This window comes from Cupriavidus sp. WGlv3, assembly GCF_023952475.1.
GTDB lineage: Bacteria > Pseudomonadota > Gammaproteobacteria > Burkholderiales > Burkholderiaceae > Cupriavidus > Cupriavidus phytorum.
Genome location: NZ_JALHRX010000019.1, coordinates 1 through 97,588 on the forward strand (window position 1 = coordinate 1; position 97,588 = coordinate 97,588).

Here is a 97,588-nt window from a genome sequence, read left to right on the forward strand (position 1 = left end):
AGGCGCGGGTTTTTTGTTGGCGTCGGGGCCAGCTTACTTGGCGGCGTTGGCCATGTAGTCCGACGCGGCGATCACGTCGGCGTCCGGGCCGGCATAGCCACCCTTGGGCGGCATCACGCCCTTGCCCTTGAGCGCAAAGTTGTGGACCGCTTCCATGCCTTCCTTCAGGCGCGGGGCCCAGGCGGCCTTGTCGCCAAACTTGGGCGCACCAGCCACGCCGGCGGCGTGGCAGGCGGCGCAGACCTGCTCGTAGACCTTCTTGCCCACTTCGGCCGAGGCAGCTGCCGGCGCGGCAGCGGCGGCAGCCGGTGCGGGTGCGGCAGCGGCTGCCGGAGCGGCGGGAGCCGGCGCTGCAGCGGCAGCCGGGGCGGCGGCTTCAGGCGCTGCAGCCGTTGTCGGCGCCGCAGCGGCCGGGGCCGGGGCCGGCGGCTCGGGGAACTTGGCGCCGCCGGAGTCGGCCAGATAGACCACGGCGCGGGCCAGTTCGTAATCGGTGTAGTCGTCAGGCGTGCTGCCGGCGCGCGGCGGCATCGCGCCCTTGCCGTTGAGCACCGACTTCATCAGGCCGTCGAAGCCCTGGCCGATACGCGCGGTCCAGTCGCCGGCGGTACCGTGCTTGGGCGCACCCGCCGCGCCGGTGGCGTGGCAGGCGGCACAGATTTCCTTGTAGACCTGTTCGCCGGTCTTGAACACGCGCGGCGCGTTGGGATCCTTGATTTCGAGCGAGGCGACGGGCTTGATGCGATCGTTGACGGCTTCGGCGGCGGTACTCGCGCCGGCGCTTTCGGTCGAGCCGTGTCCGACGAAGTTGACCAGCAGGATGATCACGATGATCGGCACCAGGAACGCCGCGATCACGACTGCGATCAACTGCTTCGGGGTTTTGATGGGAGACTCGTGCTCGGGGTGTTCGTTGTGGACGTCGCTCATACAGAACTCTCAGTTTTGCAGGAAACCTTCTGGCCGCTTACGCTCGGCTTGCTTTTTCTGGCCCTGGTGTGGCCCTTCGCTGACCACCATCCGGCCCCATCCGGGCCGCCCGCGCTCCCCTGCGGCCCTTGCCTGACTTGGGTCTGTTGCCATTTGCGTAGCTCGGACTGTCTCCCGGACCGGGGCCCGATTGTCGCCGACAACCAGCCGCCCGGATTTGACCCCGGTCGACTCGTTGCGCCGACGGCGCGCCGGGCACGATTTGACGCAAATAGCTGGCGATTATAGCGCCAAAGCCCCCCTGCCAGTGCCAAAAAGCGGCGGTTGCGAGACGTTCCCCGGCGCCCGTATCGGCCCCGCATGGACGGCGCCGGGCAAAAGCGGTATCCTATGCGACTTTCCTGCGGCGGCATTCGCCCGCCGCAACCGCTGTACCCGCAAAACCGGTTGCAAAACCGTCCTGTGCGCCCGTAGCTCAATGGATAGAGTACTGCCCTCCGAAGGCAGGGGTTGCTGGTTCGATCCCAGCCGGGCGCGCCAATCCCCACAAGCATCGTCGACTATTCCCGCCACCACTGGGGACGGCGACTGCATCTGAATTTGCCCCCCGTCTTTGGCGCCTGCACTACCGTTGGCCGCCCCGTCATCGTGGTCACTGCGCCATGTGGCCGGAAAGGTGGGCGCAGCGCTGCACTCTCCAACGTTTCCGACCCCTGGTTTTTCACAAGAACGGCAATCACGCCGATTTCCACCGCCGCACAGACGCAGGAGGATGTTGGCGCTGCGCAAGGCTCGCCGGATGTCTGAGCTTGGGTGTGGCAACAAATAACGCTTGTACGTTCAAATTAATGTAGCCACAATAATTCCATGCTGATCGAATTCGACACAGCGAAAGACCGGGCAAACCAGGCCAAACATGGCATTTCTCTGGCGGCCGCTGAATTGTTCGAATGGGATTGCGCTGTGATCGACCCGGACATCCGCTTCGAATACGCCGAGGAGCGTTTTCAAGGCCTTGGCCTGATCGGCAACCGGGTCCACATGGTCGTCTTCACGGTGCGCGGTGACAGCATCCGCATCATCAGCCTGCGCAAAGCCAACAAGCGAGAGGAAAAACGCTATGCCGACCAAACGTAAAATTGTCCGTGTCACCGACGCGGAAGACGCCGCGATCCGCCGCGCGGCTGCCTCGGATCCGGATGCGCGCGAGCTGACCGACGCCGAATTGGCTCGTATGCGGCCTGCCCGCGAGGTTCTCCCCAAGATTCTGGGCAAGGAAAGGGCGGAGGCGTTGATGAAGCGGCGCGGCCGCCCAGCATTGCCCGAGGACGAGCGCAAAATCTCTGTCAATGTGCGCTACGACCGAGATGTGATCGACGCGTTCAAGGCCACCGGCGATGGATGGCAGACGCGCATCAACGAAGCGCTGCGCGCCTACGCCAAGTCCCACAACATGTTGCCACGCTGATTTCCTGTCGCGGGGCGCCGGTGCCTTGGGGCAAGCCTTAACTGGGCGCGACGAAAACTTTCAGCACGCGTTTGGCGGGTGGCGCGCGCCGGTGCTGATAGATTCACACACTCCATCCGAACCGCGCGCGCCGATGGCGCCGCGCCGCAGACAGCCATGGCGATTCCGACGGACCTCCTGCCCGGGCTGGCAGCACTGGTGCTCGCCGGCGCCAGCGCCGCAGCGATTGCCACGCCGCTGAGCCTGCCTGGCTCCCTGCCCAACATGGCTGGACTGGGCGTTGGCTCGACCACGGAGTTTGCCGGCGGCAAGGACCGCATGGTCGGCGTAGTCCCCGGCCTGCGCTATGTCACGCCAGGCGGTCGGCTGCTGGAATGGTACGGGCCCTATGCGCAGTTCAACTTCGGCGGGCTGACCGGGTTCCAGTGGGGTCCGGCAGTGAGCCTGCGGCTGGGACGCAACGACGTCGACGATCCGGTGGTGTCGCGACTGCACGAGATTGACACCACGGTCGAGGCCGGCGGCTTCATCGGCTACGAATACCTCAACGCGGGACCGGTCCCGTGGCGGCTGCGCGGGGGCATCAATGTGATGAGCAACGCCGGCATCGTCTATGGTGGCGCGCGCGTCAACGCGACCGCCTCGCTGTGGGTGCCGCTGCACCCGCGCCTGTACGCGGGAGCGGGGCTAGGCGCGACCTGGGTCAGCGGCAGCTTCAACCGCACCTATTTCGGCGTGACGCAGGCCGATGCGGACGCCAGCGGTCTGCCGGCCTACAGCCCGGGCGGCGGGCTCGAGCAGTTCACCGGCTGGCTCGCGCTGATCTGGCAGCTGGACAAGCACTGGTATGGCGGCGCGATGGTGTACGGCCAGCGCCTGGTCGGCGCGGCCGCCGACAGCCCGATCGTGACCCAGCGCGGCACGCGCAACCAGGTTACATATGGCGTCGGCATCGCCTATGCGTGGCGCTAGCCCTGAGCGCGCTTGCTATGATCGAGGCATGACCGACGACCTCGTCATCCCCCATCACGAATACCTGATCACCGCGATCCGGGCCCAGGGGGCGGGCGGCCAGAACATCAACAAGGTCTCGAATGCCGTGCACCTGCGCTACGACGTGCGCGCGTCCTCGCTCGCGCCCGACCACAAGGAGCGGCTGCTGGCGCTGCATGACCACCGCATCACGCGCGACGGCGTGGTGGTGATCAAGGCGCAGCAGTTCCGCAGCCTGGACCAGAACCGGGACGAGGCGGTGCGGCGCCTGCACGAGCTGGTGCGCAGCGTGGCCACGCCGCCGCGCGTGCGTCGGCCGACGCGGCCGACGCTGGCGTCGCGCCAGCGCCGGCTGGAGAGCAAGAGCCAGCGCAGCCAGGTCAAGTCGCTGCGCGGCCGGGTGTTCGACTGAGCCTTTGCCTTAGCGTGCCGACTGCAGCGCGGCGATGCGCTGCTCGATCGGCGGGTGGCTCGAGAACAGCGCCATCCACGCCTTGCCGCCGGCGATCCCCATCGCCTGCATGTTCTGCGGCAGCCCGTCCGGATCCAGCCCGCCCAGGCGGCGCAGCGCCGCGACCATCGGCGTGGGCGTGCCCATCATGCTGGCGGCGCCGGCATCGGCGCGGAATTCGCGGCGGCGCGAGAACCAGGCCACGATGATGCTGGCCAGGATGCCGAACACGATCTCGCACACGATCACCGTGACCATATAGCCGATGCCGGGGCCGCTGGATTCCTCGTCGTTCTTGCGCAGCATCGAGTCGACGAAGTAGCCGACTACGCGCGCCAGGAAGATGACGAAGGTGTTGACCACGCCCTGGATCAGCGTCAGCGTGACCATGTCGCCGTTGGCGACGTGCGCCACCTCGTGCGCGAGCACGGCCTCGACCTCTTCGTGCGACATCGATTGCAGCAGGCCGGTGGACACCGCCACCAGCGAGCTGTTCTTGGTGGCGCCGGTGGCGAAGGCATTGGGTTCGCCCTCGTAGATGGCCACTTCCGGCATCGGCAGGCCGGCGCGCTGCGCCAGCTTTTCGACGGTCTGCACCAGCCACAGCTCGGTGCTGGTGCTGGGGTGGGTGATGACCTGCGCGCCGGTCGACCACTTGGCGATGGTCTTGGACATCAGCAGCGAGATAAAGGCACCGCCGAAGCCCATCAGCGCGGCAAACGCCAGCAGCATGCCCAGGTTGAGCCCGTTGGCGGTCAGGAAGCGGTTCACCCCGAGCACGCTGGCGGTGATGCTGAGGACAAGCATGACGGCGAGGTTGGTCGCCAGGAAAAGCAGTACGCGTTTCATGTGTGTGTGGAGCAGTGGTAAGTCGCGCCGTGCGGCGCAAGGATGCGGTCGGACCGCAGGCGCGCGCCGCACGCGAGGTCGCGGCACGCGGGTTCAGGCGGACGCGGTCGGGCCGCGCCGGTAGGGATCAGCCGCGCGGCGGTCGCGGCAGCCGCGGCAAGTCGGGTTCGGGCAGCAGGGCGCCGGCATAGCGCGGCGGCCCGGCACGGCCGGCCCAGGGGGCCAGGCGCAATGGCGTGGCGGGCAGCAGTTGCTCGGCCAGGTCGGCGCCGGGCTGCCATTGCGGCTCGGCGGCTTCGGGAAGCGGCAGGGGATCGCTGGCCGGGTCGCCTGTGACGGCGGCTGCATCCGCGTCGGCGGCATCGGCCCCGGGCGCAGCGACAGGTACGGCCGCGGCTTCGGTGGTGGACACCACCGGGTGCGCGAATGCGGCCGCCCAGCCCGGCAGGGGCAGGAAGGCCAGCATCATGACCAGCAGGAGCAGCCGCAGGGCGCGCACGAACAGGGGACGGCTTATCGGTGGAAGTGGAAGGAATTCTACAGGATGCCGCAAGGCGCTGGCGTCGCGGTGGCGGCGGTAGCACACGGTCGTTTGCGGCCGCTTCGCCACCCTCTGCAGGATGCGGCAGGCTGGCCTACACTATCGTCAACCCTGTAGTCGATACAGGGTATGGCAAGGAACAGCACATGCGTATTGGCGAACTGTCACGGTCCAGCGGCTGCGATGTCGAGACCATCCGTTATTACGAGCGCGAAGGGCTGCTCGACGCCCCCCGGCGCGAGGCCAACGGCTACCGCCGCTATGACGAGGGCCATTTGGTGCAGCTGAATTTCGTGCGCCACTGCCGTTCGCTGGGGATGAGCCTGTCGGACGTCAGGCGGCTGCGCGAGTTCGAGCGCAACCCGTCGCAGGACTGCGACGACATCAACACACTGCTGGACCGCCAGATCGCCCAGATCCATGCCCAGCGCGTGGCGCTGGAGGCGCTCGAGGGCCAGCTGCGCGCATTGCGCGAGACCTGCCGCCATCACCAGCCCGCCAGTGCGTGCGGCATCCTGCAGAACCTGCAGCAGGCGGCGGCAGGGGCGGGCTGTGAGTGCCATGCCACCAACGGGTGACGACCCCGAACGCGGCGCTGTGCTACGATGGTTGCTCCGGCTTCGCACCAGCACGGTGCGCGAACCGAGGCAGCAAGGCAGGTGAGCCACCACTTCCGGGGTCGCCGTTGCAGCAAGCCATCCGCTGCCAGTTATCCTTTTCCGCAATGACCATGACCGATCGCCTGACGCCGATGCCCGATGCGCCTGTCCGCCCGCTGCGGACCGGCCGCGCGCACGCGTCCGCGCTCGCCCTGGCCCCCAGTCTGCCCCAGCGCGCCAAGCGCGCGATCTCTCCCCGCCGGATCAGCGCACCGCCTGATTCCGCCCGGTTCCCAGCCTGATTCGTCTCCCATAGCGGGGCCCGGGCCGAACCGGGCCCGAGCCAGCGTTTCCGTTGTTGCCGGCGATCGCCGCAACGCTTTTGCCGATCCGTTGATGCGCGCGCCGCTGCGCGGCACGCCAACCCGCAAGACCTGACCGCCGCCGCCCGCCATGCAGGCCGGCCGCGCCCACCCAAGACTGCCGGAGGACCCGCCATGACGGCCACCAACACCCAGACCGCCACCCTGTACCTGACCGAACTCGACGTCACCCGCCTGGAGCGCATCGCCAGCCGCGCCGGCTCGGCCCAGCTCGAGGACATGCTCGACAGCCTGCTGGCGCGCGCCACCATCGTCGCGCCCGAAGAGATCCCGACCGACGTGGTCACCATGAACACGCGCGTGGTGTGCACGCTGCCGGGCGAGCAGGCGCCGCGCAACTGGACCCTGGTGTATCCCGACGCCGCCGACTTCGACGCCGGCCGGCTCTCGGTGCTGTCGCCGGTGGGCCAGGCGCTGCTGGGCGCGCGCGCCGGCCAGACCGTCAGCTACCGCCTGCCGGATGGCCGCGAGCAGCAGGTAAGCGTCGCCGAGATCGCGTTCCAGCCCGAAGCCAGCGGCCAGTACACGCTCTGAGCACCCTGCGGGCACGCTCGGGCGCGCTTTCGCGGGTGCGGCCGCCGCCACGCGCACGCGCCGGTGGCGGCGTGTCGCCGGCGATCCGCGGACACCATTCATCGGCAAGCCAGTCGTTTCACGACTCGCAACGCACCATTCGTCGCAGCGGTATTTCTGCTGACGCGGGCTGTGACTAATCTTCAGTCCGTGCTCGCATCGCAACATAGATTGCAGAGCGGCCGGAGTCTTATCCCGGACCTACAAGAAAGAACGACGAAATCAGTTGAAGGAGTCCCAAATGATCGCCAGACGTATCCTTGGCGGCGCGCTCGTGTTCGCGGCAGTGGCCGCGTCCGCTACGGCGATGGCTGCCCCTGCTGCCAGCAAGGTTGGCAAGTTCGATGTGTATGCCGACGCGCTGCGGGTCGGCAAGTACGATGTGTATACGGACGGCGCCAAGCAAGGCAAGTTCGACACCTACACCGACGGCGCCCGCACCGGACGCTTCGACCCGTACTCGGAAGGCTCGCGCCGCGACGGCAAGTTCGACACCTTCAGCGAAGGGGCGCACAGCTTCAGCGGCGAGATCTCGAAGCGCGGCAAGTTCGATACCTTCAGCGAAGGCACGCACAGCTTCACCGGTGACGTGGCCGAACGCGCGCTCGACAACTCGCGCTCCGGCGACGGTTCGCTGTACGGCTATCGCGTCTGATCCCCCGGGTCTGCCCCAAGACCCCGCGCGGCCACTGCGGTGGCCGCATGTTTTCTCTCCCGCCTGCCCGGCCGACCTCCTCCTCCTTCTCTCTTCGCCTGGCAGGCGTTTTTCTATTCCGTAGCTGCCGCTGCCGCTTGTTCCGGCGCTTGCTGCGCGCGCGGCAAGCGGCGCGCGATCGCCGCGTACAGCAGTGGCACCGCCAGCGTGCCCAGCACGGTCGCGCCCAGCATGCCGCCCAGCACGCCGGTGCCGACCGCCTGCTGCGCGCCCGCGCCCGGGCCGGTGCTGATGGCCAGCGGCACCACCCCCAGCACGAACGCCAGCGAGGTCATCACCACCGGCCGCAGCCGCTGGCGCGCCGCGCGCGTGGCGGCTTCGACCACGTCCATCGCACCCGCGGCGCCGCGCCGCAGCTGCTCGGCGTACTCGACGATCAGGATGGCGTTCTTGGCCGCCAGGCCCATGATCACCACCACGCCCACCTTGAAATAGACGTCGTTGGGCATGCCGCGCAGCCAGATCGCGGCGGCCGCGCCCATCAGGCCGGTGGGCACGATCGCAATCACCGCCAGCGGCAGGGTCCAGCTTTCATACAGTGCCACCAGGCACAGGAAGATAAACAGCAGCGACAGCGCGAACAGCCATGGCGCCTGCGTACCGGTCTGCTCCTGCTCGAACGCGCGGCCGGTCCAGCGCACGTCGAATTCGGGACCCAGCCCGCGCACCAGTTCCGCCAGCCGCGCCATCGCCGCGCCGGTGGTGTAGCCCGGCGCCACTTCGGCATTGATGCGCACCGAGCTGAAGCCGTCGAAGCGCTCCAGCGTGACCTCGCCTTGCCCCCATTCCAGCGACGCGAACGCCGCCAGCGACACCATCGCGCCCTGGGCGTTGCGCACATGCACGCGCGCCAGCTGGTCCGGCTGCATGCGGAACGGCGCGTCGGCCTGCAGGATCACGCGCCGCACCCGGCCTTCGCGCGCGACTTCGTCGATATAGCGCGAGCCCAGCGTCGCCGACAGCGTGTGGTGCACGGCTTCGGCATCGACGCCGAAGGTCTCGGCCTTGCGGTAGTCGATCTTCAGGTCCAGCGCCGGCACGGGCTGGCCGGTGGTGGCGCGCACCTCGCCCAGCACCGGGTCCTGCCTGGCGCGCTCGATCAGCTGGTCGCGCGCGGCGAAGAGCGCCTCGCGGCCCACCGGCTGGCGCGCCACCAGGCGCATATCCAGGCCGCCGATGCTGCCCAGTTCCGGCAGCGCCGAGCTGTTGTAGGCGAACAGTTGCGCGGCGCCGCGGCCGGGCCAGCTTTCGAGGCCGGCCGAAAGCCGCTCCAGCACCGCCTGCGCGCTGTGCCCGCGTCCGCGCGCCTTCCAGTCGGTCAGGCCGATGAACAGGCTGGCGCGTTGCTCGCCGCTGCCGCCGCTGGACCAGCCCAGCACGGCAAAGCTGGAGCGCACCGGGTAGCGCTGGTCGCGCATCCACTGCTCGAGGCCGGCAACCAGCCGGCGCGTGTCGGCCTGCGTGCTGCCCGCGGGCAGCTCCACGTCGACCACGATCTCGCCGGTATCCTCTTCGGGCAGGAAGCCGCTCGGCATCTTCCACAGCGCATAGCCGCACGCCAGCGTCAGGGCCAGGTACACCGCCAGCCAGCGCAGCCGGCGGCGCTGCAGCGCCTGCACCCAGCCGGCATAGCGTGCGGTGAACGCGGCAAAGCGCGCATCGAACCACGCCAGCGGCCCGCGCGCCGGCGCGGCGCTGTGGCGCAGCAGGCTGGCGCACATTGCCGGCGCCAGCGTCAGCGCAAAGAACAGCGAGAACGCGATCGACACCGCCAGGGTCACGGCGAAATGCCGGTAGATCACGCCCACCGCGCTGCCGAAGAACGCCATCGGCACGAACACCGCGCACAGCACCAGCGTCACCGCGACCAGCGCGCCGGAGACTTCGCGCATCGAGCGCGCCGCGGCCTGCATTGCGCCCACGCCATCGCTGCGCATGATGCGCTCGACGTTTTCGACCACCACGATGGCGTCGTCGACCAGGATGCCGATCGCCAGCACCACGCCGAACAGCGTGATCACGTTCAGCGACAGGCCCAGCGCGTACAGGCACGCGACCGTGCCCAACAGCGATACCGGCACCACGATGCACGGGATCAGCGTGGCGCGCAGGTTGCCAAGGAACAGGTACAGGATCAGGAACACCAGCACCGTGGCCTCGATCAGCGTCAGCACCACGCGCGAGATCGACGCCTGCACGAAGGTGGCGCCGTCATACGAGATCTCGTAGCGCACGTCGCCCGGGAAGCCCTTGCTGGCGGCGTCGAGCGCGGCGCGCACGGTGCGCGAGGTCTGGAGCACGTTGGCGCCGTCGGCCAGCTTCAGGCCGATCGAGGCGGCGTTGCGCGTGTTCAGGGTGGAGCCATAGCGGTAGTCGCTGGCGGCCAGTTCCACCCGTGCCACGTCGCGCAGCAGCACCGCCGAGCCATCGGTGGCGGCGCGCACCACAATGCGCCCGAACGCCTGCGCGTCGCTCATCGGCGCGGGCGGCCGCACGATCGCCTGGAACGGCTGGCCCGGCACCGCCGGGGCGCCCCCCAGCTGGCCCGGCGTGACGTTGCCGTTGCGCGCGCGGATGGCGGCCTCGACCTCGGCCGTGGTCAGGTTGAAGGCGTTCAGCTTGTCCGGGTCGAACCAGATCCGCAGCGCGTACTCGGCGCCGTAGGGTTCGGCCTTGCCGATGCCGGGCAGGCGGCGCAGCAGCGGCAGCACCGAGCCGGCGGCAAAGTCGCCCAGCGCGGTTTCGTCGAGCTGGCCGCTGTCCGAGACCAGCGACACATACATGAAGGCGCTGCTGCTGGCCTGGTCGACATAGACCCCGCCGCGGCGCACCGCCTCGGGCAGCAGCGGCTCGGCCTGGGCCACGCGGTTGCGCACGTTGACCTGCGCCAGCTGCGGGTCGGTGCCCTGGCGGAAGCCCAGCGTCACCGTGGCGGTGCCGCCCTCGCTGCTGGAATCGAGGTAGAGCAGGCCGGGAATGCCGTGCATCTGCTGCTCCAGCACCGCGGTGACGCGGTCTTCCACCGTGCGCGCGGACGCGCCGGGGTAATCGGCATAGATGATCACCGTGGGCGGCGCCACCGCCGGATACTGGGCGATGGGAATGCGGTTCAGGACCAGCAGGCCCGCCACCACGGTCAGGATGGCCAGCACCCAGGCGAACGCCGGGCGCTTCAGGAAAAACGACGCCATGTCAGGTCAGGGCTGGCACGGGCGCACGGCAAGTGAAGATCGGCCGTGGCTCCGGTGCGGTTGGAACGGAACGGCTTGGGTGCGGAGACGCCGCAACGATTGCGGCAAGTGGCGCGTACCCGGGGGTACGGGGTCCGGCGGGGAAGGACCCGGCGCTGCGGCGGAAAGGATCCGTGAGGATCAACGCCGGCGACCGGCCGTCATACTGCGGCCTTGCCGGCGATTATAGACAGGGAAGCGCGGCCCGGACAACGCAAACGTCACATTGTCAGTCCCTACTGAGGTTGGGGGTGAGGCCGGGAACTACAGGTCGCGCGCGGCGAAGGCGTCGCACTTGCGGATGTCGCCGGACTCGATGCCACGGCGCAGCCAGCGCACGCGCTGCTCGCTGGAACCGTGAGTAAAAGCTTCAGGCACGACATAGCCCTGCGACTGGCGCTGCAGCCGGTCGTCGCCGATGGCGGCGGCGGCCTTCAGGCCTTCTTCGATATCGCCCGGTTCCAGTAGCTGCTGGTTGGCGCGCTGCGCGGTGGCGGCCCAGACCCCGGCGAGGCAGTCGGCCTGCAGCTCCATGCGCACCGACAGCTGGTTGGCCTGGGCCTCGCCCATGCGCCGGCGCGCGTTGTCGACCTTGTCCGAGACCCCGAGCAGGTTCTGCACATGGTGGCCGATCTCGTGCGCGATCACATAGGCCTGGGCAAAGTCGCCGCTGGCGCCGAAGCGCTGGCGCAACTCGTCATAGAAGGCTAGGTCGATATAGACCTTCTGGTCGCCGGGGCAGTAGAACGGGCCCATCGCCGACTGGCCGGTGCCGCATGCCGTCGGCGTGGCGCCGGAGAACAGCACCAGCGTCGGCGGCGCATAGCGGCGGTTGAGCTGGGTTTCGAAGATGTGTTGCCAGGTGCGCTCGGTATTGCCCAGCACCTTGCGCGTGAACACCGTCATCTGGTCCGTCGCCGGCGGCCGGTTGGCCTGCTGCTGTTGCTGCTGCGGGCCGGAGCCTTGCAGCACCGACGCGCCCTGCATGATCAGCATCGGATCGATGCCGAAGAAATACGACGCCGCCAGCGCGATGATGACCGTGCCGATGCCGATCGACTTGCCGCCAAGGCCGCCGAATCCGCCGCGGCGGTCTTCAACGTGCTGGCTTTCGGCTTCGTCATCTAGGCGCATGGGGGCTCCGGTGCTTGGGAAAGAGGGCGGGGAAAGTGGAATTCAGTATAGCAATCCGCGCTTCGGTGCTCGTCCCGGCGTCGCGCCGTGCCTGCGGATGCGCACCGCGGCACGCCAAAAAAAACACCGCCCACTCACCCTGGAGACGGGCAATGCGGGCGGTGTGCGGCAAAGCGAAGAAACCGGGTTTGCACCCGGTTCCGTCATGGCGTGGTCGTTCCGCAGCGGGAACGCGCGCAGTGTGCTCAGGCCAGTGCGGCCTCGCGTTTGGCCGGCGCGGCGGCCACCACGCTGGCGCTGACTTCGGCCACGCGCAGCAGGTTGGTGGTGCCGCCCTGGCCGAACGGCATGCCGGCGGCGATGGTGATCTGGTCACCCGGCGCGGCGTAGCCTTCGGCAACGGCGGCGCGCGTGGCGGCCTCGACCATCTCGTCGACGCTCTGCACGTCCGGGCTCACGGTGGAGTGGATGCCCCACGCGATCGCCAGCCGGCGTGCGATCTCCAGGTTCGGCGTGATGCTGACGATCGGCGCGCAGGGCCGCTCGCGCGCCGCGCGCAGCGCGGTGGCGCCCGACGACGTATAGGTCACCGTCGCCGCCGCGCCGATGATCTGCGTGACTTCGCGCAGCGCGGCGCAGATAGCATCCTGGCGCGTGTTCAGCGGGGTCTCGTGCTGCGCGTCGAGCAAGTTGCGGTACAGCGGGTCGCGCTCGACCTCGGTGACGATGCGGTTCATCATCGACACCGCCTGCACCGGGTAGCGGCCGTTGGCCGACTCGGCCGACAGCATCACTGCATCGGCGCCTTCATAGATCGCGCTGGCCACGTCCGAGGCTTCGGCACGCGTCGGCACCGGCGAGTCGATCATCGATTCCAGCATCTGCGTGGCGATCACCACCGGCTTGCCCAACTGGCGGCACACGCGCAGGATGCGCTTCTGCACGCCGGGCACGCGCTCGGGCGGCAGTTCCACGCCCAGGTCGCCGCGCGCCACCATCACCGAATCGGACACGCGCACGATCTCTTCGAGCTGCTGCAGCGCGGCCGGCTTCTCGATCTTGGACAGGATGCCGGCACGGGTGCCAACGATCTCGCGCGCCTCCACGATGTCGGACGGGCGCTGCACGAACGACAGGCCGATCCAGTCGGCGCCCAGCGACAGCGCGAAGTCCAGGTCCTTGCGGTCCTTCTCGGTTAGCGCCGGAATGGGGATCACCGCGTCGGGCACGTTCACGCCCTTGCGGTCCGACAGCGAGCCGTTGTTGGCGACGCGCGTGGTGATGGTGCCGGTGGTGACCGACTCGATCGCCAGGCGCACCTTGCCGTCGTCGATCAGCAGCGACTGGCCGGGCTGCGCGGCCTGAAACAGCTCAGGGTGCGGCAGGTAGACGCGGGTGCCGTCGCCAGGGGTCGGGTCGCTGTCGAGCACGAACACATCGCCGGTGCGCACCGCGACCTTGCCGGCGGCGAAGGTGCCGATGCGCAGCTTGGGGCCCTGCAGGTCGGCCAGCACGGCGATGGGGCGGCCGGTCTCGGCCTCGACCTGGCGCACCGCGTCGTAGCGCGCGCGGTGGTCGTCGTGCGTGCCGTGGCTGAAGTTCAGCCGGAACACGTCCGCGCCGGCCTCGAACAGCGCGCGGATCACCGCGATGTCGGTGCTGGCGGGGCCGAGCGTGGCCACGATCTTCGCTTTGCGCTGGCGTCTCATGATGTCTCCTCTTCCATTCTCGGTAGCGGCGCGTCGGCGCCGCGAGTCAGTCGGTACTACGTTGGCGGCGATCGTCAGACGATCAGGATCGCGCGGAAATCGTTTACGTTGGTGCGGGTCGGGCCGGTGACGATCAGGTCGTCCAGGCCCGCGAAGAAGCCGTAGCCGTCGTTGTTCTCCAGGTGCGCGCGCGCATGCAGGCCGCGCGCGCCGGCGCGAGTCAGCGTGTCGGGGGACAGCAGGGCACCGGCGTTGTCTTCCGAGCCGTCGATGCCATCGGTGTCGCCGGCGAGCGCGTGTACGCCGGGCAGCCCGTCGAGCGCCACCGCCAGCGCCAGCAGGAACTCGGCATTGCGGCCGCCGCGGCCCTTGCCGCGCACGGTCACGGTGGTCTCGCCGCCGGACAGGATCACGCAGGGCTTGCCGAACGGCTGGCCGCGCTGCGCCACCTGGCGCGCGATCGCGGCATGCACTTCGGCGACTTCGCGCGCTTCGCCCTCGATGCAGTCGGACAGGATATGGGCCTCGAAGCCCAGTTCGCGCGCACGCGCGGCCGCGGCCTCGAGCGATTGCTGCGCGGTTGCAAGCGTCACGCTGCGGTGGCCGCTGAAGCGCGCGTCGCCGGGCTTCGGCGTCTCGCCGGCGCCGCTTTCCAGGTGCGCGCGCACGTTGGCCGGCACCTCGATGCCGTACTTGGCGATCACCGCCAGCGCATCGGCGCAGGTGGTCGCATCCGGCAGCGTCGGGCCACTGGCGATCAGGGTCGGGTCATCGCCGGGAATGTCGGAAATCAGCATCGTCTCGACGCGGGCCGGCGCGCAGTGCAGCGCCAGGCGGCCGCCCTTGAGCGCCGACAGGTGCTTGCGCACGCAGTTCATCTCGCCGATGCTGGCGCCGCTCCTGAGCAGCGCCTTGTTCACGGCTTGCTTGTCGGCCAGCGTCAGGCCCGGCGCCGGCGCGGCCAGCAGCGCGGAGCCGCCGCCGGAGATCAGGCACAGCACCAGGTCGTCGGCGGTGAGGCCCTGCACCAGCTCCACCATGCGCTGCGCGGCGCGCGCGCCGGCTTCGTCGGGAACCGGGTGGGCGGCTTCGACCACTTCGATGCGCTGGCAGTCGGCGCCATGGCCGTAGCGCGTCACCACCAAGCCCGACAGCTCGCCTTGCCAGTTCGCTTCCACCGCCTGCGCCATCGCCGCGGCGGCCTTGCCGGCGCCGATCACCACGGTGCGGCCCTTGGGCGGCGCGGGCAGGTGCGGCGGCAGGCAGTGGCTGGCGCTGACGGAGGCGACCGCGGTATCGAACAGCTCGCGCAGCAGCGCGCGCGGTTCAGCGTTGGCTGCGGTGCGCTGGGGCGACAGCAGGGCGGCTTGGGGTTCGGTGACGAGCATGAAGAATCCTGGGTGCTGACGGGGAAAGCGAGTCGTCCCCGCTGGGCGGGGACGACGGGGTTGCTGCTTACTTGGCGTTGGCGATCTGGTGGTTCGACATGATCTCGATCGCGCGGCACAGGGCCGAGTGGTCCTGCTTGCCCAGGCCGTTGGCCGAGCAGGTGTTGAACAGTTCCTGCGCGGTGGCGGTGTTGGGCAGTGCCACGCCCAGCGCCTTGGCCCCCTGCAGCGCCAGGTTCAGGTCCTTCTGGTGCAGCTCGATGCGGAAGCCCGGATCGAAGGTGCGCTTGACCATGCGGTCGCCGTGCACTTCCAGGATGCGCGACGCGGCAAAGCCGCCCATCAGCGCCTCGCGCACCTTGGCCGGATCGGCGCCGGCCTTGGAGGCGAACAGCAGCGCTTCGGACACGGCCTGGATATTCAGCGCGACGATGATCTGGTTGGCCACCTTGGTGGTCTGGCCATCGCCGTTGCCGCCCACCAGCGTGATGTTCTTGCCCATCAGCTCGAACAGCGGCTTGACCTGGTCGAAGGCTTCCTGCGGGCCGCCGACCATGATCGTCAGCGACGCGGCCTTGGCGCCCACTTCACCGCCCGACACCGGCGCGTCCAGGTACGAAGCGCCCAGCTTGTTGATGCGCGCGGCGAAGTCCTTGGTGGCGATCGGCGAGATCGAGCTCATGTCGACCACGATCTTGCTGTAGCTGGCTTCCTTGCCGGCGGCCTTGAACGCGGCGGCCACGCCCTTCTCGCTGAACAGCACCGCTTCCACGTGCGGCGTGTCCGGCACCATGATGACGATGATGTCGGCACGCTTGGCGACTTCCTCGGCGCTGGTGCAGACGGTCACGCCTGCGTCGACCAGGAATTGCGGAGCCGGGTTGACGTCATGCACGAACAGCGTGTGGCCGGCGGCGCGCAGATGGCCCGCCATCGGTGCGCCCATGATGCCCAGGCCGATGAAGCCGACGTTGCGAGTGGTTGCCATGTGATGTCTCCTTGCTTGAGATTAAATGTGTCTTGGTTCGTGTAGGTAGTAGCGGGATACGACGGCAGCGCGCAGCGCTTATTGCACGCCGTGCGCGGCGCGCCAGCCCAGGCCGGCTTCGGTGGTGGTCTTCGGCTTGTACTCGCAGCCGATCCAGCCGGTGTAGCCGATCTCGTCCAGGAACTTGAACAGGTACTGGTAGTTCAGCTCGCCCGTGCCCGGCTCGTTGCGGCCCGGGTTGTCGGCCAGCTGGATGTGCTTGATCTTCGGCAGGTTGGCCTTGATGGTGTTGGCGATCTCGCCTTCCATCCGCTGCATGTGATAGATGTCGTACTGCACGTACAGGTTGGGCGCGTTGACCTGGGTGATCAGGTCCAGCGCCTGCTGCGTGCGCGACAGGAAGAAGCCCGGGATGTCGAAGGTGTTGATCGGCTCGATCAGCAGGTCGATATGCTCGGCGGCCAGCGCGCCGGCGGCGAAGCGCAGGTTTTCCACCAGCGTTTCCTGCGCCTGCTCGCGCCTGACGTTCTGCGGCAGGATGCCGACCAGGCAGTTGAGCTGGCGCACGCCCAAGACCTTGGCGTACTTGATGGCCTCGCCGACGCCGTCCTGGAACTCGCCGACGCGGTCCGGGTGGCAGGCAATGCCGCGCTCGCCCGCATCCCACTTGCCGGCGGGCAGGTTGTGCAGCACCAGGTCGAGCTGGAAGCGGTTCAGGCGGTCAGCGATCTGGTCCGCATGGAACGCGTAGGGAAACAGGAATTCGACGCCGCGGAAGCCCGCGCGGGCGGCGGCTTCGAAGCGGTCGAGAAAGCCCGCTTCGTTGAACAGCATGGTGAGGTTGGCCGCAAGTTTAGTCATGAGTCTCTCCGGTTTAATTGTGTTGTCGTTCTGCCGGTGCAGAACCGGTGATGCGGGAACGCTGGATCGGCGCGGGCCGTAGCCCGCGCCTTCCATGTCGGCGTGTCGTGGCTTACGCCGTTTCCACTTCTTCCTTCAGGATCGCTTCCTCGATGTCCTCAAGGTCTTCGATCGGCTCGAACTCGTTGATGTTGTCGATCTCGGTGCCCATCGCGATATTGGTCACGCGCTCCAGGATCACCTCGACCACCACCGGCACCGAGAACTCGGCCATCAGGTCGCGCGCTTCGGCGAAGGCCGGAGCGATGTCTTCCGGCTTGAACACGCGGATCGCCTTGCAGCCCAGGCCCTCGACCACCTTGACGTGGTCCACGCCATAGCCGTTCAGCTCGGGGGCGTTGACGTTGTCGAAAGCCAGCTGCACGCAATAGTCCATCTCGAAACCGCGCTGCGCCTGGCGGATCAGGCCGAGGTAGGAGTTGTTCACCACCACGTGGATGTACGGCACCTTGAACTGCGCGGCCACGGCCAGCTCTTCGATCATGAACTGGAAGTCGTAGTCGCCCGAGATCGCCACCACATCCGAGTCCGGCGAGGCGGTCTTCACGCCGATCGCGGCCGGGATGGTCCAGCCCAGCGGGCCGGCCTGGCCGCAGTTGATCCAGTGGCGCGGCTGGTTGACCGACAGGAACTGGGCCGCGGCGATCTGCGACAGGCCGATGGTGCTGACATAACGCACGTCGCGCGGGAAGTACTGGTTCATCTCGCGGTACACGCGCTGCGGCTTGACCGGCACGTTGTCGAAGTCGCTCTTGCGCTGCATGGTGCGGCGGCGCTTCTGCACGTCGGCGACCCAGCTCTTGCGGCACGGCAGGCGCCCGGCCATCTTCATTTCGCGGGCGACTTCGACGAACAGCTCCAGCGCGGCCTTGGCGTCGGAGACGATGCCCAGGTCCGGGCCGAACACGCGGCCGATCTGGGTGGGCTCGATATCGACGTGCACGAACTTGCGGCCCTTGGTGTAGACATCGACGCTGCCGGTGTGGCGGTTGGCCCAGCGGTTGCCGATGCCCATCACGAAGTCCGACGCCAGCAGCGTGGCGTTGCCGTAGCGGTGCGAGGTCTGCAGGCCGACCATGCCGGCTTGCAGCGGGTGGTCGTCGGCCAGCACGCCCCAGCCCATCAGGGTCGGCACCACCGGCACGTTGACCAGCTCGGCGAACTCGACTAGCAGTTCCGACGCATCGGCATTGATCACGCCGCCGCCGCACACGATCAGCGGGCGCTCGGCCGCGTTCAGCATGGCGATGGCCTTCTCGATCTGGGCGCGCGAGGCGGCCGGCTTGTACGGCTGCAGCGACTGGTAGGTGTCGGGATCGAATTCGATCTCGGCGACCTGCACGTCGAACGGCAGGTCGATCAGCACCGGGCCCGGGCGGCCCGAGCGCATGATGTGGAAGGCCTGCTGGAACACCTGCGGCACCAGTGCCGGCTCGCGCACGGTCACGGCCCACTTGGTCACGGGCTTGGCGATCGACTCGATGTCGACGGCCTGGAAGTCTTCCTTGTACAGGCGCGCGCGCGGGGCCTGGCCGGTGATGCAAAGGATGGGGATCGAGTCCGCCCAGGCCGAGTACAGGCCGGTGATCATGTCGGTGCCGGCGGGGCCCGAGGTGCCGACGCAGATGCCGATATTGCCCGGCTCGGCGCGGGTGTAGCCTTCGGCCATGTGCGAGGCGCCCTCGACGTGGCGGGCCAGCACGTGGTTGATGTTGCCCGACTTGCGCATCGCCGAGTAGAACGGGTTGATGGCCGCGCCCGGCACGCCGAACGCGGTGGTCACGCCTTCCTTCTCCAGCACGGCGATTGCCGCGTCGATTGCTCTCATCTTTGCCATGATCTTGTCTCCGGTAATGGTGGGAATTTCGTTGGAGTCGATCCTATTCCCGCAGGCCGGTTGGGATAAACAGAAGAGCGATCAGTTGATTCGATACCTGCAGTACGCAATAAGGGCTGGAAAGCCATGTCGGACGGTCGGCGCAGGTACGCCGATGCATGCCATTGGATATGTGGTGTGACGGTACGGACACGCAGCGCAGCACTGGGTACGACGGTGCGCCGGCGTGCCGCCGCGGCGCGCTGCGGCAAAATGGCGGCATTTCCTGCCATCCGGGCCAACCATGTATTCCAGGCTGCCGTCCACCTATGAACTGCTGGAAGCGCTCGCCGCCGCCGCGCCCGAGGCTGCGTCCGCGCCGGACAGCCGGCTCGGGCGCGCGCTGTGGCTCGGCTTTGTCGCGGCGCTGGCCGCGACAATCCTGTGTGGCGCCGGCCTGGCGGCCTTGCGCCTGGGGCTGAAGCAGGCCGTGCCGCCGTGGTCGCTGCGCGGCTTCGAGGCCCTGTTGGCGCTGGCGGCCGCATGCTATGTCGGCGCCGGGCTGGCGCGCGCCGGCACGGTGCTGGCGCGGCTGCGCCATCCGCTGCGCTGGCAGGCCACAGAGCTGGACCGCGACAGCGCCGCCGAAGACGCGCTGCTGCGCCGGCTGGCGCGGATCCCGCCGCAGCAGCTGCAGGCGCGCCAGCGGCGCGTGGCGCTGCAGCTGCGGCTGTGGGAGGGCGCCGCGCGCACGCTGGCGGTGTTGCTGGCGCTGGCGCCGGCCGCCGCGGTGCTGGCCGCGCTGCCGCGCCAGCAGGCCGTGGCCGGCACGCTGCTGTGGCTCTACGGCGTGATGGTGGTGACCGGCGCCGCCTGCTACCTGTACCTGCATCTGCAATGCAGCCGGCCGCTGCGGCGCCTGGCCCATGTGCTGGGCGAGGCGGCCGAGCTGAACGCGCAGCTCGGCAAGCGCACGGCTGGGGCGGGCTGCACGTAGCCGCGCACTAGGTGCCGCCGCGTGCCCGTGACAGGCTGCGGCGGCGGCCCTTATGCGGCGGCCTCGATCCGGTCCATCAGCCGCGCAGGGATGCCACAACCCTGGCGATGCCGCACAATGGCGCCCGGGAGACCAATATCCGATGGACAAACTCAAGCAAATCGAAGCCTTTATCGCCGTGGTGGAGCACGGCAGCATGGCCGCCGCGGCGCTGACGCAGAACGTCACGCCGGTGATGATCGGCCGCCGCATCAACGCGCTCGAAGCCCGCATCGGCGTCAAGCTGCTGCACCGGTCCACGCGCCGCATCGCCGTGACCGAGCAGGGCGCGGTGTTCATGGAGCAGTGCAAGAAGGCGCTGGCCGACCTGGACCGCGCCGAGATGCTGATCGCCGAGGGCAAGCACAAGGCCACCGGCCACCTGATCGTGTCGGCACCGGCGGCGTTCGGGCGCAAGCACGTGGCGCCGCACGCGCCGGTGTTCCTGGCCAGCAACCCCGAAGTGCAGATCTCGTTCAACCTGACCGACCGCGTGGTCGACCTGGTGCGCGAGGGCTATGACGTCGGCATCCGCATCGGCGGCGCGATCGATCCGAACTTTGTCGCGATCAAGCTGGCGTCGAACAAGCGCGTGGTGTGCGGCACGCCGGCGTACTTTGCCAAGTACGGCGTGCCGCAGACGCTGGACGACCTGGCCCAGCACAACTGCCTGGCGTTCAACCTGCAGGGCGGCCAGCAGCGCGGCTGGTATTTCAGCCAGAACGGCAAGACCGTGACCGTGCGCGTCAACGGCAACCTGGACTGCAATGACGGCGAGCTGCTGCACCGCTGGACCGGCGAGGGCCTGGGCCTGGGCTGGCGTTCCACCTGGGAGATCCTGCCGCAGCTGGAGAGCGGCGAGCTGATCACGGTGCTGGACGAATACGCGCTGCCGGCCTACGACATCCTCGCCGTGTACCCGCAGCAGCGGCCGGTGCCGGCCAAGATCCGCTTCTTCATCGAGCACCTGAAAGCGCAGTTCGCGCGCCCGGGCTACTGGATGGACACGGCGGGCGGCAACTGAGGCCGCCGCCGCCGCATACCGATGCCGATGCCGATCACCGCCTGGCTGGCCGACCTCGTCGTCATCGCGCACGCGCTGTTCATCGTGTTCGTGGTGGCGGGCGGCCTGCTGGTATTGCGCTGGCCGCGGGCCGCGTGGGTGCACCTGCCCGCCGCGGTCTGGGGCGTGCTGATCGAATGGGCGGGCTGGATCTGCCCGCTGACGCCGCTGGAAAACACGCTGCGCCGGGCTGCCGGGCAGGCCGGCTACAGCGGCGGCTTTGTCGAGCGCTACCTGTTGCCGATGATCTATCCGGCGGGGCTGACGCCATCAGTGCAGTTGTGGCTGGGCCTGGTGGTGCTGGTGGTGAACGTCGCGATCTATGCGCTGTGGTGGCGCCGGCGGCGCCACCACTGAGAGCTGTTTTCAGCCTGCCGGCTTGAAGCGCGGCGCGCGCTTCTCCAGGTTGGCCAGCACCGCCTCGCGCTGGTTGGGCGAGCCCACCAGCCGGTCCTGCTCGTCGGACTCGGCCTGCAGGATGGCGGCGTGGTCGCCGCGCTCCGCCACCGCCATCAGCCGCTTGGCGGCGCGGATCGCATCCGGATTCTTCTGCGCGACTTCGCGCGCGGCGGCCAGCGCCGCGGCGCGCGGGTCGTCGGCGAGGTAGGTGCCCAGTCCCAGCTCGCACGCCTCGGTGCCGCTCAGCACGCGCGCGCTGTAAATCAGCTCGCGCAGCACATCGGGGCGCACCAGCCCGCGCGTCAGCACCATGCCCGCCATGTCGGGCACCAGCCCCCACTTCAGCTCCATCACGGACAGCCTGGCATCCGGCGCCACGTAGCGGACATCGGCGCCCAGCGCCACCTGCAGACCGCCGCCAAAGGCCACGCCATGCACCGCGGCGAAGACCGGCACCGGCAGCTCGCGCCAGACCATGCAGGCGTACTGCGGGCGATTGGAGATGCCATGGGTGCGCTGGCCGAGCCGGCCGGCGCCGATGCTGTCGTGCTGCGACGCGCCCGCATCGTCCGACAGCATGCCGGCCATGCGGCCCATGTCGAGCCCGGCGCAGAAGGCGCGGCCTTCGCCGGACAGCACCACCGCGCGCAGGTCCGGCAGGCGCGCAAGCTGCGCGCCGGTCTCGATCAGCGCATCGAACATGGCCTGGTCGAGCGCGTTCATCTTGTCGGGGCGGTTCAGGCGGACGTCGGCGACGCCGTCTTCGATCGTCACGAGGATACGTTCATTGCTGGCACTCATGCGGGCTCCTTGGAAGTGGCGGTGGTGGCAGTCGCCGCGCTCAGCGGCCCTTGAACTGCGGCTTGCGCTTCTCGACGAAGGCGGCCACGCCTTCCTGGCAGTCCTCACTGCGGCTTGCGCGCGACTGCAGCGTGGCTTCCACTTCCAGCTGCGCGGCCAGGTCGTTGCCGAGGCTCTGGTTGAGCGCCTGCTTGATCATGGCGTAGGCCATGGTCGGCATGGTCGCCAGGTGGCGGGCCAGCTTGCCGGCCTCGTCCCGCAGCGCGGCGTCGTCATGGACCTTCCACACCAGGCCGATGCGGTGGGCTTCTTCGGCGTCGATCTTCTCGGCCAGGATAGCGAGCGCGCGGGCGCGCATCTCGCCTGCATAGCGCGGCAGGAAGTAGGTGCTGCCGGCATCCGGGATCAGGCCGATCTTGGAGAACGCCTGCAGGAAGCTGGCCGAGCGCGCCGCCAGCACCACGTCGCCGGCCAGCGCCAGGCTCATGCCGGCACCGGCCGCCACGCCGTTGACCGCGGTGATGACCGGCTTGGGCATCTCGCGCAGCGCCATGATGATCGGGTGATAGCGCTCGCGCAGCAGCGTGCCGGAATCGGACACGCCGCCGCCCTGGCGCGCGGCCAGGTCGGCGCCGGCGCAGAAGCCGCGGCCGGCGCCGGTCAGCAGCACGGCGCGCACCTCGGCATCGGCCGCGGCGCGGTCCACGGCCTCGCGCAGTTCGCGCAGGATGTCGGCGTTCAGTGCATTGAGCACCTCCGGGCGGTTCAGGGTCAGCGTGGCCACGCCTTCGCTGGCTTGGTAGAGGACGGTTGCCGTCATGGTGGTTCTCCTGGTTTCTGGGTCGTTGCGGGTGCGGATATCCGGTGCAGCCGGGCTATTGCGGCTTCTTCAGCGCGTCGGCCGAGGCGTCGCCCAGCTTGCTGCCGCCGTCGCAGTCGAGGATGGTGCCGGTGACGTAGTGCGCGTTGTCGCTGCTCAGGTACATCGCGGCGTCGGCGATGTCGTCCTTGGTGCCGTAGTCGCGCAGCGCCAGGCGCGCCTTGTAGCGGGCCTCCATCTCGGGCGTCGGCGCCAGTCGCGCCATGCCTTCGGTGTCGGCGATCGGGCCGGGCGAGATGCCGTTCACGCGCACGCCGGCCGGGCCCCATTCCATCGCCAGGCACTTGATCAGCATGTTGATGCCGGCCTTGGCGGCACAGGCATGGGCCTGGAACATCATCGCGTTGACCGCCTGCGGCGCGGTGATCGCGATCAGCGACGCGCCCGGCTTGTTGAGGTGATCGAAGCTGGCGCGGAACACGTTGAAGGTGCCGAGCAGGTCGATATCGACCACGGTCTTGAAGGCATTGGCCGACATGCCGACCACGGGCGCAAGGAAATTGCCGGCGGCACCCGAGATGACCACGTCGATCGGGCCCAGTTCGTCCTGCGCACGCGCAAAGGCGGCCTCGACCGCGGCGTAGTCGCGCACGTCGGCGGCCATGCCGATGGCGGTGCCGCCAGCTGCGGTGATGGTGTCGGCCGCGGCCTGGATGCGCTCGGCGGTGCGGCTGATCAGCGCCAGCCGGGCGCCGGCGCGCGCAAAGCCGTGCGCGATGCCGAGGTTGATGCCGGATGAGGCGCCGGCGACGAATACGGTCTTGCCGGCAAAGGCGTCGGGGCGGAAGGCGCTGGGCATGGGAAGTCCTTTTCGATCGGGAAGCAGGGCGGATTCAGGCGAGGGCTAGCGCCGGCGGTGCGACGGCACGGCAGGTATCGCGCGATGGCGCATGGCGGTCTCCCTGTGATTGTTATCGTGTGCGGCTGCCCCAACAGCGTGGCGGGGCGGCGCGGGCCTCTGGCGGGGCCTGCGGCATCCTAACCCGAAGGCGGGATTCGTTTTTCACGCAGGGCGGGCGCGGACGCGCGCGCCAGGCGCACACGGCACGACCACGCGGCAATCCCGAGCGTGGGCGCGGCGCACCGCAACCTGCTGTCGGAAAAGGGAAAAACCGGTGCGGGACGGCACGGGTTAGAGGCCGCCGGGCAGCGCGCCATTCGGCGTCGCGGAACCCCGTCCTCAGAAAAAAGAAAGCCCGCACACCGTTGCAGCGTGCGGGCAGCCTGTCGACGATGAGGTGCCGGCAGGCAAGTGCTCATGAAGTGCGCCCCCGCGTCTTCATGGCGAGATGAAGTTTGCGCGCGGGCGGCCCGGGGTGCTTTGACTCACGTCAAGCGGCCGGCACCAACGACGGAGAGGGGGAAGGGCGGAGCAGGCGCCTAGGCCAGCAGCGCGGCGACCAGGTCCTTGCCGCGCGCCACCGGCGCGGTTTCCTCGAAATGCAGCGCGCCTTCGACGTGGCCCAGGTGGTCCACCATCAGCGTGACGGCGCGCTCGACATCGCCGGCACGGGCGGCCTCGATAAACTCGCGGTGCTCGTCCGACGAGCAGGCCGCGTCGCGGCGCGACTGGTACAGCATGGTGATCACCGCGCTGCGTGCCGACAGCTCGCGCATCATCTCGGTCAGCACGCCGTTGCCGACCACCTCTGCCAGCACGATATGGAAGTCGCCCAGCAGCCGGGTGCGCACCTGGGCATCGTTGCCCGCCAGCGACTTGCGCTCGGCCGCCAGGTGGCGGTCGATGCGCTTGTAGTCGGCGGCGGTGGCCTTGGCGACGAATTCGCGCGCCAGCGCGGCTTCGAGGATGCGGCGCACGGCGAATACCTCGCGCGCTTCCTCGGCGCTGGGCTTGGCCACGAACGCCCCTTTGTCCGGCACGATCTGGATGACCTTGTCCTTGGACAGCATCAGCAGCGCCGCGCGCACCTTGGTGCGGCTGACGCGGTAGACGCTGGCCAGCGCCTCCTCGCGCAGCTTGGTGCCGGGCGGCAGGCGGTGCGAAACGATGGCCGCGACGATGTCGTCGGCGATCGCTTCGGCGGTCATGTCAGGATCGATATGCTCGGGCATGGCAGCGCACTTGCGCAGAGGCTGCGCGGTTGGGGAGATGCGTGATTCTAGCGCCCAGCGACCGGGCCCGGCACGATGGCCGGAGTGGCGGCGTCCTGCGCCATCGCGGCCAGGCCGGCATCCAGGTCGGTCGCCTCGATGGTGCCGTTCAGCACGCCATGGGCCCGGGCGCGGTCGATGTCCTTCTCCCACGCGGCCACCACCACGGTGGCGACGCAATTGCCGATCAGGTTGCCGAGCGCGCGCGCGATGCCGATAAACCAGTCCACCGACAGCACCAGCACCAGGCCGATCGCCGGGATCGCCGGGTGTGCCGACAGCGTCGCGGCCAGGATCACGATGGCCGAGCCGGGAATGCCGTGGGCGCCCTTGGAGGTGATCAGCGCCACCGCCAGGATGCCGAGCAGGTCGGCCATCGCCAGCGGCGTGTTGGTCGCCTGCGCGATAAAGACCGCGGCCAGCGTCAGGTAGATCGAGAACGCGTCCAGGTTGAAGGAGTAGCCGGTCGGAATCACCAGGCCCACCACCGACTTCTTCACGCCCATGAACTCGAGCTTCTTCATCACCTGCGGCAGCACGCTGTCGGACGAGGCGGTGCCCAGCACCACCAGCAGCTCGGCGCGCAGGTAGCGGATCAGCTTGATCACCGAGAAGCCGCACGCGCGCATGATGCCGCCCAGCACCCCCAGCACGAACACGATCACCGCGCCGTAGAACAGCAGCACCAGGAAGCCCAGCTGCTTGAGCGAGCCGATGCCGTACTTGCCGACCGTGAACGCCACCGCGCCCAGCACGCCCAGCGGCGCCAGCTTGATGATGAAGCCCATCATCTTGAACAGCGTGTGCGAGAAGGTATCGATCAGGCTGACCAGCGGCCGGCCCGGCTCGCCCACCAGCGACAGCGCGCAGCCGAACAGGATCGACACCACCAGTACCTGCAGCACGTCGCCGTTGGCGAAGGCGCCGAACACGGTGTTGGGGATCAGCTTGAGCAGGAAGTCGACCGTGCCCTGGTCCTTGACCTTGGTCGCGTTGTCGATAAAGCCGGCGATGGCCGAGGCGTCGAGCGACCGGGGATCGACGTTCATGCCCACGCCCGGCTGGAACACGTAGGCGAGCACGATGCCCAGCGCCAGCGCGATGGTGGTGACGATCTCGAAATACACCACCGCCTTGATGCCGACGCGGCCCACCTTCTTCAGCTCGCCGGCGCCACAGATGCCGGCCACCACCACGCAGAACACGATCGGGCCGATCAGCATCTTGATCAGCTTGATAAAGGCATCGCCGAGCGGCTTGAGCTTGGCGGCGAACTCGGGGAAGGCGAGGCCGAGCGCCGTGCCGATCACCAGGGCGATCAGCACCTGGCCGAACAGCGAGCGGGTAAAGCGGGTGTGCAGGCGGGGGCTGCCCGGGCGCTGCTGCGAGGGAACTGCGTGCTGCATGGTTGTCTCCGTGCGGGGCCGGTCCTGTGCGCTGGCCGGCCCATTTCGATCCAGGAATCACCGGCGGCCCGTGCTCTGACGGCTGGATTGGGCTGCCGGCCTTACGTTCCGGGCGGGACTCCGGGTCGGGAGTACGCCACCGCGTGGGCAGCCCCCCCTGTTGGGACGGATCCCACGCCATCCGCTGTCCGGACCGGATTGTCCGCGGCGGATTGTCTGAACGTGGAAGCGAATATAGTGCATATCATTTTTGTATGCAATTTTTGAATTCACTGTGCTACCATGAATCGCACAGAATAGAGCTTCGGCCATGGGCGCCCCAGCCCGCACTGGCACCCCGCCAGCCACGCCGCCGCGGCTTTCACGCACTTCCAGCAGGAGACACGCATGGCAGCAAATCCGTCGCCGTCCGCCGCAGAGACTGGCACGCGCATCATGGCCTGGGCCGACGCCCTGGCCGTCCACACCGAGCAGCCCGGCATGCTCACCCGCACCTACCTGACCCAGGCCCACCACGGCGCCGCCGCGCAGCTGACCGAGTGGATGCAGCAGGCCGGCATGACGGTGCGCCGCGATGCCGCCGGCAACGTGATCGGCCGCTACGAGGGCACCACGCCCGACGCGCCGGCCCTGCTGACCGGCTCGCATTTCGACACGGTGCGCGACGCCGGCCGCTATGACGGCAACCTGGGCGTGATCCTGCCGATCGCCTGCGTGGCGGAATGGAACCGGCAGGGCAAGCGCTTTCCGTTCGCGCTCGAGGTAGTAGGCTTCGCCGAGGAAGAGGGTGTGCGCTTCAAGGCCACGCTGCTGGGCAGCCGCGCCATCGCCGGCACCTTCGACAACAACGTGCTGGACAACCTCGACGACAGCGGCAAGACCATGCGCGAGGTGATGCGCGAAGCCGGGTTCGACGCCGCCGCGCTGCCCGCGGCAAAGCATGACCGTAGCAAGGTGGCGGCCTTTATCGAGGTGCATATCGAGCAAGGCCCGGTGCTGCTGAACGAAGGCCTGCCGGTGGGCGTGGTGACCGCGATTTCCGGCGCGACCCGCTTCCTGGTCGAACTCGAAGGCCTGGCCGGCCATGCCGGCACCGTGCCGATGGACATGCGCCGCGACGCCGCCATGGCCGGCGCCGAAATCGGCCTGTATATCGAGAAGCGCTGCGGCGGCAAGCCGGGCCTGGTCGGCACCGTGGGCCAGTTCAACGTGCCCAACGGCGCCACCAACGTGGTGCCGGGCCGCGCCGTGTTCTCCATCGACATCCGCGCCGGCGAGGACGCCGAGCGCGAGGCCGCCGTCAACGACGTGCTGGCCGAGATCGAGCGCGTCTGCGCGCGCCGCAACGTGCGCGCGCAGATCCGCAAGACCCACGAGGCCAGGAGCGTTCCCTGCGCCCCGTGGCTGCAAGAGCAATGGGCCGCCGCCATTGCCCGCCAGGGCGTGCCGGTGCGCCACCTGCCGTCGGGCGCCGGCCACGACGCCATGGCCATTGCCGCCATCGCCGATGTCGCCATGCTGTTCGTGCGCTGCGGCAACGGCGGCATCAGCCACCATCCCACCGAAACCATGACCGCCGAGGATGCCGCACTGTCCGCGCGCGTGTTCAGCGATTTCGTCGAGCACTTCCGGCTGCCGCAGTAAGCCAGCGCGCCCGGAAGCCCCGCCCGAACCTCCTTCTGTTGTTACGAGAACAAGTCATGACCGCACGAGACAATATGAACCCCATCGAAACCACGCTGACGCAGTTCATCGACCAGCACCGCCCGCAGCAGGAAGCCTTCCTGGCCGAACTGGTCAAGGTGCCGTCAGACAACCCGGCCGGCGATTGCGACGCGCACGGCAAGCGCGCCAAGGAACTGCTGGAGGGCCTGGGTTTCACGGTGGAGGCCCACAAGGTGCCCGACGAGCAGGTCAAGGCCGCCGGCATGATCAGCGCCACCAACCTGATCGTGCGCAAGCAGTTCGGCACGGGCGGCCCGGTCATCGCCATGAACGCCCACGGCGACGTGGTGCCCCCCGGCCTGGGCTGGACCAAGGACCCGTACGGCGGCGAGATCGCCAACAGCGAGCACGGCCCGGTCATGTACGGCCGTGGCGTGGCGGTGTCCAAGTCGGACTTCGCCACCTACACCTACGCCGTGCTGGCGCTGATGGAAGCCGAGAAGCAGGGCGCGAAGATCAACGGCGCGGTCGAGCTGCAGTTCACCTATGACGAGGAAACCGGCGGCGACATCGGCCCGAAGTTCCTGCTGGACAACAACCTGAGCAAGGCCGACTATGCGATCTCGGCCGGGTTCTCATACGGCATCACCTCGTCGCACAACGGCTGCCTGCACGTTGAAGTGACCGTGAAGGGCAAGCAGGGCCACGCCGCCATGCCGCACACCGGCGTCGACGCGATCGAGGCCGCCACCCACATCCTGCAGGCCATCTATGGCCTGCGCGCGGAACTGGCCACGCGCAAGTCGAAGGTGCCGGGCATCGACACCGCCACGCTGAACGTCGGCCTGATCAAGGGCGGCATCAACACCAACGTGGTGCCGGACCTGGTGACCTTCCGCGTCGACCGCCGCATGATCCCCGAGGAAATCGGCTTCGACGCCGAGGGCGAGATCCGCGCCGTGGTCGAGCAAGCCGCCAAGGACCGCCCGGGCATTGAAGTGAAGGTCGAGCGCATCATCCTGGCCGAGCCGCTGTCGGAACTGCCGGGCGTGGAAAAGCTGATCGGCGCGCTGAAGAGCCGCGCCGAGTCGGTCTTCGGCGTCGAGATCCCGGTGCAGGGCGTGCCGCTGTACACCGACGCGCGCCACTACACCAAGCGCGGCATCCCCACCGTGCTGTACGGTGCCGGCCCGCGCACGCTGATGGAAGCCCGCGGCCACAACTCGGACGAAAACCTGCGCCTGAACGACCTGAACCGTGCCACCAAGGTGGTGGCCCTGGCGCTGTCGGACCTGATGCAGTAAGGCTGCGCGCCGCAGGCGCCGGGCTTTGATGGAAAGACGCCACGGAGGTATCCGTGGCGTTCTTTTGGGACGATCCGGTCAGGTCCGATCTTCGACCGGCGGCCAACAGCGCGACGTATGCACCAACGCCAGCACCAGCACCGTATCGCCTTCGATCTCGTAAATCAGGCGATAGTGTTCGTGAACCACCAGTTCACGCGTGCCTTGCACGCTGCCGGCCGGCGCCAGCACGGGGAACGCGCACAAGCGCTCCGCTGCCTGGAAAAACCGTTCATCCAGGCGGGCAGCAGCTTCGACGTCATCCTGAGCGATGAACTCGAAGATCAGTGTGCGATCGCGCCTGGCCAGTGCGGTCCAGACCGCCCTCAAGCCCGCCGCCGGGCCGCAGCGCGCCAGGCCGCAAACTCCGCTTCGATCTGTTCCGCGGGGATGCCGCCCGCGTCACGCAGCGAGGCGCGGGAAGCTTCTACCTTGTTGCGCAGGAAAACCTCGTAGTCGCGCTTTCGGGCGCTGTGGTCGAGGAACTCGCGCACCAGGTCCTGAAGCGCTTGCGACGGCGTGAGTCCCTGTGCCGTGACTTCGGCAATGAACGCGTCATGCAGCCGGGCGTCCAGCGTGAATGTGAATTTGGTTTCTTCCGACACAAGCATTTCCGGTGTCCTCGTAATGACAAAGTATAGGCATTGTCGATATCAGGACACCTGCATGGCGATAAGACCCGTCTGAACTTGCTGCAGCCGATTCCGCCTACACCGGCAGCGTCGCCGCCCCCGCACCCAGCATCCGCTGCATCAGCACCGTATCGATCCACTGTCCGTGCTTGAACCCCACCGCTTCCAGCCGGCCGACGGTGCGGAAGCCCAGCCGTTCGTGCACGGCCAGCGAGCCCGCGCCTTCGCCGGCGGCGGTGCACGCGATCACGGCGACCATCTGGCGCCACGGGCCGGTTTCGCAGCGGGCGATCAGCGCGGCCAGCAGCGCCTGACCCAGGCCTTCGCCGACGCGGCGGTGGTCGATGTAGATCGAGTCCTCGATGGCGAAGCGGTAGGCGCTGCGCGCGCGGTAGGCCGAGGCATAGGCGTAGCCCAGCACCTCGCCGTCGCGCTCGGCAACCAGATAGGGCAGCCCCTTGCGGTGCACTTCGGGCAGGCGCAGCTGCATCTCGTCGACGCTCGGCGGCACTTCCTCGAACGAAGCGCGGCCCTGCTGCACGTGGTGGGCGTAGATCGCGTGGATGGCGGCAATGTCGGCGCGGGTAGCGTCGCGCAGCGTAAACGGCTGGCGCGTGCCAGGGTCGCGTGGCGTGGTGATGGAAGCAGGAATGGAGGTCATCGGAAATGGCGCCTGGGGCAAGAACCGGTGCCACGCACGATGCGTGCCGGTGGCGATGCACCCCGTCATGCTGCGCGGCGGCCGCGGTCTTGTATATAGTGCGGGTGAATTTGCACCGCATTAGTGCCGATGCCCCGCCACGGGGCGCGGCCATGACAAGAAAGGACCTGCCATGATCACCATCTACCACAACCCCCGTTGCTCCAAGTCGCGCGAGACCCTCGCCCTGGTCCAGGCCGCCGCCGAGCGGCTGGGAGAGCCGGTGGAGATCGTGGAGTACCTGAAGGATCCGCCGTCGCTGTCGACGCTGCGCCAGTTGCACACCCTGCTGGGCGTGCCGGTGCGCGAGATGCTGCGTGACAACGAAGCGCCCTATGCCGAACTGGGCCTGGCCGACCCCGGCCTGACCGATGCCGAGCTGCTGGCGGCGATGGCCGACAACCCCATCCTGCTGCAGCGTCCGGTGGTGGTGCGCAACCGCCGCGCGGCGATCGGCCGCCCGCCCGAGAACGTGGCGCCGCTGCTGGCCTGAAATAGAACCGGCCCCCACGGTGTGTGGGGGCCGGCCGGTCTGCGAGGCAGTCTGCTTCAGGCAGGGTCGTCTAATGAACACCCAGCCAGTGCATGGCCTCCTGACCGAAAGCGATGGCCGCCAGCACCACCAGCAGCACCACCAGCGTCACGGTGCTGATGTAGAGCGTGGCCTTGGCGACTTCGGCGTCCTCATCCGAGGAATGACGATGGGTAATGGGCGTGGCGTCCCGCGTGGCATGCGGCCAATGGATCCGGCCGGCCAAGTCTCTCAAGTGCAGGTCGGTAGGGAAACGCATGATCGACACCTCCTCGGCAGGCGCCGCGCGGTCCGGGCAGGATGGCTCAAACGTCATATGGCGTGGCTGCGCAAGTGCGCCGGTTAGTCATGGCTCGTTTCGCCCGGTAACGCCATATTCGCTTCTACTATAGGCGGGCTGGCGCCGGATGCGAGCGGCGGCCTGCAAGGGACATGCCGCCGCGCTTGGCGCGGCGCAACAGCCGATCAGGCCTGTGTCGGCGGAGGTGAGGGCACGCTTGCGCTGACTCCCTCTGCGGGCGTCAGTGCTGCCAGTGCCGCTTCACGGTCCCGCAGCGTCGCCAGCATGTTGCAGAACAGCGCGCCCTGTTCCATCGCATCGTCGAGCGCCACGTGGGTGTGCGGCAGCGGATCCATCCATCCGGCCGGGAAGGCCGCCTTGACGGTCTTGCGATAGGGCCGCCCGGTCAGCGCGAAGCCCAGCGTCTTGACGTCGAGCGCGGCCCAGCCGAATGGCGAGCGCCCGGCGAAGCGCATCATGTACCAGAACATCCAGGTGAAATCGAAACCCGCCGGAAAGGCGACGAAGACCGGCTTGCCGGGCAGGGCCTCGACCCATTCGACATAGCGCACCAGGGCATCCTCGGGGCGCTGCAGGTCGCGCCGACAGGCGCTCCAGGCTTCGGGCTGGGTTTGCCACCACTGCATCTGCACCGGGTGGCCGGCGGCGCCGGGCAGGGTTTCGAGGTTGGCCGAGAAGGTGCCGAGCACGGTCTTGTCGGCCAGCATCGCCACCGAGGCGAAAGACAGCATCGAGTGCGGGCCCGGGATCGGGCCGTCGGCCTCGACGTCGGTGCTGACGTAGATCTCGGGACGGGTATCGGGCGCTTGTCGCTTGGCCATGGCCTCAGCCCGCGTCGACCAGGTGATCGGCGACGAACGGGTTGTTGCGGCGCTCTTCGCCGAAGGTCGAGACCGGGCCGTGCCCGGGGATAAAGGTCACGTCCTCGCCCAACGGCCACAGCCGCGTGCGGATCGAGCGGATCAGGTCGGCGTGGTTGCCGCGCGGGAAGTCGGTGCGGCCGATCGACCCCGCGAACAGCACGTCGCCGACCACGGCCAGCCGGTTGGGACGCGAGAAGAACACCACGTGGCCCGGGGTATGGCCGGGGCAATGGTAGACCTCCAGGGTCTCGTTGCCGAACTGCACGGTGTCGCCATTCTCGAGCCAGCGGTCGGGCTCGAAGCTCTCGGCGTGGCCGAAGCCGAAGCGGCGGGTCTGCTCGGGCAACTGCTCGATCCAGAAGCGCTCGTCCTGCTGCGGGCCCTCGATCGGGATGCCGAGTTCGCGCGACAGCGCCGCGGCGCCGGCGCAATGGTCGACGTGGCCGTGCGTCAGAAAGATCTTTTCCAGCGTGACGCCTTGCTCTTTCACCGCCGCGCGGATGCGGTCGAGGTCGCCGCCGGGATCGCAGACGGCGGCGGCGCCGTTGCTTTCATCGATCAGCAAGGAACAGTTCTGCTGGAAGGGCGTGACGGGAATGAGCAGGGCTTTCATGGAGGTCTTATATAGCCGGCGGGTACCGGACCCGGCGTCCTGGCGGCGTGATCGGCGACAGTGCCCATGATTGTAGCGCCCGGGACGTCGGGCCCGCCCGGCGGCTTCCATGTGATCAGTGGAGTACCCCTCGCAGGCCGCGCTGCATCGGGCCGAATCCCTTGCCACAAGCGGGATTCCGGCCAATTAGGCCCCGATCGTGCGAAATCGCACAGATTTCGTAACAAATTGAAAGAGATAGTCCCAAACAGTCAATGTTAGACTGCCGCCCATGTTACGGATCTCCGCTCTCACCAAGCGCTGGCAACGGCTGGCCAAGCTCGGCGCATGCACCGCATGCGCCGTGGTGCTGGCCGCTTGTGCCACGCCGCCCGAAAGCGATACCGCTGGCACCGACGCCGGCGATGCCGTGCCCACGCGCGCGGCAAAAAACGGCAAGCCTGCCCGGACCGAACGCGCCGAGCCCAGGTCCGCCGCGCGCACGCCTGACACCGGCAGCTGGAACCTGTTCGGCTATGACCCCGACGAAGGCCGCAGCGGCAACTCGCTCGAAGGCCTGCGCGCCGACATCGGCACGTTCGAACAGCGCGGCGTGGCCTCGTGGTACGGCAAGGGCTTCCATGGCCGCAAGACCGCCAACGGCGAGCGCTTCGACATGCGCGCCATGACCGCGGCGCATCCGTCGCTGCCGCTGGACAGCTGGGTGCTGGTGCGCAACCTGCGCAACAACAAGGTCGCGGTGCTGCGCATCAATGACCGCGGCCCGTACCACGGCAACCGCGTGCTGGATGTGTCCTACGGCGCGGCGCGCCGCCTGGGCTTTGTCGAGCGCGGCGCCACCAACGTCGAGATCCGCCGCCTGACCCGCACCGAGGTCGCCGCGCTGGGCCCGCAGGTCGATGCCGGCGGCACCGAGGCCGGCGACGGCAGCGGTGATGACGACGTGTCCGTGCCGGAACTGGCCAATTCGCTGGCGCCCGCCAAGTCTGGCAAGGCGGCCAGGGCCAGCGGCAAGACCGTCAAGCGCAAGCGCCACTGAGCGCGCCAGCGCCGTCGCATGCCGCCGCGCGCTGACACTTCCTCCTTACATTCTGACCTGCAGGCCCGCGCCGGTGTCCGCGCGCGGGCCGTGCCATCAATCGCCGGCGTCGCCGGCACGCTGCGCCAGCGCCAGCTGATACAGTGCGCCGGTCTCCGCGCCGGTGATCGCGGCCGCCAGCTTGGCGGCGCGCTTGGCCGGCAGCTCGGCCAGCAGCAGCGCCAGCACGCGCTGCGCTTCGGCATCCGGCACGCCATCAGCGGCGGCGCTGCCGGCCCCCTCCACCACCAGCACGAATTCCCCCTTGGCCCGGTTCGGGTCGGCCGCGAGCCAGGCCGGCGCCTGCGCCACCGGCACCACGGCGATGTCTTCGAACAGCTTGGTCAGTTCGCGCCCTACCAGCAGCCGGCGCTCGCCCGGCAGGCCCGCGGCCAGCGCGGCGAGGGTGTCGGCGATGCGGTGCGGCGCCTCGTAGCAGACCCAGGCGTGCTCCAGCGCCGCCAGCCGGGCGATCGCCTCGGTGCGGGCCTTGGGCTTGGGGGGCAGGAAGCCGGCAAAGGTGAAGCGGCCCGCGCCGGCATCGAGCAGGTCGCCCGCCACCGACAGCGCCGCCACCGCCGCGCTGGGACCGGGCAGGGGCACCACCGGATGGCCGGCGGCGCGCACTGCCTCGACCAGCCGCGCGCCGGGGTCGGAGATACCGGGCGTGCCGGCGTCCGAGACGTAGGCGATGCGCTCGCCCGCCGCCAGGCGTTCGGCGATGCGGCCCGCGGCCTCGCGCTCGTTGTGCTCGTGCACCGCCACCAGCGGGCGCTGCAGGCCGACGCGCGACAGCAACTGGCCGGTATTGCGGGTGTCTTCGCAGGCCACGGCGTCGGCCAGCCCCAGCACATGCAGCGCGCGCAGCGACAGGTCGGCGACATTGCCGATGGGCGTGGCCACGACATAGAGCGTGCCGGCCGGGTACGACTGGCTTGCCGCCAGGGAGATCCAGTCACTCATGCTTGAGAACTTCCGTTGATGCGATCATTCAAATCCACCACGCAGGTGCCGGCCAGGCAGGCGCCAAGCCGGCAGGCACGCGGGGCGCAGGCGGAGGACCGGGCCCTGGCCCACTTGCGGCGCCAGGGCCTGGAGCCCGTGGTGCGCAATTATCGCTGCAAAGGCGGCGAGATCGACCTGGTGATGCGCGCGCCGGACGGCACGCTGGTGTTCGTCGAGGTGCGCCAGCGCAGCGGACGGGGCTTCGGCGGCGCCGCGGCCAGCGTCACGCCGGCCAAGCAGCGGCGCGTGCTGCTGGCCGCCGGGCACTACCTGGCCACGCTGGCCCGGGTGCCGCCATGCCGCTTCGACGTGGTGGCGCTCGAACCCGGCCGGCTCGAGTGGCTGCAGCACGCCTTTGACCTGGATGCTGCCGGGGCTGGGTCATAATGCACGGCAAACATGAAGGGCGATTCGCGGATCGCCATGGCAACAAGCGGGCCCCAGAGCCATGAGTATCGACAGTATCCAGCAACAGTTCCTAGACAGTGCCGAAGCCAAGCGACAGGCCGCGGCGGTAATGGCCCCCCATATCGACGCCGCGGTGGAGCGCATGGTCGGCGCGCTGACCAGCGGCAACAAGATCCTGGCCTGCGGCAATGGCGGCTCGGCGGCGCAGGCGCAGCATTTCGCCGCCGGGCTGGTCGGGCGCTTCGAGCGCGAACGGCCCGGCCTGGCCGCGATCGCGCTGAGCACCGACGGCTCGATCCTGACCGCGATCGGCAACGACTACGACTTCAGCAAGGTGTTTGCCAAGCAGGTCGAGGCGCTCGGCCAGCCCGGCGACATCCTGCTGGCGATTTCCACGTCGGGCAATTCGGACAACGTGATGGCTGCCGTGGCCGCCGCGCGCCAGCGCGAGATGGCGGTGGTGGCGCTGACCGGCAAGGGCGGCGGGGCTATCGCCGGCTTGCTCGATGAATTCGACATCCACCTGTGCGTGCCAAGCGAGCGCACCGCGCGCATCCAGGAAGTGCACCTGCTGACGCTGCACTGCCTGTGCAACGGCATCGACGAGGCACTGCTCGGGGAAGCGTGATGCCGGGCATCCGACGACCCCTATTTCCAACATACAGCCACAGCAAGGACCGCATGACTCATCTGCCCACTACGCAAGCTTCCCGGAACGGCGCGGAGGCGCGCCATCCTTCCCGCCCCCTGGCCAGCTCCGGCCTGGGCCGCGCCGGCCTGGCCGCGGCCGCGCTGGTGTGCGCCACGCAGCTGGCCGGCTGCTTTCCGGTGATTGCCGGCGCCATGGGCACCGGGGTGGCCATGGCCACCGACCGCCGCCCGGCCGCCACTCAGACCGTCGACCGCGGCCTGCAGCTGGAGGCCGAGAGCACCATCAACTCTCGCTTCAGCGGCCAGGCCCGAGTCAACGTGACCGTCTTCAACCGCAAGGTGCTGCTGACCGGCGAAGCGAAGAACGACAGCGTCAAGCAACAGATCGAGCAGTACGTGCGCGGCCTGCAGAATGCGCGCGTGGTGATCAATGAGCTGGAGGTGGTCAACTCGCCCGGCTTCATGACCCAGAGCCAGGACGCCTACCTGACCAGCAAGGTCAAGACGCTGCTGATGACCGCGGAAGGCGTGCCGTCCAACTCGATCAAGATCACCACGGAAAAGAGCGTGGTCTACCTGCTCGGCGTGGTCACCAGCGCCGAGGGCGACCGGGCCACGGACGTGGCGCGCAATGCCTCCGGCGTGACCAAGGTGGTCAAGGCCTTCGACTACGTCAACGACAACGAGCGCGCGCGCCTGGATGCGGCCTCGACCTCGGAGAACCCGTCGTTCGACGGCAGCGTCGGCACGCCGGCGCCGGTGCAGTCGGTGCCGGGCGTGGGCGGGCCGATCGATGCGCCCGCCGGTGCCGCGCCTGGTACCGCGGGCAGCGCGGGCGCCACCACCGCGCCGGTCGCGGCCCCGGTCACTTCGCCGGTGGCGCTGCCGCCCGGCCGCAATCTGCCCTGAAGCGCGCACCGCCGCAGGTCCCGGGCTGGTCACAACGGCGTCCGCTAATGCGGGCGCCGTTTTTCGTTCTGCGGTTTGCAACGCACACGGTGGCCGGTCGATGTGCTACGGTTGCCACGCTGGCTGACTGCGCTGACTGTGATAGCGCTGCGCCGGCCCCCAGACGGAGCGAGACCATGACAACAACGATCCCCCGGCCTGCCTGGCGTATTCCGTCCCGACTGGCGCTGCTGGCAGCGATGCTGTGCGCGCAGCCGGCGCTGTCGGCCGAACCCGGCGGCGCGCCAGCCCCCGCGCCTGTCCAGGCCACCGATGCCGCGCTGCGCGCGCGCAGCCAGGCCGCCGCGTGCACCAGTTGCCACGGCCCAGCCGGGCGGGCCCCGGCGGGCAGCACGATTCCGCCACTGGCCGGCCGCCCGCAGGCGGAGCTGGCCGCGCAGATGCAGGCATTCAAGGCCGGCACGCGCCCGGCCACGGTGATGCACCAGATTGCCAAGGGTTACAGCGACGACCAGATCGCCGCGATCGCGGCGTGGTTTGCCGCCGTGCGCTGACAGGAGCGAGCCATGCACAGACGAAGCTTCCTCGGCGCCGCGGGCGCCGCAGTCCTGGGTACGGCCGGGATCCGGCCGGCGCGCGCCGCGGCCCGCGCCAGGGTGGTGGTGGTGGGCGGCGGCTATGGCGGCGCCACGGCGGCCCGCTACCTGCGCGAATGGAGCGGGCAGGCGGTCGAGGTGACGCTGGTCGAACCGAATCCGGCCTTTGTTTCATGCCCGCTGTCGAACCTGGTGCTGGGCGGCAGCCGCCAGCTCGGCGACCTGACCCTGCCGTACGACGCACTGGTGCGCCGCCACGGCGTGCAGCTCGCGCGCGACACCGCGGTCGCCATCGACCCGGCCAAGCGGACCGTGCGCCTTGCGGGGGGCAGCGTGCTGCCCTATGACCGCCTGCTGCTGTCGCCCGGCGTCGAGATGATGCGCGAGGCGCTGCCCGGGCTGAAGCGGCCGGGCGGCGACCAGATCCTGCATGCCTGGAAGGCCGGCCCCGAAACTGTCGCGCTGCGCCGCCAGCTGGAGGCGATGCCCGACGGCGGCACCTATGCCATCAGCGTGCCGCTGGCGCCGTACCGCTGCCCGCCGGGCCCGTACGAGCGCGCCTGCCAGGTGGCGCACTATTTCAGGCAGCACAAGCCGCGCAGCAAGGTGCTGATCCTGGACGCCAATGCCGACATCACTTCCAAGGCGGCGCTGTTCCGCCAGGTGTGGGCCACGCAATACCCGGGCATGGTGGAATACCGGCCGCAGCACGAGGCGGCCGATGTGGACCCCGCCACGCGCACGCTCAAGTTCGAGGTGCAGGACGACGTGCGCGCCGACGTGCTCAATCTGCTGCCGCCGCAGCGGGCCGGCGCGATCGCGGTGTCGGCCGGGCTGGCCACGGCCAATGGCAAGTGGTGCGAGGTGGATTTCATCAGCTTCGAGTCGCGCGCCGCGCCCCATATCCATGTGATCGGCGACGCGATCCAGATCGCGCCGCTGATGCCCAAGTCCGGTCATATGGCCAACCAGCACGGCAAGGTCGCGGCGGCGGCGCTGGTGGCGCTGCTGTCGGGCCGCGCCCCGGACCCGGAGCCGCTGTACAACAACACCTGCTACAGCTTCACCTCCGACCGCGAGGCGGTGCATGTGTCCAGCGTGCATCGCTACGACGCGGCGCAGAAGACCATGGTCACGGTGCCGGGCTCGGGCGGGCTGTCGCCGGCGCCGACGGTGCTGGAGGGCGATTACGCGCTGGCGTGGGCGCGGGGAATCTGGGCGGAGATGCTGGCCTGACGGTGGCGGCGCTGCCTGCGCTGCCGGCGGCACGGCTGCCCGCACAAAACCGCAAGAACGTGCAATGCCGCGCGCGCCGGCGCTGCTACGCTAGGCGTCCCGATCGAACTCGCGCGCCCGCGCACGGCATCCCCCATGCAAGCCAGAGACCGTCTCCTCGCCCTCGCCATCGTCTGCGTCTGGGGCGTCAACTTCGTCGTGATCAAGGTCGGGCTGGCGGGCGTGCCGCCGATGCTGCTGGGGGCGCTGCGCTTCCTGCTGGTGGTGTTCCCGGCCATCTTCCTGGTGCCGCGCCCGCGCGTGCCGTGGCGGCTGCTGCTGGCCTACGGCGCCACCATCAGCCTGGGCCAGTTTGCCTTCCTGTTCTACGCCATGGCGGTCGGCATGCCGGCCGGCCTGGCGTCGCTGGTGCTGCAGTCGCAGGCCTTCTTCACGCTGGCGATCGCCGCGCTGTGGCTGGGCGAGCCGGTGCGCTGGCACAACTTCGCCGGCATGGCGGTGGCGGCCGGCGGGCTGGCCCTGATCGGCGCCGGTGCCGGCGCGGGTAGCGTGGGCGGCATGAGCGCGGCGGGCTTCGTGCTGACGCTGTGCGCGGCGTTCTGCTGGGCCAGCGGCAATATCGTCAGCAAGAAGATCGGCCCCGTGGACCTGCTCGGGCTGGTAATCTGGGGCGCGCTGGTGCCGATCGTGCCGTTCGCGCTGCTGTCGCTCTGGTTCGAGGGCCCGGCGCGCATCGTGCAAAGCGTGACGCAGCTGTCGGGCATGGCGGTGTTTGCGGTGGCGTACCTGGCGTTCGCGGCGACGGTGTTCGGCTACACCATGTGGGGCCGGCTGCTGACGCGCTATCCTGCCAGCCAGGTGGCGCCGCTGACGCTGCTGGTGCCGGTTGTGGGGCTGGTGTCGGCGCACGCGCTGCTGGGCGAGGACTTGTCCGGGCTGCAGTGGATCGGCGCCGCGGTGGTGATGGCCGGGCTGCTGCTCAACGTGTTCGGCCAGCGCTTGTGGGCGGGCAGGGCGCTGGCGCGCCGCTGAGCCGTCGCGCGGGGGCAGCATGTTGTGCTGCATCAATGGGTAAACACTATATGCGCATTCACGCATATACGAATATATTGGACGGCATGGAAGAGCTGGATCGCGTGTTCGAAAAGGTATCGGGTTACTTCAGCCTGCTGGCGGAGCCGACGCGGCTGAAGATCCTGCACGCCTTGTGCGATGGCGAGAAGCCGGTCAGCACGGTGGTCGAGACGGTGGGTTCGTCGCAGACCAACGTGTCGCGGCATCTCAACGCGATGTACCGCTCGGGCGTGCTGTCGCGCCGCAAGGAGGCGAACCTGGTGTTCTACGCCATTGCGGACGAAAGCGTGATCGAGCTGTGCCGCACGGTCTGCGTGCAGGTGGCGAGCCGGCTGGAGGACAACGCCTTGCCCTCCGGCGTGGTGGACCGCTTCATGGCACAGCCCGCGCCGGAAACCCCGGCGCGCCGGCGGCGCACGGCAAGCTAGCCGCGCCACCACTCTTCCGGCAGCAAACGGCGGCGCCGCACCCGTTGCAGCGCCCTGTACAACAGGCACGCCGACCGGTCTGACCGACCGTGGCGAGCGCGCCGGAGGAGACCGCATTGCAGGAACGGAACCGGCCCGGGCGCATCGTGCCCGCGCCCGAGCACTTCGTCAGCGCATCGCTGCAGCAGGACATCGGCCGGCACGGCCTGGACGCGCCGCGGCGCGACTTCCTGCGCAAGAGCTTCCTGGGTGCCGCCGCGGGCATTGCCACGGCGGCGGCAGGCCGGCACGCGCTGGCCGCGGACGGTGATGCCGCCATCCTGCAGCCGCAGCCCTGGGCCACTTCGCTGGGGCAGCCGGTGGCGGCGCGACCCTACGGCCAGCCCTCGGTCCATGAGAAAAACCTGATCCGGCGCGAGTCGCCCGGCCTGACCCGGGTGTCGGCGGCCTCGGTCGCGTTCGCGCCGCTGCAGGGCTTCTTCGGCATCATCACGCCCAACGGCCTGCACTTCGAGCGCCACCACCAGGGCTGGCACGATATCGACCCGGCCCGCCATCGCCTGATGATCAATGGCCTGGTGCGCACGCCGCGGGTCTACACCATGGACGACCTGATGCGCCTGCCGGCGGTGTCGCGCATGCATTTCATCGAATGCGGCGCCAACACCGGCATGGAGTGGGGCAACGTCGCGGTGCCGACGGTGCAGTACACCCACGGCATGCTGTCGTGCTGCGAATTCACCGGGGTGCCGCTGCGGGTGCTGCTGGACGACGCCGGCGCCGACCTGCGCCGCGGCCGCTACCTGCTGGCCGAGGGCGGCGACGGCTCGTCGATGACGCGCACCATCCCGATGGAGCTGGCCGACGAGATCATCGTCGCCTGGGGCATGAACGGCGAGATGCTGCGCCCCGAGAACGGCTACCCGCTGCGGCTGGTGGTGCCGGGCGTGCAGGGCGTGTCGTGGGTCAAGTGGCTGCGCCGGCTGGAGCTGGGCGACCAGCCCTGGAACGCCAAGGACGAGACCATCCACTACGTCGACATGATGCCCGACGGCAAGCTGCGCCAGTACACCTCGATCCAGGAGTGCAAGTCGGTCATCACCACGCCGTCGGGCGGGCAGCAACTGGTGGGCAAGGGCTTCTACAACATCAGCGGCCTGGCGTGGTCGGGGCGCGGACGCGTCAAGCGGGTCGATGTCTCGACCGACGGCGGCCGCAACTGGCGCACCGCGCGGCTGGAGGCGCCGGTGCTGTCCAAATGCCTGACGCGCTTCAACCTGGACTGGGTCTGGGACGGCGGCCCGGCGATCCTGCAAAGCCGCGCCATCGACGAGACCGGCTACGTGCAGCCGAAGCTGGGGCAGCTGCGCGCGGTGCGCGGCACGCGCTCGATCTATCACAACAACGCGATCCAGAGCTGGCAGGTGGCAGCCGGCGGCGAGGTGACCAATGTCCATGTGGGCTGAGCTCAGGATCGCGGCGGCGCTGCTGCTGGCGGCGGGGTGCGCCGTGTTGCCCTCCGCGGCGGCAGCCGGCACGGGCGACGCGCGTGCGGCACTCGGCCGCACCGCCACGCCGGCTGAGGTGGCCGCGTGGGACATCGACGTGCGCCCCGACTTCAAGGGCCTGCCCAAGGGCGGCGGCACGGTCGCGCAGGGCCAGAAGGTCTGGGACGGCAAGTGTGCGTCATGCCACGGCGACTTCGGCGAATCCAACGAGGTGTTCACGCCGCTGGTGGGCGGGACCACCGCCGAGGACATCAAGCGCGGACGCGTCGCCGGCATGACCGGCAACCAGCCATACCGCACCACGCTGATGAAGGTCAGCACCGTCAGCACGCTGTGGGACTACATCCACCGCGCGATGCCGTGGAACGCGCCCAAGAGCCTGAGCGCGAACGAGGTCTATGCGGTCACCGCCTACCTGCTCCACCTGGGCGAAATCGTTCCGGCCGACTTTGCGCTGTCCGACACCAATATCGCCGAGGTGCAGCGGCGCATGCCCAACCGCGCCGGCATGACCACCGACCACGGCATGTGGCCGGGTCGCGGCCGGCCGGATACCGGCAACACCGCATGCATGTCGCGCTGCGCGGAGCAGGTCACGATCGCCTCGTCAATGCCGGACTATGCCCGCGATGCCCATGGCGACCTGGCGCAGCAACAGCGCGCGTTCGGCCCGGTGCGCGGCATCGCGGCCGCCGGCGCGGCCAGGCCAGGTGGCGCAGCCGTTGCTGCGGCGGCGCCCGCGCCGGGCGCGCGCCTGGCCAGCCAATACCAGTGCGTGGCCTGCCACGCGATGGACCGCAAGCTGGTGGGGCCGTCGTTCGCCGACATCGCGGGCAAGTACAAGGGGCAGGATGCGCATGCGGCACTGGCGCGCAAGGTCAAGGCGGGCGGGCAGGGCGCCTGGGGCGCGGTGCCGATGCCGCCGCAGCCGCAAATCCCGGATTCGGACGTGCAGGCCATGGTGGGCTGGATTCTTGAGGCAAAATAGCGGACTGGCCGCCGCAGTGCCCCCAGGCGGCGGCCGGTGTGTGCCGCCAGGCCATTGCAGCACGGCCGCGCGGCCTTTGCCGTCCCCACGGCTTTACAGAGCTTGGAGAGCTTAACAATGAAGCAGTTTGTCATCGCAGCGCTGATGCTCGGCGCCGCCGCATCGGCCCACGCGGTCGATGCCGCCAAGGCACAGGAGATCGCCAACAAGAACGCCTGCATGGGTTGCCACCAGGTCGACAAGAAGCTGGTCGGCCCGTCCTACAAGGAAGTGGCGACCAAGTACAAGGGCGACAAGAACGCCCTGGCGACCCTGAGCAAGAAGGTCAAGAGCGGTGGCTCGGGCGTGTGGGGTCCGGTGCCGATGCCGGCCAACGCCGCCATCAGCGACGCCGACCTGAAGACCGTGGTCGAGTGGGTGCTGGCAGGCGCCCCCGCCAAGTAAGACCGACTGCCATAGCGGGCAGTCCGCCGATGCACCGGGCCGGGCAGTGAATGCCGCGCGGCCTGGGACAACCAGCGGCCGGCCATGTACCGGCCGCATGCAACACCCCTGAAACGGTCCACGACCGACTGGAACGGAGTAGCCGGAGAGCAAGCAATGAATTCCAAACGACGAGAAGTGCTGCGGGTCACCGCTGTCCTGTCGCTGATGGCCGCCACTGGCCTGATCAGCGAAGCGCAGGCGGCCGAGTGGAACAAGAACGCCTTTGACGGCAAGAGCGTTGCCGACGTGATCAAGGCCCTCGGCGGCAGCGGCACCGAGAAAAGCACCGCCATCACCTTCACCGCCCCCGATATCGCCGAGAACGGCGCCGTGGTGCCGGTGGCCGTGACCAGCACCCTGCCGGATACCGAGCAGATCGCGATCCTGGTGGAAAAGAACCCGAACACCCTGGCCGCCGACTTCATCATCCCGGCCGGCACCGAGCCGTTCGTCTCCACGCGCGTGAAGATGGGCCAGACCTCGGTGGTGCACGCCGCGGTCAAGGCCGGCGGCAAGTGGTACGTGGCATCGAAGGAAATCAAGGTCACGCTGGGCGGCTGCGGCGGCTGACGCCGCGCCCCTCGGCACCAAGATTTCCGCCAACTGCAACCGGAGAAAGACATGGCAGACCCGATGCGCGTACGCGCCACCGAGAACGGCGGCGTGGTTGATGTAAAGATTCTGATGAAGCACGACATGGAGACCGGCCAGCGCAAGGATGCGTCCGGCAAGGTCGTCCCGGCCTGGCATATCCAGACCGTGAGCGCCCAGTGCAAGGGCAAGGAAGTGTTCCGCGCCCAGTTCGGCCCGGCGGTGTCCAAGGACCCGTTCCTGAACTTCAAGTTCAAGGGCGGCGCCAAGGGCGACAAGGTTGCCGTGACCTGGACCGACAACAAGGGCGACAAGCGCACCGACGAGGCCACCATCGCCTGAGGCCGCGCGGCCACGCCTGCATGGCGCCTGCATGACCCCGGCAAGCCGCGCCGTCCTCTGCTAAGGTTCGGGGCGGAATGCCGGGACGGACCCGGTCCGAAGGAGCATTATGCGGCGAGCATTTATTCGAGCATCGGCGGCGCTGGCTGCCATCGGCCTGGCGGCGAAGGCCTCGGCGCAGTCCGGCCAGTCGGCGGCGGCCGGTGCGGGCAAGGGCGGGCGCGTGAAGGTGGTGTACCAGCTGTCGGAAGGCATCGACCAGGCGGTGCGCGCGATGGGCAACCTGCGCAACCACCTGAATGGCGCCCCCGGCACCAGGATTGTGGTGGTCGCGTTCGGCTACGGCATCGACTTTTTGGTGGAAGGCGCCAAGGACGCGCGCGGCAACAGTTTCGAGAGCCCGGTGGGCGCGCTGGCCGCCGAAGGCGTTGAGTTCCGCGTGTGCCGCAATACGCTGACCGCGCGCAAGATCAGCGAATCGCAGTTGTTGATGGAAGCCAAGGTGGTCCAGGCCGGCGTGGTCGAGATCGCCCGGCTGCAGGCCGAGGAAGGATACGCGTATATCAAGCCCTGAGCCGGGCTGGCGCGGCCTGACGGCAAGACAAGAGAGAAGAATCGGCCCGTCCCGCAAGGCGCGGCCGCGAGGAGGAAGCCCCATGAAACCGATCCCAAGCCTGGCCCGGCGCGCAGCGCTGGCGCTGGCCGCCACCGCGGCGGCCGCGGGCGCCGCCGCCGTGCACGCGCAGGGCAGCACCGCCGACGAAATCGCCAAATACCGCCAGATGCTGGCCGAAGGCAATCCCGCCGAGCTGTGGGAAGCCGCCGGCGAAGAGCTGTGGAAAAAGCCCGCGGGGCCGAAGAACGCGTCGCTCGAGCAATGCGACCTGGGCAAGGGCCCGGGCGTGACCAAGGGCGCCTACGCCGAGCTGCCGCGCTACTTCAAGGACACCAACAAGGTGATGGACCTGGAGCAGCGGCTGGCCCACTGCCGCATGACGCTGCAGGGGCTGACCAAGGAAGAGGCCACCAAAAATCCGTTCTCGTCGTCGGGCAAGCCGTCCGAGATCGAACGCCTGGTGGCCTACCTGACCGGCGAGTCGCGCGGCGTGAAGATGAACGTGCAGCTCAGCCATCCGGAAGAGAAGCGCACCTATGCGCTGGGCGAGAAGATGTTCTTCTACCGCGGCGGCGCCTACGACTTTGCCTGCGCCACCTGCCATGCGGTGGACGGCCAGCGCATCCGCCTGCAGGATCTGCCCAACCTGCTGACCGACAAGGGCGCGCAGGCGGCCTACACCACCTGGCCCGCCTATCGCGTGTCGCAGGGCGAGGTCCGCACCATGCAGCACCGCCTGTACGACTGCCTGCGCCAGCAGCGCTTTCCCGAACCCGCCTATGGCTCGGACGTGATCACCGCGCTGACCATGTTCCTGGCGAAGAACGCCAACGGCGGCACCTACGACGGCCCGGCGATGAAGCGCTGACCAGGACGGGAGAGACACCATGCAACGACATACCAACGCAGTGGCCGTCGCGGCCCTGGCCGCCCTGCTGGCAACCGGCGCTTCCGCACAGGACCGCGCGCAGGACGGCGCCAAGGCCCGCCCCGCCAAGGCCAAGCCCGCCGCCGTCAGCGGCGCCGACATGAAGCACCTGATCGAAGACTCGTTCGCTTCGCGCGGCCCGGTCACGGTCGAGGGCGTGCTCAACCAGGATGGCATGCAGCAGACCTGCAGCCAGTACCCCGACCGCACCCGGGTGCCGGCCAAGGTCGCGAAGAAGATCGAGGCCGCCGAGCTGAAGCAGATCAAGTACCCCGCCGACGACAAATGGCTGGGCGACTGGAAGGAAGGCGAGAAGGTCGCCCAGAACGGCCGCGGCATGCAGTTCACCGACCAGGTCGGCGGCACCAACGGCGGCAACTGCTACGCCTGCCACCAGATGACCAAGGCCGAGATCTCGTTCGGCAATATCGGTCCGTCGCTGTACCAGTACGGCAAGCTGCGTGGCAACTCGCAGGAGGTCATCAAGTACACCTGGGGCAAGATATGGGATTCCAGTGCCTACGCCGCCTGCTCCAACATGCCGCGCTTCGGCCACAAGGGCATCCTGACCGAGGCCCAGATCCGCGACGTGATGGCGCTGCTGCTCGACCCGGCCTCGCCGGTCAACCAGTAACGCCGATGCGCGCGCCCGCCATGCTGCCGCGCGCGCTGCTGGCCGCGAGCCTGGTGCTGGCCGCGGCCGGCGCCGCCGCGCTGGAAGTAGGCGACACCGTGCGCCTGCCCGAGGTCCGCACTCTCGACGGCCGCACGCTGAGCGCGGCTGCGCTGGCCGGCAAGCCGCTGGTGGTCGAATACTGGGCCACCTGGTGCCCGTTCTGCGCGATGCAGAACCCGCGCCTGCAGAAGCTGTACGAGCGCACGCGCGGCACGCCGCTGCAGGTGCTGGCCATCAGCATCGACAAGGATCCGCGCGAGGCCGCCGATTACATGAAGAAGCGCGGCTACACCTTCGCCGCGACCATGGATTCGCCCGCGCTGCAGGCCGTGTTCGGCAAGCGCAAGGGGCTGCCGGAACTGTACGTGATCGACGCGCGCGGCCGCGTGGTGCAGAAGGAAGTGGGCGAAATGCTCGAAGAAGACGTGGCCGGGCTGGAGCGCTACGCCACGCCATAGCCGCGCCATAGCCATGCGATGCCGGAAGCCCCGCGCCCACCGGCACGCACTTATCCACAGGAAGAGACATGAACCGACGCGAGTTCCTGCAGGTGCTGGCCATCGCCGGCGCCGGCGGCATGACGTTCCCCCACCAGGATGCGCACGCCGCGCAGGCCGCCGAGGCCATGTACGACCTGCCGCGCTTCGGCAACGTCCACCTGCTGCATTTCACCGACTGCCATGCGCAGCTGCGGCCGGTGTACTTCCGCGAACCCAACGTCAACCTCGGCATCGGCGACTATGCCGGCAAGCCGCCGCACCTGGTCGGCGAGGCGCTGCTGCGCCATTACGGCATCCGCCCCGGCACCGCGCAGGCGCATGCGTTCACCTATCTCGATTACAACGAGGCGGCGCGACGCTATGGCAAGGTCGGCGGGTTTGCGCACCTGGCCACGCTGGTGAAGCGGCTCAAGGCCGGCCGCCCGGGTGCGCTGCTGCTCGACGGCGGCGACACCTGGCAGGGCTCGGCGACCGCGTTGTGGACCAAGGGCCAGGACATGGTCGATGCCGCGCTGGCGCTGGGCGTGGACGTGATGACGCCGCACTGGGAGATGACCCTGGGCGCCGAGCGTGTCAAAGAGATCGTCGACAAGGACTTCAAGGGCAAGGTCGCGTTCCTGGCGCAGAACATCAAGACCAACGATTTCGGCGACCCGGTGTTCGATCCGTACGTGATCCGCGAGATCAACGGCGTGCCGGTGGCCATCATCGGCCAGGCGTTCCCCTACACCCCGATCGCCAACCCCCGCTACTTCGTGCCGGACTGGACCTTCGGCATCCAGGAAGAGAACCTGCAGCAGGTCATCGACGCCGCGCGCGGCAAGGGTGCGCAGGCGGTGGTGCTGCTGTCGCACAACGGCATGGACGTCGACCTGAAACTGGCCTCGCGCGTGCGCGGGCTCGACGCCATCCTCGGCGGCCACACCCATGACGGCGTGCCCGCTCCGGTGGCGGTGAAGAACGCCGGCGGCACCACGCTGGTGACCAATGCCGGCTCCAACGGCAAGTTCCTCGGCGTGCTCGATTTCGACGTCAAGAACGGCAAGGTCGCCGATTTCCGCTACCGGCTGCTGCCGGTATTCGCCAATTACCTGCCGGCCGACCCGGCCATGGATGCGCTCATCCAAAAGGTACGGGCGCCGTATGAAAAGAAGCTGTCCGAAGTCCTCGCCGTCAACCGTGGCCTGCTGTACCGCCGCGGCAATTTCAACGGCACCTTCGACCAGCTGATCCTGGACGGCCTGATGCAGGTGCAGGGCGCGCAGATCGCGTTCTCGCCCGGTTTCCGCTGGGGCACCACGCTGCTGCCGGGGCAGGCCATCACCATGGAGCACCTGATGGACCAGACCGCCATCACGTATCCGTACACCACGGTGACGCAGATGAGCGGCGCGACCATCAAGACCATCCTCGAAGACGTCGCCGACAACCTGTTCAATCCCGATCCGTATTACCAGCAGGGCGGCGACATGGTGCGCGTCGGCGGCCTGCAGTACACCATCGATCCCGCCGCCGGCATGGGCAAGCGCATCACCGACATGCGCCTGGCGGGCAAGCCGCTGGAGGCCGGCAAGACCTACAAGGTGGCAGGCTGGGCACCGGTGGCGGAGGAAGCGCGCGAATCGGGCGGGGCGCCGATCTGGGACGTGATGGCGCAATGGCTGCGCAGCACCCGCGAAGTCAGCGCGCGCCCGCTGAACCTGCCGCGCGTGCGCGGCATGGACGGCAATGCCGGCATCGCGGCGTGATGTGGCAAACAGCACGCATGGGGGCGCGGAGGATTGAAGCGCGCCGCCCAAGTACGCTACAATCCTCCGCGACGGGCCGATAGCTCAGCTGGGAGAGCGCTGCGTTCGCAATGCAGAGGTCGGGAGTTCGATCCTCCTTCGGTCCACCAGAATTCGTTCCAATATTCGCAATACGCGCTAAATGCCCCGGAGCCGCCTGGCTGCCGGGGTTTTTTGTTGGCGGCGTTCCCGCGGTCCCTCCTCACAACGCCGCAGCGACCTGCACCGGCAGCGTTTCCAGCCCCAGCAACTCCCTGAAGCCGGCCTCGTGGTGCCGCAGCGCATGCGGCGCATACCAGGCGTTGGCCGCCCGGCCGATGCGCCAGGCTGCCTCCAGGTCCAGAGTCATGGCCTCAATCGAAGGCACGTAGTGCGCGGGCGTGATGCCATCGTGCACGCCGCTGCTGCGGGACAGCAGCACCGGGCAGACCGCGTGGGCGCAATACGCGGCGAAGACCCCGCTCTTGGCCGCATAGTCGACGGGATAGGCCAGTACGCCATAGGTCGACACCGACAGCAGCCGCGCCGCTTCGGCGGCCTCGACGCGGCCGTGCACCACCGCGCCGCGCCGGGCGATGCGGGCTGCGAGGCCGGTATCGCCCAGGGGTGGGCCGACGTCATGCAGCGTGAAACCGGCACGGCCGACCCAGTCGAACAGGGCGTCGCCCGCCTCCTGGTAAGTCTGGGCGCGCAGCGCGGCACCCCCGAGCACCACCACGGCGGCCTGCCGGTCCCGCTGCTGCGTGCCGCTTTCGCCCAGATTGGAGAACACCGGCAGCACCCGGTGTGGCCGCGCCGGCGCGTGGGCGTTGAGCCAGCGCGCCGAACCCTCGCGGTTGGTCACCCAGAAGTCGGCCAGCGCCGCCAGTTCGGCGGCAATGTAGCGCTGCACCGGAGAGAGCCAGAACGCCGAGCGCCATGGCGCGCCGTCGGCATACAGTTCGTGGAAAAAGACGCCGAGGCGGCGGATGTGCGGGCGGGCCTCGCGCAGGCGCCGCAGCAGCCACAGCGGCGTGCCGCGCGTGGCATAGCCGTAGCCAACGTAATGGAGGATCACGTCGGCGCCGGCCAGCGCGGCTGCCGGCAGGTCGGGCGTCGCCTCGAGCAGCTTCCCCTGCAGCAGTCCGTTGAGCGTCGCGGCATAGTCCCTGACGCCACCTTCGCCGGGCGCGACCAGGCTGATGAGGCCCCCGCTGCCGCGGGCGTTCAGGTCGTGGGCGGATGAATTCGGCATGGGACAGGCTCCTTGCGCATATGGCGAGGTTGTCATGTCCCCTGGCAGGATATCTGTGCTCCAGCGCACGCGGCGTCACGGCGCGGCGGCGTTTGCCCAATGGAAAAGGCCCGCACGGCGAACCGTGCGGGCCTAGAAAAGCGCTATCAGGGAGAGAAGCTTGCCGGGATCAGCCGGCGCGCTTCAGGCTGACATGGCGCTCAGGGTACATTGCTCTGGGTGAAGTTGAACGGCTTGCCGGCCACCGCATAGGAACCGCCGAACTCGAACTCTTCATTGCCCGACTGGCCCACGCCGATATACATCGGGGTGTTCCCGCCCTGGAGGTTGATCGGCGCATAGCGATAGTTCAGCACCTGCTTGCCGGCATAGTCGGTCACCGAGAACACGCTGGTCAGCAGCGGGCTTTGCTGGGTTTCAGACACCGTGATCGGATCGATCATACGCGAATCCTGCAGCGTCTTTTCGACCGTCAGCGTTGCCATGTCGACCAGCTGGACCTTCTGCTCGCCACGCGACACCACCCACATCTTGGTGTTCGAGTTGCCGAAGCTCTCGCGATTCACCTGGTGGATCATGCTGGTCGGGTTCTTGCCCACTTGCAGGCTGGTCACTTCCTTGATCAGTTCCGGATCGAGGTTGGTACCGGACTGCACACCAGCCACCGAGATCGCGTGGATCACGCCGTCTTCCGTCGCCACCCAGGCCTGGCCGGGGTTGGCCAGCATCGAGACCCTCACCGCGGTCGGCTTTTCGGCCAGGCTCATGGTCTTGACGATGGTCGGAGCGTAGTTGTCCACCGAGAACGTCTGCGGCCATTGCGAGTCTTCCAGGCCGGTATTGTTCAGGGTGTTCTGCAGATCGCTGAAGCTGCCTTCGAAGTAGGTGTTGTTGACCTTGTCGAACAGCGGCTTCAGGTCCAGGAACACCACCTTCTTTTCCGACTTCGAGATCACTGCGGCCACGCCGGCGCGGGAGATCAGGTCGCCGTTGACGCCACCCACGGTGTAGCTCTTCTGGTTGGCTTCGCTCAGGCCAGGCGTCGCTTCGTCGCGACCCAGGCTCGCGCCGCGGTCACCCACCGGGTCACGCATCCAGCCCTGGGTGGTGTTGTCCTGCATGACGCTGAAGTCGGTCACGGCGGAAATCTCCGTCGGGGCCTTCATATCCGGCAGGTCAACGAAGCCCAGCAGCTTCATGAAGACGAAGTTCGACATATTGCGGAAGCCCGGATAGAGGCCATGCCACGACATATCGCTGGAGTCATACGGACCGCCCACCTGGCTGCCGTCGGCGAGGCTGCCCAGCGCAATAACCCCCACCTGTCCCTTCAGGTTCTTGGTGTCCCAGATGGTCACCAGGGCAAATTCGGAATTCGGCGTAATGGCGATGGCCGTGGGCACCTTGCCCTCCGGCAGCTTCACCGAAGCCGAGTGCGAGGCCGTATTCATGCCGACCGAGGCAATCAGGCCGTTCTGGAAAGCCACCAGCGATTGTGCGCAATCGTGCTCGCTGCAGCGGCCCATGGCGATCGGCTGCGTCGGCATCGCGCCACCGTTGGCCGTGACGTGGTCCTTCAGCAGCGGATTGGTGGTGGTATGGCCCCAGAACCACGGGGTCTGCGGCTTTTCGGCAATGGTGCCGGCGCTCAGCGCGAGCGTCAGCAGCGGCGTGACGCCGGAGTCCGACGCGGCGTCCGCGCGGAAAATCACATCGCCCATGTTGCTGCCGTAGTCGTTGCGGGCGCAGTCGATGTTACCCAGCTGATAGATCACGTTGGTGCTGGTATCCATCGTGGCGCCCGGGTAATCCTGCTGGAAACAGGTATTGCCGTGCGGGTAAAAGGTCTTGTCCTCGGGTTTCCATACCGTACCAACTGCTGCGGCGGCGGAATTACTCGGGCCGTAGCGATAAGCCATGGCCTTTTCGCCGGAATAATCCGAAGCAATGGCGACATATTCGTCGGCATTCAAATTGCCAGAGCCGTCGAAAATCTCGTCGGCAACCTGGGTGGATTCGGCCGGGGTGGTCGGGCCGCGCGAAGCTTCGCTCGACGAGGTGCTACCGGAGGTGGTTGCATCGCTGCCGTCGCCACCGCCGCCGCATGCCGTAAGCACCACAGCGGCGCAGGCCGCAGCCAGGAAGTTCAGGCTCGGGAGAATGTAAGAATTGCGCGCCCGGCGCAGGTCGGATGGGTTATCGCGAGGTAGATTTTTCCCAGTCATTGATTTTTAAGTGAATGGATAAAAGATGAAAGTGAATAAACATCACCACGCCCGTTCTTGAGCCGGTTTGCAGTGTGCGCGACCAATTGCAGTGGCATAAAAAGCGGATCGGGTTAACCCCTTGGAAAACCCGGCAGCGGCGATACTAGGGGTACCCGTCCGACACCGTACAGGGCGGTAACAATGGGTTACGTGTGATTTTCGGGCGGGGCACCTGTGCACTATTGCAGTGCGTATTTGCGACTAAACGATTACTCGCCCATGGATCACATGTAAGGATTTGTTCGATTTGTGGACACTCTTCCGTACGCGGCAATATCATCGCGCGCGATTTTCGGGACTAAAACAACGGGATAATTGCGCCGGCCCGGGCCAGGCCAGGGCGGGCATTTAATGCCGCCGCAACGCCAGCGGCGCCGTGGGTTAAGGCCACCTGAATTCCACATGAATGCCAGCGGCCCGCGGCGTTAAGCGCCACGCGCAGCGGTCGCCCAGGCCGGCGCCTGCGGCTCGCTTCGGGCGTCGCCATACGTTATGGTTGAGCCCCCTGGAGCCCGGCGCGCGCGCCGGGCGCCGTTGACCGCCCGTGCGCACCAAAGCTGCCTCGTCCCATGCAAGCCACCAGGAAATCGTTCGTCGGACGCATCCGCGAACAGCTAGACCAGCTGTCGCCTTCGGAGCGCAGGCTGGCGGAGTTCGCACTGGATTTCCCGGGCGATCTGGCGGGCTATACGGCCTCGGAACTGGCCGGGCTGGCCAATGTGTCGAATGCGACCGTGACGCGCTTCGTGCGGCGCATGGGCTATGCCTCGTATGACGACGCGCGCAAGCATGTGCGCTCGGAGAAGAGTGCGGGCTCGCCGCTGTTGCTGGCCGGCACCGAAAGCGCGGCCGGCGCGGACGCTACCGGCTCGCTCGGCGCGCATCTCCAGCAGTCGCTGGCCAACCTCGGCGCCACTTACCGGCGCCTGTCGGAGGCGCAGCTGCGGGAAATCGCCGAGGCCATCCTCGGCGCGCGCAAGGTGTGGATCGTCGGCTTCCGCTCGAGCCAGCCGCTGGCCATGTATCTGCGCTGGCAACTGTTGCAGATCGTGCCGAGCGCGCAGGCGGTGCCCGGCGCCGGCGAGACCATGGGCGAACATCTCGCCGGCATGAGCGAAGACGATGTGGTGATCGTGCTGGCCTTGCGCCGGCGCGTGCGCGAACTGCCGTCAGTCGTGGTGCAGGCGGCGAAGGCTTGCCCCAGGCTGCTCTACATCACGGAGCAGGGCGCGACCGCGAGGGTGCCCGCCAGATGGGTGCTGCGCTGCGATGTACAGGCCCCCGGGGTGCTGGACAACCATGCCGCCGTGATCGGCCTGTGCCACCTGATCGTCACTCAGGTGATGGAACTGGCCGGCACGCCCGGCCGGCGGCATCTGGGCCTGGTCGAGGCTTTCCACGATGCGCTCGACGAACTCTGAGCACCTGCCGCTGGCGGCGCGTTACCCCATTTCCAACGTTCCACCGCGTTGCCGGTTGAAACGGCACGCACTCGGCACGCAATCGGCCATAGTCGGCATGCGTCGGTATAAACCCGCCTGAAAAGATTTTTTCAGACATTTATCATATGAAAAAAGCAAACCATTAAGTCGGGAGCGCTGATGAACGCCTCGCGGCATCCGGCCGGCCAGCCCGCCGCCAGCCAGCTCCTGAATCCCGAGGCGTGAATGAGCCATATCCTGCTGATCAACCCGAATACTTCCAGCGCCACCACGCAGATGATGGTCGGCATCGCGCGCGCCTGGCTGGCGCAGCGCCTGGACGCGCCGCCGGCCGTGGTCGGCGCGACGGCGACGCGCGGCGCGCCGATGATCGTCGACGATGGCGATCTGGCGGTGGCCGCCGGCGCGGTCAATGACGCGGACATGGTGCGCCTGGCTGGCCTTGCCGGGGGCGTGATCGTCGGCGCCTTCGGGGATCCGGGCCTGGAAGCCCTGCGCGCGCAGCTGGCGGTGCCGGTGGTCGGCATCGGCGAGGCCGCGATGCGCGCCGCCGCGGCGGGCGAGCGGCGCTTCGGCGTCGCCACCACCACACCGCGACTGGCGGCGTCGATCGCCTCGGGCGTGCGCCGGCACGGGCTGGAGGCCTGGTTTACCGGCGCGCGCTTCACCGATGGCGACCCGCGCGCGCTGGGCCACGCGCCGCAGCAACAGGAAGAACGGCTCGCGGGCGCGGTGCAGGCCTGCATCGACGATGGCGCGCAGGCCGTGATCATCGGCGGCGGGCCGCTGGGCGAGGCCGCGCGGGCGCTGAAACAGCGCTTCGCGGTACCCGTGATCGGGCCAATCCCGGCCGCATGCGAAGCGCTGGTCCGCGCCCTGGGGCTGGCGCTGCGCCAGGGGCCGGCGGATTCGCCGGCTGCGGCCGCGACAGGCGCTCAGGCCACCAAAGGCGCGGGCTAGGCCACGCGCGTCGGCCGCCTGGCCTTCATCGCCGACGGGCGTACCTGTTGCAGCGCGCGCAGTGACTGCAGGGCATCCTCGACCGCTTCGATGCCGTCGCGCAGGCGGCCGGTGGCATAGCCCAGGCGGCTTTGCGCATCGGCATCGGGCGTGGAAAGGTTTTCGAGTGCGTCGACTTCCGCCTGCATCTGTCCGACCAGGCGGCGTAGCTGGGATGTGCTGTGCGAGGCTAGCGAACGGATCGCCATCGTGAGAGCCCTCCTTGCAAAGACCGGGTGCGCCCGCTGGCGCTGCTCCGCACGCTTCGTGCGGTGCCCGTCCTTTCTACGGTAAAGGCGGCGCAATAAGTTAGCCAGCGCTGTTACGAAATCGGCACGATGGCGCGGCCTGATGTCGCGCCGAGCCCCGCTGCGCCGCCCGCAGGTTCGGCTATAGTCACCCGATGGATTCGCACTCCCCCCGCATGCGCGCAAAACCCGGCAATCTGGCCGACGACGGCGCCACCCGCGCGGCGCAAGCCGAGGCGCGTCATCGCGCCGGCCGGAACAGCACGCTGGTCAGCGTGGCGGTCAATATCGGCCTGACGGCGGTGCAGTCGGTCGCCGGGGTGATCTCCGGCTCGCAGGCGCTGATCGCCGACGCCGCGCATTCGCTGTCCGACCTGCTTTCAGACTTCGTCGTGCTGGCCGCCGGCTGGCAAAGCCGCAAGGACCCGGATGCCGATCACCAGTACGGCCACCTGCGCTTCGAGACCGCCGCCTCGCTGGCCCTGGGCGTGCTGCTGCTGACGGTGGGGGCCGGCATGCTGTGGGCGGCGCTGGGCAAGCTGCAGTCTGCGGGCGGCGCGCAGCCGGTGCGGCCGGTGGCGCTGTGGGTGGCGCTGGCCACGCTGGCGTCCAAGGAACTGCTGTTCCGCTACATGCTAGCCGTGGCGCGCCGGGTGCGGTCGAGCATGCTGGTGGCCAACGCCTGGCATGCGCGCTCGGATGCGGCGTCGTCGCTGGTGGTGGCGCTTGGCATCGGCGGCAACCTGCTGGGCTACCACATCCTCGACCCGATCGCGGCGATCGTGGTCGGGCTGATGGTGGCGCGCATGGGACTGCGCTTCGGCTGGGACGCGCTCAACGACCTGATGGACCGCGCCGCCGACGAAGAGACCGTCACCGCCATCCGCGCCACCATGCTGGCGACGCCCGGCGTGCTGGGCCTGCACGACCTGCGCACGCGCAAGATGGGCGACCAGGTACTGGTCGACGTGCACCTCGAGATCGACGCCACCCTTTCCGTGGCCCAGGGTCATGCCATCGCGGTGGAAGCGCGGCGCCGCACGCTGGAACACCACCATGTGCTGAACGTGATGACGCACGTCGATCCGGTATACGTAGCCGCAGCGACTGCCGATGGCTGAACCGGGCTGTGGACAGCTTTGCCCAAGCCTGGGGATAACCGGCCGGACAAGCTGTGTCGCGCCTGGGGACGCGCTGTGGGACGTATACGAACAACTCGCGGGGGCGCGCGACAGATGTATACGTTGCCGCCGTCTTGTCCCGCCAAATCAGGGTTATCCCGAAGCCGTTATTTTTGCTGCAAGTCACTGACCCAGAAGGGAAAAGGTGACTTATCCACGGCCCGAAGCCCGGTTTACCTACTACTACTATGTTTACATACGTAAACAATATAAAGACGACAGCCAAGACCTTTGCGCCAGACGATGGTGTACAGCTGGCACGTATACGCGGTGGCCTGTATACCGGCTAGCGCGGCACCTTGAACGCCTTGCGTGCCGCCAGCACCTGCGCGCGCGTGGCGCAGCCCTCCTGGTGGTCGTTGACCAGGCCCATGGCCTGCATCAGCGCATACATCGTGGTGGGGCCGACGAAACGCCAGCCGCGCTTCTTCAGATCCTTTGACAGCGCGGTGGACTCCGGCGAAATGGCCATGGTGCGCAGCACCTCGGGCGTCAGCACCTTGGGCCGGCTGGCCGGATCGGGCTCGAAGCGCCAGAAGTAGGCTGCCAGCGAGGACTCTGATTCCAGCAGTTCGCGGGCCCGCCGGGCATTGTTGATCGCGGCCTCGATCTTGCCGCGATGGCGCACGATGCCGGCATCGCCCAGCAGGCGCGCGATGTCGCGCTCGGTGAAGCGCGCGACTTTCTCAATATCGAAATTGGCAAACGCCTTGCGAAAGGCTTCGCGCTTGCGCAGGATGGTCAGCCAGCTAAGGCCGGACTGGAATCCCTCCAGGCACAGCTTCTCGAACAGCCGGCGGTCGTCGGCGACCGGAAAGCCCCACTCGGTATCGTGGTAGTGGCAATAGTCCTCCAGCGTGCCGCACCAGCCGCAGCGCACCGGCGCGGCCAGCGCTTCCTTGTTGCTCGTCATGCGTACCTTTTCCGTATTGAATAAAGGGGGCGCCGGCCAGCCCCTCGCCGGCCGGCGCATTTGCTGCGATCATGCCCGCACCTGAGAGATTGCGGAAGGCTGAAAATGGACATGCGATTGACCACCCTGGACGAGGACGGATGGGAGCTCGACGACGCCGAGCCCATCGCCGCCGCCCACCCCGACACCTTCTGGATGCCGCCGCGCGCGGAACGCGACGCGCTTGCCGCCGGCCAGCAGGTCAAGCTGATCTTCCGCATCCTGGTCGCGGACGAGGATGGCAACGAGGAAGTCCACGTCGAGCGGATGTGGGTCAATGTGACCGGACGCGAAGGCGCGCTCTATGCCGGCGAACTCGACAACCAGCCGTACTGCACCGACGAGATGAATCCCGGCATGCCACTGTGTTTCGAGGCCCGGCACGTGATCCATATCTATCGGGAAGGCGACGAGGACGCTTGAGCGACCTGAGCGACCAGCCGCCGGCCACAAAAAAGCCAGCCTCGCGGCTGGCTTTTTCGATGGACAGGCTCGGCGCGCTCAGGCCAGCCGCTTGCCGGTCCGGTCGTGCATGAACACCAGCGCGACAAAGCTCACCACGGCTGCGGCGATCACATAGTAGGCCGGCGCCAGCTTGTTCTGGGTCGACTCGATCAGCCAGGTCACGATCAGCGGGGCAAAGCCGCCGAAGATGGTCACGGCGAAGTTGTAGGCCAGCGACAGGCCGGGGCGGTGGTGGCCGCGGTCATGAAGCGTTGGTCCTGCGGAGAAATCGCCATATTAAGCGATTCCTTAATTGCAGGCCGTCGCGCCCTCGCGCGTGACTTCAGCCGGGAAGTGCAGGTTCGGTCGCGCGGTGGTCCGGCTTTGGCGGACTTGCGGGGACGGTCTCGGCGGGCGACGCTGGGGCCGGGGCAGGGTGGCGTCGCGTGAGCCACAGCAGCAGCGCGCTGGCCACCCAGCCGGCCACGAATACCGTGTCCCCAGCCCGGTTCAGCCAGGCGGCCGCGGCCGGCATGCCGGTCACGGACAGCAGCAGGCCGGCCGGCAGCCGCGCCAGGATCCACAGCGCGACGGCGGGTAGGCTGCCGTAGACGCCCGGCTGCCACCACTGGCCCGGGATGCGGTTGTGCCGTCCGGCGCGGCGCGGATTGCGCGATGCCACCTGAGTCTCCTGGTGTTGCGAAAGCCCCTGCGAAGCGCCTGCATGGCGAGCTTCCGGCTGCAGCATAAGCCTCTTGTGTCGGCCGCAGGGGTGGGTTGGGCACGGGTTGTGTGGCTTGCGCCACGGATGGCCCGCGATTCAATTTTTTTGCACGACGTGTCCGCAAACGGCGCCCGCGAGGGCCGCCGTTCTTTGCCAAACTGGAAGCCAGTACACAAACCGTTTGAAGGCGGTATTGCCATGCTTCCCTCGCTCTATATCTCCCACGGCTCGCCGATGCTGGCTATCGATCCCGGCCCTACCGGCGCCGCGTTCGAGGCGCTGGGCGCCCGGCTGCGCGCGCAGCGCCCGCGCGCGGTGCTGGTGATTTCGGCGCACTGGATCTACAGCACGCTGGCCGTCACCAGCCGCGAACGCCAGGAGGCCTGGCACGATTTCGGCGGCTTCCCGCGCGAGCTGTACGCGCTGCGCTACGACGCCCCGGGTTCGCCGGAACTGGCGGCGCGGGTGAAGGCGCTGGTCGAGGCGGCGGCGATTCCCGGCGCGGGCTTTGTCGGCCACGATGATGAGCGCCCGCTGGATCATGGTGCCTGGATGCCGATGCGCCACTTCTTTCCCGATGCCGACATGCCGGTGGTGCAGCTGGCGCTGAATCCCTACCTGGCGCCGGTGACGCAGATCGCGATCGGGCGCGCGCTGGCGCCGCTGCGAGATGAGGGCGTGCTGGTGCTGGCCTCGGGCAGCTTCACCCACAACCTGCAGGAAGTGTTTGGCGGCGGCCGGCGCGAGCAGCACGGCCCGCAGGCCGAGCCGTACGTCGAGGCGTTCCGCAAGTGGATGGCCGAGGCGCTGGACCAGGCCCTGGCTACCGGCGACACCGGCCGCATTGTCGACTACCGGGCCCAGGCGCCCTATGCGCGCCGGGCGCACCCGACCGACGAACACCTGCTGCCGTTCTATGTGGCGCTGGGCGCGGCGCTCGGCCCGGAGGGCGTACCGCCGGCGCTGCCGGGGCCGGCCACGGTGTCGCGGGTGGCGGACGAGGTCACCTATGGCGTGCTGGCGATGGACAGCTTCGTGTTCGAAGGCATGGGCGCGGGGGCGCCGCTGCGCGCCGCGGCCTGAGGGCTTACCGGCCCGCGGGCGGGCGCGGCGGCAGGTAGCGCCGCGCCGAGCGCGCTCCCGCCACTGCGATCCAGCCCATGGTCAGCGCCACCAGCGCCAGGCCTGCGCGCAGGCTGGCCAGGTGCGCCACGCCGCCGATCAGCACCGGGCCCAGCAGCAGCCCGACGTAGGCGAAGCGCGCCACGCGCGCAATCGCTTCCGCCGGCGCCACGCCCGGCAGCCGCGACGCGGCGACAAAGAAGATCGGCACCATATTGGCCGCGCCCAGCCCCATCAGCGCAAAGCCTGCCAGCGCGGCCAGCGGCAGCGGCACGGCCAGCGCCAGCGCAATCCCGGCAAAGCCCAGCCAGGCGCTGCCGGTCAGCGTGGCGCTGTCGCCCAGGCGCGCGCGCAGGCGGTCGCCGCCGAAGCGCCCGCACGCCATGCCGCCCGAGAACGCGGCATAGCCCAGGCTGATCCAGCCGTCGGGCGCGCGTGCCACGTCGCGCATGTAGACGCTGGTCCAGTCGTACATCGCGCCTTCGCCGATCAGCCCGAGAAAGGCCAGCAGCCCCAGCAGCCATAGCGCCCGCACCGCATGGTCGCGATGGTGGGGCGCGGAGGGCGGCACCGGATGGTCGGCCAGCAGCCCCGGCAGCGTGGCCACCGCCACCGCCGCGGTCACGCCGGCCATCATGGCCGCATGCGCCAGCGGCGGCACGTCCAGGGCCAGCATCGCGCCGCCAAAGCCCGCGCCCGCCATGCCGCCCAGGCTGAACATGCCATGCAGCGACGACATCACCGGCCGTGTGCGGCTGGCCTCGACCGTGGCGGCCTGGGCGTTCATGGCGACATCGAACGCCGCGTTGGTCATGCCGAAGACCAGCAGCGCGGGCAGCAGCAGCCAGAACGACGGCATCGCCAGGATCGCCACCGTGGCCAGCGCGAACAGCAGCCCGCCGGCCATCGAGGCGCGCGCGCTGCCGGCGCGCGCCACCCAGCGGCCGACCGGGCCCATTGCCACGATGGCGCCGCCCGCCACCGCCAGCATCGCCAGCGACAGCATTGCGTCGGACAGGCCGAAGCGCGCCTTGATGGTGGGGATATGCACGCCCCAGGTGGCAAAGGTGGCGCCGTTGACGAAGAACAGCGCCATGGTGCCGCGCGTGGCGCGCGCGACCTGGCCGGCAGGCAGCGCGGCGGCGGACGCCGGCGAGGCGGTCATGGGCGGTCCGCGTCCACGCGCAGCAGCCCGCGCCGGTGCAGCGCGTAGCCGAACGCCAGCAGCGCGGCCAGCGCCAGCGCCAGCATCACCCACAGCATCAGCCAGTAGCCCCCGGCCGCGCGCCACAGCAGCGCGCCCAGCCACGGCGCCGCCGCCTGCATCAGCAGCACCGGCGTCATCATCAGCCCGTTGAGGGTGGCATAGTGGTGGCGCGAGATCAGCTCCGGCATGGCCATCGCGCGCAGCATGGTGTTGACGCCGTTGGCGCAGCCGTACAGCACGGCCGCCACCATTAGCCAGGCGCCATGCCCCAGCGCAAAGCACAGCAGCCCGACGCTCATCAGCGCATAGACCGGCAGCGACAGCCGTACCGGGTGGCGCACGCCCGCGCGCATCATCAGCATGCGGCCCGCCACCTGGGCCGGCCCGATCAGCGCCGCGACCGCCAGCTGCTGCGCCACCGGCATGCCTTTCTCGGTCAGCATCGGGATCAGGTGCGCACCCAGCAGCGATGCCACCACCGCGGTCGCGGTAAAGGCCAGCAACACCGCCCAGAACACCGGCTGGCGCAGCGTGGCGAGGGCAATGTCGCGGCCGCCGGTGGCGGCCGTGCCGGCGCCCGCGCCAGAGTACGAGGGATGCAGGGCGTAGCGCATGCGCGCATGCAGCGGCGCGCAGACCAGCAGGTTCAGCAAGGCAAAGCCGACCAGCGTCGGGCGCCAGCCGACATGCAGCACCAGCCATTGCGCCAGCGGCACGAAGATGGTGCTGGCAAAGCCGGCCATCAGCGTGACCGCGACGATCGGCTTCTGGTACTGGTCGCCATAGGCCTGGCGCAGCACCACGAAGGCGGGCTCGTACAGCGTGGTCGCCATGGCCAGGCCGAGCGGCACCCACATCAGCAGGAACACCGGCTGCGACGGCGTCCACGCCCACAGCAGCAGCCCCAGCCCGGCCAGCACCGAGCCCGCGCCCATCACCTTGCGCGCCGGCGCGCGGTCCAGCAGCCGCCCGACCGCGAACGAGCACAACGCCCACACCAGCAGCCCCAGCGAATAGCCGCCGGCCAGGAAGGGCTTGGACCAGCCCAGGCTGCGGATCATCGGGTCGATGAAGACGGTGAAGGCGAAGAACAGCGTGCCCCAGGAGATGGTCTCGGTCAGGCCGAGGATCCACACCAGCCGGCGCGGCGGCGTGGCGGGCTGCGCGGGCCCGGTGCGAGCCGGGCTGGCAGGATGGCGGGTGTCGGCAGCGTCCGTGCCGGGGCTGGCTTCGAGTGTGGTCATGGCGGGCCCGGCGGGGGATGGCCGCCACGGAAGCGGCGCGCCTGGGGCCAGTCGGAAATTGTAGCGAGGCTGCGCGCCGGCTGCTCGCGACGCACTGGCCGTAACGCGCGTTACTGTGCGGTCACCGGCGTGGGCGGACCTTTCAGCTCGACCACGTTGCCGTCGGGGTCCTGCACATAGAGCGAGGGCCCCTTGCCTTCGGCGCCGAAGCGCTGCGCCACTTCGCCCGCGTCGACGCCATGCCGCGCCAGGTGCGCGCGCAGCGCCTGCGCGTCGAACGGGTCGATGCGCAGGCAGAAATGGTCGAGGTTGCGGCCCTGCGCGCCCGGCCCGGCGCCGCCCGCGCGGCCGAGCGGGCCCTCGAGCGTGACCAGGTCGATCAGGCTGGCACCGGCGCGCAGCTGGGTCAGGCCCAGGTCGGCCTGCTCGCGCTCGACGCTGCAGCCGAGCACATCGACATAGAAGCGCCGCAGCGCGGCCACATCGGCGCTGCGCAATACCAGGTGGTCGAGGCCGAGGATGCGGAAGGCCGCGTCAGTGGTGCAGTCCGTCATAGTCGATGATCTTGAGGTTATCCAGGTCGACATTGTCCAGGCAGCGCACATTGACCGCGGCCATCGGCTTGCCGTCCTTGTCCTGGCCGTCCGCATACGGGCCGCAGCCGCACACCGGGCAGAAGCGGTGCGCGATCTTCATGGTGTTGAAGCGGTAGGTGGAGGCGTTGCTCTCGGGCGTGTCCAGCTTGAAGGACGCGCGCGGCACGAACCACAGCAGGTGGCCGCGCCGCCGGCAGATCGAGCAGTTGCAGCGGATCACGCTGGGGATGCTGTCGGCCTCGACCGCGAAGGCGATGTTGCCGCAATGGCAGCTTCCGTTGAAGGTCATGTCATTCTCCTTGCGACAGGGTCCGTTCGACCCGGGATCACAGCAACGCTGCTGCGCCGCAATATGCCGGCACATTGTTTGGTTTTTGACAGTGTAGTCCGGCCACGGGTGCCACAATGCCTGCAAGCTGTTGCAAGACGATGGCGGCACGACCACACCACGCCCACAAAAATTGCCCACAAAAGGAGACCCGCATGAGCGACCCCCACGCGCCTGCACGCGCCACCTTCAGCCATATGGAACACGGCACCCGCGAAGACTGGGCCGCCATCTCCGTCGAGTTCATGCCGTTCGCCCGCGCGCTGCCCGACCGCGTGCTCGCGCACCTGCGCCTGCTCGATGGCGACTGCGGCGGCTTCCCGGTGGACCGGCTCACGCATTCCTTGCAGACCGCGACGCTGGCGCATCGCGACGGCCAGGACGAGGAATACGTGGTCTGCGCGCTGCTGCACGATATCGGCGATACGCTGGGCAGCTTCAACCATCCCGACATCGCCGCCGCCATCCTCAAGCCCTTCGTCAGTGCCGAGAACCTGTGGATGGTGGAGAAGCACGGCGTGTTCCAGGGCTACTACTTCTTCCATCATCTCGGCCTCGATCGCAACCTGCGCGAGCAATACCGCAGCCAGCCCGAGCTGTTCGAGCGCACCGCGGAGTTCTGCCGCAAGTATGACGCCGCCGCCTTCATGACCGACTACGACACGCTGCCACTGTCGTTCTTCGAGCCGATGGTGTGCCGGGTGCTGTCGCAGCCGAAGCACTCGATGTATGTGAAGCCCGGGGAAACGACGCTGGCACAGGCGTAAGCCGACGACGCACGCCTGCCGATGGTGATTCCCTCTCCCCGCATGGGGAGAGGGCAGCGTGAGGGGTGGTTTGGCTAGGGACCACGCCTCCCTGCCTTCTCCCCCGGCCCCTCTCCCGCAAGCGGGAGAGGGGAGGAAGAAGCGCGCCTCAGGCCGCCCGCTGCGCCGTCTCCGGATGCCGGAACTGCTCCAGCAGTTTCGCCCAGCGCGCCCGCACCGCCTTCAGGTTGTTTTCCTTGACGTGGCCGAAACCGCGGATATCGTCCGGCAGGCTGGCCAGCGCCACCGCGGTGTCGTGGTTGGCGGCATTCAAGCCCGCCACCAGTTCATCCAGCAGGGCACGGTACTCGCCGATCAGCGCGCGCTCGGTGCGGCGCTCTTCGGTCTTGCCGAAGATGTCGAAGATGCCGCCACGCAGTCCCTTCATCTTTGCCAGCACTCGGAACAGCTTCATCGTCGACGGGCCGAACTTGCGCTTGACCAGCTGGCCCTTGTCGTCGCGCTTCGCGTTCAGCGGCGGTGCCAGCCAGAAGTTGAGCTGGTAGTCGCGCCCGGGCTCGCCCTCGAACTGCGCGCGCAGCTTGTCCAGGAAGGCGGGGTCCGTATAGAGGCGCGCCACTTCGTACTCGTCCTTGTACGCCATCAGCTTGGCCAGGTTGCGCGCCGCCGCCTCGGTCAGCGCCAGAGCCTTGCCGCTGCCCAGCAGCGCGCTCTCGGCCGCGCGCACGCGCTCGATCGCTTCGCGGTAGCGGCGGGCATAAGCCGCATCCTGGTACGCCGTCAGGTGTTCCACGCGGCGCGCGATCAGCTTGTCGAGCAGGGCGCCGGTCGACGCCGGCAGCTTGACCACGGCTGCCCCTTCGGCGGTGCTCCTGAGCTTGCCGCTCAGCGACAGCACGTGCTCCGGGTCGTGCGCCATATGGCGGCCCCAGTCGAACGCGGCCTTGTTCTTTTCCACCGCCACCCCGTTCAGCTCGATGGCGCGCTCCAGCGCCTGCAGTGTCAGCGGGATCCAGCCCTTCTGCCAGGCGTATCCGAGCACCAGCGGATTGGTGTAGATGGCATCGCCCAGCAGCGCCACGGCCAGGCCCGAGGCATTGATGAAGTCGCACTTCTCGCCCACCGCATTGCGCACGTCCTGCTCGGCCGACAGCCCCGGGAACTGCCACTTCGGGTTCTTGATGAAGTCGGCGGTCGGGGTTTGCGCGGTGTTGACCACGGCCCGGGTGCGGCCGGCCTGGGTCTTGGAGATGACCTCGTCGGAGGCCGACACGATGGCATCGCAGCCGATCACCAGGTCGGCCTCGCCCATGGCGATACGGGTGGCATGCAGGTCATCCGGGCGCGCGGCCAGCTGCACGTGCGACAGCACTGCGCCGCCCTTCTGCGCCAGCCCGGCCATGTCGAGCACGGTGACGCCCTTGTTCTCCAGGTGCGCGGCCATGCCGAGCAGGCCGCCGATGGTGACCACGCCGGTGCCGCCGACGCCGGTGACCAGAATGCCGTAGGCGCGGCGGATCGCCGGCAGTTGCGGCTCAGGCAGCGCCGGCAGGCTGTCCATCGACACGCCGTGCTGCTCGGGCTTGCGCACCTGTGCGCCCTCGGCCGTGACAAAGCTGGGGCAGAAGCCGTTCACGCACGAGAAGTCCTTGTTGCACGACGACTGGTTGATCTGCCGCTTGGTGCCGAACTCGGTTTCCAGCGGTTCCACCGACAGGCAGTTGGACTTGACCGAGCAGTCGCCGCAGCCCTCGCACACCGCATCGTTGATAAAGGCGCGGCGCGGCGGGTCCTCCATCGTGCCGCGCTTGCGGCGGCGGCGCTTTTCGGTGGCGCAGGTCTGGTCGTAGATCAGGATGGTGCAGCCCGCCACCTCGCGCAGCTCGCGCTGCACGCGGTCGAGCTGGTCGCGGTGATGGACGTCGATGCCTGGCGGCAGCTTGATCGCCGCGTTGTATTTCTCGGGCTGGTCGCTGACGATGGCGATCTGCTTCGCGCCCTCGCTGTGCACCTGCCAGGCGATGTCCTGCACCGACAGCTGGCCGTCCACAGGCTGGCCGCCGGTCATCGCCACCGCGTCGTTGTACAGGATCTTGTAGGTGATGTTGACGCCCGCGGCGATCGACGCGCGAATCGCCAGCAGGCCCGAGTGGAAGTACGTGCCGTCGCCCAGGTTGGCGAACACATGCTTGTCGCCGGCAAACGGTGCCTGGCCGATCCACGCCACGCCTTCGCCGCCCATCTGGCTGAAGGTGCTGGTGCTGCGGTCCATCCACACCGTCATGTAGTGGCAGCCGATGCCGGCCAGCGCGCGCGAGCCCTCGGGCACGTTGGTCGAGGTATTGTGCGGGCAGCCCGAGCAGAACCACGGCTTGCGCTCGGCCTTCGGCTGGCCCGTCCCCTCGCCGACCACGCGCGGCGTGGCCAGCGCCTTTTCCTTTGCCTCGATGATGGCCAGGCGTGCGGTGATGCGCGCGCGCACGTCCACAGGCAGGTCGAACTTGTCCAGGCGCGTGGCGATGGCCTTGGCGATGATCGCCGGCGACAGCTCGTAGTGCGCCGGCAGCAGCCAGTGGCCCTGCGGGATCGACCATTCGCCGCCGGCGTTGTCCTTCTCGTCGAACTTGCCGTAGACCTTGGGGCGGACATCGTCGCGCCAGTTGTACAGCTCTTCCTTGAGCGCGTACTCCATGATCTGGCGCTTCTCTTCGACCACCAGGATTTCCTGCAGCCCTTCGGCAAAGGCGCGCGCGCCATGCGCTTCAAGCGGCCACACGCAGCCCACCTTGTACAGCCGGATGCCGATCTGCGCGCAGGTGGCATCGTCCAGGCCCAGGTCGGCCAGCGCCTGGCGCGTGTCCAGATAGGCCTTGCCGCCGGTCATGATGCCGAAGCGCGCGTGCGGCGAGTCGATCTCGATGCGGTCCAGCTTGTTGGCGCGCACATAGGCCAGCCCGGCGTACCACTTGTAGTCGAGCAGCCGTGCCTCCTGCTCCAGCGGCGGATCGGGCCAGCGGATGTTGAGGCCCCCCGGCGGCATGATGAAGTCGCCCGGCAGCACGATCTGCACGCGATGCGGATCCAGTTCGACCGAGGCCGACGATTCCACCACGTCAGTCACGCACTTCATCGCCACCCATAGGCCGGAGTAGCGGCTCATGGCCCAGCCGTGCAGGCCGTAGTCGAGGTACTCCTGCACGTTGGACGGATACAGCACCGGCAGGCCGCAGGCCTTGAAGATGTGCTCGGACTGGTGCGCCAGCGTCGACGACTTGGCCGAGTGGTCGTCGCCGGCCAGCACCAGCACGCCGCCGTGCTGCGACGAGCCCGCCGAGTTGGCATGCTTGAACACGTCGCCGGTGCGGTCCACGCCCGGCCCCTTGCCGTACCACATGCCGAAGACCCCGTCGAACTTCGCGTCGGGGTACATGTTGACCTGCTGCGAACCCCATACCGAGGTCGCGGCGAGGTCTTCGTTCAGGCCGGCCTGGAACACGATATTGTGCGCGGCCAGGTGCTTCTTGGCCTTCCACAGCGACTGGTCGAGCGCACCCAGCGGCGAGCCGCGGTAGCCGGAGATAAAGCCGGCGGTGTTCAGCCCGGCGGCGTGGTCGCGCTCCTGCTGCAGCATCGGCAGGCGCACCAGCGCCTGCGTGCCGCTGATATAGATGCGGCCGCGTTCGAGCGTGTATTTGTCTTCGAGGGAAACGTTGGCGAGCGCCTGGCGGATGGCGTCGCTGACCGGCGAGGTCAGGGGGGCATTCATGCGTGCTCCTCTATGGGCGTGCTGTCGGGATCACCGAAACCTGCAGTTGTGGGCAACCGCCGCGTCGCCTCTTGTGAAGGCTCCGGGTGGCTGTGTCTCTGCGCGGCATGGTAGCACCGCCACAAAAGCGGCGGTACCTTGCAATGCAGCACAAAGCGTGCCGGTTATGGCCGTGATTTCCCGTATCGACAGGGCCTGGCGTGTACACTGCGTTGCATCGAGACCGCCCGCGCCGACGCCGGGCCGCCTCCCATGCGTCATATCTGCGTTGCCAGCCTGGTGCAACCCGATCCCTTGTCCGACCGCGCCGGTGCGCGGCTTGCCAGCGAATATCCGAACATGACCAATTCCCCCCGCCAGGGCACTGCGACCCTGGCCGTGCTGATCGACGCCGACAACGCGGCGCCCGCCATTGTCGAAGGCCTGCTGGCCGAGGTCGCCAAGTACGGCGTGGCCGCCGTCAAGCGCATCTACGGCGACTGGACCCGGCCCAACCTGGCCGGCTGGAAGGAGCGGCTGCTGTCGCACTCGATCCAGCCGATCCAGCAGTTCCGCTACACCGTCGGCAAGAACGCGACCGACAGCGCCATGATCATCGACGCCATGGACCTGCTCTACACCGGGCGCTTCGATGGCTTCTGCATCGTCTCCAGCGACAGCGACTTCACCCGGCTGGCCTCGCGCATCCGCGAGCAGGGCCTGACGGTGTACGGCTTTGGCGAGCGCAAGACGCCCAAGCCGTTTGTCACGGCCTGCGACAAGTTCATCTATTCCGACGTGCTGCGCGCCGAGGTCGACACCGACGGCGCGGACGGTGCCGACGGCGCCGCCGCGCCCACGCGCAAGCGCAGCACCGGCGAGCTGCGCCAGGACTCGCGCCTGGTGCGCCTGCTGCAGAATGCGGCGCAGGCGGTGTCGGACGAAGACGGCTGGCTGACGCTGGGCAGCATGGGCAACCACATCGCCAAGCAGGCGCCGGAATTCGACTCGCGCAACTACGGCTACGGCAAGCTGTCCGAGCTGGTCGCGGCGACCGGCCTGTTCGAGGTCGAGACCCGCAACGGCGGCAACAACAAGACCATCTGGGTGCGGCTGAAGAAGCGCGCCAAGGGCGGCGAGCCTCAGCAGCGCCCGCCGCAGCCGCCGGCCCAGCACGCCGAGCCGGCGCGTCGCCAGCCCGCACCTGCGCCGGCGCCGGCGCCGGAGCCGGCCCGCGGGGTCGAACCGCTGCCGACGCCGGAGACGGTTGCTCCCGAGCCCGAAACGCCGGCGCAAGCCGAGCCGTCCTTTGTCGCGGCCGATGCGGTGCAGCCCGAGCCGGAGCCGGTGCCGCCGCTGGAAGCTGCGCCGCAGCCGGATCCGCAGCCGGACCCGGAGCCCAGCGCGGGCAGCCGCACCGGCGCGCGCAAGCGCGCGGCGCGCCGGCCCGAGGTGACGCTGAGCGAGACGCCGTGGCCGATCGATCAGTCGGTGTTCGCGGCGCCGGGCACGACCGTGCTGACGGCGACAGTGGAGGCGGAACCGCAACCGGCCGCTGTCGAACCCGACGCCGCACCGGCGCCGGCACCGGCGCGCAAGACGCGCAAGCGTCCGAGCAAGAAGGCAGAGTAAATCGGCCTGCTGGTGTTGTTCCCTCTCCACCTTGCGGGAGAGGGAAGCGTCCGCAACGGACGTCAGGCCAAAGCAAGCGTTATCGGCGCGCGCCTTACCGCACCAGCTGGTTGATCTCGATGATCGGCATCAGCACCGCCAGCACGATCAGCAGCACCACCACGCCCATGGTCAGGATCAGCAGCGGTTCCAGCAGGCTGGTCAGGAACAGCGTGCGCCGTTCCAGTTCCTGCGCTTCGCCCTGCGCGGCGCGGTCCAGCATCACCGGCAGGTTGCCGGTGGCTTCACCCGAGCGGATCAGGTGCACCAGCACCGGCGGAAACTGGTTCTGCGCCGCCAGCGCGCGCGCCAGCGAGGCGCCTTCGCGCACGCGGGTGTTGGCGTCTTCCACGTTGGCGCGCAGCGCCTCGTTGGTCAGGGTTTCGCCGGCGGCCTGCAGGCTGCGCAGAATCGGCACGCCCGCGGAAACCAGGATCGCCAGCGTGCCGGCAAAGCGCGCGGTGTTGTAGCCGCGCACCAGCTTGCCCAGCAGCGGCGCGGTCAGCAGCCAGCGGTGCCATTCCAGCCGCACCGCGGGCTGGCGCAGCAGCCGGCGGATGCTGAACGCGGCCACCGCGATCACCGCCAGCGCGGCCCACCACCAGTTGCGCACGAAATCCGACAGCCACAGCATGACGATGGTCAGCGTGGGCAGCTTCTGCTTGGTATTGGCGAACACGCTCACCACCTGCGGCACCACGTACGACAGCAGGAAGATCACGATCGCGAACGCCACCACCGTGACGATGGCCGGATAGGTGAAGGCCAGCCGGATCTTGGAGGTCAGCGTGTTGCGCGACTCGATATAGCCGGCCAGCCGCTCCAGCACCAGGCCCAGGTGGCCGGAGTGCTCGCCGGCCGAGACCAGCGCGCGGTAGATGTCCGGAAAATCGCGCGGATGCTGCGCCAGCGCCACCGACAGCGCGCTGCCGCCCATCACCTCGGCGCGGATGCCGGCCAGCAGTTCATGCACATAGGGCCGCTCGGCCTGGTCGGCCAGCGCGCCCAGCGCCTCGTCCAGCGGCAGGCCGGCGACGATCAGGCTGGCCAGCTGGCGCGTGAACAGCGCCTGCTCCTGCGTCGACAGCTTGCGCGCGAACAGCTGGCTGCCGGCGCGCGGCGCCAGGCCGGCGCCGGCGAGCGCGTCGACGGTCAGCGGCGTCAGTCCGCGCGCGCGCAACTGGGTGCGGGCCTGGCGCGCGCTGTCGGCCTCGATCACGCCGCGGTCGGTCTTGCCGGCGGCGTCGGCGGCTTCATAGCGGAAAGCTGGCATCCGGTCGGCTCCGCGTCAGTCGCGCGTAACGCGCAGCACTTCCTCGAGCGAGGTCGCGCCGCTGTCGATCCAGCGCTGCGCGTCGCCGCGCATGGTGTGCATGCCGTGCGCCAGCGCGACCTGCTTGATTTCCGATTCGGGCGCCTGGCGGTGGATCATGGTGCGGATTTCATCGTCGACCGTGAGCAGCTCGTAGACGCCCATGCGTCCCTGGTAGCCCGACTGGCCGCACTTGTCGCAACCGACCGGATGCCAGACGGTCTGCAGCGGCTTGCCCTGCGCGTGCAGCACGTCGGCCTCGGCCGGGGTGACCTCGATCACTTCCTCGCGCTTGCAGTGCGGGCACAGCCGCCGTACCAGCCGCTGCGCCAGCACGCCCAGCAGCGACGACGACAGCAGGAACGGCTCGATGCCCATGTCGACCAGCCGCGTCACCGCCGAAGCCGAGTCGTTGGTGTGCAGCGTGGCCAGCACCAGGTGGCCGGTCAGCGACGCCTGCACCGCAATCTGCGCGGTTTCCAGGTCGCGGATCTCGCCGATCATGACCACGTCCGGGTCCTGGCGCAGGATCGCGCGCAGCGCCTTGCCGAAGGTCATGTCGATGCGCGGGTTGACCTGGGTCTGGCCGATGCCATCCAGGTCATACTCGACCGGGTCTTCCACCGTCATGATGTTGGTGGTGCGCGCATCCAGGCGCGACAGCGCGGCATAGAGCGTGGTGGTCTTGCCCGAGCCGGTCGGCCCGGTCACCAGCACGATGCCGTGCGGCTGCCGGATCAGGTGGTCGAAGCCGCGCAGCGTGTCGGGCGCCATGCCCAGCTTGGCCAGGTCCAGCCGGCCGGCTTCCTTGTCGAGCAGGCGCAGCACCGCGCGCTCGCCGTGGCCGGTGGGCAGCGTCGAGACCCGCACGTCGACCGGCCGTCCGCCCACGCGCAGCGTGATGCGGCCGTCCTGCGGCAGGCGTTTCTCGGCAATGTCGAGCTGCGCCATGATCTTAATGCGCGAGATCAGCGCCCCGTGCAGCGCCTTCTTGGGCCGCACCACGTCGCGCAGCGTGCCGTCGACGCGGAAGCGCACCACCGACGACGATTCGAACGGCTCGATATGGATATCCGAGGCGCCTTCGCGCGCGGCCTGCGTCAGCAGCGCGTTGATCATGCGGATGATCGGCGCATCGTCTTCGGATTCCAGCAGGTCTTCCACCGCGGGAATGTCCTGCATCAGGCGCGACAGGTCGACCTCGCCCTCGACCTCGCCCACCACCTGGGCGGCGCTGCCGTCCTGGCGGTTATAGGCGTCGGACATGGCATGCTCGAGCGCCTCGGGCTCGAGCACGCGCAGGCGCAATGCGCCGTGCACGCGCGCCACTTCGGCCAGCGCCGTGGGCGAGGTGGCGCGGCTGACCCACACCTCGAGCCCGTCGGGACGCTGGTGCGCGATCAGCAGCGGCGCCTCGCGCGCAAAGCCGTAGGAGACCAGCCGCGCCGCCATCGGCGACGGTGGCTCGAGCTCGGCCGGCGGGTTGAAGCCGGCAATGCCGGCGGCAGGGGTGGAGAGGGCGGTTTGGACTTCGCTGGCCATGACGGGCCTCAATACGGGAGTGCGGCTTCGCCGCGCGAGTTGAGCGGCTGCGGGGCGCCCACCGGCGCCGGCGGCACGGGTTGTGGCGCGGGTTGCGGTACCGGTTCGGGCACCGGTTGCGGGACCGCCTGCAGCGGCTGTGGCTGACCCGGCACGCCCGGCTGCGGCGCGCTCTGCGGCAGCGTCTGGGGCAGCGGCAGCGGCCCGGCCACGGGGCCGTTGGTGCGCGGGTTGACGAACGGCGTGGTCGGCGCGTCGGCCGGCGGCAGCAGCGGCGTGTTGGTGTCCCGCACCATGATGTTAGGCGATACGAAGCCCTGCTGCTGCGCGCGCATATAGTCGTAGCGGTCCGCGGTCAGGCGGTCGGTGGCGCCGGCCGTGCGCATCACATAGGGCCGCAGGAACACCAGCAGGTTGGTCTTCGAGCGGTTCTTGTTCTCGTAGCGGAACAGGCCGCCGATCAGCGGGATGTCGCCCAGCAGCGGCACCTTCTGTACGCCGTCGCCATAGTTGTCCTCGATCAGGCCGCCCAGCACGATGATCTGGCCGTCGTCGACCAGCACGTTGGTCTCGATCGAACGCACGTTGGTGGTCGGGCCCTGGATCAGGTTGGCGGTCGCCTGCACCACGTTCGACGATTCCTGGAAGATCTGCATCTTCACCAGCCCGCCGTCGGTGATCTGCGGCTTGACCCGCAGCGTGATGCCGACGTCCTTGCGGTCGAAGGTCTGGAACGGCGTGACCGAGGCCGCGCCGCCGGTCTGGGCGTAGGAGCCGGTGGTGATCGGGATGTTCTGGCCGATCAGGATCTTGGCTTCCTCGTTCTCGAGCGTGATCAGGTTCGGTGTCGACAGCAGGTTGACGCTGCCATTCGTACCCAGGGCGCGCAGCAGCGCGCCCAGGCCCATGGCCCGGTTGACGATGCCCAGGTTCAGGCCGCCGATGTCGGGGACCAGTTGCTGCGCGGCAGCGATGCCGGCGGAGCGGTTGGCGTCGGCCAGGGCGCCGGCCAGGGTCAGGTTGAGGATGTTCTGTCCGCCGGTGCCGAAGTTGGTGCCGGCAAAGACGTTGTTGTTGCCGCTTGACGAGCTGATCAGGCCCTGCCACTGGATGCCGAGTTCACTCGCCTGGGTGGCGGTCACTTCGACGATCATCGACTCGATATAGACCTGCGCGCGGCGCGCGTCGAGGTCGTCGATCACGCCGCGCAGGTTGCGGTAGACCGGTTCGCTGGCGGTGATGATCAGCGAGTTGGTGGAGGGGTCCGCCTGGATGATGCCGCCCGTGGTCGGCTGCGTGGTGGTGCCGAACGAGGCCGCGAAGGCCGAGTTGCCATAGGCGCCGCCGGTGCCGCCGCCGGTGCCGGTGCCGCCGCGCATGCCGGTCTGGGGGGTGGTGGCACCGCCGGTGAACTGGCCGCCGGTCGGCGTCGAGACATTGGTCATGCCCGCCGCGCCGCCGATGCCGCCGGCCTGCCCGCCGGGCTGGGTGGTGGTGGCGAAGCTGCTGTCGGCGGCGACGATGGCGCGCAGCGTCGCGGCCAGCTTGATCGCATCCGCGTTCTTCAGCGGCACCACCCAGATGTTGCCGGGGCGCGCGTAGGGCTGGTCGAGCTTCTCGATCAGCTGGCGCGCCTGCTGCAGGCGCGCACGGCTGGTGGCGCGGATCATCAGCGAATTGCTGCGCGGCTCGGCCACTACCGAGGTGCGCAGGCTGGCATCGACGGCCGCGGCACCGCCGCCGCCGGTGGCACCCGCGGCGCCCGGATCCAGCAGGCGCTGCAGCACCGCCGCGGTATCGCTGGCCAGCGCGTGCTTGAGCGGCACCAGTTCGACCTCGCCCGAGGCCGGCGCATCGACCGCGGCGATGATGCGGGCGATGCGGCGCAGGTTGTCGGCGTAGTCGGTGATGACCAGGGTGTTGTTGGCCGGATAGGCGGTGATGGTGTTGTTGGGCGCGATCATTGGCCGCAGCACCGGCACCAGGTTGTTGGCCGACTCGTAGTTCAGCCGGAACACCTGGGTCACCACCTGGTCGCCGCGGCTGGGGCTGCCGCCGATCACGGTGGGCGAGCCCTGCAGCTTGGCGTCGGCCTCGGGCACGACCTTGGTGAAGCCGTTGCTCTCGACCATGGCATAGCCCTGCATGCGCAGCACCGAGCCCAGCGTCTGCAGCGCCTGCGCGCGCGAGACCGGCTGCTCCGTGACCAGGTTGACGGTGCCCTTTACGCGCGGGTCGATGACGAAGTTCTTGCCGGTGGCCTGGCCGACCGCCTTGATCACGGAGTCGAGGTCGGCGTTGACGAAGTTCAGCACCACCTGGTCGCGATTGGCGGGGGTGACGTCGGGCGGCGCCGGCGGCGTGCCCGGGTTTGCCTGGCCGCGCGAGGCCGGCGCCCCGGGCTGAGCCCACAGCGGCGCGGGCGCCAGCAAGGAGAGCCCGCAGAGCAATGCCACGGCGCGGGCGCAGGCGGTCTTGAAAACAGGTCGGTTGGCGTGGGTGGTCATAGTCATTTCCGTGGGCTGTGCGCTCTGCGTGGCATCAGAAACGCAGCCTAGTCACATTGTTGTCTCGTCGTCCCAGCAGGCTCAGCAGGCTGGTCAGCTGCGTCGCGGCCTCGGGTTCGGCATGCGCGGTACCCTCGAAGCGCGCCTGCCGCCCGAGCGTGCCGCTGCCCTCCAGGTGCAGCGGACCATCGATGGTGCTCAGTTGCAGCTTGCCGCCGCCCGCGCCGGTCCAGTCGATCTCGGCGCGGTAGCTGCCCAGCGGGCGCAGCCGGCTGACTGCGGCCGATACCTGCTCGATGCGCAACGTCATATGGCCGGTCATGCCCTGGCCGGAAAACCGGCCCTGCAGCGCGGACCAGTCCACCCGCATCAGGCCGTCCGGGCGCAGCGTGTTGAACGGCGCGCCCACGCCCTCGAGCAGCGACGCGGGCAGGCGCATCGCACCCGACTGCGCGGTCCAGCCGCCCGGCGTCGCGGTGACCGCGACCGGCGCGGCCATGGCCTCCGAATGGGTCAGCACCAGCCGCGCGCGGCCGGTCAGCAGCGGCCAGAACGCCAGCGTCCAGTGCAGCCGGCCGGGCAGCACGGTGGCAGTCTGGCTGCCCGCCCCGGCCGACAGCGCCAGCGTGGCGCTGCCGCGCCACAGCGAGCCGCTGGCATCGGCCAGCAGGACGCGTCCCTGCGTCTGCGTGGCGACGCGCGTGGCGATCCATGTTGCCGGCAGCATCGCCACCGTCGTTACCGCCGCCGTCGCCAGGCCCAGCCCGAGCCAGCGCAGGCGCCGCGCGGCGGCCGGCTGGCGCAGTGCGCGCCGCGGCAGGCGCAGGGTTTCCAGCCGCACCATCAGCTGCGGCCACCCGGACCCTGCAGGGTCGCGGTAACGTTCACCAGCGCCGTGGCGCCGACATAGACCACGCGCGCATCGATCACCTTCATGCGCTGCTGCTGGCGCACGTCCTGCAGCCAGGTGCTGACCGCTCCGAACGGAACCTTGTCCAGCTGCACCTGCACGCTGTTGTCGGCGGCGGCCGCCAGGCGCGTGGCTTTGAGGCCGTACTGGCCCAGACTTTCCTGCAGCGCCTGGGTCAGCGCATCGCCGCGCAGCGACGGCGCCGGCGTGGCCTTGAGGCCGCGGGCTTCCTGCGCCAGCGTTTCCATCTCGGCCAGGTCGGCACGCAGCTGCGGCAGGTTGCGCGCGGCCCGCTCGCGGCCGTCGGCGGCCGGCTCCCACAGCAGCAGGTAGCCGAGCACCAGTGCCAGCACCGCGGTGCCGCCGCCCAGGATGGCCTGCTCGCGCGGATTGCGCGCCGACCAGAAGGCGTCGAAGCGTTCCCGCCAGGCTGGTGGCACCGACGGGCGCAGGCGGGCCATGCGCGTGCGCAGCGTGGCGGCGCCGCTGCGGCGGGCGGCGGGCGAAGGGCTGCGGGTGGAGTCTTTCGATGGGTTCATGTCGGGCGTGCGCCGGTCACAGGCCGGGCTTGATGGTCCAGCGCGAGCCGGGTGTCACAGGCGTGCCTGCGCTCGAGCCGGTGCTGCCCGCGGCATTGCCGGCCTTGTCCTCTTCCATCTGCAGCCCGGCTTGACGCGCCGCGCTGCGCAGGCCGGCGGTGTCGGTGCCGGGCTTGAGCGTCACCACCAGCATGCGGCCGCGGTACTCGAGCGCCTGCAGCGCATCGGGCGCCAGCCGGCGCGCGGCCTGGGCGAAGCGGTCGGCCAGCGGCAGGAAATCATCGGGCGTGCTGCGCCCGCTGGCGATGCGCAGCTGCTCGACCTGCCGGCGCATCTGCAGCGGGGCGTCGATCACCGTCGGCGTCTGCGGGAAGGTGCCGCGCAGCGTCTGCGCCTGCGCGGCTTCGAGCCGTTGCTGTTCGTTGCGCAGCAGCAGCCAGTGCGTGTTCATGCCGATCAGCTGGACCAGCACCAGGCCCGCCACCAGCGCCAGCGGCAGGCGCCATGCCACCAGGTTCCAGCGGTCGGCGCGGCCCTGCGCGAATTCGAACTGCGCCAGGTCGAGCCCCGGCTCGCGCAGGCATTCCTGCGCACCGTCGATCCACAGCCGCCAGCCGGTGCGACCGGCCTGGCGCAGGCCGGGCACCGGCGCCATCGCAGCGGCGTCGGCATCGGCATACCAGGCGCCTTCAGGCGCCAGCGCCTGCCATGCGGCCAGGGCGTCGTCGCCCAGCAGCAGGCCATAGCCGGCGTGCGCACCGGTGCGCACGGTCAGCTGCCACTGGCGTGTGGTGCTGCTGGCGGTGTCCGGCAAGGCTTCGCCCAATGCATCGCCGAGCGCACCGCCTTCGGCGAGCGCGCTGGCGGCGGCCTCGACCACCAGCGTGGCCGGCTGCACCGCGGCTGGCGCCGCGCCCGGCGGCGCCAGCGTCGGCTCGGCGCCGGCTTCCTCTTCTTCTGGCACGGCCAGCGGCACGCACAGCTGCGCGGCCAGCACGTGGCGGCGGCGATGGCGGTGCTCGGCAAAGGCATCGAGCACCGCGCGCAGCCAGGCGCGGTCCGCCACCATCAGCAGGCGCCGGCGCGGCCCGCGCGCGGGCGCGGCGCTGTCGAGGGCGGGGCCGAGGCCGATGTGGCAGGGCTGCGCGTCGGTGGCGAGGGCGTCCTCGACCAGGTTGGGCAGCGCCTGCTTCAAACGCGCGGGCGGCAGCGGCGGCACGCTGGCGCTGGTCAGCAGTACGTCGCTCGCGGCCAGGATCAGCACCAACCGCTCCGCCGCGGGCAGGTCGGCGATGCGGGCGTGGCCTTCTCGCAACACTTCCGGTGCGGCACGGGGCAAGCCGCGGCGCGCCGGCTCGGCCGCCGCCGTGCGCACCAGCGCAAAAGACAGGGCGCCGAACTGCCACGGTTGCGGCTGGTCATGCGGCCGGTGCGGCAAGCGCACGTACAGAGTGGTGCTCAAGGTGTCCTTGCTTTGGCTTCAGTAGAACGGCTCGATAAGGCGCATGGCCCATGGGGGTGCGCCCGGGAACGCCCCGGCGCAGGAAACTTGCCGGAGTGCGGGGATGCCGGCGGGCGGCCTGGGAGGCCGATCAGCGGCGAGCGGGCTGGTGTCAGGCTCGCGCCAGCGCCGCAGCATACCTTGCCTGCGTGACAAAATCGCGTCAATACCATTCTCCCCGGTTGCTCTGGTGTGCTGTTTTCATATGTGTGCCAGGCCGCCTTGCCATGCTCAGCGCAGGTCCGGCAGCCGGTCCGCGTCCTGGATCCAGACCACGCGGGTGGTGTTGGCTGCACCGAGCGGTTCGCCGCGGTAGATCAGCGACACCTGCAGCCGGCTGGCGCGCTCGTGCCGCACCAGCCCGTAGACCAGGAAGTAATGCGAGCGCACGTCGAGCAGGTTGCCCAGGTTGCCGCTGCTTGCTTGCGGCGCCAGCGCGGACAGCTGCGTCTGCAGGTTGCCGATGTTGTTGAAGTAGGCGCGGTCGCGCTGGCGCACCAGCTCGCGCGCGCGTTCCAGCGGCAGCTTGTCGATCATCGCGGCCAGCACCTCGGCCTCGGCGGTGTTGGCATTGACCAGAGTGCGCTCCGGCAGCACGATCACGAAGGGCTCCAGCACCGCCACCATCTCGGGCGTATAGCCGGGCAGCGCCAGCAGGCCCTGCACGCTGTCGAGCGGGCGCGGCGCCTGCCGGCCCGAGCCCTCGCCGCCGTGGCCACCCTGCGCGGCCTGCAGCATGTGGCGTGCGGTGGTCTCGGCCAGCGCCGGGTTCAGGCCCACGGTGCGCAGCAGCCGGCCATAGGCGGCCTGCGCCGACTGGTCGATATTGGCAACGCGCCCGACCGGCGCGCCCTGGCCGCCGGTGGCGGACCATGTCACCAGGTTGGCAAGGTTGAAGCGCGCCTGCGCATCGAGGATGCGCCCGGACAGGAACGAGGTCTCGCCCGCCACGTCGGTGCGCAGCGACGCGCCCAGGAAATCCGACAGGCGGGTCTCGGCGATCGGCACCGCCCATGGCTCGCCCAGCTCGTCGACATTGCTGCGGCGCTGGTCGTCGCGCAGGATCAGCCGCGCCCAGTCGACCGCGGCGCGCTCGATCCAGGTCGCCTGGGCCAGCAGCCGCTGGTTCTCGATGGCGCGGATCTGCACCTGCTGCCGCCATAGCATGCCCGACACCACCACCACGGCCAGCGTCACCATCAGCAGCGCGGTGACCACGGCGGCGCCGCGCGCGCGGCGCGAAGGCCTGAAGCGGAGGGGGCGGAGGGGACGGCGGGCGTGCGTCATAGCCCCGAGACGCAGATCTTCTGGAACTGCCGCGGCGTGTCGCCGTCGCCCATGCGGGCGAGGATGGTCAGCTCCACCGCGCGCACCGCAGTATTGGGCACCGCCGCGCCGGCCTCCGACGCTTGCACCGCGCTGGCCGCGTTGCCGCTGAACAGCACGTTGCGGATGCGGTTGCTGTCGGCCTGCCAGCCGCCCGGTTCGACCCAGGCGCGCGCGCTCATCCCGTCGACGTTGCCCAGCACGCGCCGCACCTGTGCGTTGTTGCCTCCGCCCTGGCGCAGCGCCAGCAGCGACGACTGCAACGCGGCACGGTTGCTCACCGGCGGCGCGGCCACGCGCACCAGCGTGTTGCCGTCAAGCTGGTACGACAGCGCCTGCCATGCCGGCGGCTGGCCTTCGTCACGGCGGTCGCGCACCAGCAGCACGCGGTTCTGGCCGATCTCGACCGGGCTGCCCTGCAGCAGCGTGGGGTTGGCCAGGTGCTCGCAATCGGCCTGCAGCTGGCCGTACAGCACCTTCAGCGCATCCAGCCGGGCGTCATGGTCGATCAGCCGTTCGCGGCCGCGCGTCAGGCTGTCCAGCGCGCGCCAGCCGATCACCGCCATCACCGCCAGCAGCGTGATGGCGACCAGCATTTCCAGCAGCGTGAAGCCGCCGGCGAATCGGCGCCCGCGCCGGCGCTCAGAGCACGTTGCGGATTTCATTGGGAACGATGGTGACGAGCCAGGCCAGCCGCACCGACTTGTCGGTGGCCGACGGATAGACCGCGATCTCGACGCGGCGGAACACCGGATTGGGCGTCGCGGACACGGATTGCTCGCAGTACAGCGGCGTGCCGCCCTGCGGGCAGGCATAGCCGCTGACGCCGGGCTCGGGCCAGGTCTTGGCCAGGCGCAGCGAGGCCAGGTGGTTCTCGGCGCTCCATTCGGCCAGCATGCGGGTCTGCAGCGACGCGCTGGCATCGACCATCGAGCCCATCGCGCGCATCGCCGCGGTCAGCGCCACCGCCAGGATGGTCAGCGCCACCAGCACTTCGATCAGCGTGAAGCCGGCCGCGCGGGCGCGCCGGCGTGCGGGGAAGCGCGGGCGCGTCATGGCGTGCTGGCGAAATAGCGGCCGCTGCCGTCGCCGGCCACGTCGACGCGGATATCGCCGCGCACCAGCACCAGGCGCTGCGGGGCATCGATCAGCTCGCGCCCGAAAACCAGCCGCGGCGGACTGTTGGTGCCGGTGCTGCGGCCGCCTTCGGCGACGATGACCTGGTCCAGCGCAAGGCGCCAGGTGCCTGGCGCGAACACGTCGGTGCGCAGGGGGATCCAGCCGTTGGGAGTCGATTCGAGGAAGCGCCAGCCGCCGGCGTCGCCTTCCCAGGCGAGCGGGCGCGCGCCCAGCTGCGCTTCTTCCTGGGCCAGCTCGAACAGCCGCGCGATGCGCTGGCCGTCGTCAAGTACGCGGCCGCGCTCATTGGGCGAGGCATTGACCGCGACCAGCGAGATCACGATGCCGGCGATCACCATCACCACCAGCAGCTCCAGCAGCGTGAAGCCGGAGTGCCGCTGCCGGGGGGCGCGGCGGCGCGGCGCCGTGGTCATCAGGGAAGCGGCAAAGGCGGGCGGCAGGGGCGCTTACTCCCAGTTGCCGATATCGGCGTCGTTGGCGTTGCCGCCGGCCTGGCCGTCGGCACCGAAGCTGAACACGTCGATTTCGCCGCGCACGCCGGGGTTCAGGTATTGATACGGATGGCCCCACGGATCCTTGGGCAGCTTTTCCAGGTAGCCGCCGCCCTTCCAGTTGTTGGGCACCGGCTCGGTGGTAGGCTTGGCCACCAGCGCGCCCAGGCCCTGCTCGGTGGTCGGATAGCGGCTGTTGTCGAGGCGGTACAGCTTGAGCGCCTGCATGATCGACGAGATATCCTGGCGCGCCGCGACGATGCGGGCTTCGTCCGGACGGCTCATGATCTTGGGCACCACCAGTGCCGCCAGCACGCCGAGGATCACGATCACGACCATGATCTCGATCAGGGTAAAGCCGCGCGCGCGGCGGGCAGGACGGGCGGGGCGGGCAAGCTGGGAAGTGAATCTGCGCATTGTTGGTTAAGACCTCGTTGCTGGAATGGCGGGACCCGCGCCAGGGTGCTGGCGGGGCCGGGTTCGCCAATCAGTATAACCGGCGCCTTATGACTCTTTTATGGGCGGCCCTGGATGGGGCTGCAGAGAAGTCGGTTGTGAATCACAATGGTGGCCGGCGCTTTTTGGCGAATCCCGAACCGTAGCACGCCGGGAAAAAATATAACTTGCATCCAGGATGCATCTTTTTTAACATGACGCCACGATGCAACTGACCCGCTTCTCGGACTACGCGCTGCGCCTGTTGATGTACGTCGCCCGTGGCGACGGCAGCCGGCCGATCACGATCGCCGAGGTGGGCCAGCAGTTCGGCATCTCGCACAACCACCTGGTCAAGGTGGCGGCGAGGCTGTCGAAGCTGGGCTGGGTCAGCGCCACGCGCGGCCGCCATGGTGGCCTGCAGCTGGGTCCCGGCGCCGAGCGCCTCACCATCGGCACCATCCTGCGCGAGTTGGAAGGGCACCGGCCGGTGATCGACTGCGACAACCCGCCCTGCGCGCTGAACGGCAACTGCCGCCTGAAGCGCGCGCTGGACGTGGCCGAGCAATCCTTCTACCGCGCGCTCGACGACGTCACGCTGGCCGATGTCACCGGCAGCCACACCGCCGAATCGATCATCCGCCTGCATCGTGATTTCCTGAACCGGCGTTCGGCCTGAGCGGACGGGATCCGCGCGTGGCCGGCGAATGCCGGTTTTTTGTTGTCCAAAAACATGCATCTTGTTTGCATGAATAAAACGGAGTGATACCTGATGCTGTCCGCCGCTTCCCGCCCCTATATCGATGCAAGCGTGCCCGTGCTGCGCGAGCATGGCCTGGCCATCACCACGCATTTCTACCGCGAGATGTTCGCCGACCGGCCCGAGCTGACCCAGCTGTTCAACATGGGCAACCAGGCCAACGGCAGCCAGCAGCAGTCGCTGGCCTCGGCCGTGTTCGCCTACGCGGCCAACATCGACAACGCGGCGGCGCTTGGACCGGTGGTTGAGCGCATCGTGCACAAGCACGCGGCGGTGGGCATCACGCCCGCGCACTACCCGATCGTCGGCCGCCACCTGCTCGGCGCGATCTCCGCGGTGCTGGGCGAAGCCGCCACGCCGCCGCTGCTGGCGGCCTGGGACGAGGCCTACTGGCTGCTGGCGGGCGAGCTGATCGCCGCCGAGGCGCGCCTGTACCAGCGCACCGGCGTCGCCGCCGGCGAACTGATGCCGGTGCGCGTGGTGCGCCGCGAGGCGCAGGGCGGCCAGGTGGTGGCGCTGACGCTGGCCGCGGCCGACGGCCAGCCGCTGCGCGAATTCCGCCCGGGCCAGTACATCAGCGTCGAGGCGCGCCTGGACGACGGCACGCGCCAGCTGCGCCAGTATTCGCTGTCGGCCGAGGCCGGCCTGCCGACCTGGCGCATCTCGGTCAAGCGCGAGGACGGCGACCAGGCCACGCCGGCCGGCGCGGTGTCCAACTGGCTGCATGCCAACGCCCACGAGGGGGCGGAGCTCAAGGTGAGCGCGCCGTTCGGCGAGTTCACGCCGGTGCTGGAAAGCCGCCGTCCGCTGGTGCTGCTGTCGGGCGGGATCGGCATCACGCCGATGCTGTCGGTGCTGCGCACGCTGGCCGCGCAAGGCTCGCAACGGCCGGTGCTGTTCGCCCACGCCGCCCGCGACGGCCACCACCATGCCCATCGCGCCGACCTGGAATGGGCGCGCGAGCGCCTGCCGGGGCTGGTCACGCACATCAGCTATGAGTCCCCGCGAGCGGAAGACGTTGCGGGCCGCGATTACGACCACGCCGGCACCATGCCGCTGGCCGAGATGCTGCGCCAGCCCGAGCTGCAACGCTTCGTCGACGGCCGCTTCTACCTGTGCGGGCCGCTTGGCTTCATGCAGGCGCAGCGTCACGCGCTGCTCAGCGCGGGCGTGCCGGTGGCGCATATCGAGCGTGAAGTCTTCGGCCCCGACCTGCTGGACGACCTGCTTTAAGCGCCCCAGGCCGGGCCGGCGGCGACATCGCCGGCGCGGCAGACAGCGTCATGGGGCTCTGGTACGCTTGGCGCGTCCGCGCTCTCGCGCCATGACCCGCCGCGGCGGGTATCCAGGGTCCCGATCCATGCAATTGTCCCTCCGGCCTTCGTTCCGCTTCGATGCCTCCGCGCTGTGGCTGCCGCGCCTGGCCAGCGTGGCGCTGTTTATCGCGCTGTGCGCGCTGGTCACCTACTGGGTGCTGACGTTCAGTGCGATGCGGACCATCCCGGTGCCCAAGAGCGCGCGCGTGGCGCAGACCGAGGCCGTCGAGACCGGCGCGATCGCGACGCTGTTCGGTGGCTCGGCCCAGGCCGGCCCGAGCAATGTGCAGCTGCTTGGCGTGGTGGCCGAACTCGGCGGTGGCGCCAGCGCGGCGATCGTCTCCATCGATGGCGGCCCGGCCAAGGCGGTGCGCATGGGTGCCGACCTGGCGCCGCAGATCCGGCTGGTGGAAGTGCGCCAGCGCGGCGTGGTGATCGAGCGCAATGGCGTGCGCCAGGAGATTGCCCTGCCGCTGCAGGCGGCTGCCACGCGCGGTGCGCCGCGTGCCGCCAGCCCGCTGCCGACCCCGCCCGCCGGCGCGGCGGCGCCAATGGCAACGCCCATGCCGCCGCCAGCGCAGGCCCCTGCGCAGCCCGCACCGGCCCAGCCGCCGCGCAGCCAGCCGCCAGGGCAACAAGCCCAGCCGCAGCCGCAAGCCCAGGCCCAATTCCAACCTCAGCCTCAGCCACAGCCACAACCGGTGCAGCCGGCACCATCGGTCCAGCCGGCCCAGCCCCAGCCCCAACCCGTCGATCCGCGCCAGTACCAGCCCGGAATGTCGCCCGAGGCGGCGGATGACGGCCAGCTCGTGCCGAAAGCGCAGCCCTAGGCTGCCGGCGCATCAATTATTCGTGCTTGCTTGCGTTCCCTTACGCCGCTCCCGGCTTTCTGTGAGGCGGGTAACATCGTATTAAAAGCGCCAACTTCACTGCATCGTCTGCGTTCTAATCCGTACATGCCAACGTGATGACAAGGAGCACGACATGCAACGCAATCACAAGCCGCAGATCCTGAAACAGGTCCTGGCCGCCTCGGCCGCGCTACTGGTCGCCGGCGGCGCCTTTGCCCAGGCCAGCGCTCCCGCTGCACCGGGCGCAGCACCGGCCGGCAAGCACGGCATGGGCCACCACCACCGCCACCACGGTGGCGGCATGTGGATGAAGGCGATCGATACCGACGGCGACGGCGCCATTTCCAAGGCCGAGGCCGACGCGTGGTTCAACAAGCTCGACACCAATCGCGACGGCAAGATCGACAAGGCCGAGATGGATGCGCAGCGCAAGGCCGCCATGGCCGAGCACCACGCGCGCATGCAGGCCGCCTTCGACGAGAAGTTCAAGGCCGCCGACAAGAACGGCGACGGCGCGCTGACCAAGGCCGAGGCCAATGCCGGCCTGCCGCGCCTGGCCAAGCGCTTCGACCAGCTCGACGCCAACCGCGACGGCAAGCTGACCCGCGATGAAATCCGCGCCGGCATGGAGAAGATGCACCGCGACCGTCCCCATCGTGGCGAACGCGGCCCGCGCGGCCCGGCCGCCCCGGACAACCAGCCGGCACCCGCCAACCCGGCGGCGCCGTCGACCAGCGGCGGCTGAGCGGTTCCCGGCAGTGCCGCCTGAGCGCCGCTGCCAGCATACCGACCAAGCGCGCGAGCCTGAGGGCCGCGCGCTTTTTTTGTCCGTTCAGCGGACAACGTGGAGCGCTCCGGGACAGGAACGCACTGGCGCGGACGCAAACGCCCGTAGAATGCCGCTTCCCTGTTTGCCGGAAACCTGCGCACCACCTCGCCCGTTCTCCGGTCAGCGCGCTTCCGCGATACCCGGCGGCGCCGCCAGACTGGGATTTGCCCGGCCCGAACGGCTGACGCGCGAGTGACCGATAAGGCCGCCCACCCCACAAAATCGGGCGCGGATCGGATGTAATTTCACAAAAAATTGCGTACTTGTGCACGGCTTGCTAAATTTGCGCAAAAAAATTGCCAATAAACATATTGCGGAGCAACAATATCGTGAGCAAGGTGGAGTTGGACAAGATCGACCGGAAGATCCTGGAAGTGCTGCAGACCAACGGCCGGTTGACCAACCTGGAGGTGGCCGAGCGCGTGAACCTGTCGCCCAGCCCCTGCCTGCGCCGCATCCGGCGGCTGGAAGAGATCGGCGTGATCCGGCAGTACGCGGCGCTGCTGGAGCCCAACAAGATCGGGCTCGGCCTGCTGGCCTATATCAATGTGCGGCTGGAAAAGCATGGCGGCGCGCCCAAGGGCAAGGCTCCGCTGGACCTGTTCCGCGCCTCGATCGCCGTGTGGCCGGAGGTGGCGGCGTGCCATGCCATGACCGGGGAGATGGACCTGCTGCTCAAGGTCTATGTCGAGGACATGGAGCACTTTGCGCGCTTCATGCAGGAACAGCTGCTGGCGCATCCGTCGGTGATCGACGTGCGCTCGAGCTTCGCGCTGGAAAGCATCAAGGACACCACGGCGCTGCCGGTGGGCAGCGCGGCCTGAGGCGGTGCGGCCGCCCGGGCCCGCAAAGCAAAACGGCGCATCGTTGCGATGCGCCGTTTTTGTCGATGCCGTGCGGACCGGGGTTCCGGCCGCTCAGGCGGTATGCTTCTGCGGCACCATGGTGCGCCAGAAGCGCAGGCCGAAGCGGCGTGCGTCGCGCAGGTTGCGGCGCACCGCGTAGTCCAGGTCGGCGAGCTGCTCGTCGAGCGCCTCGCTCAGGCGGCTGGCGGTATCCGCAGGCGGCAGTTCCAGGTAGGCATCGGCTTCGCCGTAGGCATACTGGACCTTCATGCCGGCCTTCTTGGCGATATGCATCATCGCGGCGTTGCGCGACAGGCAGTGCATGTAGAGCGTGCGCACGCTGGTATTGCGACCATGGATGGCGGCTCGCTCGAACAGCGCGCTGCCGATGCCGCGGCCGCGGGCACTGCCGGACACCGACACGCCGAACTCCGCCACGCGTCCCTGGGCGTTGTCGCGCAGGTTGGCGAAATGGCCCACGCCGATCAGCTCGAGTTTGTCGTCGTAGACGCCGAACACGCTGTCATGGTCGAAGTCGATGCTGTCGACATAGGCTTCGATCACGTGGTCGCCCACCGACTGGCCAAAACGGAGCAGGCGATCCTCCTCGCCCAGGGCGAGGAAATGCTTCAGCAGGCGCGAGCGGTGGTGGGCCGACAGCTCGCGCACCAGGACGGTGGCGCGGTGGGCGGCTTGGGCGGCTTCGGCTGCCTTGCGCAGATCTTCGTCGGTCAGTGCGCCGACGGCCTTGCTCAGTTCGAGCGGGTTCACGATGATTCCTTCCGGTGCTGTCAGATAAAAAATAGGCACTGCGGTGGTGTTTTTCCAGGCACTTTTCCCCGTAACCGTGCGAGACTCGGGGAAACACCAACTTGATGCAGCACGAAAAGTATTGTAGTGGAATTGTCAGTTTGACGTAAGCTTCCTGCGCCGCAGCAGAATCCTTTGCGGCCGCGCTGTGAAATAAAGTCCAATAAAAACAACGACTTATATAAATGTGATGAATTGTTGCGCGCCTGGAGTTGTGGATTTGGTGCAACGCGACAATTCACCAACATGCCGCCGAATTTTCTGATCACCCAGACCGCCCTGACGTCTTTCAATGAAAGAACCCCCCATCGTTGTGATCTACGCGCACCCGACGCCCAGCCGCTCGCGCGTGAACCGTCCGCTGGCCGACGCGCTGGACGCGCTGCCGCAGGTTCAGGTACGCGACCTCTACCGCAGCTATGTCGACTACGACATCGATGTGGTCGCCGAGCAGCGCGTGCTGTCGGTGTCGGACACCATCGTGCTGCAGTTCCCGGTGCGCTGGTACAGCGTGCCGGCCCTGCTCAAGCTGTGGCTGGATGAAGTGCTGGAGCCGGGCTGGGCCTATGGCCCGGGCGGCACCGCGCTGCGCGGCAAGTCGCTGCTGGCGGTGGTCAGCACCGGTGGCACGGCCGACGCGTACGGGCCGGAGGGCACGCATGGCCATCCGATCGCCGAGTTCCTGCTGCCGCTGGAGCAGACCGCCTTGCTGTGCGGCATGACGTGGCTGCCGCCGGTGGTTCTGCACGACGCCAACAATGCCGACGCCCAGGCGCTGGCCGACCATATCGCGCACGTCTGCGGGCGGCTGGGCACGCATCCGGCGCCGGCGGAGGTGCAGGCATGAACCAGCATGATTTCCTGATTGCGCTGCTGGTGTTCCTGGTCGCGGCGGTGGTGGCGGTGCCGCTGGCGCGGCGCGGCGGGCTGGGCGCGGTGCTGGGCTACCTGCTGGCCGGCGCGGCAATCGGCCCGTTCGCGCTGCGCCTGGTGACGGATGTCGAATCGATCCTGCACTTCTCCGAGTTCGGCGTGGTGCTGATGATGTTCGTGATCGGCCTGGAACTGGAGCCGCGCAAGCTGTGGGCGCTGCGGCGTAGCATCTTTGGCTACGGCGGCGCGCAGCTTGCCGCCTGCGCGCTGGTGATTGGCGTGGCCGCGGCGCTGGCCGGCGCGCCCTGGCAGGTGGCGCTGGTGGCGGGGCTGGGGCTGGCGCTGTCGTCCACCGCGATCGCGCTGGCGACGCTGACCGAGCGCAACCTGTTCGGCACGCCGGCGGGGGCCGCGAGCTTCGGCATCCTGCTGTTCCAGGACATCGCCGCGATCCCGATGATCGCGCTGCTGCCGTTGCTGGCTACGCAAGGCGCCGCAGGGGCCGGCACCGGCGCGGCCGGCTGGCTGGCGGCGGGCAAGGCGGTGGCGGTGATCGGCGCGGTGGTGGCCGGCGGCCGCTACCTGGTGCGGCCGGCGCTGCGGTTTATCGCCCGCACCGACATGCGGGAGATGTTCACCGCCTTTGCGCTGCTGCTGGTGGTCGGCATCGCGCTGATGATGGACGCGGTGGGCTTGTCGATGGCGCTGGGCACCTTCCTGGCCGGCGTGCTGCTGGCCGATTCGGAATACCGCCACGCGCTCGAGGCCGACCTGGAGCCGTTCAAGGGCCTGCTGCTGGGGCTGTTCTTCATGGCGGTCGGGATGTCGATCGACTTTGCCGTGCTGGCGCGCTCGCCCTGGCTGGTACTGGGCCTGGTAGCGGCCTTCGTGGTGGCCAAGACCGCGGTGCTGGCGCTGCTGGCGCGGTATTTTACGATTGCCCGCGGGCAGCGCCTGCTGTTCGCGTTGCTGATCTCGCAGGGCGGGGAATTCGCCTTCGTGGTGTTCGGCGTCGCCGGCGGCGCCGGGCTGCTGCCGCGCGAGACCGAGGCCTTGCTGGTGCTGGTGGTGGCACTGTCGATGGTGGCCACGCCGCTGCTGCTGCTGGCCTATGACCGGCTGGTGGCGCCGCGCATCGGCGCCGGCAAGGCGCGACCGGACGAAGTCATCACGCCGCAGCACAACCCGGTGCTGATCGCGGGCTTCGGGCGCTTCGGCCAGATCATCGGTCGTCTGCTGTACACCCAGGGCGTGGGCGTGACGGTGCTGGACCACGATCCGGACCAGATCGAATTTTTGCGCCAGTACGGCTTCAAGGTCTTCTATGGCGACGCCACCCGGCTGGACCTGCTGGAGGCCGCCGGCATTGCCGACGCACGCATCCTCGTGGTGGCCATCGACAGCATGGACGACAGCCTGGCGCTGATCGACCGTGTGCGCGAGCGCTTCCCCGATCTGCAGATCTACGCCCGCGCGCGCCACGTCTCGCATGTCTACCAGCTCAAGGACCGCGGCGTGCAGCTGTTCGAGCGCGAGATGTTCGAGGGCTCGCTGATGCTGGGCCGGCGCGTGCTGGAAGGGCTGGGCTTCGACCCCGGCGAGGCGCGCAACGTGGCGCTGCGGTTCCGGCGCCACAACATCGAGGCGATCGACCGCTTCTACCCGCACTACACCGACCAGAAGAAGCTGGTTTCGCTGGCGCGCCAGGCGCGCGACGAGCTGGAAGAGATGTTCCGCCAGGACCGCGAGCAGCGGCGCCAGCGCGAAGAGGCCGAGTGGATGTAGGCGCGCGGGAGTGGCCCCGCCTGACCGCGCCCGGGCGGTTCAGGGCCCGGCGGCAGCGCGCCCGGGCAGGCCGCCTTCGAGCAGGTCGACCACCATCTCGGCAAAGTCGGCGTACGAAAGCCGGCCGCCCGGTTTGAGCCAGGTGAAGGTCCAGTTGATCATGCCGAAGATGGTCATGGTCAGCGCGGTCTGGTTCTCGCGGGTGACGCGCTCCGGATAGGCGCGGCGCAGCAGCCGCGAGAACGCCGCGACCACGTCGCGCTCGCGGCCCAGGATCAGGTCGCGCTGGGTCTCGGCCAGGAACTTGACGTCGTTGATCAGGGCGATATGGCGCGTCTGAGAGGTCTCGTACTCGGCCAGGAAGGCGCGGATCAGGTTGCCGAAAGCATCCTTGTCGGTGCGCGCATGGCGCTCGGCGTCGGCTTCGACTTCGGTGACGAGCAGCATCAGCCGGCGCGTGTAGCGGTCCAGCAGGTCGAACAGGATCGCTTCCTTGCTCTCGTAGTAGTGATACAGCCGCGCCTTGGAGGTGCCGCAGGCGGCGGCCAGGTCGGCCATCGAGGTGCTGGGGTAGCTGCTGTTGGCAAAGGCGGCGGCGGCCAGGTCCAGGATCTGCTCGCGCTGCGCCTCGAAATCGGGTGCCTTGGTACGGGCCATATATTCTTGTTTATTCGCCCCCGCCGCCGGCATGGCGGCGCAGCTCACAGGTATCGAGCGAGTCGGCGTTGCCGCGCAGCACCAGCTGGCCCATGGCGATCAGTTCGCGGCAGCGCCAGAACACGAACCAGTCGCTGGCCAGCAGGCCCTCGATCGCGCCCATTACGCTGCCGACCACCTGCGCCGCGGGGGTCCAGTCGGCCGGGGCGCGCTCCATGATGATGTCGTCGATGGTGCGGTAGGCCGCGGGCACCAGCGTGTTGCCCTTCCACAGCCGCACGTCGGCGTTTTCCTTGACGTTCTGCTGCCACTCGTAACCCAGGCGCCCCAGCCGCAGCACCGAGACCGGCGCGATGGTGGAGAAGCGCCGCGCCAGCCGCGCCGGCGAGTACATGCCGATCGCCGCCAGGTTGCCTTGCGCGGGCGTTTCCAGTTCGCGCAGGTCCATCGCGACCTCGTTGATCCGCTGCGGCGCCTGGTACAGGTGGAACACCACCCGGCGCAACATCAGCTGGTCCGCCGCGCTCTGGCCGTGCCAGATCGCCACTTCCATGTCGTCCTGCCGCAGCGCCAGCAGCTGGTCCAGCGCCTGGCGCATCTCGGCGGCGAAGTCGATGTCGGTGTGCGGGGCGACGCGCTGCCAGAAGCCGGAACGGATCATCCCGGTGCTGTCGATGTCCGCCAGCGGACCGACCGCGAGATCGTCGCGCAGCACCACGACAGGGTCTGGCCGCGCAGCCTGGGCCAGTGCCTGGCGCAGGGTCGTGCCTGCTACATCACCGTTGACGACGTGGATATATTGCATGGCCGTGATTGTATATGGGTGGGGCGGTTCGCTGGCGCCGCCGCGGCGGCCGCGCGACAGCTGCCCGCACCGCGCGCCTGATCACCCGCCTGCAAGCATCGCGCCAGCAGGGCGCCGCCTGCCGCCATTGTAGTCACGGCCCGTGCTGGCCAATGTCGGCGATTGTCTGACGACGCACCCCGACGGCGTACCAGTATCAGCGTTCGTCGTAGCTGACCACCACCCGCGGCGTCAGCGCGCGTGCCTGGCAGGTGAGCACGAAGCCCTTGTCCATCTCCCAGGGCTCGAGCGTGTAGTTCTTTTCCATCTCGACTTTGCCTTCCAGTACCTTGGCCCGGCAGGTGCAACAGACGCCGCCCTTGCAGGCGTAGGGCAGGTCCAGCCCGGCGGCCAGCGCGGTGTCGAGCACGTTGGCGTCCTCTAGCGGCAGGCGCATGCGGTGCTGCTTGCCATCGAGCACCACCACCAGCTCCGCCGTGCCGGCATGGTCGGCGTGATCAGGGTGGGCGGCGGCCGGCTTGCGCCGGGTCGGTGCCAGCGGCACCCCGAAGCGCTCGGCGTGGATGCGGTGCGGGTCCAGGCCCGCATCGCGCAGCGCCGCCTCGACCTCGTCGATCATCGATGCCGGGCCGCAGACAAAGGCCGCGTCGATGTCGTCGACCGGGATCAGGGTCTGCAGGAAGGCGGTCACCCGGGCGTGGTCGAGCCGGCCGTGCAGCAGGTCGACCTCCTGCGGCTGGCGCGACAGCACGTGGTAGAGCGTGAAGCGCGCCAGGTACTGGTTCTTCAGGTCCTCCAGCGCTTCGGAAAAGATGATGCTGTCGACATTGCGGTTGCCATAGACCAGCGTGAAGCGGCTGTGCGGCTCGGCCTGCAGCGTGGTGCGGACCAGCGACAGCACCGGCGTGATGCCGCTTCCGGCGGCGAAGGCGACGTAGTGGCGAGCGGCGCCGGCATCGAGCGGCACGTGGAAGCGCCCGTCGGGCGTCATCACGTCGATGACCTGCCCGGGGGCGATGGAATCGTGCAGATGGCTGGAAAACAGCCCGTCCTCCACCAGCTTGACCGCGACGCGCAATTCGCCGTGCGCGTCATAGTCCTGCACCGCCGAGCAGATCGAGTAGGAGCGCCGCAGGTCCTTGCCGTCGACCGGCGCCTTCAGCGTCAGGAACTGGCCTTGCGTAAAGCGGTAGGCATCGCGCAGCGCGTCCGGGACCTCGAACGCGATCGAGATGGTGTCAGCGGTCTCGGGGCGCACCTGCGCCACGCGCAGCGGGTGGAACTGTGGGGTCATGGCTGCCTGGCTCGGCCCGGGGGCTCAGTAGGGTTTGAAATAATCGAACGGCTCGCGGCAGTCCAGGCACCGGTACAGCGCCTTGCAGGCGGTCGAGGCAAAGCGCGAGATCTCCTGCGTATGGACGCTGCCGCAGCGCGGGCAGGCCACGGCATCGGGCGCGCCGGCCCGCGCGGCGCGCGGCACGAAGCGCAGCGGCTGCGTCCCGGCCGGCGTGCCGCACTGTCCCGGCGGCGCGATGCCGAACGCGCGCAGGCGCTCGCGCGCGGCCGGCGTGATCCAGTCCGTGGTCCAGGCCGGCGCCAGCACGGTGCGGATGCGCCACGGCGCCAGCCCGGCACGGTCCAGCGCGTGGCCGATGTCCTCACCGATCTGCGACATCGCCGGGCAACCGGAATAGGTCGGCGTGATGACGATCTCCAACGCGCCATCCGGCGCCGCTACGACCTCGCGCAGAATGCCCAGTTCGCGGATCGACACCACCGGGATCTCCGGGTCCGGCACCGCCTCGAGCGCCGCCCATGCGCGCGCGACGCGCGGGTCGGTGGCGCCTGCGTTGTGCACGTGATGGGATGGAAGGGCGGTGACGTTCATGTGGACCGAGCCTTTGCGCTGAAGCGTGCGCTCACCAGTTTGCTCACCATTGCGCGCCCGGATGGGCCCGCGCCAGCCCCTGCATCTCGCCCAGCAGGTAGCTCATGTGTTCCGAATGCACGCCGTGCTTGCCGGCCGAGACAAAGCCGGTGGCCGGCGGCAAGGTCAGCGTGGCTGCCTGCAGCGTCTCGGCGACGGTGGCGTCCCAGGCCGGGCGCAGCGTGGCAGTGATCGCGCCGATGCCCTGCGCGGCGGCCTCGCTTTCGACCGCGTCTTCCGCAAAACACTCGTTCATATACGGCAGCAGGTTTTCCAGCGCCTGCTGCATGCGCGCGTGCGAGGCCTCGGTGCCGTCGCCCAGCCGCACCACCCAGCCGGCCGCGTGGTGCAGGTGATAGCGCGCCTCCTTGATCGCCTTGGCGGCGATCGCGGCCAGCTGTTCGTCCTGGCTCGCCTGCAAGGCCCGCCACAGCTCGACCATCAGCGCGCTGTACAGGAAGTTGCGCATGATGGTGACGGCGTAGTCGCGTTCGGCTGCGGCGTTGCCGGACAGCGGGCCGCGATGCGGCAGTTCCAGCAGGGTCCAGTTGCGGAACTCGCGCTCCGCGCGCCAGTAGGCGTAGTCGTCCTCATGGCGGGGCAGGCCGGTCAGCTCGCCCTCCAGCTCGCCGGCGCGGCCATACAGCAGCCGCGCCTGGCCGATCAGGTCGAGGCTGATATTGGCCAGCGCGATGTCTTCTTCCAGCACCGGCCCATGGCCGCACCATTCGGCATTGCGCTGGCCGAGGATCAGGGCGTTGTCGGCCAGGCGCAGCACGTAGCGCAGCGCGGCGGTGCGCGCCAGCGGCAGGTGGTCGAGCGAGGCAGGCACGGCAGGCTGTGGGGACGCGATCATCGTGCGGGCCTTACATGTGGTTGACTTCGTCGGGCAGCTGGTAGAACGTCGGGTGCCGGTAGATCTTGTCCGCCATCGGGTCGAACAGCTCCGGCTTTTCTTCCGGCACGCTCGCGGTGATGGCCGCGGACGGTACCACCCAGATCGACACGCCTTCCTGGCGCCGCGTATAGACGTCGCGCGCCATGTGCAGCGCCTGCTGCGCGTCGGCGGCATGCAGGCTGCCGCAATGCTTGTGTTCCAGGCCCTGCTTGCTGCGCACGAACACTTCCCACAGCGGCCATTCCTTGCGTTGCATCGTGGTCTCCTTGGCGATGTCAGGGATCAGGCGGCGGCGCGGCCGGCGCCCGATTCGCGTTCGGCCAGCTTGGCGGCGTGGGCCAGCGCGGCTTCGCGCACCCAGGCGCCTTCCTCGTGCGCCTTCACGCGGGTGGCCAGGCGTTCCTTGTTGCAGGGGCCGTCGCCGTTGATGACACGCCAGAATTCATCCCAGTCGAGCGGGCTGTAGTCGTAGTGGCCGCGTTCGACATTCCATTGCAGGCCGGGGTCGGGCAGGGTCACGCCCAGCACGCGCGCCTGCTCGACCGTGGCATCGACGAACTTCTGGCGCAGGTCGTCGTTGGAGATGCGCTTGATGCCCCAGGCCATGGTCTGGGCGCTGTTGGTCGAGGCCGCGTCGGGCGGGCCGAACATCATCAGCACCGGGAACCACCAGCGGTTGACCGCGTCCTGCACCATCTCGCGCTGGGCGTCGGTGCCGCGCATCATGGCCAGCAGCGCATCGAAGCCCTGGCGCTGGTGGAACGATTCTTCCTTGCAGATGCGGATCATGGCGCGCGCATACGGCCCGTACGAGCAACGGCACAACGGGATCTGGTTCATGATCGCGGCGCCGTCGACCAGCCAGCCGATCACGCCCACGTCGGCCCAGGTCAGCGTCGGGTAATTGAAGATAGACGAATACTTGGCCTTGCCACTGTGCAGCGCGTCGACCAGGTCGTCGCGCGAGGCGTCCAGGGTCTCGGCCGCCGAATACAGGTAGAGGCCGTGGCCGCCCTCATCCTGCACCTTGGCCAGCAGGATGGCCTTGCGCTTGAGCGACGGCGCCCGGCTGATCCAGTTGCCCTCTGGCAGCATGCCGACGATTTCAGAATGCGCGTGCTGCGAGATCTGGCGCACCAGGGTCTTGCGGTAGGCCTGGGGCATCCAGTCCTGCGGCTCGATCTTGCCGTCGGCGGCCATGCACGCATCGAACGCCGCCTGGCAGGCGGCTTCATCGGGGGGCGCACTGGCCTGCGCTGCATCGGCGTGCTGGCCGGGCAGGTCAAGACTCTGCGTGTACATGGTGTCTCCTCTGGCGGGGCGCCGCGTCAATTCGGTCCGGCGCGGCTGGCCCTATTATATATAAGCCGACCGGTCGGTCAATTTAAGCGGTCATACCCGCCTTTTGAGTTTGCGTCGGCGCATGACGTCGGCTTCGCCCGATGTGTACTATCCAAGACAAGCGGCTACCGCGCCGCTTCTCTTTCCCATCGACGGAGGTACGCTCATGACAAGCGCGGCATACAGCAAGATCGTGGTGGCGGTGGACGGCAGCAGCACGTCAGACCTGGCGGTTGATGAAGCCATTCGCGTGGCATCCCCGGGCGGCGCCACCGTGCTGGCGCTCTATGTCGTCGATACCGGCACGCCCATGTTCGACGCCGGCTACTACGACCCCGGCCAGTTGCAGAAGGCCTTCGAGGACAGCGGTCAGCGAGCCCTGCAGGATGCAGCGCGACGGCTGGCTGGCGCCGGTGTCACGCATGAAACCCAACTCGTGACCGTGGCTGCGGTGCCTGGCGACATCGGTGCGTCCATCAATGAGGCCGCGCGCCAATGGGGAGCTGACCTGCTGGTGATCGGCACGCATGGCCGGCGCGGCGTGCGCCGGCTGGTGCTGGGCAGCGTGGCCGAGGCGCTGATCCGCCAGTCCACCGTGCCGGTGCTGCTGGTGCGCGGCGAAGCGAAAGCCGATTGAAGCGTCCCGCGGCAGCGGCCTTAGCCTGCAAAGCGGAAGTGGCCGCTGCGTAGCACGATTTCGCGCGCCTCGGTCAGCTCGAACAGGCTTTCTGCCAGGCGCTCGATGCGCTGGCGGTTATTGGTGAAGGCCACCACCAGGTCTTCTTCGCGCGGCGAGCGCGCGCCGAAATGGGCTTCGAGCGCCTCGGCGGTGACGGAATACAAGGTGGGACTGCCGTTGACCGTCGCGGGGCAGGACAGCGTCAGGCTGGCTGCACAGTAGGTGGGGAGGCTGCGAGGGAACGTGATGTCTGGCATGGCGTGCCTCGTGCTGGCGGCGGACGTATCCAATCAATATAGGCCAAGGCCGAATTCCGTAAAGCCCCGCGGCAAGTGGCTGGTCCAGACGTTGTTTCCCTCGTTGGCCATTTCCCGCTGAACTGCGCATGCGTGCGACTTTGCCACGGTTGTTGCGATGCGGAAATTCGTCGTGGCGGCGCCCAATTGAGGCGAAAAAAAACCCACGCAGGTTGTGCGTGGGTTGGAATCCACCGAGGTGGTGGAGGAGACAGACTTCACTATACATGCTTTGTTGCGACGCACCAAGTGTAATGTGTCAATGTACGATGATGCGCACATTACTGTTGTAAGAAGACAACAAGGGGGCAGCCTGGGGCGGTCAACGGAAAAGATATGCGGCGCCCACGGCACAAACAATTCCAGCCGCGTCCGCAACCAGCGCACAGCCAAGAGCATGCCGCGTGTTTCGCACATTGATGCTGCCGAAATAGACGGCCAGCACATAGAAGGTCGTTTCTGTCGACCCCTGGATAATCGCCGCAAGGCGTCCCTGGAACGAATCGACGCCGTAGGTCGTCATCACGTCGACCATCAAGCCGCGCGCACCCGCACCGGACAGGATCTTCATCAGGCCGACCGGCAGCGCGGGGACAAAGTCGGTGTTGATGCCCAGCATCCCAAAGCCCTGCATGAGCCAGCCCATCAGCACGTCCATGCAGCCCGCGGCGCGGAACAACCCAATGGCGATCAGGATCGCAACCAGATAGGGAATGATCTGCACCGCGACGCCGAAACCTTCCTTGGCGCCGTCGATAAACGCCTCGTATACATTGACCCGGCGCAGCGCGCCGCAAATCAGGAAGAGGGTGATCAAGGACAGGATGAAGCCGGCGCCAGCCAGCGCTGTCACGGTGCCGACCTGCTCTGGCGGCGCATGTTGCAACCACGCGAACATTGCGCCAAGCAACGCGATCACCAGTCCGAACGTCACCAGTACCGCTGGCCGCAGCAGGTTGATCCGTTGGACCCAAGCCACCGCCAGCAATCCGGCCAGGCAGGCGCCGCCGGTGGCCAGCAGCGTCGGCAAGAAGATATCGGCGGCGTTGAAACCGACCAGCCCCTGCTTGACCGCGATGGCCTGGCGGATGGCGATGACCGAAGTCGGGATCAGCGTCAGCCCGGCAGAGTTCAGCACGATGAACATGATCTGCGCGTCGGTGGCAACGTCCGGGCGCCGGTTCAGCGTCTGCAGCTCGCGCATCGCGTTCAGGCCCAGCGGCGTGGCGGCGTTGTCGAGTCCGAGCAGGTTAGCGGACACGTTCATCATCATCGCGCCCTGTGCCGGATGACCCTGGGGCACCCCGGGAAAGAAGTGCCGCAGCAGCGGGTTCACCAGCCGGGCAAAGGCGTCGACCACGCCGGCGCGCTCACCGATGCGCATGATGCCCAGCCACAGGCTCATTACCCCCGCCAGTCCTAGCGCGATCTCGAAGGCGGTGCGGGCGCTGTCGAACAGGCTGCTCAACATCGCCGGGAACACGGCGAGGTCGCCCTGGGCCACGCGGATACAGGCGGTGGAGAAGGAAATCAGGAAGAAGCCGAGCCAGACTACGTTCAGCGCCATTGGAAAAAGAGAAGCGGGAAAAGGGAAAGCAGAAAAACGTGAAAACAAAGCCGGGAAGATCCCGGCACGTCGCGCAACTCAGTCGATCACGGCCCCGCGCTCGGCGAGCAGCTCGCGCAAGACGGAGCGGTGACAACGCGTTTCGTCCTCGCAATAGCAGCCCACCGAGAAATTGGTCTGGTGCGACAGCGCCGCCAGCAGGTCCAGCGTCCGGCTGGCGTCCGGCTCGGCCATTTCCTTGCGAAAATGCCGCACGAACGCACGCCATTGCTTATCGTCGGTCGCATGCAGCGCCTGTGTGACCAGTTCTGGCGACGGCGAAAGCGCCGGATACCAGACATCATAATAATCGCGGCTCGCAAACTCCGATTTGGGCACGCCCCGCGGCGGCCGGCGCACGGTCCCGACGCGCAGGCCCTCGTCAGCGGCGCGCGGTGTACCCAGTCTTACGATTCTGATGGTCATGGGGATCCCGGGTTTGGCTCTGGCCGCCATGCAGGGCCGCAGCGACGGCGTGCCTGCTTCGCTCCAGCCCCAGATCATGAATCATGGTGCTGCGGCTGACAAACAGGTGCTCATTGTGGTGCTCATTGGGGAGGACTTTCCGGCGTCATCGAATTATTTCGTGGAATTG

100 protein-coding genes, 2 tRNA genes and 1 pseudogene are annotated in these 97,588 nt (G+C 68.7%); 48 read left to right on the plus strand and 55 right to left on the minus strand.

Features of this window, described 5'->3' with window-relative positions; translation table 11 throughout:
* Nucleotides 1-33 precede the first annotated feature (33 nt).
* A complete protein-coding gene (locus MKD38_RS24490) occupies nucleotides 34-930 on the minus strand; it encodes a c-type cytochrome (RefSeq protein ID WP_252680900.1) in 897 nt (298 codons plus the stop codon).
* Between the two features lie 464 nt (nucleotides 931-1,394).
* On the opposite strand from MKD38_RS24490, the gene MKD38_RS24495 reads away from it, so the two are divergent.
* From MKD38_RS24495 to arfB, 5 genes are all read left to right on the plus strand, one after another.
* Nucleotides 1,395-1,470 (plus strand) — tRNA-Arg (locus MKD38_RS24495).
* 327 nt (nucleotides 1,471-1,797) lie between these two features.
* Complete coding sequence (locus MKD38_RS24500) at nucleotides 1,798-2,067, plus strand: BrnT family toxin (RefSeq protein ID WP_252680902.1); 270 nt, start codon at nucleotides 1,798-1,800, stop codon at nucleotides 2,065-2,067.
* Nucleotides 2,051-2,398 (plus strand): BrnA antitoxin family protein, encoded by a 348-nt coding sequence (locus MKD38_RS24505; protein ID WP_252680905.1) that lies wholly within the window; start codon nucleotides 2,051-2,053, stop codon nucleotides 2,396-2,398. The genes MKD38_RS24500 and MKD38_RS24505 overlap by 17 nt, the downstream gene beginning before the upstream one ends.
* A 156-nt stretch (nucleotides 2,399-2,554) precedes the next feature.
* Entirely contained in the window at nucleotides 2,555-3,370 is an 816-nt protein-coding gene (locus MKD38_RS24510) for a MipA/OmpV family protein (protein ID WP_252680906.1), read from the plus strand.
* Nucleotides 3,371-3,398: 28 nt separating this feature from the next.
* Nucleotides 3,399-3,803, plus strand: a complete 405-nt coding sequence (gene arfB, locus MKD38_RS24515; RefSeq protein WP_252680908.1) for an alternative ribosome rescue aminoacyl-tRNA hydrolase ArfB — start codon at nucleotides 3,399-3,401, stop codon at nucleotides 3,801-3,803.
* A 9-nt stretch (nucleotides 3,804-3,812) separates the two neighbouring features.
* Here the strand turns inward: arfB and htpX are convergent, their stop codons facing one another.
* The gene (gene htpX / locus MKD38_RS24520) at nucleotides 3,813-4,691 is read right to left on the minus strand and encodes a protease HtpX (protein ID WP_252680910.1); all 879 of its coding nucleotides are present in this window, start codon (nucleotides 4,689-4,691) and stop codon (nucleotides 3,813-3,815) included.
* Between the two features lie 127 nt (nucleotides 4,692-4,818).
* The gene (locus MKD38_RS24525) at nucleotides 4,819-5,160 is read right to left on the minus strand and encodes a hypothetical protein (RefSeq protein WP_252680913.1); all 342 of its coding nucleotides are present in this window, start codon (nucleotides 5,158-5,160) and stop codon (nucleotides 4,819-4,821) included.
* Nucleotides 5,161-5,378: 218 nt separating this feature from the next.
* On the opposite strand from MKD38_RS24525, the gene MKD38_RS24530 reads away from it, so the two are divergent.
* From MKD38_RS24530 to MKD38_RS24540, 3 genes are all read left to right on the plus strand, one after another.
* Complete coding sequence (locus MKD38_RS24530) at nucleotides 5,379-5,810, plus strand: Cd(II)/Pb(II)-responsive transcriptional regulator (RefSeq protein ID WP_252680914.1); 432 nt, start codon at nucleotides 5,379-5,381, stop codon at nucleotides 5,808-5,810.
* 518 nt (nucleotides 5,811-6,328) lie between these two features.
* Nucleotides 6,329-6,748, plus strand: coding sequence for a nucleoside diphosphate kinase regulator (gene rnk / locus MKD38_RS24535; RefSeq protein ID WP_252680916.1), 420 nt, complete (start codon nucleotides 6,329-6,331; stop codon nucleotides 6,746-6,748).
* 280 nt (nucleotides 6,749-7,028) lie between these two features.
* A complete protein-coding gene (locus tag MKD38_RS24540; protein WP_252680918.1) occupies nucleotides 7,029-7,442 on the plus strand; it encodes a hypothetical protein in 414 nt (137 codons plus the stop codon).
* A 113-nt stretch (nucleotides 7,443-7,555) separates the two neighbouring features.
* On the opposite strand, the gene MKD38_RS24545 is transcribed toward MKD38_RS24540, so the two are convergent.
* The 7 genes from MKD38_RS24545 to gcl form a co-directional block, all read right to left on the minus strand.
* Complete coding sequence (locus tag MKD38_RS24545; RefSeq protein ID WP_252680921.1) at nucleotides 7,556-10,693, minus strand: multidrug efflux RND transporter permease subunit; 3,138 nt, start codon at nucleotides 10,691-10,693, stop codon at nucleotides 7,556-7,558.
* Nucleotides 10,694-10,996: 303 nt separating this feature from the next.
* On the minus strand, nucleotides 10,997-11,866 hold the full coding sequence (gene ypfJ / locus MKD38_RS24550) for a KPN_02809 family neutral zinc metallopeptidase (RefSeq protein ID WP_115711287.1): 870 nt from the start codon (nucleotides 11,864-11,866) through the stop codon (nucleotides 10,997-10,999).
* Between the two features lie 245 nt (nucleotides 11,867-12,111).
* Nucleotides 12,112-13,575 carry a pyruvate kinase gene (gene pyk, locus MKD38_RS24555; protein ID WP_252680924.1) on the minus strand — a complete coding sequence of 488 codons (1,464 nt, stop codon included), beginning with the start codon at nucleotides 13,573-13,575 and terminating at the stop codon, nucleotides 12,112-12,114.
* Nucleotides 13,576-13,649: 74 nt separating this feature from the next.
* Entirely contained in the window at nucleotides 13,650-14,963 is a 1,314-nt protein-coding gene (locus MKD38_RS24560; RefSeq protein WP_252680926.1) for a glycerate kinase type-2 family protein, read from the minus strand.
* Between the two features lie 67 nt (nucleotides 14,964-15,030).
* A complete protein-coding gene (locus MKD38_RS24565) occupies nucleotides 15,031-15,951 on the minus strand; it encodes a 2-hydroxy-3-oxopropionate reductase (RefSeq protein WP_252680929.1) in 921 nt (306 codons plus the stop codon).
* Nucleotides 15,952-16,029: 78 nt separating this feature from the next.
* Nucleotides 16,030-16,812 carry a hydroxypyruvate isomerase gene (gene hyi / locus MKD38_RS24570; protein WP_252680932.1) on the minus strand — a complete coding sequence of 261 codons (783 nt, stop codon included), beginning with the start codon at nucleotides 16,810-16,812 and terminating at the stop codon, nucleotides 16,030-16,032.
* Nucleotides 16,813-16,924: 112 nt separating this feature from the next.
* Nucleotides 16,925-18,709, minus strand: a complete 1,785-nt coding sequence (gene gcl, locus MKD38_RS24575; RefSeq protein ID WP_252680934.1) for a glyoxylate carboligase — start codon at nucleotides 18,707-18,709, stop codon at nucleotides 16,925-16,927.
* Between the two features lie 283 nt (nucleotides 18,710-18,992).
* Between gcl and MKD38_RS24580 the strand changes: the two genes are divergently transcribed.
* From MKD38_RS24580 to MKD38_RS24590, 3 genes are all read left to right on the plus strand, one after another.
* Nucleotides 18,993-19,685: a hypothetical protein gene (locus MKD38_RS24580; RefSeq protein WP_252680936.1), complete on the plus strand. Its 693-nt coding sequence runs from the start codon at nucleotides 18,993-18,995 to the stop codon at nucleotides 19,683-19,685.
* 142 nt (nucleotides 19,686-19,827) lie between these two features.
* Nucleotides 19,828-20,748, plus strand: a complete 921-nt coding sequence (locus MKD38_RS24585) for a LysR family transcriptional regulator (protein ID WP_252680939.1) — start codon at nucleotides 19,828-19,830, stop codon at nucleotides 20,746-20,748.
* 27 nt (nucleotides 20,749-20,775) lie between these two features.
* The gene (locus MKD38_RS24590; protein ID WP_252680941.1) at nucleotides 20,776-21,144 is read left to right on the plus strand and encodes a DUF2784 domain-containing protein; all 369 of its coding nucleotides are present in this window, start codon (nucleotides 20,776-20,778) and stop codon (nucleotides 21,142-21,144) included.
* Nucleotides 21,145-21,153: 9 nt separating this feature from the next.
* Here MKD38_RS24590 and MKD38_RS24595 read toward each other — a convergent pair whose 3' ends face one another.
* The 5 genes from MKD38_RS24595 to MKD38_RS24615 all read right to left on the minus strand — a co-directional run bounded on the left by MKD38_RS24595 (nucleotide 21,154) and on the right by MKD38_RS24615 (nucleotide 26,385).
* Nucleotides 21,154-21,987 (minus strand): crotonase/enoyl-CoA hydratase family protein, encoded by an 834-nt coding sequence (locus tag MKD38_RS24595; RefSeq protein ID WP_252680943.1) that lies wholly within the window; start codon nucleotides 21,985-21,987, stop codon nucleotides 21,154-21,156.
* A gap of 40 nt (nucleotides 21,988-22,027) precedes the next feature.
* Nucleotides 22,028-22,807, minus strand: a complete 780-nt coding sequence (locus MKD38_RS24600; RefSeq protein ID WP_252680946.1) for an enoyl-CoA hydratase-related protein — start codon at nucleotides 22,805-22,807, stop codon at nucleotides 22,028-22,030.
* Nucleotides 22,808-22,862: 55 nt separating this feature from the next.
* Nucleotides 22,863-23,666: an SDR family oxidoreductase gene (locus MKD38_RS24605; RefSeq protein ID WP_252680949.1), complete on the minus strand. Its 804-nt coding sequence runs from the start codon at nucleotides 23,664-23,666 to the stop codon at nucleotides 22,863-22,865.
* 581 nt (nucleotides 23,667-24,247) lie between these two features.
* Nucleotides 24,248-24,940 carry a GntR family transcriptional regulator gene (locus MKD38_RS24610; RefSeq protein WP_012354232.1) on the minus strand — a complete coding sequence of 231 codons (693 nt, stop codon included), beginning with the start codon at nucleotides 24,938-24,940 and terminating at the stop codon, nucleotides 24,248-24,250.
* A 47-nt stretch (nucleotides 24,941-24,987) separates the two neighbouring features.
* On the minus strand, nucleotides 24,988-26,385 hold the full coding sequence (locus tag MKD38_RS24615) for a C4-dicarboxylate transporter DctA (RefSeq protein WP_252680951.1): 1,398 nt from the start codon (nucleotides 26,383-26,385) through the stop codon (nucleotides 24,988-24,990).
* Nucleotides 26,386-26,772: 387 nt separating this feature from the next.
* Between MKD38_RS24615 and MKD38_RS24620 the strand changes: the two genes are divergently transcribed.
* On the plus strand, nucleotides 26,773-28,029 hold the full coding sequence (locus MKD38_RS24620; RefSeq protein ID WP_252680954.1) for an allantoate amidohydrolase: 1,257 nt from the start codon (nucleotides 26,773-26,775) through the stop codon (nucleotides 28,027-28,029).
* A gap of 56 nt (nucleotides 28,030-28,085) precedes the next feature.
* Entirely contained in the window at nucleotides 28,086-29,354 is a 1,269-nt protein-coding gene (locus MKD38_RS24625; protein ID WP_252680956.1) for a M20/M25/M40 family metallo-hydrolase, read from the plus strand.
* A gap of 78 nt (nucleotides 29,355-29,432) precedes the next feature.
* Here MKD38_RS24625 and MKD38_RS24630 read toward each other — a convergent pair whose 3' ends face one another.
* From MKD38_RS24630 to MKD38_RS24640, 3 genes are all read right to left on the minus strand, one after another.
* The gene (locus MKD38_RS24630; protein WP_111521247.1) at nucleotides 29,433-29,723 is read right to left on the minus strand and encodes a type II toxin-antitoxin system RelE/ParE family toxin; all 291 of its coding nucleotides are present in this window, start codon (nucleotides 29,721-29,723) and stop codon (nucleotides 29,433-29,435) included.
* The gene (locus MKD38_RS24635; RefSeq protein WP_252680959.1) at nucleotides 29,720-30,004 is read right to left on the minus strand and encodes an antitoxin of toxin-antitoxin stability system; all 285 of its coding nucleotides are present in this window, start codon (nucleotides 30,002-30,004) and stop codon (nucleotides 29,720-29,722) included. The genes MKD38_RS24630 and MKD38_RS24635 overlap by 4 nt, the downstream gene beginning before the upstream one ends.
* Before the next feature lie 97 nt (nucleotides 30,005-30,101).
* On the minus strand, nucleotides 30,102-30,686 hold the full coding sequence (locus tag MKD38_RS24640; RefSeq protein WP_252680962.1) for a GNAT family N-acetyltransferase: 585 nt from the start codon (nucleotides 30,684-30,686) through the stop codon (nucleotides 30,102-30,104).
* 172 nt (nucleotides 30,687-30,858) lie between these two features.
* Here MKD38_RS24640 and arsC point away from each other — a divergent pair, with 172 nt between their 5' ends.
* Nucleotides 30,859-31,218 (plus strand): arsenate reductase (glutaredoxin), encoded by a 360-nt coding sequence (arsC, locus tag MKD38_RS24645; RefSeq protein ID WP_252680964.1) that lies wholly within the window; start codon nucleotides 30,859-30,861, stop codon nucleotides 31,216-31,218.
* A gap of 70 nt (nucleotides 31,219-31,288) precedes the next feature.
* Here arsC and MKD38_RS24650 read toward each other — a convergent pair whose 3' ends face one another.
* The 3 genes from MKD38_RS24650 to MKD38_RS24660 all read right to left on the minus strand — a co-directional run bounded on the left by MKD38_RS24650 (nucleotide 31,289) and on the right by MKD38_RS24660 (nucleotide 33,034).
* Nucleotides 31,289-31,516 carry a hypothetical protein gene (locus MKD38_RS24650; protein WP_115705439.1) on the minus strand — a complete coding sequence of 76 codons (228 nt, stop codon included), beginning with the start codon at nucleotides 31,514-31,516 and terminating at the stop codon, nucleotides 31,289-31,291.
* Nucleotides 31,517-31,722: 206 nt separating this feature from the next.
* Nucleotides 31,723-32,379 carry a 3'-5' exonuclease family protein gene (locus tag MKD38_RS24655; RefSeq protein ID WP_252680967.1) on the minus strand — a complete coding sequence of 219 codons (657 nt, stop codon included), beginning with the start codon at nucleotides 32,377-32,379 and terminating at the stop codon, nucleotides 31,723-31,725.
* Nucleotides 32,380-32,383: 4 nt separating this feature from the next.
* The gene (locus MKD38_RS24660) at nucleotides 32,384-33,034 is read right to left on the minus strand and encodes an MBL fold metallo-hydrolase (protein ID WP_252680970.1); all 651 of its coding nucleotides are present in this window, start codon (nucleotides 33,032-33,034) and stop codon (nucleotides 32,384-32,386) included.
* Nucleotides 33,035-33,305: 271 nt separating this feature from the next.
* On the opposite strand from MKD38_RS24660, the gene MKD38_RS24665 reads away from it, so the two are divergent.
* A complete protein-coding gene (locus tag MKD38_RS24665) occupies nucleotides 33,306-34,073 on the plus strand; it encodes a septal ring lytic transglycosylase RlpA family protein (protein ID WP_252680973.1) in 768 nt (255 codons plus the stop codon).
* Nucleotides 34,074-34,169: 96 nt separating this feature from the next.
* Here the strand turns inward: MKD38_RS24665 and rsmI are convergent, their stop codons facing one another.
* Nucleotides 34,170-35,075: a 16S rRNA (cytidine(1402)-2'-O)-methyltransferase gene (gene rsmI / locus MKD38_RS24670; RefSeq protein ID WP_252680975.1), complete on the minus strand. Its 906-nt coding sequence runs from the start codon at nucleotides 35,073-35,075 to the stop codon at nucleotides 34,170-34,172.
* 18 nt (nucleotides 35,076-35,093) lie between these two features.
* Here rsmI and MKD38_RS24675 point away from each other — a divergent pair, with 18 nt between their 5' ends.
* From MKD38_RS24675 to MKD38_RS24760, 18 genes are all read left to right on the plus strand, one after another.
* Nucleotides 35,094-35,504, plus strand: a complete 411-nt coding sequence (locus MKD38_RS24675) for a YraN family protein (protein WP_252680977.1) — start codon at nucleotides 35,094-35,096, stop codon at nucleotides 35,502-35,504.
* 61 nt (nucleotides 35,505-35,565) lie between these two features.
* A complete protein-coding gene (locus MKD38_RS24680) occupies nucleotides 35,566-36,153 on the plus strand; it encodes a phosphoheptose isomerase (protein WP_252680979.1) in 588 nt (195 codons plus the stop codon).
* A gap of 53 nt (nucleotides 36,154-36,206) precedes the next feature.
* Nucleotides 36,207-37,085 (plus strand): BON domain-containing protein, encoded by an 879-nt coding sequence (locus MKD38_RS24685; protein WP_252680982.1) that lies wholly within the window; start codon nucleotides 36,207-36,209, stop codon nucleotides 37,083-37,085.
* A gap of 176 nt (nucleotides 37,086-37,261) precedes the next feature.
* On the plus strand, nucleotides 37,262-37,639 hold the full coding sequence (locus MKD38_RS24690; protein ID WP_252680985.1) for a c-type cytochrome: 378 nt from the start codon (nucleotides 37,262-37,264) through the stop codon (nucleotides 37,637-37,639).
* A gap of 12 nt (nucleotides 37,640-37,651) precedes the next feature.
* Nucleotides 37,652-38,917 (plus strand): NAD(P)/FAD-dependent oxidoreductase, encoded by a 1,266-nt coding sequence (locus MKD38_RS24695; protein ID WP_252680987.1) that lies wholly within the window; start codon nucleotides 37,652-37,654, stop codon nucleotides 38,915-38,917.
* Nucleotides 38,918-39,052: 135 nt separating this feature from the next.
* Nucleotides 39,053-39,949: an EamA family transporter gene (locus tag MKD38_RS24700; RefSeq protein WP_252680989.1), complete on the plus strand. Its 897-nt coding sequence runs from the start codon at nucleotides 39,053-39,055 to the stop codon at nucleotides 39,947-39,949.
* Between the two features lie 50 nt (nucleotides 39,950-39,999).
* Nucleotides 40,000-40,419 carry an ArsR/SmtB family transcription factor gene (locus MKD38_RS24705; protein WP_252680991.1) on the plus strand — a complete coding sequence of 140 codons (420 nt, stop codon included), beginning with the start codon at nucleotides 40,000-40,002 and terminating at the stop codon, nucleotides 40,417-40,419.
* A gap of 116 nt (nucleotides 40,420-40,535) precedes the next feature.
* The gene (gene soxC, locus MKD38_RS24710) at nucleotides 40,536-41,885 is read left to right on the plus strand and encodes a sulfite dehydrogenase (protein ID WP_252680993.1); all 1,350 of its coding nucleotides are present in this window, start codon (nucleotides 40,536-40,538) and stop codon (nucleotides 41,883-41,885) included.
* Entirely contained in the window at nucleotides 41,869-42,915 is a 1,047-nt protein-coding gene (locus tag MKD38_RS24715; RefSeq protein ID WP_252680995.1) for a c-type cytochrome, read from the plus strand. The genes soxC and MKD38_RS24715 overlap by 17 nt, the downstream gene beginning before the upstream one ends.
* Before the next feature lie 117 nt (nucleotides 42,916-43,032).
* Entirely contained in the window at nucleotides 43,033-43,359 is a 327-nt protein-coding gene (locus MKD38_RS24720; protein WP_035826540.1) for a c-type cytochrome, read from the plus strand.
* Nucleotides 43,360-43,515: 156 nt separating this feature from the next.
* Nucleotides 43,516-43,971: a thiosulfate oxidation carrier protein SoxY gene (gene soxY, locus MKD38_RS24725; protein WP_018006136.1), complete on the plus strand. Its 456-nt coding sequence runs from the start codon at nucleotides 43,516-43,518 to the stop codon at nucleotides 43,969-43,971.
* Between the two features lie 51 nt (nucleotides 43,972-44,022).
* Complete coding sequence (gene soxZ / locus MKD38_RS24730; RefSeq protein ID WP_111521230.1) at nucleotides 44,023-44,334, plus strand: thiosulfate oxidation carrier complex protein SoxZ; 312 nt, start codon at nucleotides 44,023-44,025, stop codon at nucleotides 44,332-44,334.
* 109 nt (nucleotides 44,335-44,443) lie between these two features.
* The gene (locus tag MKD38_RS24735) at nucleotides 44,444-44,908 is read left to right on the plus strand and encodes a DsrE family protein (RefSeq protein ID WP_240072987.1); all 465 of its coding nucleotides are present in this window, start codon (nucleotides 44,444-44,446) and stop codon (nucleotides 44,906-44,908) included.
* 82 nt (nucleotides 44,909-44,990) lie between these two features.
* The gene (gene soxA, locus MKD38_RS24740) at nucleotides 44,991-45,818 is read left to right on the plus strand and encodes a sulfur oxidation c-type cytochrome SoxA (protein ID WP_252680997.1); all 828 of its coding nucleotides are present in this window, start codon (nucleotides 44,991-44,993) and stop codon (nucleotides 45,816-45,818) included.
* A 19-nt stretch (nucleotides 45,819-45,837) separates the two neighbouring features.
* Nucleotides 45,838-46,512 (plus strand): sulfur oxidation c-type cytochrome SoxX, encoded by a 675-nt coding sequence (gene soxX, locus MKD38_RS24745; protein ID WP_252680999.1) that lies wholly within the window; start codon nucleotides 45,838-45,840, stop codon nucleotides 46,510-46,512.
* 5 nt (nucleotides 46,513-46,517) lie between these two features.
* Nucleotides 46,518-47,012: a TlpA disulfide reductase family protein gene (locus MKD38_RS24750; RefSeq protein ID WP_252681002.1), complete on the plus strand. Its 495-nt coding sequence runs from the start codon at nucleotides 46,518-46,520 to the stop codon at nucleotides 47,010-47,012.
* Between the two features lie 68 nt (nucleotides 47,013-47,080).
* A complete protein-coding gene (gene soxB / locus MKD38_RS24755) occupies nucleotides 47,081-48,802 on the plus strand; it encodes a thiosulfohydrolase SoxB (RefSeq protein ID WP_252681004.1) in 1,722 nt (573 codons plus the stop codon).
* 73 nt (nucleotides 48,803-48,875) lie between these two features.
* Nucleotides 48,876-48,951: transfer RNA gene (locus MKD38_RS24760), tRNA-Ala, on the plus strand.
* Nucleotides 48,952-49,043: 92 nt separating this feature from the next.
* On the opposite strand, the gene MKD38_RS24765 is transcribed toward MKD38_RS24760, so the two are convergent.
* Both MKD38_RS24765 and MKD38_RS24770 read right to left on the minus strand, forming a co-directional pair.
* A complete protein-coding gene (locus tag MKD38_RS24765) occupies nucleotides 49,044-50,075 on the minus strand; it encodes a hypothetical protein (protein ID WP_252681007.1) in 1,032 nt (343 codons plus the stop codon).
* A 200-nt stretch (nucleotides 50,076-50,275) separates the two neighbouring features.
* Nucleotides 50,276-52,192, minus strand: a complete 1,917-nt coding sequence (locus MKD38_RS24770) for a hypothetical protein (RefSeq protein WP_252681011.1) — start codon at nucleotides 52,190-52,192, stop codon at nucleotides 50,276-50,278.
* Between the two features lie 719 nt (nucleotides 52,193-52,911).
* Here MKD38_RS24770 and MKD38_RS24775 point away from each other — a divergent pair.
* Together MKD38_RS24775 and MKD38_RS24780 are read left to right on the plus strand one after the other, a co-directional pair.
* Nucleotides 52,912-53,763 (plus strand): MurR/RpiR family transcriptional regulator, encoded by an 852-nt coding sequence (locus MKD38_RS24775; protein WP_252681013.1) that lies wholly within the window; start codon nucleotides 52,912-52,914, stop codon nucleotides 53,761-53,763.
* Nucleotides 53,764-54,009: 246 nt separating this feature from the next.
* Nucleotides 54,010-54,744: an aspartate/glutamate racemase family protein gene (locus MKD38_RS24780; protein ID WP_252681015.1), complete on the plus strand. Its 735-nt coding sequence runs from the start codon at nucleotides 54,010-54,012 to the stop codon at nucleotides 54,742-54,744.
* On the opposite strand, the gene MKD38_RS24785 is transcribed toward MKD38_RS24780, so the two are convergent.
* Nucleotides 54,741-54,992, minus strand: a complete 252-nt coding sequence (locus MKD38_RS24785; protein WP_018006124.1) for a hypothetical protein — start codon at nucleotides 54,990-54,992, stop codon at nucleotides 54,741-54,743. The two genes, MKD38_RS24780 and MKD38_RS24785, sit on opposite strands and share 4 nt — an antisense overlap.
* A 215-nt stretch (nucleotides 54,993-55,207) precedes the next feature.
* Between MKD38_RS24785 and MKD38_RS24790 the strand changes: the two genes are divergently transcribed.
* Nucleotides 55,208-56,152: a cation diffusion facilitator family transporter gene (locus tag MKD38_RS24790; protein ID WP_252681017.1), complete on the plus strand. Its 945-nt coding sequence runs from the start codon at nucleotides 55,208-55,210 to the stop codon at nucleotides 56,150-56,152.
* 346 nt (nucleotides 56,153-56,498) lie between these two features.
* Here MKD38_RS24790 and MKD38_RS24795 read toward each other — a convergent pair whose 3' ends face one another.
* A complete protein-coding gene (locus tag MKD38_RS24795) occupies nucleotides 56,499-57,125 on the minus strand; it encodes a DNA-3-methyladenine glycosylase I (RefSeq protein WP_062795713.1) in 627 nt (208 codons plus the stop codon).
* A 105-nt stretch (nucleotides 57,126-57,230) separates the two neighbouring features.
* Here MKD38_RS24795 and MKD38_RS24800 point away from each other — a divergent pair, with 105 nt between their 5' ends.
* Nucleotides 57,231-57,587: a DUF2314 domain-containing protein gene (locus MKD38_RS24800; protein WP_252681019.1), complete on the plus strand. Its 357-nt coding sequence runs from the start codon at nucleotides 57,231-57,233 to the stop codon at nucleotides 57,585-57,587.
* 78 nt (nucleotides 57,588-57,665) lie between these two features.
* On the opposite strand, the pseudogene MKD38_RS24805 reads toward MKD38_RS24800, so the two are convergent.
* Both MKD38_RS24805 and MKD38_RS24810 read right to left on the minus strand, forming a co-directional pair.
* Nucleotides 57,666-57,851 (minus strand): annotated as a pseudogene (locus MKD38_RS24805) (MFS transporter); the annotation flags it as partial.
* A gap of 100 nt (nucleotides 57,852-57,951) precedes the next feature.
* Complete coding sequence (locus MKD38_RS24810; RefSeq protein WP_252681021.1) at nucleotides 57,952-58,290, minus strand: hypothetical protein; 339 nt, start codon at nucleotides 58,288-58,290, stop codon at nucleotides 57,952-57,954.
* A gap of 240 nt (nucleotides 58,291-58,530) precedes the next feature.
* Here MKD38_RS24810 and MKD38_RS24815 point away from each other — a divergent pair, with 240 nt between their 5' ends.
* Nucleotides 58,531-59,415 carry a DODA-type extradiol aromatic ring-opening family dioxygenase gene (locus MKD38_RS24815; RefSeq protein ID WP_252681023.1) on the plus strand — a complete coding sequence of 295 codons (885 nt, stop codon included), beginning with the start codon at nucleotides 58,531-58,533 and terminating at the stop codon, nucleotides 59,413-59,415.
* A gap of 4 nt (nucleotides 59,416-59,419) precedes the next feature.
* Here MKD38_RS24815 and MKD38_RS24820 read toward each other — a convergent pair whose 3' ends face one another.
* From MKD38_RS24820 to MKD38_RS24835, 4 genes are all read right to left on the minus strand, one after another.
* Nucleotides 59,420-60,619 (minus strand): MFS transporter, encoded by a 1,200-nt coding sequence (locus MKD38_RS24820; protein WP_252681026.1) that lies wholly within the window; start codon nucleotides 60,617-60,619, stop codon nucleotides 59,420-59,422.
* Nucleotides 60,616-61,905, minus strand: coding sequence for an MFS transporter (locus tag MKD38_RS24825; protein ID WP_252681029.1), 1,290 nt, complete (start codon nucleotides 61,903-61,905; stop codon nucleotides 60,616-60,618). Before MKD38_RS24825 ends, MKD38_RS24820 begins: the two co-directional genes overlap by 4 nt.
* A 110-nt stretch (nucleotides 61,906-62,015) precedes the next feature.
* Nucleotides 62,016-62,459, minus strand: a complete 444-nt coding sequence (locus tag MKD38_RS24830) for a VOC family protein (protein ID WP_252681031.1) — start codon at nucleotides 62,457-62,459, stop codon at nucleotides 62,016-62,018.
* Nucleotides 62,440-62,790 (minus strand): GFA family protein, encoded by a 351-nt coding sequence (locus MKD38_RS24835; protein ID WP_252681034.1) that lies wholly within the window; start codon nucleotides 62,788-62,790, stop codon nucleotides 62,440-62,442. The genes MKD38_RS24830 and MKD38_RS24835 overlap by 20 nt, the downstream gene beginning before the upstream one ends.
* Nucleotides 62,791-62,984: 194 nt before the next feature.
* Between MKD38_RS24835 and MKD38_RS24840 the strand changes: the two genes are divergently transcribed.
* Nucleotides 62,985-63,596 (plus strand): HD domain-containing protein, encoded by a 612-nt coding sequence (locus MKD38_RS24840; protein ID WP_252681036.1) that lies wholly within the window; start codon nucleotides 62,985-62,987, stop codon nucleotides 63,594-63,596.
* Between the two features lie 148 nt (nucleotides 63,597-63,744).
* Here the strand turns inward: MKD38_RS24840 and MKD38_RS24845 are convergent, their stop codons facing one another.
* Nucleotides 63,745-67,362: an indolepyruvate ferredoxin oxidoreductase family protein gene (locus MKD38_RS24845; protein WP_252681039.1), complete on the minus strand. Its 3,618-nt coding sequence runs from the start codon at nucleotides 67,360-67,362 to the stop codon at nucleotides 63,745-63,747.
* A 339-nt stretch (nucleotides 67,363-67,701) separates the two neighbouring features.
* On the opposite strand from MKD38_RS24845, the gene MKD38_RS24850 reads away from it, so the two are divergent.
* Nucleotides 67,702-68,973, plus strand: a complete 1,272-nt coding sequence (locus tag MKD38_RS24850; protein WP_252681042.1) for an NYN domain-containing protein — start codon at nucleotides 67,702-67,704, stop codon at nucleotides 68,971-68,973.
* 94 nt (nucleotides 68,974-69,067) lie between these two features.
* On the opposite strand, the gene gspF is transcribed toward MKD38_RS24850, so the two are convergent.
* The 11 genes from gspF to gspG form a co-directional block, all read right to left on the minus strand.
* Complete coding sequence (gene gspF / locus MKD38_RS24855; protein ID WP_111521935.1) at nucleotides 69,068-70,285, minus strand: type II secretion system inner membrane protein GspF; 1,218 nt, start codon at nucleotides 70,283-70,285, stop codon at nucleotides 69,068-69,070.
* 15 nt (nucleotides 70,286-70,300) lie between these two features.
* Complete coding sequence (gene gspE, locus MKD38_RS24860) at nucleotides 70,301-71,776, minus strand: type II secretion system ATPase GspE (RefSeq protein ID WP_050976489.1); 1,476 nt, start codon at nucleotides 71,774-71,776, stop codon at nucleotides 70,301-70,303.
* Nucleotides 71,777-71,874: 98 nt separating this feature from the next.
* On the minus strand, nucleotides 71,875-74,373 hold the full coding sequence (gene gspD, locus MKD38_RS24865; RefSeq protein WP_252681045.1) for a type II secretion system secretin GspD: 2,499 nt from the start codon (nucleotides 74,371-74,373) through the stop codon (nucleotides 71,875-71,877).
* 34 nt (nucleotides 74,374-74,407) lie between these two features.
* A complete protein-coding gene (gspN, locus tag MKD38_RS24870; RefSeq protein ID WP_252681048.1) occupies nucleotides 74,408-75,217 on the minus strand; it encodes a type II secretion system protein N in 810 nt (269 codons plus the stop codon).
* Nucleotides 75,217-75,822 carry a type II secretion system protein M gene (locus MKD38_RS24875; RefSeq protein WP_252681051.1) on the minus strand — a complete coding sequence of 202 codons (606 nt, stop codon included), beginning with the start codon at nucleotides 75,820-75,822 and terminating at the stop codon, nucleotides 75,217-75,219. Before MKD38_RS24875 ends, gspN begins: the two co-directional genes overlap by 1 nt.
* A gap of 16 nt (nucleotides 75,823-75,838) precedes the next feature.
* Nucleotides 75,839-77,284: a type II secretion system protein GspL gene (gene gspL / locus MKD38_RS24880; RefSeq protein WP_252681054.1), complete on the minus strand. Its 1,446-nt coding sequence runs from the start codon at nucleotides 77,282-77,284 to the stop codon at nucleotides 75,839-75,841.
* 270 nt (nucleotides 77,285-77,554) lie between these two features.
* Nucleotides 77,555-78,610, minus strand: a complete 1,056-nt coding sequence (gspK, locus tag MKD38_RS24885; protein ID WP_252681057.1) for a type II secretion system minor pseudopilin GspK — start codon at nucleotides 78,608-78,610, stop codon at nucleotides 77,555-77,557.
* Complete coding sequence (locus tag MKD38_RS24890; RefSeq protein ID WP_252681060.1) at nucleotides 78,607-79,314, minus strand: PulJ/GspJ family protein; 708 nt, start codon at nucleotides 79,312-79,314, stop codon at nucleotides 78,607-78,609. The genes gspK and MKD38_RS24890 overlap by 4 nt, the downstream gene beginning before the upstream one ends.
* Nucleotides 79,292-79,705 (minus strand): type II secretion system minor pseudopilin GspI, encoded by a 414-nt coding sequence (gene gspI / locus MKD38_RS24895; RefSeq protein ID WP_252681063.1) that lies wholly within the window; start codon nucleotides 79,703-79,705, stop codon nucleotides 79,292-79,294. Before gspI ends, MKD38_RS24890 begins: the two co-directional genes overlap by 23 nt.
* Entirely contained in the window at nucleotides 79,702-80,202 is a 501-nt protein-coding gene (locus MKD38_RS24900; protein WP_252681066.1) for a GspH/FimT family pseudopilin, read from the minus strand. The genes gspI and MKD38_RS24900 overlap by 4 nt, the downstream gene beginning before the upstream one ends.
* A gap of 33 nt (nucleotides 80,203-80,235) precedes the next feature.
* A complete protein-coding gene (gene gspG, locus MKD38_RS24905; protein WP_012354175.1) occupies nucleotides 80,236-80,697 on the minus strand; it encodes a type II secretion system major pseudopilin GspG in 462 nt (153 codons plus the stop codon).
* Nucleotides 80,698-80,941: 244 nt separating this feature from the next.
* Between gspG and MKD38_RS24910 the strand changes: the two genes are divergently transcribed.
* From MKD38_RS24910 to MKD38_RS24930, 5 genes are all read left to right on the plus strand, one after another.
* Nucleotides 80,942-81,394, plus strand: coding sequence for an RrF2 family transcriptional regulator (locus MKD38_RS24910; RefSeq protein ID WP_252681068.1), 453 nt, complete (start codon nucleotides 80,942-80,944; stop codon nucleotides 81,392-81,394).
* 93 nt (nucleotides 81,395-81,487) lie between these two features.
* Nucleotides 81,488-82,708, plus strand: a complete 1,221-nt coding sequence (locus MKD38_RS24915) for a globin domain-containing protein (RefSeq protein WP_252681070.1) — start codon at nucleotides 81,488-81,490, stop codon at nucleotides 82,706-82,708.
* Nucleotides 82,709-82,835: 127 nt separating this feature from the next.
* Complete coding sequence (locus MKD38_RS24920; protein WP_252681072.1) at nucleotides 82,836-83,621, plus strand: type II secretion system protein N; 786 nt, start codon at nucleotides 82,836-82,838, stop codon at nucleotides 83,619-83,621.
* Between the two features lie 154 nt (nucleotides 83,622-83,775).
* Complete coding sequence (locus tag MKD38_RS24925; protein WP_252681074.1) at nucleotides 83,776-84,387, plus strand: EF-hand domain-containing protein; 612 nt, start codon at nucleotides 83,776-83,778, stop codon at nucleotides 84,385-84,387.
* A gap of 413 nt (nucleotides 84,388-84,800) precedes the next feature.
* Nucleotides 84,801-85,295 (plus strand): Lrp/AsnC family transcriptional regulator, encoded by a 495-nt coding sequence (locus MKD38_RS24930; protein WP_252681076.1) that lies wholly within the window; start codon nucleotides 84,801-84,803, stop codon nucleotides 85,293-85,295.
* Nucleotides 85,296-85,388: 93 nt separating this feature from the next.
* Here MKD38_RS24930 and MKD38_RS24935 read toward each other — a convergent pair whose 3' ends face one another.
* Nucleotides 85,389-86,087: a GNAT family N-acetyltransferase gene (locus MKD38_RS24935; RefSeq protein ID WP_092316573.1), complete on the minus strand. Its 699-nt coding sequence runs from the start codon at nucleotides 86,085-86,087 to the stop codon at nucleotides 85,389-85,391.
* 331 nt (nucleotides 86,088-86,418) lie between these two features.
* On the opposite strand from MKD38_RS24935, the gene kefF reads away from it, so the two are divergent.
* Both kefF and kefC read left to right on the plus strand, forming a co-directional pair.
* Nucleotides 86,419-86,973 carry a glutathione-regulated potassium-efflux system oxidoreductase KefF gene (gene kefF, locus MKD38_RS24940; RefSeq protein WP_115711175.1) on the plus strand — a complete coding sequence of 185 codons (555 nt, stop codon included), beginning with the start codon at nucleotides 86,419-86,421 and terminating at the stop codon, nucleotides 86,971-86,973.
* The gene (gene kefC, locus MKD38_RS24945; RefSeq protein WP_252681078.1) at nucleotides 86,970-88,784 is read left to right on the plus strand and encodes a glutathione-regulated potassium-efflux system protein KefC; all 1,815 of its coding nucleotides are present in this window, start codon (nucleotides 86,970-86,972) and stop codon (nucleotides 88,782-88,784) included. The genes kefF and kefC overlap by 4 nt, the downstream gene beginning before the upstream one ends.
* Before the next feature lie 39 nt (nucleotides 88,785-88,823).
* Here the strand turns inward: kefC and MKD38_RS24950 are convergent, their stop codons facing one another.
* The 7 genes from MKD38_RS24950 to paaA form a co-directional block, all read right to left on the minus strand.
* On the minus strand, nucleotides 88,824-89,441 hold the full coding sequence (locus tag MKD38_RS24950) for a TetR/AcrR family transcriptional regulator (protein ID WP_252681080.1): 618 nt from the start codon (nucleotides 89,439-89,441) through the stop codon (nucleotides 88,824-88,826).
* A 10-nt stretch (nucleotides 89,442-89,451) separates the two neighbouring features.
* Nucleotides 89,452-90,246: a DUF1835 domain-containing protein gene (locus tag MKD38_RS24955; protein ID WP_092316566.1), complete on the minus strand. Its 795-nt coding sequence runs from the start codon at nucleotides 90,244-90,246 to the stop codon at nucleotides 89,452-89,454.
* Between the two features lie 196 nt (nucleotides 90,247-90,442).
* On the minus strand, nucleotides 90,443-91,540 hold the full coding sequence (paaE, locus tag MKD38_RS24960) for a 1,2-phenylacetyl-CoA epoxidase subunit PaaE (RefSeq protein ID WP_252681083.1): 1,098 nt from the start codon (nucleotides 91,538-91,540) through the stop codon (nucleotides 90,443-90,445).
* A 24-nt stretch (nucleotides 91,541-91,564) separates the two neighbouring features.
* Entirely contained in the window at nucleotides 91,565-92,134 is a 570-nt protein-coding gene (gene paaD / locus MKD38_RS24965) for a 1,2-phenylacetyl-CoA epoxidase subunit PaaD (RefSeq protein ID WP_252681086.1), read from the minus strand.
* 43 nt (nucleotides 92,135-92,177) lie between these two features.
* On the minus strand, nucleotides 92,178-93,029 hold the full coding sequence (gene paaC, locus MKD38_RS24970; protein WP_252681088.1) for a 1,2-phenylacetyl-CoA epoxidase subunit PaaC: 852 nt from the start codon (nucleotides 93,027-93,029) through the stop codon (nucleotides 92,178-92,180).
* A 10-nt stretch (nucleotides 93,030-93,039) separates the two neighbouring features.
* Nucleotides 93,040-93,327, minus strand: a complete 288-nt coding sequence (paaB, locus tag MKD38_RS24975; protein WP_012354162.1) for a 1,2-phenylacetyl-CoA epoxidase subunit PaaB — start codon at nucleotides 93,325-93,327, stop codon at nucleotides 93,040-93,042.
* A 26-nt stretch (nucleotides 93,328-93,353) separates the two neighbouring features.
* On the minus strand, nucleotides 93,354-94,373 hold the full coding sequence (gene paaA, locus MKD38_RS24980; protein WP_252681090.1) for a 1,2-phenylacetyl-CoA epoxidase subunit PaaA: 1,020 nt from the start codon (nucleotides 94,371-94,373) through the stop codon (nucleotides 93,354-93,356).
* A 205-nt stretch (nucleotides 94,374-94,578) separates the two neighbouring features.
* On the opposite strand from paaA, the gene MKD38_RS24985 reads away from it, so the two are divergent.
* Nucleotides 94,579-95,049, plus strand: coding sequence for a universal stress protein (locus tag MKD38_RS24985; protein WP_252681093.1), 471 nt, complete (start codon nucleotides 94,579-94,581; stop codon nucleotides 95,047-95,049).
* Between the two features lie 20 nt (nucleotides 95,050-95,069).
* On the opposite strand, the gene MKD38_RS24990 is transcribed toward MKD38_RS24985, so the two are convergent.
* From MKD38_RS24990 to MKD38_RS25000, 3 genes are all read right to left on the minus strand, one after another.
* Nucleotides 95,070-95,348 carry a DUF1488 family protein gene (locus MKD38_RS24990; protein WP_252681095.1) on the minus strand — a complete coding sequence of 93 codons (279 nt, stop codon included), beginning with the start codon at nucleotides 95,346-95,348 and terminating at the stop codon, nucleotides 95,070-95,072.
* Between the two features lie 361 nt (nucleotides 95,349-95,709).
* Nucleotides 95,710-96,954, minus strand: coding sequence for a nucleoside recognition domain-containing protein (locus tag MKD38_RS24995; protein WP_252681097.1), 1,245 nt, complete (start codon nucleotides 96,952-96,954; stop codon nucleotides 95,710-95,712).
* A gap of 78 nt (nucleotides 96,955-97,032) precedes the next feature.
* Nucleotides 97,033-97,419: a DUF488 domain-containing protein gene (locus MKD38_RS25000; RefSeq protein WP_252681100.1), complete on the minus strand. Its 387-nt coding sequence runs from the start codon at nucleotides 97,417-97,419 to the stop codon at nucleotides 97,033-97,035.
* Between the last annotated feature and the right edge of the window lie 169 nt (nucleotides 97,420-97,588).

Bases quoted from the DNA above. Each gene is read 5' to 3' on its own strand.
- soxA (WP_252680997.1), top strand. From the start codon at position 44,991: ATGAAACCGATCCCAAGCCTGGCCCGGCGCGCAGCGCTGGCGCTGGCC.
- rsmI (WP_252680975.1), bottom strand. From the start codon at position 35,075: ATGAGTGACTGGATCTCCCTGGCGGCAAGCCAGTCGTACCCGGCCGGC.
- MKD38_RS24775 (WP_252681013.1), top strand. From the start codon at position 52,912: ATGCAAGCCACCAGGAAATCGTTCGTCGGACGCATCCGCGAACAGCTA.
- MKD38_RS24950 (WP_252681080.1), bottom strand. From the start codon at position 89,441: ATGGCCCGTACCAAGGCACCCGATTTCGAGGCGCAGCGCGAGCAGATC.
- MKD38_RS24675 (WP_252680977.1), top strand. From the start codon at position 35,094: ATGCGATCATTCAAATCCACCACGCAGGTGCCGGCCAGGCAGGCGCCA.
- MKD38_RS24985 (WP_252681093.1), top strand. From the start codon at position 94,579: ATGACAAGCGCGGCATACAGCAAGATCGTGGTGGCGGTGGACGGCAGC.
- MKD38_RS24705 (WP_252680991.1), top strand. From the start codon at position 40,000: ATGCGCATTCACGCATATACGAATATATTGGACGGCATGGAAGAGCTG.
- MKD38_RS24720 (WP_035826540.1), top strand. From the start codon at position 43,033: ATGAAGCAGTTTGTCATCGCAGCGCTGATGCTCGGCGCCGCCGCATCG.
- MKD38_RS24640 (WP_252680962.1), bottom strand. From the start codon at position 30,686: ATGACCTCCATTCCTGCTTCCATCACCACGCCACGCGACCCTGGCACG.
- MKD38_RS24780 (WP_252681015.1), top strand. From the start codon at position 54,010: ATGAGCCATATCCTGCTGATCAACCCGAATACTTCCAGCGCCACCACG.
- MKD38_RS24505 (WP_252680905.1), top strand. From the start codon at position 2,051: ATGCCGACCAAACGTAAAATTGTCCGTGTCACCGACGCGGAAGACGCC.
- gspG (WP_012354175.1), bottom strand. From the start codon at position 80,697: ATGCGCAGATTCACTTCCCAGCTTGCCCGCCCCGCCCGTCCTGCCCGC.
- MKD38_RS24690 (WP_252680985.1), top strand. From the start codon at position 37,262: ATGACAACAACGATCCCCCGGCCTGCCTGGCGTATTCCGTCCCGACTG.
- MKD38_RS24990 (WP_252681095.1), bottom strand. From the start codon at position 95,348: ATGCCAGACATCACGTTCCCTCGCAGCCTCCCCACCTACTGTGCAGCC.
- MKD38_RS24915 (WP_252681070.1), top strand. From the start codon at position 81,488: ATGCTGTCCGCCGCTTCCCGCCCCTATATCGATGCAAGCGTGCCCGTG.
- MKD38_RS24845 (WP_252681039.1), bottom strand. From the start codon at position 67,362: ATGAATGCCCCCCTGACCTCGCCGGTCAGCGACGCCATCCGCCAGGCG.
- MKD38_RS24795 (WP_062795713.1), bottom strand. From the start codon at position 57,125: ATGACGAGCAACAAGGAAGCGCTGGCCGCGCCGGTGCGCTGCGGCTGG.
- soxB (WP_252681004.1), top strand. From the start codon at position 47,081: ATGAACCGACGCGAGTTCCTGCAGGTGCTGGCCATCGCCGGCGCCGGC.
- paaC (WP_252681088.1), bottom strand. From the start codon at position 93,029: ATGATCGCGTCCCCACAGCCTGCCGTGCCTGCCTCGCTCGACCACCTG.
- MKD38_RS24530 (WP_252680914.1), top strand. From the start codon at position 5,379: ATGCGTATTGGCGAACTGTCACGGTCCAGCGGCTGCGATGTCGAGACC.
- soxX (WP_252680999.1), top strand. From the start codon at position 45,838: ATGCAACGACATACCAACGCAGTGGCCGTCGCGGCCCTGGCCGCCCTG.
- MKD38_RS24650 (WP_115705439.1), bottom strand. From the start codon at position 31,516: ATGCGTTTCCCTACCGACCTGCACTTGAGAGACTTGGCCGGCCGGATC.
- MKD38_RS24490 (WP_252680900.1), bottom strand. From the start codon at position 930: ATGAGCGACGTCCACAACGAACACCCCGAGCACGAGTCTCCCATCAAA.
- MKD38_RS24615 (WP_252680951.1), bottom strand. From the start codon at position 26,385: ATGCAGCACGCAGTTCCCTCGCAGCAGCGCCCGGGCAGCCCCCGCCTG.
- MKD38_RS24545 (WP_252680921.1), bottom strand. From the start codon at position 10,693: ATGGCGTCGTTTTTCCTGAAGCGCCCGGCGTTCGCCTGGGTGCTGGCC.
- MKD38_RS24605 (WP_252680949.1), bottom strand. From the start codon at position 23,666: ATGCCCAGCGCCTTCCGCCCCGACGCCTTTGCCGGCAAGACCGTATTC.
- MKD38_RS24585 (WP_252680939.1), top strand. From the start codon at position 19,828: ATGGACAAACTCAAGCAAATCGAAGCCTTTATCGCCGTGGTGGAGCAC.
- MKD38_RS24835 (WP_252681034.1), bottom strand. From the start codon at position 62,790: ATGACCTTCAACGGAAGCTGCCATTGCGGCAACATCGCCTTCGCGGTC.
- MKD38_RS24660 (WP_252680970.1), bottom strand. From the start codon at position 33,034: ATGAAAGCCCTGCTCATTCCCGTCACGCCCTTCCAGCAGAACTGTTCC.
- MKD38_RS24700 (WP_252680989.1), top strand. From the start codon at position 39,053: ATGCAAGCCAGAGACCGTCTCCTCGCCCTCGCCATCGTCTGCGTCTGG.
- MKD38_RS24920 (WP_252681072.1), top strand. From the start codon at position 82,836: ATGCAATTGTCCCTCCGGCCTTCGTTCCGCTTCGATGCCTCCGCGCTG.
- MKD38_RS25000 (WP_252681100.1), bottom strand. From the start codon at position 97,419: ATGACCATCAGAATCGTAAGACTGGGTACACCGCGCGCCGCTGACGAG.
- gspF (WP_111521935.1), bottom strand. From the start codon at position 70,285: ATGCCAGCTTTCCGCTATGAAGCCGCCGACGCCGCCGGCAAGACCGAC.
- MKD38_RS24815 (WP_252681023.1), top strand. From the start codon at position 58,531: ATGCTTCCCTCGCTCTATATCTCCCACGGCTCGCCGATGCTGGCTATC.
- MKD38_RS24510 (WP_252680906.1), top strand. From the start codon at position 2,555: ATGGCGATTCCGACGGACCTCCTGCCCGGGCTGGCAGCACTGGTGCTC.
- MKD38_RS24540 (WP_252680918.1), top strand. From the start codon at position 7,029: ATGATCGCCAGACGTATCCTTGGCGGCGCGCTCGTGTTCGCGGCAGTG.
- gspI (WP_252681063.1), bottom strand. From the start codon at position 79,705: ATGACGCGCCCGCGCTTCCCCGCACGCCGGCGCGCCCGCGCGGCCGGC.
- MKD38_RS24595 (WP_252680943.1), bottom strand. From the start codon at position 21,987: ATGAGTGCCAGCAATGAACGTATCCTCGTGACGATCGAAGACGGCGTC.
- paaB (WP_012354162.1), bottom strand. From the start codon at position 93,327: ATGCAACGCAAGGAATGGCCGCTGTGGGAAGTGTTCGTGCGCAGCAAG.
- MKD38_RS24825 (WP_252681029.1), bottom strand. From the start codon at position 61,905: ATGACCACACTCGAAGCCAGCCCCGGCACGGACGCTGCCGACACCCGC.
- soxY (WP_018006136.1), top strand. From the start codon at position 43,516: ATGAATTCCAAACGACGAGAAGTGCTGCGGGTCACCGCTGTCCTGTCG.
- MKD38_RS24850 (WP_252681042.1), top strand. From the start codon at position 67,702: ATGACCAATTCCCCCCGCCAGGGCACTGCGACCCTGGCCGTGCTGATC.
- gcl (WP_252680934.1), bottom strand. From the start codon at position 18,709: ATGGCAAAGATGAGAGCAATCGACGCGGCAATCGCCGTGCTGGAGAAG.
- MKD38_RS24955 (WP_092316566.1), bottom strand. From the start codon at position 90,246: ATGCAATATATCCACGTCGTCAACGGTGATGTAGCAGGCACGACCCTG.
- MKD38_RS24900 (WP_252681066.1), bottom strand. From the start codon at position 80,202: ATGACCACGGCGCCGCGCCGCCGCGCCCCCCGGCAGCGGCACTCCGGC.
- kefC (WP_252681078.1), top strand. From the start codon at position 86,970: ATGAACCAGCATGATTTCCTGATTGCGCTGCTGGTGTTCCTGGTCGCG.
- MKD38_RS24685 (WP_252680982.1), top strand. From the start codon at position 36,207: ATGACTCATCTGCCCACTACGCAAGCTTCCCGGAACGGCGCGGAGGCG.
- MKD38_RS24830 (WP_252681031.1), bottom strand. From the start codon at position 62,459: ATGACGGACTGCACCACTGACGCGGCCTTCCGCATCCTCGGCCTCGAC.
- gspN (WP_252681048.1), bottom strand. From the start codon at position 75,217: ATGGTGCGGCTGGAAACCCTGCGCCTGCCGCGGCGCGCACTGCGCCAG.
- MKD38_RS24995 (WP_252681097.1), bottom strand. From the start codon at position 96,954: ATGGCGCTGAACGTAGTCTGGCTCGGCTTCTTCCTGATTTCCTTCTCC.
- kefF (WP_115711175.1), top strand. From the start codon at position 86,419: ATGAAAGAACCCCCCATCGTTGTGATCTACGCGCACCCGACGCCCAGC.
- MKD38_RS24590 (WP_252680941.1), top strand. From the start codon at position 20,776: ATGCCGATCACCGCCTGGCTGGCCGACCTCGTCGTCATCGCGCACGCG.
- MKD38_RS24620 (WP_252680954.1), top strand. From the start codon at position 26,773: ATGGCAGCAAATCCGTCGCCGTCCGCCGCAGAGACTGGCACGCGCATC.
- gspD (WP_252681045.1), bottom strand. From the start codon at position 74,373: ATGACCACCCACGCCAACCGACCTGTTTTCAAGACCGCCTGCGCCCGC.
- MKD38_RS24600 (WP_252680946.1), bottom strand. From the start codon at position 22,807: ATGACGGCAACCGTCCTCTACCAAGCCAGCGAAGGCGTGGCCACGCTG.
- paaD (WP_252681086.1), bottom strand. From the start codon at position 92,134: ATGAACGTCACCGCCCTTCCATCCCATCACGTGCACAACGCAGGCGCC.
- ypfJ (WP_115711287.1), bottom strand. From the start codon at position 11,866: ATGCGCCTAGATGACGAAGCCGAAAGCCAGCACGTTGAAGACCGCCGC.
- MKD38_RS24560 (WP_252680926.1), bottom strand. From the start codon at position 14,963: ATGCTCGTCACCGAACCCCAAGCCGCCCTGCTGTCGCCCCAGCGCACC.
- MKD38_RS24925 (WP_252681074.1), top strand. From the start codon at position 83,776: ATGCAACGCAATCACAAGCCGCAGATCCTGAAACAGGTCCTGGCCGCC.
- MKD38_RS24890 (WP_252681060.1), bottom strand. From the start codon at position 79,314: ATGAAATCCGCAACGTGCTCTGAGCGCCGGCGCGGGCGCCGATTCGCC.
- pyk (WP_252680924.1), bottom strand. From the start codon at position 13,575: ATGAGACGCCAGCGCAAAGCGAAGATCGTGGCCACGCTCGGCCCCGCC.
- arfB (WP_252680908.1), top strand. From the start codon at position 3,399: ATGACCGACGACCTCGTCATCCCCCATCACGAATACCTGATCACCGCG.
- MKD38_RS24785 (WP_018006124.1), bottom strand. From the start codon at position 54,992: ATGGCGATCCGTTCGCTAGCCTCGCACAGCACATCCCAGCTACGCCGC.
- MKD38_RS24665 (WP_252680973.1), top strand. From the start codon at position 33,306: ATGTTACGGATCTCCGCTCTCACCAAGCGCTGGCAACGGCTGGCCAAG.
- gspE (WP_050976489.1), bottom strand. From the start codon at position 71,776: ATGGCGGCGCGGCTGGTCTCCTACGGCTTTGCGCGCGAGGCGCCGCTG.
- MKD38_RS24695 (WP_252680987.1), top strand. From the start codon at position 37,652: ATGCACAGACGAAGCTTCCTCGGCGCCGCGGGCGCCGCAGTCCTGGGT.
- MKD38_RS24840 (WP_252681036.1), top strand. From the start codon at position 62,985: ATGAGCGACCCCCACGCGCCTGCACGCGCCACCTTCAGCCATATGGAA.
- gspK (WP_252681057.1), bottom strand. From the start codon at position 78,610: ATGACGCACGCCCGCCGTCCCCTCCGCCCCCTCCGCTTCAGGCCTTCG.
- rnk (WP_252680916.1), top strand. From the start codon at position 6,329: ATGACGGCCACCAACACCCAGACCGCCACCCTGTACCTGACCGAACTC.
- MKD38_RS24625 (WP_252680956.1), top strand. From the start codon at position 28,086: ATGACCGCACGAGACAATATGAACCCCATCGAAACCACGCTGACGCAG.
- paaE (WP_252681083.1), bottom strand. From the start codon at position 91,540: ATGACCCCACAGTTCCACCCGCTGCGCGTGGCGCAGGTGCGCCCCGAG.
- MKD38_RS24790 (WP_252681017.1), top strand. From the start codon at position 55,208: ATGCGCGCAAAACCCGGCAATCTGGCCGACGACGGCGCCACCCGCGCG.
- MKD38_RS24820 (WP_252681026.1), bottom strand. From the start codon at position 60,619: ATGACCGCCTCGCCGGCGTCCGCCGCCGCGCTGCCTGCCGGCCAGGTC.
- MKD38_RS24635 (WP_252680959.1), bottom strand. From the start codon at position 30,004: ATGCTTGTGTCGGAAGAAACCAAATTCACATTCACGCTGGACGCCCGG.
- hyi (WP_252680932.1), bottom strand. From the start codon at position 16,812: ATGACTAAACTTGCGGCCAACCTCACCATGCTGTTCAACGAAGCGGGC.
- MKD38_RS24500 (WP_252680902.1), top strand. From the start codon at position 1,798: ATGCTGATCGAATTCGACACAGCGAAAGACCGGGCAAACCAGGCCAAA.
- htpX (WP_252680910.1), bottom strand. From the start codon at position 4,691: ATGAAACGCGTACTGCTTTTCCTGGCGACCAACCTCGCCGTCATGCTT.
- MKD38_RS24580 (WP_252680936.1), top strand. From the start codon at position 18,993: ATGTATTCCAGGCTGCCGTCCACCTATGAACTGCTGGAAGCGCTCGCC.
- paaA (WP_252681090.1), bottom strand. From the start codon at position 94,373: ATGTACACGCAGAGTCTTGACCTGCCCGGCCAGCACGCCGATGCAGCG.
- MKD38_RS24875 (WP_252681051.1), bottom strand. From the start codon at position 75,822: ATGAACCCATCGAAAGACTCCACCCGCAGCCCTTCGCCCGCCGCCCGC.
- MKD38_RS24610 (WP_012354232.1), bottom strand. From the start codon at position 24,940: ATGCCCGAGCATATCGATCCTGACATGACCGCCGAAGCGATCGCCGAC.
- soxZ (WP_111521230.1), top strand. From the start codon at position 44,023: ATGGCAGACCCGATGCGCGTACGCGCCACCGAGAACGGCGGCGTGGTT.
- MKD38_RS24715 (WP_252680995.1), top strand. From the start codon at position 41,869: ATGTCCATGTGGGCTGAGCTCAGGATCGCGGCGGCGCTGCTGCTGGCG.
- MKD38_RS24765 (WP_252681007.1), bottom strand. From the start codon at position 50,075: ATGCCGAATTCATCCGCCCACGACCTGAACGCCCGCGGCAGCGGGGGC.
- MKD38_RS24735 (WP_240072987.1), top strand. From the start codon at position 44,444: ATGCGGCGAGCATTTATTCGAGCATCGGCGGCGCTGGCTGCCATCGGC.
- arsC (WP_252680964.1), top strand. From the start codon at position 30,859: ATGATCACCATCTACCACAACCCCCGTTGCTCCAAGTCGCGCGAGACC.
- MKD38_RS24680 (WP_252680979.1), top strand. From the start codon at position 35,566: ATGAGTATCGACAGTATCCAGCAACAGTTCCTAGACAGTGCCGAAGCC.
- MKD38_RS24655 (WP_252680967.1), bottom strand. From the start codon at position 32,379: ATGGCCAAGCGACAAGCGCCCGATACCCGTCCCGAGATCTACGTCAGC.
- MKD38_RS24525 (WP_252680913.1), bottom strand. From the start codon at position 5,160: ATGATGCTGGCCTTCCTGCCCCTGCCGGGCTGGGCGGCCGCATTCGCG.
- MKD38_RS24750 (WP_252681002.1), top strand. From the start codon at position 46,518: ATGCGCGCGCCCGCCATGCTGCCGCGCGCGCTGCTGGCCGCGAGCCTG.
- MKD38_RS24565 (WP_252680929.1), bottom strand. From the start codon at position 15,951: ATGGCAACCACTCGCAACGTCGGCTTCATCGGCCTGGGCATCATGGGC.
- MKD38_RS24910 (WP_252681068.1), top strand. From the start codon at position 80,942: ATGCAACTGACCCGCTTCTCGGACTACGCGCTGCGCCTGTTGATGTAC.
- MKD38_RS24800 (WP_252681019.1), top strand. From the start codon at position 57,231: ATGGACATGCGATTGACCACCCTGGACGAGGACGGATGGGAGCTCGAC.